This window comes from Bordetella genomosp. 2 (assembly GCF_002261345.1).
Lineage (GTDB): Bacteria > Pseudomonadota > Gammaproteobacteria > Burkholderiales > Burkholderiaceae_B > Bordetella_A.
Genome location: NZ_NEVT01000006.1, coordinates 448,083 through 558,009 on the forward strand (window position 1 = coordinate 448,083; position 109,927 = coordinate 558,009).

Annotated in this window: 110 protein-coding genes, 1 tRNA gene and 3 pseudogenes (2 of these 114 only partly in view); 50 read left to right on the forward strand and 64 right to left on the reverse strand. The window is 69.3% G+C overall.

Translation table 11 applies throughout. From position 1 onward, the window contains the following. The 4 genes in view from CAL24_RS12265 to surE are tightly spaced (at most 17 nt apart) and all read right to left on the reverse strand, a layout consistent with a single transcriptional unit that may run on beyond the window. On the reverse strand, positions 1-637 hold the 5' portion of the coding sequence (locus tag CAL24_RS12265) for a 3'-5' exonuclease (protein ID WP_028355943.1). 155 nt of this gene lie to the left of the window's left edge; the window shows 637 of its 792 coding nt (coding positions 1-637); it begins with the start codon at positions 635-637; its stop codon lies off the left edge, out of view. After that, entirely contained in the window at positions 634-1,476 is an 843-nt protein-coding gene (locus CAL24_RS12270; protein WP_094806851.1) for a peptidoglycan DD-metalloendopeptidase family protein, read from the reverse strand. The genes CAL24_RS12265 and CAL24_RS12270 overlap by 4 nt, the downstream gene beginning before the upstream one ends. 17 nt (positions 1,477-1,493) lie before the next feature. Beyond that, positions 1,494-2,309, reverse strand: coding sequence for a protein-L-isoaspartate(D-aspartate) O-methyltransferase (locus CAL24_RS12275; protein ID WP_028355941.1), 816 nt, complete (start codon positions 2,307-2,309; stop codon positions 1,494-1,496). Continuing rightward, the gene (surE, locus tag CAL24_RS12280; RefSeq protein ID WP_028355940.1) at positions 2,294-3,052 is read right to left on the reverse strand and encodes a 5'/3'-nucleotidase SurE; all 759 of its coding nucleotides are present in this window, start codon (positions 3,050-3,052) and stop codon (positions 2,294-2,296) included. The genes CAL24_RS12275 and surE overlap by 16 nt, the downstream gene beginning before the upstream one ends. Before the next feature lie 159 nt (positions 3,053-3,211). Here surE and plsY point away from each other — a divergent pair, with 159 nt between their 5' ends. Continuing rightward, complete coding sequence (plsY, locus tag CAL24_RS12285) at positions 3,212-3,850, forward strand: glycerol-3-phosphate 1-O-acyltransferase PlsY (RefSeq protein WP_094806852.1); 639 nt, start codon at positions 3,212-3,214, stop codon at positions 3,848-3,850. A gap of 7 nt (positions 3,851-3,857) precedes the next feature. Here the strand turns inward: plsY and tsaD are convergent, their stop codons facing one another. Beyond that, complete coding sequence (tsaD, locus tag CAL24_RS12290) at positions 3,858-4,901, reverse strand: tRNA (adenosine(37)-N6)-threonylcarbamoyltransferase complex transferase subunit TsaD (RefSeq protein WP_094806853.1); 1,044 nt, start codon at positions 4,899-4,901, stop codon at positions 3,858-3,860. 61 nt (positions 4,902-4,962) lie between these two features. On the opposite strand from tsaD, the gene CAL24_RS12295 reads away from it, so the two are divergent. The 3 genes from CAL24_RS12295 to trxA all read left to right on the forward strand — a co-directional run bounded on the left by CAL24_RS12295 (position 4,963) and on the right by trxA (position 7,956). Beyond that, complete coding sequence (locus tag CAL24_RS12295) at positions 4,963-6,255, forward strand: NCS2 family permease (protein ID WP_094806854.1); 1,293 nt, start codon at positions 4,963-4,965, stop codon at positions 6,253-6,255. Positions 6,256-6,424: 169 nt separating this feature from the next. After that, entirely contained in the window at positions 6,425-7,444 is a 1,020-nt protein-coding gene (locus tag CAL24_RS12300; protein WP_028355936.1) for an LLM class flavin-dependent oxidoreductase, read from the forward strand. A gap of 131 nt (positions 7,445-7,575) precedes the next feature. After that, the gene (gene trxA, locus CAL24_RS12305) at positions 7,576-7,956 is read left to right on the forward strand and encodes a thioredoxin (RefSeq protein WP_028355935.1); all 381 of its coding nucleotides are present in this window, start codon (positions 7,576-7,578) and stop codon (positions 7,954-7,956) included. A gap of 51 nt (positions 7,957-8,007) precedes the next feature. Here the strand turns inward: trxA and CAL24_RS12310 are convergent, their stop codons facing one another. From CAL24_RS12310 to CAL24_RS12335, 6 genes are all read right to left on the reverse strand, one after another. Further along, on the reverse strand, positions 8,008-8,601 hold the full coding sequence (locus CAL24_RS12310; RefSeq protein WP_094806855.1) for an IMPACT family protein: 594 nt from the start codon (positions 8,599-8,601) through the stop codon (positions 8,008-8,010). A 27-nt stretch (positions 8,602-8,628) separates the two neighbouring features. Continuing rightward, complete coding sequence (locus CAL24_RS12315; RefSeq protein ID WP_028355933.1) at positions 8,629-9,501, reverse strand: transporter substrate-binding domain-containing protein; 873 nt, start codon at positions 9,499-9,501, stop codon at positions 8,629-8,631. Positions 9,502-9,518: 17 nt separating this feature from the next. Continuing rightward, entirely contained in the window at positions 9,519-10,292 is a 774-nt protein-coding gene (locus tag CAL24_RS12320; protein WP_028355932.1) for an ABC transporter permease, read from the reverse strand. Beyond that, positions 10,289-11,287, reverse strand: a complete 999-nt coding sequence (locus tag CAL24_RS12325) for an ABC transporter substrate-binding protein (RefSeq protein WP_028355931.1) — start codon at positions 11,285-11,287, stop codon at positions 10,289-10,291. Before CAL24_RS12325 ends, CAL24_RS12320 begins: the two co-directional genes overlap by 4 nt. 85 nt (positions 11,288-11,372) lie before the next feature. Beyond that, a complete protein-coding gene (locus CAL24_RS12330; RefSeq protein WP_094806856.1) occupies positions 11,373-12,131 on the reverse strand; it encodes an ABC transporter ATP-binding protein in 759 nt (252 codons plus the stop codon). Between the two features lie 140 nt (positions 12,132-12,271). Continuing rightward, positions 12,272-13,876, reverse strand: a complete 1,605-nt coding sequence (locus CAL24_RS12335; RefSeq protein ID WP_094806857.1) for an ABC-F family ATPase — start codon at positions 13,874-13,876, stop codon at positions 12,272-12,274. A gap of 316 nt (positions 13,877-14,192) precedes the next feature. On the opposite strand from CAL24_RS12335, the gene CAL24_RS12340 reads away from it, so the two are divergent. From CAL24_RS12340 to CAL24_RS12355, 4 genes are all read left to right on the forward strand, one after another. Next, complete coding sequence (locus CAL24_RS12340) at positions 14,193-15,317, forward strand: TRAP transporter substrate-binding protein (RefSeq protein ID WP_094806858.1); 1,125 nt, start codon at positions 14,193-14,195, stop codon at positions 15,315-15,317. Between the two features lie 124 nt (positions 15,318-15,441). Beyond that, on the forward strand, positions 15,442-16,065 hold the full coding sequence (locus CAL24_RS12345) for a TRAP transporter small permease subunit (protein WP_028355927.1): 624 nt from the start codon (positions 15,442-15,444) through the stop codon (positions 16,063-16,065). After that, positions 16,062-17,987: a TRAP transporter large permease gene (locus tag CAL24_RS12350; RefSeq protein WP_094806859.1), complete on the forward strand. Its 1,926-nt coding sequence runs from the start codon at positions 16,062-16,064 to the stop codon at positions 17,985-17,987. Before CAL24_RS12345 ends, CAL24_RS12350 begins: the two co-directional genes overlap by 4 nt. 17 nt (positions 17,988-18,004) lie before the next feature. Beyond that, complete coding sequence (locus CAL24_RS12355; protein WP_028355925.1) at positions 18,005-18,799, forward strand: enoyl-CoA hydratase/isomerase family protein; 795 nt, start codon at positions 18,005-18,007, stop codon at positions 18,797-18,799. An 86-nt stretch (positions 18,800-18,885) separates the two neighbouring features. Here the strand turns inward: CAL24_RS12355 and CAL24_RS12360 are convergent, their stop codons facing one another. The 10 genes from CAL24_RS12360 to CAL24_RS12405 all read right to left on the reverse strand — a co-directional run bounded on the left by CAL24_RS12360 (position 18,886) and on the right by CAL24_RS12405 (position 27,910). Beyond that, positions 18,886-19,851: an LD-carboxypeptidase gene (locus tag CAL24_RS12360; protein WP_094806860.1), complete on the reverse strand. Its 966-nt coding sequence runs from the start codon at positions 19,849-19,851 to the stop codon at positions 18,886-18,888. After that, positions 19,848-20,297: a tRNA adenosine(34) deaminase TadA gene (gene tadA / locus CAL24_RS12365; RefSeq protein ID WP_051439598.1), complete on the reverse strand. Its 450-nt coding sequence runs from the start codon at positions 20,295-20,297 to the stop codon at positions 19,848-19,850. The genes CAL24_RS12360 and tadA overlap by 4 nt, the downstream gene beginning before the upstream one ends. A 52-nt stretch (positions 20,298-20,349) precedes the next feature. Then, positions 20,350-21,198: an HAD family hydrolase gene (locus CAL24_RS12370; RefSeq protein WP_028355922.1), complete on the reverse strand. Its 849-nt coding sequence runs from the start codon at positions 21,196-21,198 to the stop codon at positions 20,350-20,352. Between the two features lie 87 nt (positions 21,199-21,285). Next, positions 21,286-21,789 carry a hypothetical protein gene (locus tag CAL24_RS12375; RefSeq protein ID WP_028355921.1) on the reverse strand — a complete coding sequence of 168 codons (504 nt, stop codon included), beginning with the start codon at positions 21,787-21,789 and terminating at the stop codon, positions 21,286-21,288. A 165-nt stretch (positions 21,790-21,954) separates the two neighbouring features. Further along, complete coding sequence (gene mnhG / locus CAL24_RS12380) at positions 21,955-22,281, reverse strand: monovalent cation/H(+) antiporter subunit G (protein ID WP_028355920.1); 327 nt, start codon at positions 22,279-22,281, stop codon at positions 21,955-21,957. Next, complete coding sequence (locus CAL24_RS12385; RefSeq protein WP_094806861.1) at positions 22,278-22,559, reverse strand: K+/H+ antiporter subunit F; 282 nt, start codon at positions 22,557-22,559, stop codon at positions 22,278-22,280. The genes mnhG and CAL24_RS12385 overlap by 4 nt, the downstream gene beginning before the upstream one ends. Continuing rightward, on the reverse strand, positions 22,556-23,035 hold the full coding sequence (locus tag CAL24_RS12390; protein WP_170947079.1) for a Na+/H+ antiporter subunit E: 480 nt from the start codon (positions 23,033-23,035) through the stop codon (positions 22,556-22,558). The genes CAL24_RS12385 and CAL24_RS12390 overlap by 4 nt, the downstream gene beginning before the upstream one ends. Next, positions 23,032-24,657, reverse strand: coding sequence for a monovalent cation/H+ antiporter subunit D (locus CAL24_RS12395; RefSeq protein WP_028355917.1), 1,626 nt, complete (start codon positions 24,655-24,657; stop codon positions 23,032-23,034). Before CAL24_RS12395 ends, CAL24_RS12390 begins: the two co-directional genes overlap by 4 nt. Next, a complete protein-coding gene (locus CAL24_RS12400) occupies positions 24,654-24,998 on the reverse strand; it encodes a Na+/H+ antiporter subunit C (protein WP_028355916.1) in 345 nt (114 codons plus the stop codon). Before CAL24_RS12400 ends, CAL24_RS12395 begins: the two co-directional genes overlap by 4 nt. Then, the gene (locus CAL24_RS12405; RefSeq protein ID WP_094806862.1) at positions 24,998-27,910 is read right to left on the reverse strand and encodes a monovalent cation/H+ antiporter subunit A; all 2,913 of its coding nucleotides are present in this window, start codon (positions 27,908-27,910) and stop codon (positions 24,998-25,000) included. The genes CAL24_RS12400 and CAL24_RS12405 overlap by 1 nt, the downstream gene beginning before the upstream one ends. Positions 27,911-28,179: 269 nt before the next feature. On the opposite strand from CAL24_RS12405, the gene CAL24_RS12410 reads away from it, so the two are divergent. After that, positions 28,180-29,133, forward strand: coding sequence for a tripartite tricarboxylate transporter substrate binding protein BugE (locus CAL24_RS12410; protein ID WP_038854023.1), 954 nt, complete (start codon positions 28,180-28,182; stop codon positions 29,131-29,133). On the opposite strand, the gene CAL24_RS12415 is transcribed toward CAL24_RS12410, so the two are convergent. The 3 genes from CAL24_RS12415 to CAL24_RS12425 form a co-directional block, all read right to left on the reverse strand. Further along, complete coding sequence (locus tag CAL24_RS12415; RefSeq protein ID WP_094806863.1) at positions 29,126-31,777, reverse strand: AAA family ATPase; 2,652 nt, start codon at positions 31,775-31,777, stop codon at positions 29,126-29,128. The genes CAL24_RS12410 and CAL24_RS12415 overlap by 8 nt on opposite strands. Then, on the reverse strand, positions 31,774-32,895 hold the full coding sequence (locus CAL24_RS12420; protein WP_094806864.1) for a metallophosphoesterase family protein: 1,122 nt from the start codon (positions 32,893-32,895) through the stop codon (positions 31,774-31,776). The genes CAL24_RS12415 and CAL24_RS12420 overlap by 4 nt, the downstream gene beginning before the upstream one ends. Before the next feature lie 77 nt (positions 32,896-32,972). Further along, entirely contained in the window at positions 32,973-34,274 is a 1,302-nt protein-coding gene (locus tag CAL24_RS12425; protein WP_094806865.1) for a D-amino acid dehydrogenase, read from the reverse strand. Positions 34,275-34,412: 138 nt separating this feature from the next. Here CAL24_RS12425 and CAL24_RS12430 point away from each other — a divergent pair, with 138 nt between their 5' ends. The 4 genes from CAL24_RS12430 to CAL24_RS12445 all read left to right on the forward strand — a co-directional run bounded on the left by CAL24_RS12430 (position 34,413) and on the right by CAL24_RS12445 (position 37,558). Beyond that, positions 34,413-34,883: a winged helix-turn-helix transcriptional regulator gene (locus CAL24_RS12430; protein WP_028355911.1), complete on the forward strand. Its 471-nt coding sequence runs from the start codon at positions 34,413-34,415 to the stop codon at positions 34,881-34,883. A 118-nt stretch (positions 34,884-35,001) separates the two neighbouring features. Next, a complete protein-coding gene (locus CAL24_RS12435; protein ID WP_051439553.1) occupies positions 35,002-35,727 on the forward strand; it encodes a DUF502 domain-containing protein in 726 nt (241 codons plus the stop codon). A gap of 27 nt (positions 35,728-35,754) precedes the next feature. Then, positions 35,755-36,348 (forward strand): restriction endonuclease, encoded by a 594-nt coding sequence (locus tag CAL24_RS12440; protein WP_094806867.1) that lies wholly within the window; start codon positions 35,755-35,757, stop codon positions 36,346-36,348. Positions 36,349-36,415: 67 nt separating this feature from the next. Next, entirely contained in the window at positions 36,416-37,558 is a 1,143-nt protein-coding gene (locus CAL24_RS12445; protein ID WP_094806868.1) for a hypothetical protein, read from the forward strand. An 88-nt stretch (positions 37,559-37,646) separates the two neighbouring features. On the opposite strand, the gene CAL24_RS12450 is transcribed toward CAL24_RS12445, so the two are convergent. The 6 genes from CAL24_RS12450 to CAL24_RS12475 form a co-directional block, all read right to left on the reverse strand. Beyond that, a complete protein-coding gene (locus CAL24_RS12450; protein ID WP_028355909.1) occupies positions 37,647-39,377 on the reverse strand; it encodes an ABC transporter substrate-binding protein in 1,731 nt (576 codons plus the stop codon). Positions 39,378-39,470: 93 nt separating this feature from the next. Continuing rightward, complete coding sequence (locus tag CAL24_RS12455) at positions 39,471-39,779, reverse strand: DUF2160 domain-containing protein (RefSeq protein WP_028355908.1); 309 nt, start codon at positions 39,777-39,779, stop codon at positions 39,471-39,473. A 10-nt stretch (positions 39,780-39,789) separates the two neighbouring features. Beyond that, positions 39,790-40,602 carry a carbohydrate ABC transporter permease gene (locus CAL24_RS12460; RefSeq protein WP_028355907.1) on the reverse strand — a complete coding sequence of 271 codons (813 nt, stop codon included), beginning with the start codon at positions 40,600-40,602 and terminating at the stop codon, positions 39,790-39,792. Then, positions 40,595-41,476 (reverse strand): carbohydrate ABC transporter permease, encoded by an 882-nt coding sequence (locus CAL24_RS12465; RefSeq protein WP_094806869.1) that lies wholly within the window; start codon positions 41,474-41,476, stop codon positions 40,595-40,597. The genes CAL24_RS12460 and CAL24_RS12465 overlap by 8 nt, the downstream gene beginning before the upstream one ends. Beyond that, the gene (locus CAL24_RS12470; protein WP_028355905.1) at positions 41,473-42,558 is read right to left on the reverse strand and encodes an ABC transporter ATP-binding protein; all 1,086 of its coding nucleotides are present in this window, start codon (positions 42,556-42,558) and stop codon (positions 41,473-41,475) included. Before CAL24_RS12470 ends, CAL24_RS12465 begins: the two co-directional genes overlap by 4 nt. Continuing rightward, positions 42,558-43,634, reverse strand: coding sequence for an ABC transporter ATP-binding protein (locus tag CAL24_RS12475; RefSeq protein WP_028355904.1), 1,077 nt, complete (start codon positions 43,632-43,634; stop codon positions 42,558-42,560). Before CAL24_RS12475 ends, CAL24_RS12470 begins: the two co-directional genes overlap by 1 nt. A gap of 134 nt (positions 43,635-43,768) precedes the next feature. On the opposite strand from CAL24_RS12475, the gene CAL24_RS12480 reads away from it, so the two are divergent. From CAL24_RS12480 to CAL24_RS12530, 11 genes and pseudogenes are all read left to right on the forward strand, one after another. Next, positions 43,769-44,563, forward strand: coding sequence for a DeoR/GlpR family DNA-binding transcription regulator (locus tag CAL24_RS12480; protein WP_028355903.1), 795 nt, complete (start codon positions 43,769-43,771; stop codon positions 44,561-44,563). A gap of 40 nt (positions 44,564-44,603) precedes the next feature. Next, entirely contained in the window at positions 44,604-46,208 is a 1,605-nt protein-coding gene (locus tag CAL24_RS12485) for a glycerol-3-phosphate dehydrogenase/oxidase (protein WP_094806871.1), read from the forward strand. A 79-nt stretch (positions 46,209-46,287) separates the two neighbouring features. After that, positions 46,288-47,025, forward strand: a complete 738-nt coding sequence (locus tag CAL24_RS12490; protein WP_094806872.1) for a TetR/AcrR family transcriptional regulator — start codon at positions 46,288-46,290, stop codon at positions 47,023-47,025. Positions 47,026-47,029: 4 nt separating this feature from the next. Further along, a complete protein-coding gene (locus tag CAL24_RS12495) occupies positions 47,030-48,016 on the forward strand; it encodes an HlyD family secretion protein (RefSeq protein WP_028355900.1) in 987 nt (328 codons plus the stop codon). Next, positions 48,013-48,960, forward strand: a complete 948-nt coding sequence (locus CAL24_RS12500) for an ABC transporter ATP-binding protein (protein WP_094806873.1) — start codon at positions 48,013-48,015, stop codon at positions 48,958-48,960. Before CAL24_RS12495 ends, CAL24_RS12500 begins: the two co-directional genes overlap by 4 nt. Then, positions 48,957-50,102: an ABC transporter permease gene (locus CAL24_RS12505; RefSeq protein WP_028355898.1), complete on the forward strand. Its 1,146-nt coding sequence runs from the start codon at positions 48,957-48,959 to the stop codon at positions 50,100-50,102. Before CAL24_RS12500 ends, CAL24_RS12505 begins: the two co-directional genes overlap by 4 nt. A gap of 1 nt (position 50,103) precedes the next feature. Further along, the gene (locus CAL24_RS12510) at positions 50,104-51,669 is read left to right on the forward strand and encodes an efflux transporter outer membrane subunit (RefSeq protein WP_094806874.1); all 1,566 of its coding nucleotides are present in this window, start codon (positions 50,104-50,106) and stop codon (positions 51,667-51,669) included. After that, positions 51,632-52,114 (forward strand): YbaK/prolyl-tRNA synthetase associated domain-containing protein, encoded by a 483-nt coding sequence (locus CAL24_RS12515; RefSeq protein ID WP_028355897.1) that lies wholly within the window; start codon positions 51,632-51,634, stop codon positions 52,112-52,114. The genes CAL24_RS12510 and CAL24_RS12515 overlap by 38 nt, the downstream gene beginning before the upstream one ends. Positions 52,115-52,123: 9 nt before the next feature. Next, complete coding sequence (locus CAL24_RS12520; protein ID WP_094806875.1) at positions 52,124-52,894, forward strand: NRDE family protein; 771 nt, start codon at positions 52,124-52,126, stop codon at positions 52,892-52,894. A gap of 113 nt (positions 52,895-53,007) precedes the next feature. Next, positions 53,008-53,445 (forward strand): carboxypeptidase-like regulatory domain-containing protein, encoded by a 438-nt coding sequence (locus CAL24_RS12525; RefSeq protein WP_028355895.1) that lies wholly within the window; start codon positions 53,008-53,010, stop codon positions 53,443-53,445. A 39-nt stretch (positions 53,446-53,484) separates the two neighbouring features. Next, positions 53,485-54,126, forward strand: a pseudogene (locus CAL24_RS12530) (CPBP family intramembrane glutamic endopeptidase); the annotation flags it as partial. On the opposite strand, the gene CAL24_RS12535 reads toward CAL24_RS12530, so the two are convergent. Then, on the reverse strand, positions 54,095-54,826 hold the full coding sequence (locus tag CAL24_RS12535; protein ID WP_038853951.1) for a DUF2238 domain-containing protein: 732 nt from the start codon (positions 54,824-54,826) through the stop codon (positions 54,095-54,097). The pseudogene CAL24_RS12530 and the gene CAL24_RS12535 sit on opposite strands and share 32 nt — an antisense overlap. Positions 54,827-54,829: 3 nt before the next feature. Beyond that, positions 54,830-55,246: an alternative ribosome rescue aminoacyl-tRNA hydrolase ArfB gene (gene arfB, locus CAL24_RS12540; RefSeq protein ID WP_028355892.1), complete on the reverse strand. Its 417-nt coding sequence runs from the start codon at positions 55,244-55,246 to the stop codon at positions 54,830-54,832. Between the two features lie 99 nt (positions 55,247-55,345). On the opposite strand from arfB, the gene queE reads away from it, so the two are divergent. Together queE and queD are read left to right on the forward strand one after the other, a co-directional pair. Further along, positions 55,346-55,978, forward strand: coding sequence for a 7-carboxy-7-deazaguanine synthase (gene queE / locus CAL24_RS12545; RefSeq protein ID WP_028355891.1), 633 nt, complete (start codon positions 55,346-55,348; stop codon positions 55,976-55,978). A 28-nt stretch (positions 55,979-56,006) separates the two neighbouring features. Next, positions 56,007-56,450 carry a 6-carboxytetrahydropterin synthase QueD gene (gene queD / locus CAL24_RS12550; protein ID WP_028355890.1) on the forward strand — a complete coding sequence of 148 codons (444 nt, stop codon included), beginning with the start codon at positions 56,007-56,009 and terminating at the stop codon, positions 56,448-56,450. 6 nt (positions 56,451-56,456) lie between these two features. On the opposite strand, the gene CAL24_RS12555 is transcribed toward queD, so the two are convergent. Continuing rightward, positions 56,457-57,542, reverse strand: coding sequence for a TRAP transporter substrate-binding protein (locus tag CAL24_RS12555; RefSeq protein WP_028355889.1), 1,086 nt, complete (start codon positions 57,540-57,542; stop codon positions 56,457-56,459). A gap of 12 nt (positions 57,543-57,554) precedes the next feature. Continuing rightward, complete coding sequence (locus CAL24_RS12560) at positions 57,555-58,343, reverse strand: aldolase (RefSeq protein WP_038854016.1); 789 nt, start codon at positions 58,341-58,343, stop codon at positions 57,555-57,557. A gap of 174 nt (positions 58,344-58,517) precedes the next feature. Between CAL24_RS12560 and CAL24_RS12565 the strand changes: the two genes are divergently transcribed. From CAL24_RS12565 to CAL24_RS12590, 6 genes are all read left to right on the forward strand, one after another. Continuing rightward, complete coding sequence (locus tag CAL24_RS12565; protein WP_094806876.1) at positions 58,518-59,114, forward strand: helix-turn-helix domain-containing protein; 597 nt, start codon at positions 58,518-58,520, stop codon at positions 59,112-59,114. Positions 59,115-59,257: 143 nt separating this feature from the next. After that, on the forward strand, positions 59,258-59,734 hold the full coding sequence (locus CAL24_RS12570) for a MarR family winged helix-turn-helix transcriptional regulator (protein ID WP_028355886.1): 477 nt from the start codon (positions 59,258-59,260) through the stop codon (positions 59,732-59,734). After that, positions 59,731-61,782 carry an FUSC family protein gene (locus CAL24_RS12575; RefSeq protein ID WP_094806877.1) on the forward strand — a complete coding sequence of 684 codons (2,052 nt, stop codon included), beginning with the start codon at positions 59,731-59,733 and terminating at the stop codon, positions 61,780-61,782. The genes CAL24_RS12570 and CAL24_RS12575 overlap by 4 nt, the downstream gene beginning before the upstream one ends. Next, on the forward strand, positions 61,779-61,997 hold the full coding sequence (locus CAL24_RS12580) for a DUF1656 domain-containing protein (RefSeq protein ID WP_094806878.1): 219 nt from the start codon (positions 61,779-61,781) through the stop codon (positions 61,995-61,997). Before CAL24_RS12575 ends, CAL24_RS12580 begins: the two co-directional genes overlap by 4 nt. Further along, positions 61,994-62,872, forward strand: a complete 879-nt coding sequence (locus CAL24_RS12585; protein WP_028355883.1) for an efflux RND transporter periplasmic adaptor subunit — start codon at positions 61,994-61,996, stop codon at positions 62,870-62,872. The genes CAL24_RS12580 and CAL24_RS12585 overlap by 4 nt, the downstream gene beginning before the upstream one ends. Next, positions 62,869-64,332: an efflux transporter outer membrane subunit gene (locus CAL24_RS12590; protein WP_094806879.1), complete on the forward strand. Its 1,464-nt coding sequence runs from the start codon at positions 62,869-62,871 to the stop codon at positions 64,330-64,332. Before CAL24_RS12585 ends, CAL24_RS12590 begins: the two co-directional genes overlap by 4 nt. Positions 64,333-64,536: 204 nt before the next feature. Here the strand turns inward: CAL24_RS12590 and ypfH are convergent, their stop codons facing one another. After that, the gene (gene ypfH, locus CAL24_RS12595) at positions 64,537-65,241 is read right to left on the reverse strand and encodes an esterase (protein WP_028355881.1); all 705 of its coding nucleotides are present in this window, start codon (positions 65,239-65,241) and stop codon (positions 64,537-64,539) included. A 130-nt stretch (positions 65,242-65,371) separates the two neighbouring features. Here ypfH and imuA point away from each other — a divergent pair, with 130 nt between their 5' ends. Genes imuA through CAL24_RS12610 form a run of 3 tightly spaced genes read left to right on the forward strand, consistent with a single transcriptional unit; the run spans position 65,372 to position 70,676 of the window. Next, positions 65,372-66,076 (forward strand): translesion DNA synthesis-associated protein ImuA, encoded by a 705-nt coding sequence (gene imuA, locus CAL24_RS12600; RefSeq protein WP_028355880.1) that lies wholly within the window; start codon positions 65,372-65,374, stop codon positions 66,074-66,076. Then, on the forward strand, positions 66,006-67,472 hold the full coding sequence (locus CAL24_RS12605) for a Y-family DNA polymerase (RefSeq protein ID WP_094806880.1): 1,467 nt from the start codon (positions 66,006-66,008) through the stop codon (positions 67,470-67,472). Before imuA ends, CAL24_RS12605 begins: the two co-directional genes overlap by 71 nt. Before the next feature lie 27 nt (positions 67,473-67,499). After that, entirely contained in the window at positions 67,500-70,676 is a 3,177-nt protein-coding gene (locus CAL24_RS12610; RefSeq protein ID WP_094806881.1) for an error-prone DNA polymerase, read from the forward strand. 27 nt (positions 70,677-70,703) lie between these two features. Here the strand turns inward: CAL24_RS12610 and CAL24_RS12615 are convergent, their stop codons facing one another. From CAL24_RS12615 to hmpA, 3 genes are all read right to left on the reverse strand, one after another. Then, on the reverse strand, positions 70,704-71,951 hold the full coding sequence (locus CAL24_RS12615; RefSeq protein WP_028355877.1) for a D-amino acid dehydrogenase: 1,248 nt from the start codon (positions 71,949-71,951) through the stop codon (positions 70,704-70,706). 129 nt (positions 71,952-72,080) lie between these two features. Beyond that, on the reverse strand, positions 72,081-72,518 hold the full coding sequence (locus tag CAL24_RS12620) for an Rrf2 family transcriptional regulator (RefSeq protein WP_028355876.1): 438 nt from the start codon (positions 72,516-72,518) through the stop codon (positions 72,081-72,083). Between the two features lie 26 nt (positions 72,519-72,544). Beyond that, positions 72,545-73,762: an NO-inducible flavohemoprotein gene (gene hmpA / locus CAL24_RS12625; RefSeq protein WP_094806882.1), complete on the reverse strand. Its 1,218-nt coding sequence runs from the start codon at positions 73,760-73,762 to the stop codon at positions 72,545-72,547. Between the two features lie 170 nt (positions 73,763-73,932). On the opposite strand from hmpA, the gene CAL24_RS12630 reads away from it, so the two are divergent. Next, a complete protein-coding gene (locus tag CAL24_RS12630; RefSeq protein ID WP_094806883.1) occupies positions 73,933-74,394 on the forward strand; it encodes a GatB/YqeY domain-containing protein in 462 nt (153 codons plus the stop codon). Here the strand turns inward: CAL24_RS12630 and dinB are convergent. Then, positions 74,375-75,484, reverse strand: a complete 1,110-nt coding sequence (gene dinB / locus CAL24_RS12635; protein WP_028355873.1) for a DNA polymerase IV — start codon at positions 75,482-75,484, stop codon at positions 74,375-74,377. The genes CAL24_RS12630 and dinB overlap by 20 nt on opposite strands. A 76-nt stretch (positions 75,485-75,560) precedes the next feature. On the opposite strand from dinB, the gene CAL24_RS12640 reads away from it, so the two are divergent. Both CAL24_RS12640 and CAL24_RS12645 read left to right on the forward strand, forming a co-directional pair. Next, entirely contained in the window at positions 75,561-75,974 is a 414-nt protein-coding gene (locus CAL24_RS12640) for a PaaI family thioesterase (RefSeq protein WP_028355872.1), read from the forward strand. A 108-nt stretch (positions 75,975-76,082) separates the two neighbouring features. Continuing rightward, entirely contained in the window at positions 76,083-76,634 is a 552-nt protein-coding gene (locus tag CAL24_RS12645) for an acetate uptake transporter (protein ID WP_094806884.1), read from the forward strand. A 40-nt stretch (positions 76,635-76,674) separates the two neighbouring features. Here the strand turns inward: CAL24_RS12645 and CAL24_RS12650 are convergent, their stop codons facing one another. Further along, a complete protein-coding gene (locus CAL24_RS12650) occupies positions 76,675-77,100 on the reverse strand; it encodes a BPTD_2524 family lipoprotein (protein ID WP_094806885.1) in 426 nt (141 codons plus the stop codon). A 146-nt stretch (positions 77,101-77,246) separates the two neighbouring features. Here CAL24_RS12650 and CAL24_RS12655 point away from each other — a divergent pair, with 146 nt between their 5' ends. The 4 genes from CAL24_RS12655 (at position 77,247) to CAL24_RS12670 (ending at position 83,358) form a co-directional block, all read left to right on the forward strand. Further along, positions 77,247-79,118 (forward strand): S9 family peptidase, encoded by a 1,872-nt coding sequence (locus CAL24_RS12655; protein ID WP_028355869.1) that lies wholly within the window; start codon positions 77,247-77,249, stop codon positions 79,116-79,118. A gap of 111 nt (positions 79,119-79,229) precedes the next feature. Continuing rightward, positions 79,230-81,842, forward strand: coding sequence for a penicillin-binding protein 1A (locus CAL24_RS12660; RefSeq protein WP_094806886.1), 2,613 nt, complete (start codon positions 79,230-79,232; stop codon positions 81,840-81,842). A 158-nt stretch (positions 81,843-82,000) separates the two neighbouring features. Beyond that, the gene (locus CAL24_RS12665) at positions 82,001-83,176 is read left to right on the forward strand and encodes a PepSY-associated TM helix domain-containing protein (RefSeq protein ID WP_028355867.1); all 1,176 of its coding nucleotides are present in this window, start codon (positions 82,001-82,003) and stop codon (positions 83,174-83,176) included. Further along, on the forward strand, positions 83,173-83,358 hold the full coding sequence (locus CAL24_RS12670; RefSeq protein ID WP_028355866.1) for a hypothetical protein: 186 nt from the start codon (positions 83,173-83,175) through the stop codon (positions 83,356-83,358). The genes CAL24_RS12665 and CAL24_RS12670 overlap by 4 nt, the downstream gene beginning before the upstream one ends. 21 nt (positions 83,359-83,379) lie before the next feature. On the opposite strand, the gene CAL24_RS12675 is transcribed toward CAL24_RS12670, so the two are convergent. Both CAL24_RS12675 and CAL24_RS24335 read right to left on the reverse strand, forming a co-directional pair. Continuing rightward, positions 83,380-84,207, reverse strand: coding sequence for an aldo/keto reductase (locus tag CAL24_RS12675; protein WP_028355865.1), 828 nt, complete (start codon positions 84,205-84,207; stop codon positions 83,380-83,382). 366 nt (positions 84,208-84,573) lie between these two features. Beyond that, positions 84,574-85,062: pseudogene (locus CAL24_RS24335) on the reverse strand (IclR family transcriptional regulator); the annotation flags it as partial. Positions 85,063-85,266: 204 nt separating this feature from the next. Between CAL24_RS24335 and CAL24_RS12685 the strand changes: the two are divergent. The 3 genes from CAL24_RS12685 to CAL24_RS12695 all read left to right on the forward strand — a co-directional run bounded on the left by CAL24_RS12685 (position 85,267) and on the right by CAL24_RS12695 (position 88,618). Beyond that, complete coding sequence (locus tag CAL24_RS12685) at positions 85,267-86,232, forward strand: Bug family tripartite tricarboxylate transporter substrate binding protein (RefSeq protein ID WP_094806887.1); 966 nt, start codon at positions 85,267-85,269, stop codon at positions 86,230-86,232. A gap of 105 nt (positions 86,233-86,337) precedes the next feature. Then, complete coding sequence (locus tag CAL24_RS12690) at positions 86,338-88,143, forward strand: ABCB family ABC transporter ATP-binding protein/permease (protein ID WP_094807265.1); 1,806 nt, start codon at positions 86,338-86,340, stop codon at positions 88,141-88,143. Between the two features lie 61 nt (positions 88,144-88,204). After that, the gene (locus CAL24_RS12695) at positions 88,205-88,618 is read left to right on the forward strand and encodes a Rieske (2Fe-2S) protein (RefSeq protein ID WP_094806888.1); all 414 of its coding nucleotides are present in this window, start codon (positions 88,205-88,207) and stop codon (positions 88,616-88,618) included. On the opposite strand, the gene CAL24_RS12700 is transcribed toward CAL24_RS12695, so the two are convergent. The 5 genes and pseudogenes from CAL24_RS12700 to CAL24_RS12720 form a co-directional block, all read right to left on the reverse strand. Continuing rightward, positions 88,602-88,817: a hypothetical protein gene (locus CAL24_RS12700; RefSeq protein WP_028355860.1), complete on the reverse strand. Its 216-nt coding sequence runs from the start codon at positions 88,815-88,817 to the stop codon at positions 88,602-88,604. The two genes, CAL24_RS12695 and CAL24_RS12700, sit on opposite strands and share 17 nt — an antisense overlap. Before the next feature lie 72 nt (positions 88,818-88,889). Next, on the reverse strand, positions 88,890-89,996 hold the full coding sequence (locus CAL24_RS12705; RefSeq protein ID WP_170947080.1) for an AGE family epimerase/isomerase: 1,107 nt from the start codon (positions 89,994-89,996) through the stop codon (positions 88,890-88,892). Between the two features lie 125 nt (positions 89,997-90,121). Next, a pseudogene (locus tag CAL24_RS12710) lies at positions 90,122-90,335 on the reverse strand (hypothetical protein). 148 nt (positions 90,336-90,483) lie between these two features. Continuing rightward, complete coding sequence (locus tag CAL24_RS12715; protein WP_419670685.1) at positions 90,484-90,693, reverse strand: hypothetical protein; 210 nt, start codon at positions 90,691-90,693, stop codon at positions 90,484-90,486. A 250-nt stretch (positions 90,694-90,943) separates the two neighbouring features. After that, a complete protein-coding gene (locus CAL24_RS12720; protein ID WP_028355857.1) occupies positions 90,944-91,192 on the reverse strand; it encodes a hypothetical protein in 249 nt (82 codons plus the stop codon). A gap of 135 nt (positions 91,193-91,327) precedes the next feature. Here CAL24_RS12720 and CAL24_RS12725 point away from each other — a divergent pair, with 135 nt between their 5' ends. Continuing rightward, positions 91,328-91,714: a VOC family protein gene (locus CAL24_RS12725; protein ID WP_028355856.1), complete on the forward strand. Its 387-nt coding sequence runs from the start codon at positions 91,328-91,330 to the stop codon at positions 91,712-91,714. Here the strand turns inward: CAL24_RS12725 and CAL24_RS12730 are convergent, their stop codons facing one another. Continuing rightward, the gene (locus tag CAL24_RS12730; protein WP_028355855.1) at positions 91,715-92,134 is read right to left on the reverse strand and encodes a hypothetical protein; all 420 of its coding nucleotides are present in this window, start codon (positions 92,132-92,134) and stop codon (positions 91,715-91,717) included. A gap of 159 nt (positions 92,135-92,293) precedes the next feature. On the opposite strand from CAL24_RS12730, the gene CAL24_RS12735 reads away from it, so the two are divergent. Then, entirely contained in the window at positions 92,294-92,491 is a 198-nt protein-coding gene (locus CAL24_RS12735; protein WP_028355854.1) for a DUF3606 domain-containing protein, read from the forward strand. A 40-nt stretch (positions 92,492-92,531) separates the two neighbouring features. On the opposite strand, the gene CAL24_RS12740 is transcribed toward CAL24_RS12735, so the two are convergent. From CAL24_RS12740 to CAL24_RS12790, 11 genes are all read right to left on the reverse strand, one after another. Continuing rightward, positions 92,532-93,629 (reverse strand): NAD(P)-dependent alcohol dehydrogenase, encoded by a 1,098-nt coding sequence (locus CAL24_RS12740; RefSeq protein WP_094806890.1) that lies wholly within the window; start codon positions 93,627-93,629, stop codon positions 92,532-92,534. 147 nt (positions 93,630-93,776) lie between these two features. Beyond that, on the reverse strand, positions 93,777-94,862 hold the full coding sequence (locus CAL24_RS12745) for a glycosyltransferase (protein ID WP_170947081.1): 1,086 nt from the start codon (positions 94,860-94,862) through the stop codon (positions 93,777-93,779). Positions 94,863-95,052: 190 nt separating this feature from the next. After that, a tRNA-Pro gene (locus CAL24_RS12750) sits at positions 95,053-95,129 on the reverse strand. A 67-nt stretch (positions 95,130-95,196) separates the two neighbouring features. Continuing rightward, positions 95,197-95,607: a MerR family transcriptional regulator gene (locus CAL24_RS12755; RefSeq protein WP_028355851.1), complete on the reverse strand. Its 411-nt coding sequence runs from the start codon at positions 95,605-95,607 to the stop codon at positions 95,197-95,199. Positions 95,608-95,664: 57 nt separating this feature from the next. Continuing rightward, positions 95,665-95,994, reverse strand: a complete 330-nt coding sequence (locus CAL24_RS12760; protein WP_028355850.1) for an integration host factor subunit alpha — start codon at positions 95,992-95,994, stop codon at positions 95,665-95,667. Between the two features lie 14 nt (positions 95,995-96,008). Next, complete coding sequence (gene pheT, locus CAL24_RS12765) at positions 96,009-98,429, reverse strand: phenylalanine--tRNA ligase subunit beta (RefSeq protein ID WP_094806891.1); 2,421 nt, start codon at positions 98,427-98,429, stop codon at positions 96,009-96,011. 13 nt (positions 98,430-98,442) lie between these two features. Further along, positions 98,443-99,465 carry a phenylalanine--tRNA ligase subunit alpha gene (pheS, locus tag CAL24_RS12770; protein ID WP_028355848.1) on the reverse strand — a complete coding sequence of 341 codons (1,023 nt, stop codon included), beginning with the start codon at positions 99,463-99,465 and terminating at the stop codon, positions 98,443-98,445. Between the two features lie 143 nt (positions 99,466-99,608). Beyond that, a complete protein-coding gene (rplT, locus tag CAL24_RS12775) occupies positions 99,609-99,968 on the reverse strand; it encodes a 50S ribosomal protein L20 (protein WP_012249551.1) in 360 nt (119 codons plus the stop codon). A 15-nt stretch (positions 99,969-99,983) separates the two neighbouring features. Beyond that, positions 99,984-100,181 carry a 50S ribosomal protein L35 gene (gene rpmI, locus CAL24_RS12780; protein ID WP_012249552.1) on the reverse strand — a complete coding sequence of 66 codons (198 nt, stop codon included), beginning with the start codon at positions 100,179-100,181 and terminating at the stop codon, positions 99,984-99,986. 198 nt (positions 100,182-100,379) lie between these two features. Next, on the reverse strand, positions 100,380-101,897 hold the full coding sequence (locus CAL24_RS12785) for a YifB family Mg chelatase-like AAA ATPase (RefSeq protein ID WP_094806892.1): 1,518 nt from the start codon (positions 101,895-101,897) through the stop codon (positions 100,380-100,382). A 98-nt stretch (positions 101,898-101,995) separates the two neighbouring features. After that, positions 101,996-102,262 (reverse strand): accessory factor UbiK family protein, encoded by a 267-nt coding sequence (locus CAL24_RS12790; protein WP_028355846.1) that lies wholly within the window; start codon positions 102,260-102,262, stop codon positions 101,996-101,998. Between the two features lie 650 nt (positions 102,263-102,912). Between CAL24_RS12790 and glnK the strand changes: the two genes are divergently transcribed. Both glnK and amt read left to right on the forward strand, forming a co-directional pair. After that, the gene (gene glnK / locus CAL24_RS12795; RefSeq protein WP_012249555.1) at positions 102,913-103,251 is read left to right on the forward strand and encodes a P-II family nitrogen regulator; all 339 of its coding nucleotides are present in this window, start codon (positions 102,913-102,915) and stop codon (positions 103,249-103,251) included. 37 nt (positions 103,252-103,288) lie between these two features. Continuing rightward, positions 103,289-104,527 (forward strand): ammonium transporter, encoded by a 1,239-nt coding sequence (gene amt / locus CAL24_RS12800; protein WP_028355845.1) that lies wholly within the window; start codon positions 103,289-103,291, stop codon positions 104,525-104,527. Between the two features lie 334 nt (positions 104,528-104,861). On the opposite strand, the gene CAL24_RS12805 is transcribed toward amt, so the two are convergent. Continuing rightward, positions 104,862-105,473: a TetR/AcrR family transcriptional regulator gene (locus CAL24_RS12805; RefSeq protein WP_028355844.1), complete on the reverse strand. Its 612-nt coding sequence runs from the start codon at positions 105,471-105,473 to the stop codon at positions 104,862-104,864. A 101-nt stretch (positions 105,474-105,574) separates the two neighbouring features. Here CAL24_RS12805 and CAL24_RS12810 point away from each other — a divergent pair, with 101 nt between their 5' ends. Beyond that, the gene (locus CAL24_RS12810; protein WP_028355843.1) at positions 105,575-106,870 is read left to right on the forward strand and encodes an MFS transporter; all 1,296 of its coding nucleotides are present in this window, start codon (positions 105,575-105,577) and stop codon (positions 106,868-106,870) included. Positions 106,871-106,894: 24 nt separating this feature from the next. Here CAL24_RS12810 and CAL24_RS12815 read toward each other — a convergent pair whose 3' ends face one another. The 4 genes in view from CAL24_RS12815 to CAL24_RS12830 are tightly spaced (each overlapping or abutting the next) and all read right to left on the reverse strand, a layout consistent with a single transcriptional unit that may run on beyond the window. Further along, positions 106,895-107,632 (reverse strand): ABC transporter ATP-binding protein, encoded by a 738-nt coding sequence (locus CAL24_RS12815; RefSeq protein ID WP_028355842.1) that lies wholly within the window; start codon positions 107,630-107,632, stop codon positions 106,895-106,897. Then, on the reverse strand, positions 107,629-108,435 hold the full coding sequence (locus CAL24_RS12820) for an ABC transporter ATP-binding protein (RefSeq protein ID WP_028355841.1): 807 nt from the start codon (positions 108,433-108,435) through the stop codon (positions 107,629-107,631). Before CAL24_RS12820 ends, CAL24_RS12815 begins: the two co-directional genes overlap by 4 nt. Further along, on the reverse strand, positions 108,432-109,517 hold the full coding sequence (locus tag CAL24_RS12825) for an ABC transporter permease subunit (protein ID WP_094806893.1): 1,086 nt from the start codon (positions 109,515-109,517) through the stop codon (positions 108,432-108,434). Before CAL24_RS12825 ends, CAL24_RS12820 begins: the two co-directional genes overlap by 4 nt. Beyond that, positions 109,514-109,927: the 3' end of a branched-chain amino acid ABC transporter permease gene (locus CAL24_RS12830; RefSeq protein ID WP_028355839.1), read on the reverse strand. It continues 516 nt past the right edge of the window; only the last 414 of its 930 coding nucleotides appear in the window; the start codon falls outside the window, past its right edge; it ends in the stop codon at positions 109,514-109,516. The genes CAL24_RS12825 and CAL24_RS12830 overlap by 4 nt, the downstream gene beginning before the upstream one ends.

Consider the following 109,927-nt stretch of genomic DNA (forward strand, 5'->3'; position numbering starts at 1 on the left):
GCCAGGTGTTGACCACGTCGGTCTCGCAATAAGCGCGGACTTCGTCGGCCTTGCCTTCCTGCCAGGCCTGCCAGACCTGGCCGCCGTCCATGCCCAGCTTGCCGGGAAACCCGCACAGCTTGGCCAGTTCATCCAGCGGCGCGTTGGCCCGGCCGTTGTACTTGGCCAGCAAGTCCATCAGGTCGATGTGGCGGTTGTGATAGCGGCCGATATAGTTGTTGAACTTGAACTCGCGGTCTTCTTCGCCAGTGTCCCAATAGCGCGGCGCCGGCACGCCGTGGATCAGGCTGCGGTAGTGCAGCACCGGCAGGTCGAAACCGGAGCCGTTCCAGCTGACCAGGCGCGGCGTGTAGCGCTCGATGGTCTTGAAGAACATGTTGAGCAGGACCGGCTCGGGGTCGTCCGGCTGGCCCAGCGTCTTGACCCGAAAGCCCTGGTCGTCGCGGAACACGCAGCCGATGACCGCGACCTGATGCAGGTGCAGAGGCAGGAAATCGTGCCCCACCGCGTCGCGGCGCGCCTGGAAGGCGCGTTCAGCGACCTCGGCAGCGGGCACGTCGGCGCCCCAGCCGTTGAGCCGGCGCAGGCCGGCCACGTCCGGCAGGGTTTCGAGATCGAAGACCAGTGTCGGGGTCATCGCGGCGGCAGGTACTGCAGGGGGTCGACCGGCGTGCCCTGGCGGCGGATCTCGAAGTGCAGCCGCGGCGAGGTGGTGTCGGTCTGGCCGATTTCGGCGATCTTCGCGCCGCGCTTGACGGTCTGGCCGGTCTTGACCAGCAGGGTGCGGTTGTGCGCGTACGCGGTGATGAAGCCGTTCTGGTGGTTGATGATGATGAGGTTGCCCAGGCCGCGCACGCCGTTGCCGCTGTACATGACCTTGCCGTCGGCCGCCGCGCTGACCGGATCGCCCAGGGCGCCGCCGATGTCGATGCCCTTGGTGGAGGTGCTGAAGGTCTGGGTGACCGGGCCGCTGGACGGCCATCCCCAGGTGATCAGGCTGGCATCGGAGGCGCGCGGCGGGGTGGCCACGGGAGCCGGGGCCTGGGCCGGCGGCGTGGTGGCCGGCGGGGTTTCCGGTTCGCCCAGCGGCACGGGCTTGGCCTCGACCGGGGCCGGCGTGGGCGCCGGCGCGGACGGCTTGGCCGCCGCGCTGCCCGACAGCCGGAGCACCTGGCCCACGCTGATCTGGTTGGGGTCGCTGATGTTGTTCCAGCGCTTCACGCTTTCGATGTCGACGTTGTTGGCGCGCGCGATCTGGTAGAGCGTATCGCCGGGCTTGACGACATAGGTGCCGCCGGGCTGCGCGGCGGCAGGCTGATTGGACAGGTCCACCACCGGGGCGCGCGTTTTCGTGGTCGAGCAGCCGGCCAGCAGCGCCAGGCCGATCAGGCCCGCCACCCATGCGGCGCGGGGACGGCGCGCGACGCGCGTCGCGCGGAAAGAAAGGTCGGTCAGTGGCAACTGCCCGTTGAGCATGTGCTTCTCCTGTTTGCTCAAGATTGTATTCCGGCCCTCAGCGGCACGAAACGTACCGCCTCCAGTTCGGTGCGCTTCCAGCTCGACGTGCCGGTGCGCTCTACCAGCACCAGCCGTTGGTTGGTGGCGCCTTCCGGCGCGATCAGACGGCCCCCGGGCGCGAGCTGTTCCAGCAGCGCCTGCGGGATGGCCAGTCCGGCCGCAGCCACAACAATAGCATCGAACGGCGCGACGCCGGGCAGGCCCTGCATGCCGTCGCCGTGGATGAGACGGACGCGCGTGGCCAGGCGCAACGACCGCAAATGATTGCGGGCCAGCTCGAACAGGCCGCGGATGCGCTCGATGGCATGTACCTCGCGCACGAACTGCGCCAGCACCGCGGCCTGGTAGCCGCAACCGGCGCCGACCTCGAGCACGCGGGTCGGGCTGCGGTCTTCGCAGGCGGCGGAGATCATGCGCGCCACCACCCACGGCTGCGAGATGGTCTGGGAATGGCCGATCGGCAGCGCGGCGTCTTCGTAGGCCCGGCTGGCCAGCGCCTCGTCCACAAAGACATGGCGCGGCACTGCGCTCATGGCATTGAGTACGCGCTCGTCGGTAATGCCCTGGGTGCGCAAGCGCTGCACCATGGCATGGCGCAGGCGGTCGGAGTTGAGCCCCAGGTTGCCGCCCTGCCCGGCCGCGCCGCCGGCGGGCGCGGGGCGCGCCAGGGTGGCGGGCGAGATGCGCGTGTTGCTGTTGGCGGCGGTCACCCCGGGCGCCAGGCCCGTGGACCCATATCCGGCGGAGCGCGGGCGGCCCGGCGGGCCGGGGGGCGTCACAGGCTTGCGCATAGCGGCTCCGCCCAATGCCGGACTTCGTCGAGCTGGCTGTGTTGGGTCAGGTCCAGCCGCAGCGGCGTCACCGATACGGCGCCTTGCGCCACCGCGTGGAAGTCGGTGCCCGGCGCGGCATCGGCGGCCAGCCCGACCGGCCCGATCCAGTAGACCGTGTCGCCGTAGGGGGTGGTGGTGCGCACCACCGGCTCGGAAGGATGGCGCTTGCCCAGGCGCGTGACCCGGAAACCGTCGAGCGCGTCGTACGGGCGGCTGGGAATATTGACGTTGAGCAGCACCGGCGCGGCGAGGGGCTCGGCCAGCTGCCGCTCGACCACCTGGCGCGCCGCCCGGGCGGCCGATTCGAGGTGCGCCCAGCCTTTCTCGGCCAGCGAGAAGGCGATGGACGGGATGCCGAACAGATAGCCTTCCGCGGCCGCCGCGACCGTGCCGGAATAAAGCGTGTCGTCGCCCATGTTGGCGCCGTTGTTGATGCCCGACACCACCAGGTCCGGCCGCGCCTCCATGAGCCCGGTCAGGGCCACGTGTACGCAGTCCGACGGCGTGCCGTTGACGCAGACGAAGCCGTTGGCCGCCGTGCGCACGGTGAGCGGCCGGTTCAGCGTGAGGGAGTTGGAGGCGCCGCTGTGGTTGGTCTCGGGCGCCACGACGGTGAGCTCGCCCAGGCCTTCGAGCGCCTTGACCAGCGCCTCCAGGCCGGGAGCGGTATAGCCATCGTCATTGGAAACCAGAATACGCATTGTGCATCCAGAAGAAAGCGCGCGCGGCGAAACGCGACCGATTGTACCGCCGGAAAATGACCCGGCCCGTCCCGCCGCGCGCCGGCCGGTGCGTGCGCGCCCCGCCCCTGCGCGCGGTAGAATCCGCTGCCACGATCTCATACGCAACGGATACTCGCCATGGTGCAGACCGCTCCCTCGCTCTTGTTCACCGCCGCGCTGGTCGCGCTGGCCTACCTGATCGGATCCATCCCCTTCGCCGTGGTGGTCAGCAAGCTGATGGGGCTGCAGGACCCACGCAGCTATGGCTCGAAGAACCCGGGCGCCACCAACGTGCTGCGCACCGGCAACAAGGCCGCCGCCGCCTTGACGCTGCTGGGCGACGCCGCCAAGGGCTGGTTCGCGCTGTGGCTGGCCCAGGCGCTGGCGCCGGGCCTGTCCTGGACCGGCTTCGCGCTGGTGGCGCTGGCGGTGTTCCTGGGGCATCTGTACCCGGTTTTCCTGGGCTTCAAGGGCGGCAAGGGCGTGGCCACCGCGCTCGGCATCCTGCTGGCGGTCAATCCGTGGCTGGCGCTGGCCACCGTGGCCACCTGGGTCATCATCGCCGTGTTTTCGCGCTATTCGTCGCTGGCCGCCCTGGTGGCCGCGTTCTTCGCGCCGGTGTACTACCTGTTCGGCTCCGGCGTGGCCTGGTATGCGCAAGCGCCGGTGGGGGTGGCGCTGGCGGCGATCACCGTGCTGCTGTTCTACTGCCACCGCGCCAATATCGCGCGGCTGCTCGCCGGCACCGAAAGCCGCATCGGCAGCAAGAAGAAATAGCCGCATCCTACGCCGGCGCGGCGCACAATTCGGCCAGGTCCCAGCGCGGCCGCACCGTGAACGCGTGCTGTCCGGCCTGCAGGGTGGCCAGGCCGGCCTTGACCCGCTCGGCCGCCGCGTAGGCGATCATGGCACCGTTGTCGGTACACAACGCCAGGGGCGGAAAAAACGCCCGCGCGCCCAGCGGCCGCATGGCTTCATCCAGCCGCGCGCGAAGCAACTGGTTGGCCCCCACCCCGCCCGCCACCACCAGCCGCTTCAGGCCGGCCTGCTTGAGCGCGCGCACCGCCTTGGCCGCCAGCACCTCGACGATCGCCGCCTGGGTGGCGGCGGCCAGGTCGGCGCGGGCCTGGGCATCGAGCCCGCCGGCCCGTTCGGCCTCTTTCACGCGCGTCAGGACGGCGGTCTTCAGGCCGCTGAAGCTGAAATCGAGGTCGCCGCTGTGCAGCATCGGGCGCGGCAGCGCATAGCGCCGCGCGTCGCCGCGCTCGGCCAGGCGCGCCAGGGCCGGCCCGCCCGGGTAACCCAGGCCCAGCAACTTGGCGGATTTGTCGAATGCCTCGCCGGCGGCGTCGTCCAGCGTTTCCCCCAGCAAGGCATAGCGTCCCACGCCGTCGACCCGCATGAGCTGCGTGTGCCCGCCGGACACCAGCAGCGCCACGAAGGGGAAGTCGGGACGCGGATCGGCCAGCCGGGGCGACAGCAGGTGGCCTTCGAGGTGGTGGATGGGAATGGCGGGCAGCCCGCGCGACCAGGCGAACGCCTGGGCCACGCTGGCGCCCACCAGCAAGGCGCCGGCCAGCCCGGGCCCGGCGGTGTAGGCCACCGCCTCGACGTCGCCCAGGCCCAGGCCGGCTTCGGCCAAGACCTGGCAGGCCAGCGGCACGGCGCGGCGGATATGGTCGCGCGAGGCGAGCTCGGGCACCACGCCGCCGTATTCCCGGTGCATGGCGATCTGGGTATGCAGGGCGTGCGCCAGCAGGCCGCGTTCGGTGCAGACCGCCGCCACGCCGGTCTCGTCGCAGGAGCTTTCGAAGCCGAGGATGATCATGGCAACGAAGTGTACATCTGGTGCGAAAATGGCGGCTTCTTATAAACCCGGGGAACCCGAAATGCTGGAGAAGCTATTCCAATTGCGCGAACACGGTACCAACGCCCGTACCGAGATGGTCGCCGGCCTGACGACATTCCTGACGATGTCGTACATCATCTTCGTCAACCCGGACATCCTGTCCTCGACCGGCATGGACCGCAATGCGGTGTTCGTGGCCACCTGCCTGGCGGCGGCGCTGGGGTCGCTGATCATGGCGCTGGTGGCCAACTGGCCCATCGGCATGGCGCCCGGCATGGGGCTGAACGCCTTCTTCGCGTTCACCGTGGTCAAGACCATGGGCTACACCTGGGAACAGGCGCTGGGCGCCGTATTCATCTCGGGCGTGATTTTCCTGCTGCTGACGGTCACCGGCATCCGCGCCTGGCTGATCAAGGGCATTCCGCACTCGCTGCGCAGCGCCATCGCGGCGGGCATCGGCCTGTTCCTGGCCATTATCGCCCTGTCCAACGCCGGTATCGTGGTGCCCCACCCGGCCACCAAGGTCACGCTGGGCGACTTGCGCGGCCACGCCCCGCTGTTCGCGGTCCTGGGCTTCTTCATCATCGCCGTGCTGGACGCGCTGCGGGTGCGCGGCGCGATCCTGATCGGCATCCTGGCGGTCACGGTGCTGTCGATGGCGCTCGGCTACAACCAGTTCCAGGGCGTGTTCTCGGCCCCGCCGAGCCTGGCGCCGACCTTCCTGAAACTCGACATCCTGGGCGCCCTGCACACCGGCTTCGTGCACGTCATCCTGGTGTTCGTGCTGGTCGAGGTCTTCGACGCCACCGGCACGCTGATGGGCGTGGCCAAGCGCGCCGGGTTGGTGGCCGAAGGCCGTCCCAACCGCCTCGGCCGGGCCCTGTTCGCCGACAGCACCGCCATCGTGGCTGGTTCCGTGCTGGGCACCAGCAGCACCACCGCCTACGTCGAAAGCGCCTCCGGCGTGCAGGCCGGCGGCCGCACCGGCATGACCGCCCTGGTGGTCGGGCTGCTGTTCCTGGCGGCCCTGTTCATTTCGCCGCTGGCCGGCTCGGTGCCCGCCTACGCCACCGCGCCCGCCCTGCTCTACGTGGCCGGCCTGATGATGCGCGAACTGGTCGATATCGACTGGAACGAAGTCTCGGAAGCCACTCCGGCGGCGCTCACGGCGCTGATCATGCCGTTCACGTACTCCATCGCCAATGGCCTGGCCTTCGGTTTCATCAGCTACGTGGTCCTCAAGACCTGCACCGGCCGCGTGCGCGAAGTGCACCCCGCCACCTGGCTGGTGGCCGCGCTGTTCGTGATCCGCTACGCGTTCTTCCCTGAATAAGCGGCGGCACGCCGCTTGCGTGCGCCATCATTGACTCAGGCTATCGACCCGATCGACCGCAAGGTTGCTCGGGTCGCGGGTTGATTTCACCGATACACTCTCCATGTAGAGAGAACCGCCGCCGGCAGCGGCCGGCGGCGCCCGCATCACGACCTGGAGATCCCGACCCATGACCGAGCTGGCCCGCGTGCCGTTTTCCGTACTCGACCTTGCGCCCATCGTGCAAGGCGGCGATGCCGCGGCCGCGTTCCGCAATACGGTCGACCTGGCCCAGCATGTCGAACGCTGGGGCTACCGGCGCTTCTGGCTGGCCGAACACCACAACATCACCGGCGTGGCCAGCAGCGCCACCGCCGTCATCATCGGCCAGGTGGCCGCCCACACCAGCACGCTGCGGGTGGGCTCGGGCGGCATCATGCTGCCCAACCACGCGCCGCTGATCATCGCCGAACAGTTCGGCACCCTGGAGAGCCTGTTCCCCGGCCGCATCGACCTGGGCCTGGGCCGCGCCCCCGGCAGCGACGGCGCCACCCAGCAGGCGCTGCGGCGCGGGCCGCGCAGCGGGCTGGAATTCCCGGCGCTGCTCGACGAATTGCGCTTCCTGCTGGCGCCGGCCCAGCCTGGCCAGGCGGTGCGCGCCATTCCCGGGGCGGGCCTGGACATTCCCATCTGGCTGCTCGGGTCGAGCGATTTCAGCGCCCGGCTGGCGGCCGAGCTGGGCTTGCCGTTCTCCTTTGCCGGGCACTTCTCGCCCGAGGGCATGGCCGCCATGCGGCTGTATCGCCACCTGTTCAAGCCGTCGGCGACGCTGGCCCGGCCCTATGCGATGATCGGCGTGCCGGTCATCGCGGCCGACACCGACGAGCAGGCGCGCTACCTGGCAACCACACAGCAACTGAAGTTCCTGTCGCTCATCCGCGGCAACCGGCTGCCGCTGCAACCGCCGGTCGACAGCATGGACGGCCAGTGGAACGAATGGGAACGCGAGGCCGTCGGCCAGAAGCTGGCCGCGGCGATCGTCGGCGGCCCCGATACGGTCAAGCAGGGGCTGCAGGATCTCATCGCGCGCACCGAGGCCGACGAAGTCATGATCGTTTCCGACTTCTACCGGCACGCCGACCGCCTGCGGTCGTACGAAATACTTGCCTCGCTGAAAAGCGGCGGCACGGCCGAGCAGGCCGCCGCATAGGGCCCCCGCCGCGCGGCGCGCGGCCAGCCCCACGCCCCGTCCCGCGCGGACGGGAACACGCGGTCCCCCCGGACCGCCCAACTGGCCATCCGGCCATCGACGCCGCCCAACCGGCGGCAAGGACGCGAAGCATGAGCAGCATCGTTGAACTGACCAAAGACTCCTTCCAGGAAGCCATCACGCCCGACAGCACCCTGATCGTCGACTTCTGGGCGCCGTGGTGCGGCCCCTGCCGCGGCTTCGCGCCGGTCTTCGAGCAGGCCGCCGAACAGCACCCTGACGTGACATTCGCCAAGGTGAACACCGACGTCGAACAGGAATTGGCAGGTGCCCTGGGCATCCGCTCGATTCCCACCCTGATGGTGTTCCGCGAGCAGGTGCTGCTGTTCTCGCAGCCGGGCGCCCTGTCGGCCGGACAGCTGCAGGAACTGCTGGAGAAAATCAAGGCGGTGGACATGGAAAAAGTCCACCAGGAAATCGCTGCCGCCAAGGATGGCGGCGCCGGCGAATAAAGGCGCCGCCGCCGGTGGCCCTGGCGCGGCGCCCTGCAGGCGCCGCCCGCGCTACCCTGCGTCGCGCACTTGCCAGTGCGCCCGTCCGCGCGTCACATCGGCCGCGGTCCGCTCCAGTTCAGCCAGTGCGGCCCGCGGCACTGACAGCGTCAGCGCGACCCCGTCGGCATCGAAAGCTTCGGCCTGCACCGCGGCGCCCGCTTGCGCGAGGCGCGCCTTGAACAGCGGCAATTCGCCATAGGCGCAGCGGCACGCCACCAGGGCCGTCTCGATGATGGGCTCGCGCGAACCCAGGCGCAGGCATTGGGCCGCGCAGCCGCCATAGGCGCGGACCAGCCCGCCGGCCCCCAGCTTGATCCCGCCGAACCAGCGCGTCACCAACACCGCGACGCGGTCCAGCCCCTGGCCTTCGATGGCCTGCAGGATAGGCCGGCCCGCGGTGCCGCCGGGCTCGCCGTCGTCATGGAAGCGGTAGGCCTGGCCGATGCGGTAAGCCCAGCAATTGTGGGTAGCGGCCGGATCGCTGTGCTGCGCAAAGAAGGCCATGGCCTCGGCCACGCCGGCCACCGGCGCGGCATGCGCCGCGAAACGGCTTTTCTTGATCTCTTCCTGGTAGGCGCAAGGCGCGCGCAGTGTATCGCTCATACGTGGCGATTGTAGGCGCGCCGGCGCTCAGCCGCCGTGGCAGTCGGGTACTTCCTGGTCCAGGTAGACGTCGAACGCCACGTCGCGGGCCCATTTGTCGGTCATGGCGCGCCACACGCCCTGGCTGCGCCAGTCGGCCATGGCGGCCGCCAGCCAGTCGGCCGCGGCGCCGTCGCCGGCGCGCGCCAGCCAGACGCGCTCGGCCTGCGGCCCGTCCGGCGGCAAGGTGGCCGAGAACTTTTTCCATTCCGGAAACTTCATCAGCGCGGTCCAGGTCGCGTCGTCGATCAGGCCGATGTCGCAGGCGCCTTCGCGCACCGCCACCAGCGCGTCGGACGGCACGCGGAAAGTACGCACCACCGCGCCCCAGCGCGCGGCCAGCGCCTGTGCCTGGAACGCCGCCGAGGCCATGCACACACTGCGGCCGCGGGCGTCCTGCCAGCGTCGCATGGGCGTGTCGCTGCGGATGACGGCCTTGGGCCGCGCAGCGTAGCCCGCCGGCACCAGCGCCACGCCGGGCGCATCCAGGCCAGGCGCGGACTGGCCCGCCACGCGGTCGGCCAGCAGCAGGTCGACGCTGCCATCGGCCAGCACGGCGGCGCGCCGCGCCGGCTCGACCTGGACCACCTTGACCGGCAAGCCGAGCCGCGTCCCCAGCCGCTCCGCCATGACGGTATCCAACCGTTCCGGCGTACGGATCTTGGCGCCCGCCGCTGCGGGCGGCGCCAGGTACGGGACGCCGACCACCAGCAAGCCGCGCGCGCGGGCCTGCGGGAAAGGGTCCGCCCCTTGCGGCGCGGCCGCCCCGGCGGCCGTGGCCAGGGCCAGCGCGAGCCCCGCCACGGCCGCCAGGCGGGCCGGCCGGCCGAAACGAAACAGGAAATGCAGCAGCGCGATCATGGCAGGCGGACGCCGCTCTACACGTACTGGTAACGCAGCAGGCGGTGCTTGAGGTTCTCGAGGATGAACTGGTCGATCAGCGCCGCCAGGATGGCGATGACCAGGATGTTGGCCATCACGCCGGTCATGTCGGCGATCTCGCCGGAATAAGCCAGGGAACGGCCCAGACCCTTGCCGAAGCCGATCAGCATCTCGGCCGAGATCAGTGCGCGCCAGGCGTTGCCGAAGGCCAGTTGCGCCCCGGTGATCAGTTCCGGCATCACGGCCGGCAGGTAAACGCGCTTGATCAGCCCCCAGCGCGATGCGCCCATGACGCGCGCGGCCGATACATGCACGCGCTGCACCGATTCGGTGGCGTTCATGACGCTCAGCGCGGCCGGGAAGAATGCCGCCAGCGCCACCACCACGATGATCGGCGTATTGCCGAAACCCATCACGATGAGGAACAGCGGCACCCAGGCGATCGACGGGATCGACTGCAGGATGACGATGGCGCTGCGCAGCACCTCGCGGAAGAAATACAGCACCGCGGCGATCAGGCCGAAGCCGATGCCGGCCAGCAGCGCCAGGCCGTAGCCGGCGCCCAGGCGTCCCAGCGTGCCCAGCAGGCTCTGGTGGAATTCGGATTGGCCGAGGTCCTGCGCCAGGCGCGCCACGACGGTGGGCACGCCGGGCATCAGGAAATCGGGCAGCGCCCAGGCGGCGGCCTGCCACAGCACGAAGATGAAGGCCACGCCCAGCACCCCGGCGAGGTGCTTGCGCAGGCCGGTTACGCGGGTCGAGGTGCTCAAAGCTTGCGCGCCTCTTGCCAGGACAGGTCGACGATGCCCGATACGTCGTACGGCTTGCCGTCACGGGTCTTCAGGGACCCCTGCTCTTGCAGAATGCCGGCGATTTCCTGCATGCGGGCCGTGTCCTTGTCGGTCAGCTTGGCGGTGAAGACCTGCGTCTTGATGGCTTCGGCGATGACCGTCTCGCGCGGCAGCTCGCCACGCTCGAGCGTCTTGAGCGTCGGCTCGGCGATAAAGTACGAGGCGATCAGCTTGGCGGCCTGTTCAGGCTGCTGCTGCAGCAGGTCGATGGCGGCCTTCTGCGCATCCAGGGCCTTCCAGACGTCGTCCTTGCGCTTGTCCAGCACGTCGCCCGAGGTGATCACCACCATGCAGGGGAACGGCCAGGCCTGGCCCACTTCGTAGATCTGCTTGACCGGCGCCACCAATTGGGCGATGCGGTCATAGGGTTCGAACAGGAAGGCCGCGTCGACGCGCTGGCCCACCAGCGATTGCACCGCCACCGCGGGGCTGACGCCCATGATGTTGACGTCGGCCGGCTGCAGGTTGCCCTCTTTCAGGACCACGCCCTTGAGCACCACGTCGGCCGTGCTGCCTTCCTTCTGGGAGGCGAGCGTCTTGCCCTTCAGGTCGGCAATCTTCTCGATGCCGGCGTCGTTGCGCACCACCAGCGAGTGGTAGCCCTGCTGCGCGCCGCCCACCACCTTCAGGTCGGCTCCCTTGGAAGCCCAGGCCACGGCGTTGGTGAAACCCAGCACGCCGATGTCGGCCTGCCCGCCCACGATCGCCTTGATCAGGTCGGTGCCGGACTTGAACTCGATCAGTTCGGTATCCAGGCCGGCTTTCTTGTAGAACTCGCCTTCCTGCGCCACGATGGCCTGCGCATCGTCCATGACGCGCAGGTAGCCGACGCGGAACTTCTCCGCGGCCATGGCGGGCGCCGCCGCCAGCACCGCCGCGGCCAGCGGCAGGGTCAGCCAGTGCTTCAGTTTCATGAATGTTCTCCAGTGCACGGATATAGGTATGGGCGTCGCGGCGCGGCCGGCAACAACACGCCGGCCGCGCCGCATATCGAAATGGTCAGGCTGCCAGCGCCACGTCGCCGTCGGCCACCTGGATGCCCAGCAGGCTCAGGATCTGGCGCTTCTCGCCGGCCAGGTCGGCCAGGTCGTGCGTCTTGCGGCGATGCTTGAGGTTGAATTCGCGCAGCACCCGCGCCGGGCGGGGGCTGAACACGACGACGCGGTCGGCCAGGAACAGCGCCTCGTCGACGTCGTGGGTGACCAGCAGCACCGAGGGCTTTTCCTGCTCGATGAGCTGGCGCAGCACGTCCTGCAGGCTGAGGCGGGTCAGCGCGTCGAGCGCGCCGAACGGCTCGTCCATCAGCATGGTCTGGGGCTGGGCGATGAACGCGCGGGCCAGCGCGGCGCGCTGGCGCATGCCGCCGGAGACCTGCTGCGGGTAGTAGTTCTCGAAGCCGGCCAGGCCCACGCGGCCGAGCCAGGCCACGGCCTTCTCGCGCGCCTCGGCCTTGGCCACTTTCTGGAACTCGAGCGCCAGCGCGACGTTGTCGCGCAGCGTCAGCCACGGGTACAGGGCGTGCTCCTGGAACACCAGCGTGCGGCTGGGGTGCGGCCCTTCCACCGGCTTGCCATCGGCCAGCACGCGGCCTTGCGAGGGCATTTCCAGGCCGGCCGCCATGTGCAGCAGGGTCGACTTGCCGCAGCCGGAGGGCCCCACCAGCGCCACCAGCTCCCCGGTGCGGAATTCGCTGGAGAACCCGTCCACGACCTGCAACGCGCCGAAATTCTTGTGGACGTGGTCGAAAGTGAGGTTCATAGGGCTGGCTCGCGCGGAAAAGCGTACGGAAAGGAAGCCCTAATCTAACAATCCGTTATATAAATCCAAACAATATTTTTATAATGCATTAAGCACTTTTAGTTATATGGAATGCTGGGCGGCCCTCCGGCCGCCCGCGTTCAGCCTTCGATGCCGCGCGAGGCCAGGTAATCCTCGTAGCCGCCGCGATAGTCGACGATCTCGCCGCCGGGCAGGATCTCGATGACGCGGGTCGCCAGCCCCGAAACGAACTCGCGATCGTGCGAGACGAAAATCAGGGTGCCCTGGTATTTTTCGAGGGCGAACTGCAGCGACTCGATCGATTCCATGTCGAGGTGGTTGGTGGGCTCGTCCAGCAGCATGACGTTGTGCCGCCCCAGCATCAGGCGGCCGAAGGTCATGCGGTTCTTCTCGCCGCCGGACAACACCTTGGGCGCCTTGGGCAGGTCGTCGGCCGAGAACAGCAGCCGGCCCAGCACCGAACGGATCGACTGGTCGTCGTCGCCCGGCTGGCGGTATTCGCTCATCCAGTCGAACAGGTTGATGTCGCCCTGCTGGAATTGATCGGACACGTCCTGTGCCATGTAGCCCAGGTCGGCGTTGTCGGACCACTTGACCGTGCCGGAGTCGGCCGCCAGGTCGCCGGCCAGCAGGCGCAGCAAGGTGGTCTTGCCGACGCCGTTGGCGCCGATGATGGCGATTTTCTCGCCCGCGTCGATCATGGCCGAGAAGTCGCGGATGACCGGCGCGTCGTAGGACTTGGACAGCCCTTCGATGGTGGCCGCCAGGCGGTGCATGACCTTGTTCTGCTCGAAGCGGATGTACGGGTTCTGGCGCGAGGACGGCTTGACCTCGACCTGTTCGGCCTTGATGCGGTCGATCTGCTTCAGGCGCGAAGTGGCCTGGCGCGACTTGGACTTGTTGGCGGCGAAGCGGCGCACGAAATCCTGCAGTTCGGCGACGCGCTCCTTGGCCTTGGCATTGTTGGCCACCAGCCGCTCGCGGGCCTGGGTGGACGCCAGCATGTAGTCGTCGTAGTTGCCCGGGTAGATGCGGATCTCGCCGTAGTCCACGTCGGCCATGTGGGTGCACACCTGGTTCAGGAAGTGGCGATCGTGGCTGATGATGATCATGGTGCTCTGGTAGCCGTTGAGCACGTTTTCCAGCCAGCGGATGGTGTTGATATCCAGGTTGTTGGTGGGTTCGTCCAGCAGCAGCACGTCCGGGTTGGAGAACAGCGCCTGCGCCAGCAGCACGCGCAGCTTCCACCCCGGCGCGATTTCGCGCATGGGGAGCTGGTGCTGGTCGACGCCGAACTCCAGGCCGAGCAGCAGTTCGCCGGCGCGCGCCTCGGCGGTATAGCCGTCATATTCGGCGAACTTGGCCTCGAGCTCGGCCGCGCGCATGTAGTCGTCTTCGGTGGCGTCCGGGTTGGCATAGATGGCGTCGCGTTCGGTCATGGCGGCCCACATCTCGGTATGGCCCATCATGACCACGTCGAGCACGCGGTAGTCCTCGAAGGCGAACTGGTCCTGGCGCAGCTTGCCCAGGCGCACGCCCGGCTCGAGCGAGACGTTGCCGGCGGAAGGCTCGAGGTCGCCGCCGATGATCTTCATGAAGGTCGACTTGCCCGAGCCATTGGCCCCGATCAGACCATACCGGTTGCCTTCCCCGAACTTGACGCTGACGTTCTCGAAAAGGGGCTTGGGGCCGAACTGGATAGTGAGATTGGCGGTAGAGATCACGGCGATGGAATAAAGGCGAGGCGCGTCCGTCGGACGCAGGGGGTAAACCCGCTAGTGTACCAATATGGCATGGCGCGCCGTGGGCCGCCGCGGCCAACGGGCCGCCATGCCACTGCGCACCCCTAGGGGTTATTCCCAGTCGTCAGACAATTGTCAGGACTTGTTGAGCAAGGTTTAATCCCGAAGCGGCCCTGCTGTTTGCCGCCGCCGACTGGCCATGCCGGTCGTGTCTTTCGCATTGCGCTTTGTTCTTGCTGCACCCATCAAGCTGTCATAACAAGCTGGTTCATGCAGTCCACTCCGGAGACAACAAGCCATGCAACACGCCCCCTCCTCCCGCCGCCGCTTCATCGCTGGTGCCACCACCGTCGCAGGCACCGCAGCGTTGGGATTCCCCGCCGTCATCCGAGCCCAGGGCTCACCGATTTCCTTGCGCTTCCAGAGCACCTGGCCTTCCAACGACATCTTCCACGAATTCGCCCAGGACTACGCCCGCAAAGTCAACGACATGGCCGAGGGCCAGCTCAAGATCGAGGTGCTGCCCGCCGGCGCGGTGGTCAAGGCGTTCGACCTGCTGGACGCCGTATCGGCGGGCACGCTGGATGGCGGCCATGGCGTGGTGGCGTACTGGTACGGCAAGAATACCGCCGTGGCGCTGTGGGGCTCCGGCCCGTCGTTCGGCATGGATGCCAACATGCTGCTGGCTTGGCATGAATATGGCGGCGGCAAGGAACTGCTGACCGAGATCCAGAAGGCCATGGGGGTCAACGTGGTGTCGATGATGTACGGCCCCATGCCGACCCAGCCGTTCGGCTGGTTCAAGAAACCGGTCACCAAGGCCGAGGACGTCAAGGGCCTGAAGTTCCGCACCGTGGGCCTGGCCATCGACATGTACAGCGCCATGGGCGCGGCGGTCAACGCCCTGCCGGGCGGCGAGATCGTGCCGGCGCTGGACCGCGGCCTGCTGGACGGCGCCGAGTTCAACAATGCATCATCCGACCTGGCGCTGGGCTTCCAGGACGTGTCCAAGATCTGCATGCTGCAGAGCTTCCACCAGAGCGCCGAACAGTTCGAGATCCTGTTCAACAAGAACAAGTACGAGTCGCTGCCCAAGCACCTGAAGCACATCCTGGCCTACGCGGCACAGGCCGCCAGCGCCGACATGTCGTGGAAAGCCGCCGACCGCTATTCGGCCGACTACATCAAGCTGCAGAAGGACCACAACGTCAAGTTCTACAAGACGCCGGACGCCATCCTGCAGCAGCAGCTGAAGATCTGGGACCAGATGATCGAGAAGCGCTCGGCCGAGAACCCGCTCTTCAAGAAGGTGCTGGAATCGCAGCGCGCCTTCGCCCAGCGCGCGGGACGCTGGCACAACGATACGTCGGTCAATTTCAGGATGGCGTTCAACCACTACTTCGCGCGCAAACCGGCCGCCTGACCCGCCGCCGGCCGATGTACCGCCGCGGCGCCACGCCCGCCCTGCCGGCGCCGGACTCCCCGTCCGGCGCGGCGCGCGGGCGCGCGCCAGCCGCGGCTCCGTTTCCCGACCTGGATCGCGCCCGATGCTCAAGCTGATACGCATGGTGGACCGCCTGTCCACCTTCGTCGGCCAGGCTTTTGCCTGGCTCATCGTGATATTGACCGTGCACATATGCTGGGAAGTAATGGCCCGGTATCTGTTCAACACGCCCAGCGCCTGGGCTTTCGACCTGCAGCTGATGTACTACGGCATTCTGTTCATGATGGCGGGCGCATATACGCTGGCCAAGAACGGCCACGTGCGCGGCGACATCCTGTACGGTTTCCTGCCGGCGCGGGTGCAGGCCGGGCTGGACATCATCCTGTACATCGTGTTTTTCATCCCCGGCGTGGTGGCCCTGGTCTGGGCCGGCTGGTATTACGCGGGCGAATCCATCGCCATCCGCGAGCACTCCTCGCTGATGGCCGACGGCCCGCCCATCTACCCGTTCAAGTCGTTCATTCCGATCGCCGGTGCTTTCCTGCTGCTGCAGGGCCTGGCTGAAATCGCGCGCTGCGCGCTGTGCCTGCGCAACGGCGCCTGGCCGTCGCGCGCCGAGGACGTCGAGGAAGTGGACGTCGACAAGCTCAAGGAGATGGTGCACGTCAAGGACGAGGACATCGCCCGCCTGGACCGCTACGTCACGCACGAGGAGAAGGCCAAATGAAGATCCACAAGGCACTGTGGTTCGGCCTGACCTGCATCGGCATCGTGCTGGCGATGATCGGCTTCCTGACGCCGTGGCACGACCTCACCACCGGGCACCTCGGGCTCCTGATGCTGGCCTTGATCGTAGTGGCGATCATGCTGGGCTTTCCGACCGCGTTCACCCTGATGGGCATGGGCGTGCTGTTCACGTTCCTGGCGTACTACCTGCAGAACCCGGATGTGCAGCATTCGGTGCGCCAGACGCTGGACCTGATGGTGCAGCGCACTTACGCCACCATGACCAACGACTCGCTCATCTCGGTGCCGCTGTTCGTGTTCATGGGCTACCTAGTCGAGCGCGCCAACCTGATCGAGAAGCTGTTCCGCTCCATGCACCTGGCCCTGGCCCGACTGCCCGGCGCCCTGGCGGTAGCCACCCTGACGACCTGCGCCATCTTCGCGACCGCCACCGGGATCGTCGGCGCGGTGGTCACGCTGATGGGCCTGCTGGCCATGCCCGCCATGCTCAAGGCCGGCTACAGCGTGCGCCTGACGGCCGGCTCGATTACCGCGGGCGGCTGCCTGGGCATCCTGCTGCCGCCATCGGTGATGTTGATCGTCTACGGGGCCACCACCGGCGTGTCGGTGGTGCAGCTCTACGCCGGCGCGTTCTTCCCCGGCCTGATGCTGGCCGGCCTGTACGTGCTGTACGTGATGATAGTGGCCAAGCTGCGGCCCGACATGGCGCCGCCCCTGACGCCGGAAGAACGGCGCATCGCCCTGCCCGCCGACGCCCAGTCGCTGGCCAGCCAAGGCTACACCCATGCCATGACCGGCATGCTGGCCGCGATGTTCAAGGGCCGCCGCAACAGCGCCGTATCGATGGGCTTCCTGTCGCGCAACATGGCGCTGGCGCTGGCGCCGCTGATGGCCTTCGTGCTGCTGACCGGCTCGGTCTATTACCTGGTGACCGAACCGCCGGTGGTGTACGAAATCCCCGATGAGCTACGCCTGGGCGGCGGGGGCGATTACGACAGCGGACTGGCCGAGCCGCCGGCGGAAGACGGGCTGGCCGAACCCCCGGCCGATGGCGGCCTGGCGGAACCGCCCGGGGCCGCCCCGGCCGCCCCGGGCGCCGTGGCCGAGGCGCCCGCCGAGGCGGCGCCCGACGCAGGTCCGGCGCGCCTGCCTGCGCCAGCCGGGTACTGGATATTCTTCGGCGTGTGCGTCCTGCTGCTGGCGATCTTCTATGCGCTCCTGACATGGGCGCGCCTGGAGATCTTCAAGATGCTGATGGGCTCGTTCTTCCCGCTGGCGCTGATGATCGCCGCAGTCCTGGGCTCCATCACCTTCGGCCTGGCCACGCCGAGCGAGGCGGCCGCCATGGGCGCCATGGGCGGCGCGCTGCTGGCGCTGGCCTACCGGCGCCTGAACATGCCCGTCCTGAAGGAATCGGTGTTCCTGACCGCCAAGACCAGCGCCATGGTGTGCTGGCTGTTCGTCGGGTCGTCGATCTTCTCCGCCGCGTTCGCCCTGCTGGGCGGCCAGCGCATCATCGAGGAATGGGTGCTGTCGCTGGGGCTGACGCAGATCCAGTTCCTGCTGCTGGCGCAGGTCATTATTTTCCTGCTGGGCTGGCCGCTGGAGTGGACCGAGATCATCGTGATCTTCATGCCGATCTTCGTGCCGCTGCTGATCACATTCGACATCGATCCGCTGTTCTTCGGCCTGCTGGTGGCGCTCAACCTGCAGACCGCCTTCCTGTCGCCGCCGGTGGCCATGTCGGCCTTCTACCTGAAGGGGATCTCGCCGCCGCACGTGACGCTGAACCAGATATTCCTGGGCATGATGCCCTTCATGGGCATCCAGGTGCTGGCGATTTTCCTGCTGTATGTTTTTCCGGAAATCGGCCTGTGGCTGCCCACCGTGCTGTACCGTTGATCCGAAGGAAACTGTAGATGCTGCAAACCCTGGAAGTGGCGTACGGGCCGCAGACCGCCGTGGTCTGGCTGGCGCGGCCGGATGTGCGCAACGCGCTGGATGCGCGCCTGATCGCCGAGCTGACCGAAGTGTTCATGACCCTGGGCGAGGACAGCGCGGTGCGCGCCATCGTGCTGGCCGGGCGCGGCAAGGCGTTCTGCGCTGGCGCCGACCTGAACGCCATGCGCCGCAGCGCGCAGGCCAGCGAGGCCGACAACCGCGCCGACGCGCAGGGCATGGCCACGCTGCTGCACACTATCTACACCTGCCCCAAGCCGACCATCGCGCGCGTGCACGGCGCCTGCATGGCCGGCGGCATGGGGCTGGCCACCGCCTGCGACATCGCCGTGGCGGCCCGCGAAGCCCGCTTCGCGCTGACCGAGACCCGCCTGGGGCTGATTCCCGCGATGATCTCGCCCTACGTACTGCGTGCCATCGGCGCGCGCGCCGCCAGCCGCTGGTTCCTGAGCGCCGAAGTGTTCGACGCCGCCGAGGCCTGGCGCATCGGGCTGGTGCATGAACTGTGCGAAGCCGACGAACTGGATGCGCGCATCAACGGCTTGCTGGGCAGCTTCATGCTCGCTTCGCCGGATGCCCTGGCGCAGGCCAAGCGCCTGATCCGCGACCTGGCGGGCCGGCCTATCGATGCCGCGCTGCTGGACGACACGGCCGCGCGCCTGGCCGCGCAGCGCGCCACCGACGACGGACGCGAAGGCATCGCGGCCTTCCTGGAAAAGCGGGCGCCGCGCTGGGTGCCGACGGAGCAGCAGTAAGGTGCCTGTGCGACCGGCTGGATCCATGAGGTGTCAGGCACCCAAAGGGTGTCCGACACCTGTGCGCTGGCTACGCCCGTGTCCGGCTAGTGGTGGTGCTCGTCGATCACCAGGTGGGCCATGCCGGGCTCGGTGGCCAAGCCGACCTTCTGCCCGACCGGCAGCGTAGCCTTGGTGGCGATGTGCCCGTACGGCAGGCCCGTCACCACCGGCACTTTGACGGTGCGGCGCAGCCATTGCAGCACGGCCGGCATGTCGTAGCCCGCATCGTGCGGCGCCAGCCGGTAATTGGTGAAATGGCCCAGCACGATGGCCTTCTGGCGTTCCAGCACGCCGGCCTGCCACAACTGCGCCAGCATGCGTTCGACGCGATACGGGTGCTCGGCCACGTCCTCCAGGAACAGGATGCCGCCGCGCACGCGCGGCATGTAGGGAGTGCCCAGCAGCGAAACCAGGGTGGCCAGGTTGCCGCCCCATAGCGTGCCGCGGCAGTCGACCGGATCGGCATCCGCCGTTTCGAAGCTGAGGATCTCCAGCTCGCCGCGCATCAGTTCGCCGAACAGCGCGGCGGTCAGGTCGTCGACCTCGTCGCCGCCGAAATCCGCCACCGCCGTGGCGCCGGAATAGCTGGGCGCGCCGGTCTGGGCCAGCAGCGCCAGGTTGAAGGCGGTGAAATCGCTCATGCCGACGAAACGCTTGCCGCTGTCGGCCATGGCGCGCCAGTCGATGGCGGGCAGCAACCGGCTCAGCCCGTAGCCGCCGCGCGTGACCATGACAATGGGATGCTTCTGGCGAGCGGCGCGCGCCAACCCCGCCAGGCGCTGCTTTTCAGTGCCGGCGAAGCGCTGGTGCACGGCCAGCGCCGCGCGGTCGACCGCGGTCTTGAATCCTTCCCGCGCCAGGCGCCGGCAGGCGAGTTCGACGGCGGCGGGATCGCGCACCGCCGAGGACGGCGACACCAGGTAGATGCCGCCGGCGGCCGGTACGTGAGCGCAAGCGTCGGAACAAAGGTGGCCGTGCTGCCCGTGGGCCGGGCCGTGCGGGGAGGTCATGCGAGGGATTCCTTGGTACGGCGTTCGCGGAAGAACCGGCGCAGCAGGTCGCCGCAGGGTTCCGCCAGCACGCCGCCGGTGATGGTGGTGTGATGATTGAGCCGGGCCACCGCGCCCACGTCCAGCACGCTGCCGCAGGCGCCGGTCTTGGGGTCGGCCGCGCCGTAGACCACGCGCGCCAGGCGCGCATGCAGCATGGCGCCGATGCACATGACGCAGGGCTCGAGCGTGACGTACAGGCTAATGCCCGGCAGGCGGTAGTTGTTCAGGTGTCGCGCCGCGGCGCGCAGCGCCACGATCTCGGCATGGGCGGTGGGATCGTGGTCGGTGATGGTGCGGTTGTAGCCGGTGCCCAGCACCTGGCCCTGGGCGTCGACCACCACCGCGCCGACCGGGACTTCGCCCACCCGCCAGGCGGCCTCGGCTTGCTGCAGGGCCAACGCCATCAGTTCGGCGTCGCCGGCGCGCGGTTCGGCCGGCTCGGGCGCCAGCGTCACGTCAGCCACGGTACACCCGCGACTTCAGGGCGATGCGCCCGGCCAGGCTGGTGACGGCTTCCTCGAGCCACTGATAGAGCTCGGCGTCCTCGTCGTAGCGGGCCTGGTTCAGGTTGGAGACGCGCCCTTCCTCGATGAAGCCCCAGGCGCGGCTGCGCTTGTCGCGGTGCTTTGGATCCCATACGCCGAAGGCGAAGCCGCCGGCGCGCCGGATCAGGGAAAAACACGGGATGTCGGTATAGCCGTCGCCCACGAAGACCATCTGGTCGAACGGCACGCGCAGGCGGTCCTCCGGGACCTTGCGATTGACCTCGAACGGCTTGTTGCGGAACTCGCGCCCGATGATGCCTTTCTGGATATGGAACAGATAGCGCGTCTTGTCGGTGAAGCTCACCAGCCGGCGCGGGAAGACGATGCCGCCGTCCTCGCCGTAGACGAATTCGGAGGCCCAGATCTCGGTGAATTCGTGCGCGATCGGCGTGGCGCGCACGACGTCGCCGATGCCGCTGGAGATGAGGTAGAACTCGAGCTGCACCTGCGGGTGCTCGGCCCGCACCGCGGCGCGCAGGCGCTGGAACAGGGTGGGCACGCCATCGTGCAGCGGCAGGCCGGCGCCCCATTGCGCCAGCCGCTCGCGCGTAATGGCGCCATGCGTGCCGGCGCGCGAGAGCTCGATCATCTGGTACAGGTAGGCCGGGACGGGGTCCCAGTCCTGGTCGGACAGCAGCGGGCCGACCTTGTCCTTCCAGAAGGCGGCCGTATCCACGCCCAGGCTGTCGAGGAAGCCGGACGTGCTGTCGGGCGCCAGCGTGTCGTCGAAGTCGAATATCAGGGCGATGACGTCGGACATGAGTACGGCGGAAAGTCGGCAATAGGCGCCATTTTGCCTGAAGCGGCCGCCGGCGGGAAACGCCGCGGCCGCCGCTCCGCCGCGCGCTTACCGCACCGGCACCGGGGTGGCGCTGCCGGGGGCAGGAGCAATGCCCGGCGCCGTGCCCGGCACGGTCGCCGGCGCGGGGCTGGCCGGCATCGTGCCGGAAGGCTGGGCCGGCACGGGAATGACCGTTTCGCGCAGCACCCCGCCGCCTTCCACGCTGCCCTTGACGCTGGTGGGTGCGGACATCTGGCGCAGGCAATCCTCGCGTTGGGCCTGCGGCAGCTTGTTGCAGCGCGCCACCGCATTGGTGTCGTAGTTGGCCGACTGGCCGTTGTCCAGCCGGTTGCGCCGCGCCTCGTCGCGCGCCGCGCCGGCCTCGCGCAGGCAAGTGGCGCGGTCCTGGTGCGTCTGGCCGCTGTTGCAGCGCTGCACGTCGAGTTCGTACTGGGACTGGATGGAGCCCGACGCGGCCGCGCCGGCGGCCTGGGCGACCGTCGCACCGGCCAACCCCGCCACGCCCAGGGCCAGGGCGCAGGTCAGTTTCTGCATACGTCGCATAGTCATCTTGCACTCCTTGAAAGCGTGCCGCGCAGCCAGCGCGGCGGTCTTTTTACGGTACGGGAAAGCCGCGTCCATATGGGAATGCAGATGTTACAAATCCATCCGGCGGTAACTGGTCCGCCGTGATGTAGCGCCCGGATACGTTTGGCGGGCGCCCGCCCTGCCCGCCTACTTCAGTTCGCCGCGCTGGCGCTGGCCGCGGTACACCGCCGCCCGCATCAGCAGCATGGCCGTGACCGGCGAGGTCAGCAGCAACAGCAGGGTAATGAGGATCTCGTGGAACACCGGACGCTGGTCCAGCGCGGAAAACACCAGGATCGATGCCAGCAATACGCAGCCGGCGCCGAGCGTGTTGCCCAGGGTGGGCGCGTGGATGCGGCAGAAGAAATCGCGGAAGCGCAACAGGCCCGCCGAACCGACCAGGGCCAGCAGCCCGCCCGCCACCAGCAGGACGGCGGCGGGTATGCCCGCCCACAGGGGGATATCTCCAGTCATGGCTCGATGACCTCGCCGCGCAGCAGGAACTTGGCCATGGCCGTGGAGCCGACGAAGCCGAACAGCGCGATCAGCAGCGCCACGTCGAAATACACCGGGGTGCCGGACCGGATGCCGAAGGCCAGCATGGCCAGCATGCCGTTGATATACAGGGCGTCGAGCCCCAGCACGCGGTCTTGCGCGGTGGGGCCGCGCACCATCCGCACGGTGGCGCACGCCATGCCCAGCATGAAGCACAGCAAGGCGAAGGAAGCGGCCCAGTACAGGACGACGTTCATTCGAAGATCTCCATCAGGGTGCGCTCATAGCGCTGCTTGATCAGGTCGATCCAGGCCTGTTCGTTCTCGAGATCGAGGACGTGCAGGATCAGTTCGGCGTCGGACACGTCCACCCATACGGTGCCGGGCGTGTAGGTCAGGATGCAGCCCAGCAGCGCACGGCCGTGCGGGTCGCGCAGCTCGAGGGGGATGTGCACATAGCCGGGCGAGAACGGGCGGCGCGGCTGCAGGATCAGTCTGCCCACCGCGATATTGGAACGCACGATGTCGACCAGCACCCGCCAGATCAGGCCGGGCACCAGCCACAACTTGTGCGGGCGGCTGCGCAGCGGCCGCAGGCGGCTGGAGGCAAAGCCCAGCCACAAGGCCAGCGCCGCGCCGATCAGCAACTGGCCGGGCGAGGCCGACTGGTTGAGCAGCAGCCACAGACACAACAGCGCCGCCGGCAGCAGGAATTTGTAGCAGCGCCGCATCATTGGCCCCCCAGGGTGCGTACCGTGTCGGCCGACAACACCGCGTCGATGTACTGGGCCGGCTGGTCGAGCGAGCGCGCGGCCTCGTCCAGGTATGCCGAGACCGGCCCCGCGCCGGCGGCCAGGGCGATGCACAGCAGGATCAGCACCGCCACCGGCCCCGCTTCGCTGAGGCGCAGGCGCGGCGTGGTGCGCTCGTCGGTGCTCCAGAAGATGCGGATGCCGGTGCGGCCGAACGCCACGATGCCGGCCAGCCCGGAAACCAGCACCGCCGCCACCAGGATCCAGGCATCGGCCGGCTGCGTCGAGCTGTTGGCGGCGGTGACCGCGGCCGACAGCAGCGAGAACTTGGCCACGAAGCCCGACAGCGGCGGCAGCCCCGTCACCAGCAAGGCGCAGGAGACGAAGGCCAGGCCGAGGAACGCCATGGCCGCCGGGATCGCCACGCCCACCACGTCGTCGGAGCGGTTGGGCGTTTCCGGGTCGTCCAGGTCGAACATGTCCATGGTGACGGCCAGTACGTTGGCGCCGAAGGTGCGCGTGCGCTCGACCAGTTCGACCAGCATGAAAAAGGCGCCGGTGGCCAGCACCGAACTGAGCAGGTAGAACAGCGCCGGCCCGGTCAGCGTGACCCCGGGCATGCCCAACGCGGTGAGCAGCGTGCCGGCCGAGACGATGACGCAATAGCCGACCAGTTGCTCCAGTTGCTGGGTGGCCAGCAGGCCGATGGCCCCGAAAACCAGGGTGGCCAACCCGGCCGCGAACATCCAGTCCAGGCTGAAGGCGGCCGGCGCGCCGGTGGGCAGCAGCAGCGAGCCGATGCGCAGCAGCGCATAGATGCCGACCTTCGTCATGATGGAAAACACCGCGGCCACCGGCGCGCTGGCCGAGCCGTAGCCGCGCACCAGCCAGAAGTTGAGCGGCCAGGCGCCGGCCTTGACCAGGAACGCCACGCCGAGCACGGCCGCGCCCGCTTCGAACAGCAGCCGCTCGCTGCCGGCCAGGGTGCCGGCGCGCACCGCCAGGTCGGCCAGGTTGAGCGTGCCGGTCACGCCATAGATGAGCGCGATGCTGATCAGCAGCAGGAACGAGGCCACCAGGTTGACGGCGATGTACTGCAGGCCGGCGCTGACCCGCGCCACGCCCGAACCGTGCAGCAACAGCCCATAGGAAGCCGCCAGTAGCACTTCGAAGAATACGAACAGGTTGAACAGGTCGCCGGTGAGGAAGGCGCCGTTCAGGCCCATCAGCAGGAACTGGAACAGCGAGTGGAAGTGCACCCCCAGGCGGTCCCAGCGCGCCAGCGAGTAGATGAGCGAGGCCAGTCCCAGCACCGCGGTGAGGCCCAGCATGATTGCCGCCAGCCGGTCGACCACCAGGACGATGCCGAACGGCGCCGGCCAGTCGCCCGGCAGGTAGACGCCCACGCCGTTCGGCCAATGCCCCCCTGCTCCGGCCGCCAGCGCCAGCAGCGCGATCGCCGCGGCCAGCTGCGCCAGGCACGAGGCCACCGCGATGCCGGCGCGCACGCCGCGCTGCGAGTCCGACAACAACAGCATCGCGGCCCCGGCGACCAGGGGCACCGCGATGGGATAGATGGGAGCGTGCTGCAGCCAGTCGATCAAGATTCGGACTCCCTGCCGTCGACATGGTCGGTCCCGGTGAGCCCGCGCGAGGCGAGCAGCACGACCAGGAACAGCGCGGTGGTGGCGAAGCCGATCACGATGGCGGTCAACACCAGGGCCTGCGGCAGCGGATCGGCCATCGCGGCCGGATCGGGCGCCACCGCGGCGTCGATGATGGGCGGCCGCCCTTCCGTCAGGCGCCCCATGCCGAAGATGAACAGGTTGACTGCATAGGACACCAGCGTCAGCCCCATGATGACCTGGAAGGTGCGCGGCCGCAGGATCAGCCACACGCCGGATCCGGCCAGGATGCCGACCGCCGCGGCGTAGATCAATTCCATCAGGCAGTACTCCCGGATTGTGCGGCGGCCTGCGCATCGGCGGCCGCCTTGCGTTGCGCGCGCAGCGATTGGTGCGCCAGGGCGACCAGCACCAATACGGTGGAGCCGACCACCAGCATGTAGACGCCCACGTCGAACAGCAGCACGCTGGACAAATGTATGTGGCCGATCACGGGCAGGGAAAAATCCCAGGCCAGCGCCGACAGGAACGGGCGCGCCGCCAGCCACGCGGAGATGGCGGTCAGGCCCGCGCACAGCAGCCCCAGCCCGACCCAGTGCTGCGGGTTGAGCCGGCTGCGCGACTCGACCCAATACACGCCGCCCACCATGTATTGCAGGATCACGGCGGTGGCCATCACCAGGCCGCCCACGAAGCCGCCGCCAGGCAGGTTGTGGCCGCGCAGCAGCAAATACGCGGAAGCCATCGCGGCCACCGGCAGCAGCAGGCGCACCAGCACGGCGGGCAGCATCATGCCGCCCGGCGGCAGCACCGCATGGATGTCCGGGGCGACCGTCACGGTCTCGGCCTGGTCGCGCTGCTGCAGCGGCATGCCGGCGCTTTCGGGGGCCGGCCGGAAACGGCGCAGCAGGGCGTACACCGTCAGGGCGACGATGCCCAGCACGGTGATTTCGCCGAGCGTGTCGAAGCCGCGGAAGTCGACCAGGATGACGTTGACAATGTTGGTGCCGCCGCCCTCGGGCAAGGCCATGTGGACGAAGAACTCCGAAATGGGCTGCTCCTGCGGGCGCGTCAGCATCGCATAGGCCAGCGCCGCCAGCGACGTGCCGACGACCGCCGCGATGACCACGTCGCGCGTACGGCGCACGCGGGCCCGCGCGTCGGCCTGTTCTCCGTCGGTCTTGCCCTCGATGCGGCGCGGCAGCCAGCGCAGCCCGAGCAACAGCAGGACCACGGTCACGACCTCGACGGCAAGCTGCGTCAGCGCCAGGTCGGGCGCGGAAAACCAGACGAAGGTCAGGCAGACGGCCAGGCCCGCGCCGCCGGCCAGGATCAGCGAGGCCAGGCGATGGTACTTGGCCTGGAAAGCCGTGCCCACCGCGCAGATTCCGCCCACGACCCAGAGTGCCGCGAAGGCCGGGTCCAGCGGCGTCAGCGGAGCGACCGTGTCGGTCCAGGTGCCGCGGCGCAACGGCAGCCAGGCGACCAGCAGCGCTCCCACCACGATCAGGACCATTTGCATCTGCAGGCGCGGCGAGGAAATGCGGCCCAGCAGCCAATTGGCCGCCACGCTGGAATAGTCGAGCAGGAACTCGAACGAGCGCCGGCCGTCGAGCCGGTAGATGAACGGCACGCGTCCCGGATAGGCGCGCTGGCGCGCCCGCAGCGCCAGGTAGAGCAGCACCCCGCTGATCATGGCCACGAAGCTCATCACCAGCGGCAGGTTCAGGCCGTGCCACACGGCCAGGCTGTAGGATGGCATCCCGTCGCCCAGGATGCTGTAGGCGGCGGTGTCCAGGAACGGCCCCACAGTGATGCCCGGGATCACACCGACCACCAGGCAGCACAGCACCAGCAGCCCGCTGGGCACCAGCATCCAGCGCGGCGGCTCGTGCGGCGCGCGCGGGAGATCCTGCGCCGGCGGCCCGAAGAACACTTGCAGGATGAAGCGCAGCGAATAGGCGACGCTGAACGCGCTGGCCAGCACGGCCATGGCCGGCAAGCCGTACTGGATGAGCGGGTCGCCGCTGACGAAGGTCGTCTCGGCGAAGAACATCTCTTTGGAGATGAAGCCATTGAGCAGCGGCACGCCCGCCATCGCGGCCGCGGCCACGGTGGCCAGCGTGGCGGTGATCGGCATGGCCTTGCGCAGGCCGCTCAGCCGCCCGAGATCACGCGTGCCGGTTTCGTGGTCGACGATGCCGGCGGCCATGAAAAGCGACGCCTTGAAGGTGGCGTGGTTGACCATGTGGAAGATGGCCGCCACCAGCCCGAGCGGGCTGTTCATGCCGAGCAGCAGCGCGATCAGGCCCAGGTGGCTGATCGTCGAGTAGGCCAGCACGCCTTTCATGTCCTGCTGGAAGATGGCCGCGTAGGCGCCCAGCACCAGCGAGCACAGCCCGGCCCCGCCGATGATCCAGAACCATTCCTCGGTGCCCGCCAGCACCGGCCAGAACCGCGCCAGCAGGAACACGCCGGCCTTCACCATGGTGGCCGAATGCAGGTAGGCCGATACCGGCGTGGGCGCCGCCATGGCGTTGGGCAGCCAGAACTGGAACGGGAACTGCGCGCTCTTGGTGAGCGCGCCCAGCGCCACCAGCACCAGCACGGCCGGATACCAGGGATCGGCGCGCACCAGGTCGCCCGCCGCCAGCACGCGGTCGAGGTCGTAGCTGCCGACGATGTGGCCGAGGATCAGCACCCCGGCCAGCAGGCACAGGCCGCCGGCCCCGGTGACGGTCAGCGCCATGCGCGCGCCGCGCTTGGCGTCGAGCCGGTGATGCCAGTAGGCGATCAGCATGAACGACGCCAGGCTGGTCATTTCCCAGAACAGCACGAGCTGGATGAGATTGCCCGACAGCACCACGCCCAGCATGGCGGCCATGAACGCCTGGAAGAACGAGAAGAAGCGCGGCACCGGGTCTTCGGGCGACATGTAGTAGCGCGCATACAGCACCACCAGCGTGCCCATGGCCGAGACGATCAGCGCGAACAGCCACGCGTAGCCGTCCATGCGCAGGGTGAACTCCAGGCCCAGCGCCGGCGCCCAGGCCAGGTCGGCCCGCACTACGCCGCCATCGACGACTTGCGGGAACAGGCTGGCCACCAGCACGGTGCAGGCCAGCGCGGTGAGCCCCGCCAGCCAGGCCTCGGCGTTGCGGGCGTTGGACGGCAACAGCGCAGCGCACAGGCTGCCAGCAAATGGCAGAGCGAGTATGAGAATCAGCGACATGGCGTTCCGGGAGGACCGGCGACTCGTCTCGTGGCGTGAGCCAAGCATAAAGCCGGTATGACGTTACTCGGAACCCTGGACAAGCGCGCCGTTGCAGCGACACCGCGGGCGCGGCGCCAAGGCGTCGACAGAGCCGGCCAGGAATCCACCCCGAAAAATATCAGATTCTTGTAAGGTTCGCACGATGCAATAGCCCGGCCTGTGCCGCCATTTCCCGGCGGCGCGCTTCCAGGAGACTCCCTTTGAAGAAAAATACGCTGTTCAAGTCCATGCTGCTGGCGCTGCTGGCGGCCCCCCTGGCGAGCCCCGCCGCCCATGCCCAGGGCTACCCCGAACGTCCGGTGCGGCTGATCGTGCCGTTCGCGGCGGGCGGCACCACCGACATGGTGGCCCGCATCGTGGCCGACGGCCTGGGCCGCGCGCTCGGCCAGCCGGTGGTGGTCGAAAACCGGGGCGGCGGCGGTGGCGCCATCGGCGCCGATGCGCTGGCCAAGTCGGCGCCCGACGGCTACACCCTCGGCGTGGCAACGGTCAGCACCATGGCGACCAACCCCGCCACCAACGCGCAGACCCCGTACGATCCGCTCAAGGACTTCACCCCCATCACCAACCTGGTCAACGTGCCCAACGTACTGACGGTCAACCCCAAGACGCCGGCCAATACGCTGCAGGAGTTCATCGCGCTGCTCAAGTCCGAGCCGGGCGCCTATAGCTATGCCTCGGCGGGCACCGGCAGCATTTCGCACCTGGACGGCGAACTGTTCAAGTCGCTGACCGGCACCGACATGATCCACGTGCCGTACCGCGGCTCGGGCCCCGCCCTCAACGACACGCTGGCCGGCCAGGTCAGCGCGCAGTTCGACAACCTGCCCTCGTCGTATGCCCACATCCAGGCCGGCAAGCTGCGCGCGCTGGCGGTGGCCGCGCCGGCGCGCGTGGCCGGCATGCCCGATGTGCCGACCTTCGCCGAGGCCGGCCTGCCGGCCATGAACAACATGGCCTGGTACGGACTGGTGGCGCCCGCCGGCGTGCCCGCGGACATCGTCGCGCGCGTGCATGATGCGGCGGTGAAGGCGCTGCAGGACCCGGACATCCGCCAGCGCCTGATGGACCGCGGCTCGCTGGTCGACGGCGGCACGCCGCAAGCGTACGCCGCGCTCATCAAGCGCGAACTCGAGCTGCGCAAGCAGATCGCCGACCAGCAGAACATCCGGCTCAACTGAGGCCGGCATCAATGGCCCGCGGCGTGCCGGGCACTTCCTGCACCGGCACGCCCATGTCCTGCCAGGCCTCGCCATGGCACGTGAACAGCAGCACCTGGTGCCGCGAGGCGGCGTCGTACAGGGCCCGCTTCATCAGTTCGCGCCGCGCCTGGTCGGCATGCACCAGCGCATCGTCGAGCATCAGCAGCGTCGGCCGGCCGGCCTGCTGCAGCAGGTCGGCATACGCCAGCCGGGCCAACACCCCCAGTTGTTCGCGCGTGCCGAAACTGAGCGCTTCCAGGGGATCGTCGCCGGCGCCGCGCGCCAGCGCGGCCGGCAGCAAGGCATCGTCCAGGCGCCACTGGGCGCCGGCAAACAGCAGCGCCGCGTAGTGCTGCAGGCGGCGCGCCAGAGGGTCCAGCAGCCGCTGGGTTGCGGCATTGCGCCGTTCGCCGAGCAACTGCCATAGCAAGTCCAGCGCCTGCGCGCGCGCGGCGAATTCATCGCGACGGCGCGCCAGCCGCTGCGCGTCGGCCTCGGCCACCAGCAGCCGCTCGCCCAGGCCCTGGGCCTGGGCCTGCTCCAGCTTGCCCTGCAGTTGCAGCAGCTCGGCATGGCGCCGGTGCTGGGCATCGCGCGCTAGCACCGCCGATTGCTCGAAGCGCTGCGCGTCCTGCTCGATGAGCTCGGGCTGGTGGGCCCGCAGGGCCAGCTGCGCCGCCTCGCAGCGCTGCGCCAGCGCGGCGCGGCGCGCGCCGGCCTCGGCCAGCCTGGCGTCGCGCTGCTCGCGCTGGGCGCTGCGCCCGGCGGCCAGGAACTCGTTCTGCCGGGCCGCCCAATGGGCCTGCAGCGACTGCGCCCGCCCCTGCTGGGTATCGAGCGTGGTGCGCGCCGCCGCCAGCGCCTGCGCGGCATGCTCGGCCTCGACGCTGGCGGCGCGCAACGCTTGCTGCGCCTGCGCCAGATCCATGGCCGCCGCGGCCTCCGGCAAGGCGGCGCGTTGCGCATGGAGCTGCTCGCGGCGGGCGCGGGCCTGTGCCTGGACGGCATGCAGGGCCTGCACGCCGTCCGGGGCGTGGATGCCCAGGCTCTGGCGCGCCATGTCGAGGTCGCGCCTGATCTGCTCGTGGCTGGCGGCGCGCGCCTCGGCCTCGGCCAGGCCGGCCACGCCCAGGCTGGCCAGCAGCGCGTCGCGCTCGGCGCGCGCGGCCTGCAGGCCGGCCAGTACCGCCGGCAGGTCGCGCCCGCCGGGTTCGATGCGCAGCATGCCGACCCCATCGATGTGCAGTTCGGCCGCGTCGCTCACCAGCACCTCGCCCTCGCCCGCCAGCGGCGCGCCGTCCAGCCGGATGACGCGCCCATCCTGCAGGTGGTGATACAAGCGCGTGGCGCCGGCGCGCTGCTGCGCCTGCAGCTCGCCGATACGCTGCTCCAGGCCGCGCAGCTTGCGCAGGCTGGCGGCATCGATCGACAGCCCCGCCGCCGCGGCCTGCAATTCCTGGATGTGCGCGGCCAGCCGCCCGGCCTCCGCTATCGCGGCATCCCAGCGTTGCAATTCCTGGTCGAGACGGACGATCTGTTCATCGCAATCGCGCCGCTGCGCCGCCAGTTGCGCGGCGGCGACCTGCGCCTGCGCCTGGGCCAGGCGTTCGGCGCCCTGCTGGTGCTGCAGGCGCGCCCGCTCGAGCGCCTCGCGCGCCGGCGCCAGCGCCGCGGCCGCCTGTTCGGCCTGGGCCTGCAGTTCGCGCAGCGCCTCGGCATCGCGCCGGTCGCGCTCGACCTGCTCGCGCAGCAGGCCCAGCGTATCGTCGGCCTGCGCCAGTTCGCGCGCCAGGCCCGCCACGATTTCGCGCTCGCGTTCGATCTCGGCCAGCCGGGCGCGCGCCTGGGCCGCGCGCTGCTCCAGTTCGCGCCACGGCTGTTCGCGTTCGGCTTTTTCGTAGTCGCGGCGCAGGCTCGCCAGCCGATCCACGTCGGCGTCGAGCGCGCGCTTGGCGGCCGCCAGTTCCGCCGCGGCCTGCAAGGCCCGCGCGCAGGCCTCCTCGGCCTCTTTGTAGGCGCCCTTGGGCCTGCCGCTGCGAGCATCGCGCAGCATGGCCCGTTCGGCCTCGACCCTTTCATACAGGTCATCGCCCTCGGCGGAGGTCAGCTCGCCGGTCAGGCGGGTGAGCGCGTCGCGCACGTGGACCTGCGCATGGGCGGCCGGCTCCAGCAGATTGTGGCCGTCGCCCTGCTGGATCCATAGCAGTCCCGGGATGCCGCCGTGTTCCGGCCGGCTCTGCCCCTTGGCCGGGAACTCGAAGCCCAGCAGCGCCGCCAGGGCGTTCTCCGCCGCCTCGCCTTCGTGGCGCTCGGCGCCGCCGTCGATCGACAACTCGCAGCGGGCCCGGCTCAGGAACGACTTGCGCAGCAGGTAGCGGCGCCCGCCGTGATCGAATTCGACCTCGACGGTGGGACGCGCGCCGTGCATGCCCCATGGCGCCAGGTCGGCCACCTTGGTCGTCTTGTAGCGTTCGAGGAACGCCGCGCGGATGGCCGCCGCCAGGGTGCTCTTGCCCGCCTCGTTCGGGCCGGCGATGACGTTCAGGCCGTCGGCCAGCCCGTCCAGTTCGACGGTATCGCGGAACTTGCGGAATTCCGCCAGGGACAGGCGGCGCAGCTTCATGGCTGCCCCGCCGCGCGTTCGCGCTGGAACTGGACCAGCAGGCGCAAGGCATGGCGCGCCACGGCGGCCTGCCCGGGGTCGTGCTGCAGGGCCTGCAATTGCGCCGCCACTTCGCCCACATAGCCGCTGCCTCCCAGGGCCGACAGATCGTGCTCGTCCGGCGCCAGTGACAAACGGTCGGTATCGAGCAGCAGCGCCCGCGCCCGCGCCGCCGCGCGCGCGGCGGCATCCTGCAGGGCTTGCCAGGCGTCGAGCGAAATCTGGCCGGACAATTCGATGCGCAGCACCTCGTCGGCGCCGACGCCGTCCAGGCGGTGTGCCAGCGCCTCGGCATCGGAAGCCAGTTCGAGCGACTCGGCCCATTGCGTCCAGCGGTAGCGGCCCACCGGCACGGCCTCGACCACCGGCTCGGCGCCGGCGCCCGGCAGGCGCACGTCCAGCACGCTGCCGGAAGCGTTGGCGCGGAAGCGGTCCGGCTCCGGCGTGCCGGCATACCAGGTGCGCGCGTCGATCTGCAGGCAGCCGTGCCAGTCGCCCAGCGCGAGATAGTCCAGCCGGGCGCGCGCGGCCCGGTCGGCGGCGATGGGGTTGGCCGAGTCGACCGCGTCGGGCAGGCGGCCGGCGATGCTGCCATGGGCCAGCCCGACCCGCGCCCGGCCGGGGCTGGTCCCGAGGGTATCGAACACCGCGGTGGTGTCGTCATATGTGTGGCGCTGCGTCAGCGGAGCGGCCAGCACCGCCAGGTTCGCGCCCGGCACATCGACCACGCCGGGCCGCAGCGGCACATGCACATTCGGGCCGATGCAGCCCAGCTGGTGTGCGCGCGACCAGACGCTGTCGGCCAGCGCGGCGTCATGGTTGCCGGCGATCATCACCCAGGGACCGGCGTAGGCCGCCAGCGCGCCGAACAGGCGCCGGATGCTGCGGTCGGATACGGCCTGGGTATCGAAGACGTCGCCCGCCACCAGCACGGCGTCCACGCCGCGCTGCGCCGCCAGCGCGGCGATGCGCGCCACGGCGTCGAAGCGGGCCTCGGCCAGCAAGGCCGCGTCATCGGTATCGAACTGGCCGTACTGCCGGCCGATCTGCCAGTCGGCGGTATGGAGGAGATGAATCACGGAAGACCTGGGGTGTGCCTGCGCCACGACGGGCGGTCATGGCGCGATTGTGGCACAACCCCGCGGCCGGCTGGCGCTCAGGCGACCGAGCGTTCCCCCATGGCCATGCCGGCGCGGCGCGGACGCGCGCCGTAGCGCGCCAAGGCCAGGTCGTCGGCCCGGATCGCGGGCCGCTGCCCGGTGACCAGGTCGGCCACCAGCTTGCCGGAACCGCAGGCCATGGTCCAGCCCAGGGTGCCGTGGCCGGTGTTGAGGAACAGGTTGCCATAGCGGGTGGCGCCGACGATGGGCGTGCTGTCGGGCGTCATGGGCCGCAGGCCGGTCCAGAATTCGGCGTTGGCCACGTCGCCGCAGCCGGGGTAGAGGTCGTTGACGACGTGCTCGAGCGTGCGGCGGCGCGCCGGGTTCAGGCGCAGGTCGAAGCCGGCCAGCTCGGCCATGCCGCCCACCCGGATGCGGTTGTCGAAACGCGTCACCGCCACCTTGTAGGTTTCGTCCAGCACCGTGGAGACCGGCGCCGCGTCGGCATCGGTCAGCGGAATCGTGAGCGAATAGCCCTTCACCGGATAGACCGGCAGATCCAGTCCGAGGGGAGCCAGGAAGCCGCGCGTATAGCTGCCGAAGGCGGCGACATAGCGGTCCGCGGACAGCGACTCGCTCCCCACCTGCACGCCGACGACTTCGCCGCCGCGCGTCTGCAGGCCGTCCACCGGCTGGCCATAGCGGAACTCCACCCCCAGCCCGGCCGCCAATTGCGCCAGGCGGCGCGTGAACAGGCGGCAATCGCCGGTTTCGTCGTTGGGCAGGCGCAGGCCGCCGGCCAGCTTGTGGGCGGTGCGCCCCAGCGCCGGCTCGGCCATCTGCAGGCGGGCACGATCGAGCAGTTCGTAGGGCACGCCGTTGGCTTCCAGCACCTCGATGTCGCGCTGCGCGGCCTCGTACTGGGCCTGGGTGCGGAACAGCTGCAGGGTGCCGCGGGCGCGTTCTTCATACTGGATGCCGGTGTCGGCGCGCAAGGCGCGCAGGCAGTCGCGGCTGTATTCGGCCAGGCGCAGCATGCGCTCCTTGTTGACGGCGTAGCGGTCCGCCGGGCAATTGGCCAGCATGGCGGCCATCCAGCGCCATTGGAACAGGCTGCCGTCCGGCCGGATGGCCAGCGGCGCATCCTTCTGGAACAGCCACTTCAAGGCCTTGAGCGGGATGCCGGGCGCCGCCCAGGGGGTCGAATAGCCGGGCGAGACCTGGCCGGCGTTGGCGTAGCTGGTCTCGCAGGCCGCCTCGGGCTGGCGGTCCAGCACGGTGACCTTGGCGCCCTGGCGAGCCAGGTAGTAGGCGGTGGTCGTGCCGATCACGCCGCCGCCCAGGACGATGACATGCATGAGAATTCCCCGTCTTGGACTAGTCATATGGGTAATTGAATAGTCTAGAAGCGGTGCGGCAGTGAAAAGCACTAAAATCGCCCTTTCCAATCCACTTTTCGACTGGCGGCGCCCCTCGTAGCGGCCTCCAGGAGTGAAATGCGCGAACTCGACCGCATCGACCTGAAAATCCTCGACATCCTGCAGCGCGACGGGCGGATCTCCATCACCGATCTGGCCGAGCGCATCAACCTGTCGGCCACGCCCTGTTCCGAGCGCGTCAAGCGCCTGGAACGCGAAGGCGTCATCGCCGGGTATCATGCGCGGGTCAATCCGGCGGCCCTGGGCCGAAACTTGCTGGTGTTCCTCGAAATCAAGCTGTCGGCCAAGTCGGGCGACGTTTTCGACAAGGTCAAGCAGGAACTGCTGTACGTGCCGGAGGTCATGGAATGCCACCTGGTGTCGGGCGATTTCGACTACCTGGTCAAGGCCCGGCTGACGGAAATGAACGAGTACCGCCGGCTGCTGGGCGAGATCCTCAAGCGCCTGCCGGCCTCGGCGGAATCGCGCAGCTACGTGGTGATGGAAGAAATCAAGGAAACCCTGTACCTGCCCACCGCCGGGCACTAGGGTCCCATACCCCCTCGCGCGACGCCGCATTGCAACGCCCGGCTGCTATGCTCCGGGTGCCGGCCCGATGGCGGCCGGACGCGCGGCGCCGCGCTCGCCTTACCGGAGAATCTTTCCGATGACTCGCTTGTACCGTTATTTTTTTCGCGGGCTGATCACCGTCCTGCCGATCGCGCTGACGATCTATGTGCTGTTCCTTTTCCTGTCCTGGACCGAGCGGGTCGCGCTGGCGCTGCTCAGCCCGTTCATCGGCAGCTTCTACATCCCCGGCATGGGGCTGCTGCTGGGTATCCTGGGCATCCTGCTGATCGGCTACCTGGTCTCCAAGGAGCGGGTGCAGCGCATCTTCCATCTGGTCGAGATGCCGTTCACCAACCTGCCGGTAGTCAAGAGCATCTATTCATCCCTCAAGAGCTTCGCCGATTATTTCTCGCCCAGCGCCAAGACCGACACCCAGCACGTGGTGGTGCTGCGCATGCCGGGCCAGCCGCTGGAACTGGTCGGCCTGATCACGCGGCGCGGCACCGAGGGGCTGCCGGAAGGCTTCCTGCCCGGCGAACGGGTCGCCGTCTACCTGCCGATGGGCTACATGATCGGTGGCTACACGGTCTTCGTGCCGGCCGATTGGGTGCACCCCATCGACATGTCGGTCGAGGAGGCCATGCGCGCCTCGCTGATCGCCTGGATGGCGCGCGCGCAGGATGCCCCGGCGGCGGTGCGCGCCGCCCCGCCGCGCCCGCCGGCGCCGCCGGCCCCGCCCGCGACACCGGGCGGCGCGCCATCGGGGCCGTCCGCGCCGCCGGCCGGCGATCCGCCGCCTCCCGCCGGCACGCCGGCCGCCTGACGTCCATCAACGGTATCGGGACTGCCCATGAAATTCATGGCCAAGAATTCGCTGTTCGGCATTCTGCTGCGCTCGCGCTGGTGGATCAGCCTGCTGGTGGCCGCGGCGCTGGTGGTGGTCGGCTTCGCCGCCCTGCCGCCGGCCTACGCGCCGTTCCCGGTATTCGCCGCGATTCCGTTCGTGGCCATCGCCGGCATCGCCGCCTGGAAGCAACGCGGCAAGCCCTCCCGGGCGCGCGTCGAACAGACCGCGGCTGCGCTCGCCGGCATGCCCTGGCCCGCCTTCGCCGCCACCCTGGAGGCGGCGCTGCGCCGCGACGGCTGCGAAGTCAGGCGGCTGGATGGCGCGGCGGCCGACTTCGAGGCGACGCGCGCCGGCAGCGGCCGCGCCCTGGTAGCGGCGCGCCGCTGGAAAGCCGCCCATGTGGGCGTCGAACCCTTGCAGCGCCTGGAAGCGGCGCGCGCCAAGGCGGGAGCCGGCGAGAGCATCTACGTCGCCCTGGGTGAAATCTCCGCCGCGGCGCACGCCTATGCCGGCCGCCACAACATCCGTTTCATGGATGCCGAGGCGCTGGCCCGGCTGCTGCCGCCGGGGGCTATGCAAACCGCGCCGCGGCAGTAGAATCTGGCGCCTGACGGCGCGCGTTGTCCCCGGCCCCCGGGCGCGCACCGGTTTGCGGAGCCGACGCATGCCCTCACCCGAACCGCCACGCCAGCCCGCCTCGCGGCAGGGCATCCGCATCGCCGCGCCCGACCCGGCCGGCTTGCGCACGCAATGCCGGGCCGCGCATGACTACCTGGCCTCGCTGGGCCTGGAAGCTCATCTGGTGGCCCGCCCGGATGGCCCGCAAGCCATGCACTTCGAGGCCTCCCGCGCCCTGCTCGCCCTGGCGTCGGACCGCGACACCACCGGGCTGCACGCCGCGCTGGGCCTGGACACCGAGGCCGGCGGCGATGACCTGGCGCGCGAAATCATCCTGGCCATGCTGCTGGGACCAGTGGCCTTCCCCTTCCCCGACGCCGCCGAACTGCGCAGCGCCGTGCGCATCCGCCAACATATCGTGCGGGCGGCGCGCCGCACCGCGCTGGCGTTCGACACCGAACACGCCGAGCGCCCGGCCGGCTATTGGCGCTACGACGAGGCGCGCGGCTTCACCATCGAGCCGGGCGTGTCGCTGATCGAGGCCCTGCAGCTGGCCACCCAGCCGCAGGCCTCCGGCAAGCTCTACTCCTTCTCGTGCTATCGCGCCACCGAATACGTGACGCTGCTGGGCATCGCCCAGGAGCTGCGCGACGCCCATCCGGCGCTGTACGCGCGCCTGCAGCGGCAATGGGAAACGCGCGCCATCATGTCGGGCCAGTTCCACGAGGTGTTCCTGCGCGAGTACGGGTCGCTCGAACAGCCCCTGCCGCCGCGCTACTACGTGCCGGGCGACCGCCTCTGGTTCCGCAACCCCGATGCGCACTCGTCCAATGTCGAGGGCTACGAGGGCTCATGGCTGTTCTACCTGGGCGGCGGCCTGTTCAATAATTTCTGGAAGCGCGACCAGCCGTATACGCTCACCGCGAAATGCGTCGAGATCTACCATTGGCGGGACGGCGCGCGGCACGATGCGCGCGGGCGCCTGATACTGGACGAGGCCATCGTCGAGGAACGCGTGGCCCGCACCCTGCAAGACCCGGCGGCGGTGCAGGCCGTGCTGGCCCGCATGCTGCGCCGGCGCGACCCGCAAGGAGTCTACGCCGACGGCGGCTGCATCGACGCCACGCGGGAATGCGCGCGCTGGGTCCTGCCCGGCACGGCGCAGATCGAGCTGCCGGACGCCGCTTGAGCCGCGGCATGAGCCGGGCATGCCTCGAAGCGAGGTTGCCCGGCATCCTGCCCGATCGGGCAGGCGCCGGCACGCTCCGGCCGCGCGACTAGCGCACCTTGCCTTCCTTCCACGCCTGCAACAGCTTGTCGTAGGGAATCGTCTGGCCCTGCGGCTTCTCGTTGGCCAGCTTCTTCCACGGCGCGTGCTCGTCCGACAGCCACTTGGACGGGTCGCTCTTCTTGTTCAGCTTGGGCGCGCACTGCGCCATGCCGGCCCGTTCCAGGCGCGCCATGACCCGGTCCATCTCCTCGGCCAGATTGTCCATGGCCTGCTGCGGCGTCTGCTCGCCTGTGACCGCGGTCGCCACGTTCTTCCACCACAGCTGGGCCAGCTTGGGATAGTCGGGCACATTGTTGCCGGTCGGGGTCCAGGCGACCCGCGCTGGGCTGCGGTAGAACTCGATCAGGCCGCCATAGCGGTCGGCGTTCTTGGTGAAGTAGTCGCTGTGGATGTCGCTGTCGCGGATGAACGTCAAGCCGGTGATGGACTTCTTCAGCGACACGGTCTTGGACGTGACGAACTGCGCGTACAGCCAGGCGCCGGCCAGGCGGTTCGGGTCGGTGGACTTGAAGAACGTCCATGAGCCCACGTCCTGGTAGCCGTTCTGCATGCCATCCTTCCAGTACGGTCCATAGGGCGACGGCGCCATGCGCCATTTGGGCGTGCCGTCCTCGTTGACCACCGGCAGGCCCTTCTTGGTCATGTCGGCGGTGAAGGCGGTGTACCAGAAGATCTGTTGGGCGATGTGCCCCTGCGCCGGCACCGGCCCGGACTCGGAGAACGTCATGCCCATGGCCTGCGGCGGCGCGTACTTCTTCATCCAGTCGATGTACTTGGTCAGCGCATACACGGCCGCCGGGCTGTTGGTGGCGCCGCCGCGCTCGACCGAGGCGCCCACCGGCGTGCACTTGTCGTCGGCCACGCGAATGCCCCATTCGTCCACCGGCATGCCGTTGGGCAGCCCCTTGTCGGCCGCGCCGGCCATCGACAGCCAGGCATCGGTGAAGCGCCAGCCCAGCGACGGGTCCTTCTTGCCGTAGTCCATGTGGCCGTAAACTTTCTTGCCGTCGAGCTCCTTCACGTCATTGGTGAAGAAATCGGCAATGTCCTCGTAGGCCGACCAGTTGGTGGGCACGCCCAGTTCATAGCCATACTTGGCCTTGAACTTGTCGCGCAGGTCCTGGCGGGCGAACCAGTCGGCGCGGAACCAGTAGACGTTGGCGAACTGCTGGTCGGGCAGCTGGTACAGCTTGCCGTCCGGCGCGGTGGTGAACTTGGTGCCGATGAAATCCTTCAGGTCCAGGTCGGGGTTGGTCCACTCCTTGCCGGCGCCGGCGATGTAATCCGACAACGGCAGGATGGCGCCGTAGCGGTAGTGGGTGCCGATCAGGTCCGAATCGGAGATCCAGCCGTCGTAAATGGACTTGCCCGACTGCATCGACGTCTGCAGCTTCTCGACCACGTCGCCTTCCTGGATCAGGTCGTGATTGACCTTGATGCCGGTGATTTCCGTGAAGGCGCGCGCCAGCGTCTTGGACTCGTACTCATGGGTGGTGATGGTCTCGGACACCACGTTGATCTCGGTGACGCCCTGGGCCTTGAGCTTGGCCGCCGCGTCGATGAACCACTGCATTTCCGCCATCTGCTTGTCCTTGGACAGCGACGACGGCTGGAATTCCGAATCCACCCATTTCTCGGCCTCGGGCAGACCGGCCCACGCGGCCGAGCACCCGATCAGGGCGATGGCCGCCGCCATGGCTTGCCTACGCAATTTCATGACCTATCTCCTCGATGTACCTTCCCTTCATGCTGCGGACCTGGGCCTGGGAAGATGCCGGCCGGCGGTCGTTCGGCTACAACTCTTTTTGTTTCATCCCTTGCGCATGATCCAGGCCAGCACCAGCATCGACACCGCGAAGCTGATCCAGACCGTGGGCGGGTCCTCCAGCCCGAACCAATCCATCATCTGCTCGCCCAGGCCGACATAGGCCAGGTTGACCCACGCGGCGGCCATCAGGCCGATGAACAGCCGGTCGCCGCGCGTAGTGGCAATGGGCAGGAAGCCCTTGCGCAGGCGCGTGGGCGACTTCAATTCCCAGACCGTCATGCCGGCCAGCATCAGCACGATGCAGGTAAAGAAAACCGCCACCGGCGTCGTCCATACCATCCAGTCGAACATGGCCGGCCTCCTATACGCGTCCCATCGCGAAGCCTTTCGCGATGTAGTGCCGCACGAACCAGATGACGATGCCGCCGGGCACGATGGTCAGCACCCCGGCCGCCGCCAGCACCCCCCAGTCCATGCCGGAGGCCGACACGGTGCGCGTCATGGTGGCCACGATGGGCTTGGCGTTGACCGAGGTGAGCGTGCGCGCCAGCAACAGCTCGACCCAGCTGAACATGAAGCAGAAGAACGCCGCCACGCCGACGCCCGACTTGATCAGCGGCAGGAAGATGGTCAGGAAGAAGCGCGGGAAGGAATAGCCGTCCACGTAGGCGGTCTCGTCGATCTCGCGCGGCACGCCCGACATGAACCCTTCCAGGATCCAGACCGCCAGCGGCACGTTGAACACCAGGTGCGCCAGCGCCACCGCCAGGTGCGTGTCCATCAGCCCCAGCGAACTGTAGAGCTGGAAGAACGGCAGCAGGAACACCGCCGGCGGCGTCATGCGGTTGGTCAGCAGCCAGAAGAACACGTGCTTGTCGCCGATGAACCGGTAGCGCGAGAACGCGTAGGCGGCCGGCAGGGCCACGGCCAGCGAAATCAGCGTATTGATGACGACATAGATAAGCGAATTGATGTAGCCGGAATACCAGGCCGGGTCGGTGAAAATGGTGCGGTAATGGTCGAGGGTGAATTCGCGCGGCCAGAGGCTCAGCGTGCCGACGATCTCGGTATTGGTCTTGAACGACATGTTCAGCATCCAGTACAGCGGCAGGATGGCGAACACTAGGTACAGCAGCAGGAAGGCGGCGCGCCAGGCCGAACCTCGCTTATCCATGGGAGACCTCCTCGGTGGCCGCGCCGGCGCGCTGCATCCAGTTGTACAGGATGAAGCACAGCAGCAGGATGATCAGGAAGTACACGATCGAGAACGCGGCGGCGGGCCCCAGGTCGAACTGGCCCACCGCCTTCTGCGTCAGGTATTGCGACAGGAAGGTGGTGGCGTTGCCCGGACCGCCGCCGGTCAGCACGAACGGCTCGGTGTAGATCATGAAGCTGTCCATGAAACGCAGCAATACGGCGATCATCAGCACGCCGCGCAGCTTGGGCAGCTGGATGTAGCGGAACACCGCGTAGCGCGAGGCGCCGTCGATGCGGGCGGCCTGGTAATAGGCTTCGGGGATGGCCCGCAGCCCCGCATAGCACAACAGCGCCACCAGCGGCGTCCAGTGCCAGACGTCCATGACCAGTACCGTCAGCCAGGCGTCCAGCGCGTCGCCGGTGTAGTGGTAGTCCACGCCCAGCCAGGTCAGCGCCGCGCCCATCAGGCCGATATCGGTGCGCCCGAACACCTGCCAGATGGTGCCCACGACGTTCCACGGGATCAGCAGCGACAGCGCCACCACCACCAGCGTGGCCGAGGCGCGCCAGCCCGTGGCGGGCATGCACAGGGCCAGCAGGATGCCGAGCGGGATCTCGATGGCCAGCACCGCCAGCGAGAAGCCGATCTGCCGCAACAGCGCGCCGTGCAGCTCCTCGTCCTGCAGCACCATCGCGTACCACTCGGTGCCGACGAACACGCGGCGCTCGGGCGAGATGATGTCCTGCACGGAGTAGTTGACGATGGTCATCAGCGGCAGGATCGCCGAAAAGGCCACGCAGATGACCACGGGCAGCACCAGCAGCCAGGCGCGTTGGTTGAGGGGCTTCATGAGATGCGTTCCTCGTCGCGGTAGAAGCAGGTGTGCGCGTTCAGCAGCGGCAGCCATACGACGTCGCCGACCGCGGCCGTGCTGCCGGCCGCCGCGCGGGCGCGCAGCGGCGCGCCTTCGAAGTCGCCGGTCAGCAACAGATAGGTGCCTAGGTCCTGGATGCGCGCTACGCGCACCGGCACGGCGCCCGGCGCGCCGGCGGCGCACGGCTGCAAGTACTCGGGCCGCACGCCCAGGCGCACCGGGCCGGCGGCGGCCAGCGTGTCGGCCATGGCGGCCGGCAGGCCGGACAGCCGCAGCGTACCCACCGCCAGCGCGCCGTCGCGCCATTGCGCCGGCAGGAAATTCATGCCCGGCGAGCCGATAAAATGGCCCACGAAGGTATGCGCGGGCCGCTCGAACAGGTCTTCCGGCGTGCCGACCTGCACCGCCTTGCCGCGCGACATGACCATGACCTGCTCGGCGAAGGTCAGCGCCTCGGTCTGGTCGTGCGTGACGTAGATGAGAGTCAGCTTGAGCTCGTGGTGGATCTCTTTCAGTTTGCGCCGCAACTGCCACTTCAGGTGCGGATCGATCACCGTCAGCGGCTCGTCGAACAGCACGGCGGACACATCGTCGCGCACCAGGCCGCGGCCCAGCGAGATTTTCTGCTTGGCATCGGCCGACAGTCCGCTGGCGCGCCGGTCCAGCAGGGCCGACATGTCCAGCATTTCCGCGATGCGCCCCACCCGCTCGCGCGCCTGGGCCGCCGGGACGCCGCGGTTGCGCAGCGGAAATGCCAGGTTCTGGGCCACCGTCATGGTGTCGTACACCACCGGGAACTGGAACACCTGGGCAATGTTGCGCTGCTGCGGCGTCAGGCCGGTGACGTCGCGGCCGTCGAACAGGATGCGTCCTTGTGAAGGGCGCAACAGGCCGGATATGCAGTTCAGCAGGGTCGTCTTGCCGCAGCCCGACGGCCCCAGTAGCGCATAGGCGCCGCCATCGCGAAAGGTGAAACGCAACGGCAGCAGCGCGTAATCGTCCTCCGATGCGGGCCGGCTGAGGTAGGAATGGGCCAGGTCGAGCTCGATCGCCGCCATCAGGCCACCTCCGCCGTGCGCCCGGCGGCCAGCAGGGCCCCCGCGGCGTCGAAGGCGTACAGGCTGGCCGGGTCGAAATACAGCGTCAGGCGGTCTTCCAGCGCGTAGCGGTGCACGCCCGGCAACTGGGCCACCACCGGCCCCGCCGCGGTCTCCGCGTGCACGAAGGTGTCGGACCCCGAGATCTCGGCCAGTTTGACGGCGCCGGGCAGCGCCACCCGTCCGGCGCCCGGCGCGATGCCGAAAGCCCCGGCCCGCAGGCCCGCCGTGATGCGCGCCTCGCCGTCGCCATCCGGCAGGGCGCGGGCCGCCGCCACCCCGCCCTCCAGCACGATGCCGCCGGCCTGGCGCCTGGCCGCGAACAGGTTCATGGGCGGATCGCTGAAGGCCCGCGCCACCCGCAGCGAGGCGGGCCGATGGAACACTTCGGCCGCCGGACCGTATTGCAGCAGCTCGCCCGCGTCCATGACGGCGGTATAGCCGCCCAGCAGCAGCGCCTCGGCGGGTTCGGTGGTGGCGTAGACCACCGTGGAGCGGCCGTCGGCGAACAGGCCGGCCAGCTCGTCGCGCAGTTCCTCGCGCAGCTTGTAGTCCAGGTTCACCAGCGGCTCGTCGAGCAGCACCAGCGGCGCGTTCTTGGCCAGCGCGCGCGCCAGCGCCACGCGCTGCTGCTGGCCGCCGGACAGCTCGGCCGGATAGCGGTCCAGCAGGTGGCCGATGTGCAGGCGCCCCGCCATCGCCCGCACGCGCGCGTCGATGTCGCTGGCGCCGCCCAGCTTCAGCGGCGAAGCGATGTTGTCGTACACCGACATCGAGGGATAGTTGATGAACTGCTGGTAGACCATCGCCACATTGCGGCGCCGCACCGGCACGCCGGTCACGTCCGTCCCGTCGACCCGCACGCTGCCCTCGGTGGGACGGTCCAGGCCGGCCATGATGCGCAGCAGCGAGGTCTTGCCCGCCAGGGTGGCGCCCAGCAGCACCGTCATGGCGCCGGCCACGGGAGCCAGACTGAGCGGGTACAGATAAGACTGCGACCCGACCTGCAGGGCGATTCTGTCCAGCGTCAACTGCATCGTTCTCCTCCGGGTGGGCGGATGCACTCGCTTTCGTTGTTTTTTTGCTTTTTTGCGTTTTACCCAACAAGCGAAAGAAAAACAATCTTGCAGCGCGTCATTATTTTTCGCTTTTGTTGTTTTATGATGCGAATATGACATTGAACCCTCGACAAAGCGCGCTCGTGGAAATGGTCCGTTCCCAGGGCTCGGCCACCATCGAGGCCCTGGCCCGGCATTTCGACGTCACCCTGCAGACGGTGCGGCGCGACGTCAACCTGCTGGCCGAGGCCGGGCTGTTGTCGCGCTTTCACGGCGGGGTGCGCATCGAAGCCTCCACCATCGAGAACATCGCCTACCGCAAGCGCCAGGGGCTGCACGCCGAGGCCAAGCAGCGCATCGCCCAGGCCGTGGCGCGCGCCGTGCCGGACGGCTGCTCGCTGATCCTCAACATCGGCACCACCACCGAGGCCATCGCGCGGGCGCTGCTGCGCCACCGCGGCCTGCGGGTCATCACCAACAACCTGCATGTGGCCGACATCCTGTCGGACAACCCCGATTGCGAAGTCATCGTGGCCGGCGGCGTGGTGCGGCCGCGCGACCGCGGCATCGTCGGCGAGGCCACCGTGGACTTCATCCGCCAATTCAAGGTCGACATCGGCCTGATCGGCATCTCGGGCATCGAGGCCGACGGCACGCTGCGCGACTACGACTTCCGCGAGGTGCGCGTGGCGCGCAGCATCATCGAACAGTCGCGCGAAGTGTGGCTGGCCGCCGACAGCAGCAAATTCCAGCGCCAGGCCATGGTCGAGCTGGCGCACATCTCGCAGATCGACCGTTTCTTCACCGACGCGTATCCGCAAGAACCCCTGGCGCAAGTCCTGCAAGAGTCCGGCGTGCGCTGCGAGATCGCGGCGGCCGAGGCCGGCGCCGAATCCGCCGAGGGCTGAGCCTGTCCCGTTTCCTTTGCCGGTCCGACATCACGCCGCCATGACCCCTGTCCCCACCTCCGTTCTCCCGCCCAGCCGCGCCGCGCTGCTCGAGGCCCTGCAAGACCCCGCCCCGTGGGACGTGGTCGTCATCGGCGGCGGCGCCACCGGCCTGGGCACGGCCGTCGACGCCGCGGCGCGCGGCTACCGGACGCTGCTGATCGAGGCCGACGACTTCGCCAAGGGAACCTCCAGCAAGGCCACCAAGCTGGTGCACGGCGGCGTGCGCTACCTGGCCCAGGGCAATATCAGCCTGGTGCGCGAAGCCTTGCATGAGCGCGGCCTGCTCAACCGCAACGCGCCGCACCTGGTGTGGCCGCTGGGCTTCGTGGTGCCGGCGTACGGCCTGCTCGACCAGCCGTTCTACGGCGTCGGGCTGAAGATGTACGACATGCTGGCCGGCCGGCTCAACCTGGCTCCCAGCCGCTGGCTGTCGCGCGCCGAAACCCTGGCGCAGGCCGCCACCGTGGCGCCCTCGGTGGGCGGACGGACCCTGCGCGGCGGCGTGCTGTATTACGACGGGCAATTCGACGACGCGCGCCTGGCGGTAGCCTTGATGCGCACGCTGTTCGACCTGGGCGGCACGGCCGTCAACTACGTGCGCGCCACCGGCCTGACCCGCGACGAGCGCGGCGCCGTTGGCGGCGTGCTGGTGCAGGACGCGCTGGGCGGCGGCCAGTACGCCGTGCGGGCGCGTTGCGTGGTCAATGCCACCGGCGTCTGGGTCGACAGCGTGCGCCGCATGGATGACGCGCAGGCGCAGACCATGGTCGCGCCCAGCCAGGGCGTGCACCTGACGCTGCCGCGCGACTTCCTGCCGGGCGACAAGGCCATACTCATCCCCAAGACCGACGACGGCCGCGTGCTGTTCGTGGTGCCCTGGAACGGCCGCACCATCGTCGGCACCACCGATACGCCGCGCGACGACCTGCCGCTGGACCCGCCGGCCCTGCCGGCCGAGGTCGATTTCATCCTGTCCACCGCCACCCGCTACCTGAGCCGCAAGCCCACGCGCGCCGACGTCACCAGCGTATGGGCCGGCCTGCGGCCGCTGGTCAAGGCGACCGGCGAGGCTGCCACCAAGACCCTGTCGCGCGAGCACACCATCGTGGTGTCGCGCGGCGGGCTGGTCACCGTGACCGGCGGCAAATGGACCACCTATCGCCGCATGGCGCAAGACGTGATCGATACCGCCATCCAGCGCCAATTGCTGCCGCAGGCGCACTGCCGCACCGCCGACCTGCCCCTGCACGGCGCGCCGGCGCCGGGCGCGCCGGCGGCCGCCCCGCAAGGCACGCCCGACAGCTACTACGGCACCGACCTGCCGGCATTGCGCGCCCTGCCCGGCCACGAACGCGTGCTGGTGCCGGCCAGCGGGCTCACGGAAGCCCACGTGCGCTTCGCCGCGCGCCATGAACTGGCCCGCAGCGCCGAGGACGTACTGGCGCGGCGCAATCGCGCACTGTTCCTCGACAGCGAGGCGGCCATCCGCGCCGCGCCCGAGGTGGCCCGCATCCTGGCCGAAGAACTGGACCTGGACGCCGACTGGCAACGCGCCACCCTGGCGAGCTTCGAACACAACGCGGCGCATTACCGGCTGGCCTGAGCCGCGAAACTGCGACGCTGCGGCGGCGAAATTGCAACAGGCGCTTTTAATTAATTAAATCATTAATTAGAATGCGCACATGAACGCCGCCATCTCCACTTCCCGCAAGCTCGGCCGTCCGGCCCGCCCCGCCAGCGCCGACGGCCGCGACGCCATGCTGGACGTCGCCACGGCATTGTTCGCCTCGCAAGGCGTGGCCGCCACCACCATCGCCCACATTGCCGCGGGCGCCGGCGTCACCTCCGCAATGGTGCACTACTACTTCAAGAACCGCGAACAGCTCATCGACGTGGTGGTTGCCGAGCGCCTGGCGCCGGTCATCGCCTATGTGTGGGCCCCCGCCGTCGCCCAGGCGGCCGCCGGCGACGCCGCTCCGGCCGACCCCCACGCCATGGTGGCGCGGGTCGTGCAGCGCATCGTCCAGTGCGCCTCCGAGCGCCCGTGGCTGGCGCCCCTCTGGATGCGTGAAGTGGTCAACGCGGGGGGGCAGTTGCGCGAGCGGGTGTTCCGCCAGTTGCCGTTCGACCACCTGCATGCCTTTGCGGCCCAGATTGCGCAGGCCCAGCACGCCGGCGCGGTGAATCCGCATGTCGAGCCGCGCCTGGTATTCCTGTCGGTGCTGGGCATGACCTTGGTGCCGCTGGCCACTGCCGACCTGTGGCAGCGCATCTGGGCCGATGACGGCGCCGCCGCCGGACTCCAGCCCGACACCATCGCGACGCACGCCATCGCCATTCTGTCGGGCGGCCTGTTGCCGCCCTCCTCTTCCACCCGGCGGCGCCCTGCGCGCCGCTCCCCGTCCCGGCCAGGATCCTGACGCCATGCCCGTCCGCCTTCCGCTTCCCGGTTTCCCCGCGCGGCGCCGCGCCTTGGCCGCCTGGTGCCTGCCCTTGCTGCTGCTGGCCGCCTGCGGCAAGAACGAGCAGCCGTTCTACCAGGGCTATGTCGAGGGCGAATTCGTTTATATGGCGGCCTCGCAGGCGGGCCGCCTGCAGACGCTGCACGTTGCCCGCGGGCAGCAGGTGCAGGCGGGCGCGCCGCTATTCGAACTCGAAGCCGATCCCGAGGCCGAAGCCCAGCGCGAGGCCCGGGCCCGCCTGGCCGCGGCGCAGGCCCAGTTGCGCGACCTGGACACCGGCCAGCGGCCGCCCGAAATCGAAGTCGTGCGCGCCCAACTGGTGCAAGCCGAGGCCGAAGCCCAGCGCGCCGCCGCACAGCTGGCGCGCGACCGCGTGCAGTTCCAGGCCGGCGGCATCGCCCGGGCGCAGTTGGACGACAGCCGCGCCCAGGCCCGTGCGAGCGCCGCGCGCGTGCGCGAACTGCGCGCCCGGCTCGACGTCGCCGAGCTGCCCGGCCGCGACCAGCAGCGCCAGGCCCAGCAAGCGCAGGTCGAAGCGGCGCGCGCCGCGCTGGCGCAGGCCGATTGGGCGCTGGCGCAAAAGCAGGTGGCCGCGGCCGCCGCGGGCCGCGTCTTCGATACCATGTACCGGGCGGGCGAATGGGTGCCCGCCGGCAGCCCGGTAGTCCGCCTGCTGCCGCCCGGCAACATCAAGCTGCGCTTTTTCGTGCCCGAGACGGCGCTGGGCGCGCTGCATCCCGGCGACCGGGTCAGCGTGCGCTGCGATGCCTGCGGCGAGGCGGTGCCCGCCGCCATCACCTATGTGTCCGAACAGGCCGAATACACGCCTCCGGTCATCTACAGCCGCGACAGCCGCGGCAAGCTGGTCTACATGATCGAGGCGCACCCGGCGCCGCAGGACGCGGCGCGGCTGCACCCGGGCCAGCCCGTCGAGGTTGTGCTGCCATGAGCCGGCCCGACAGCGCCGAGCTGGTCATCGACGTGCATGGCCTGAACAAGCACTTCGGCGACAAGCACGTGGTCAACGACGTGTCGCTGCAAGTGCGGCGCGGCGAAATCTACGGTTTCCTGGGCCCCAACGGCAGCGGCAAGACGACCTGCATCCGGCTCATGTGCGGCCTGCTCACGCCCGACTCCGGCAGCGGCACCTGCCTGGGCTACGACATCCGCACTCAGAGCGCCGACATCAAGCGCCACGTAGGCTACATGACGCAGAAGTTCTCGTACTGGGAAGACCTCACCATCCGCGAGAATCTCGATTTCGTGGCGCGCATGTACGAAATGCCCGACCGCCGCCAGGTGGTGGAACAGGCGCTCGAGGGATTGGGGCTGCAGAGCCGCGCCGACCAGCTCACCGGCGCCCTCTCGGGCGGCTGGAAGCAGCGGCTGGCGCTGGCCGCCTGCCTGCTGCACGAGCCGCAACTGCTGCTGCTGGACGAGCCCACCGCCGGCGTCGACCCGACCGCGCGGCGCGATTTCTGGGAAGAACTGCACGCCCTGGCCGCGCGCGGCATCTCGGTGCTGGTCAGCACCCACTACATGGACGAGGCCGAACGCTGCCACAAGCTGGCCTACCTGGCCTACGGCCGCCTGCTGACACAGGGCACCGCCGAAAGCGTCACCGCCGAGCAGGGGCTGGCCACCTGGGCGATCCATGGCAATGACCTGGTCTCGCTGGGGCAGCGCCTGCGCGGCAGCCCCGGGGTCGACCAGACCGTCGCCTTCGGCTCGGCGCTGCATGTCAGCGGCACGGACCACGCGCAGCTCGAACGCACGCTGCGCGAAGCGGTGCAAGGCTCCGGCCTGCGGCTCGAACCGATCGACACCAGCCTGGAAGACGTATTCATCTACCTGATGAACCGCTCCACCGACAACTACGGGAGCCGGCCATGACGGCGCGCGAGCGGCGCTTTTCCTGGATGCGCTGGTGGAGCATGGTGCTCAAGGAGTTCCTGCAGCTGCGGCGCGACCGCATCACCTTCGGCATGATCGTCGGCATCCCCATCATGGAGCTGGCGCTGTTCGGCTATGCCATCAATACCGATCCGAAACAGATGCCCACCGCCGTGATCGTGTCCGACCACAGCGAGTTCACGCGCACCTTTGTCTCGGCCATGAAGGCGTCGGATTACTTCAATATCGTCGAGGAACTGCCCGACGAGGAAGCCGGCCGCGCCGCGCTGGCCCAGGGCCGCGTGCTGTTCGTGCTGACCATCCCGCCCGACTTCACGCGCAGCCTGCTGCGCGGCGAACGCCCGGCGCTGCTGATCGAGGCCGACGCCACCGACCCCATGGCCACCGGCATGGCGGTCAGCGCCGCCGCCCAACTCGGCCAGACCGTGGCGCGCAAGGACCTGACCGGACCGCTGGCGCACTTGGCGGGCGGGCAGCCGCCCTTCGAGGTGCGTGTGCACCGCCTGTACAACGAAGAGCAGATCGCCCAGTACAACACCGTGCCCGGTCTGATGGGCGTGATCCTCAGCATGACCCTGGTCATGATGACCGGCCTGGCCATGACGCGCGAACGCGAGCGCGGCACCATGGAAAACCTGCTGTCCACCCCGGTACGGCCGCTGGAGGTCATGACGGGCAAGATCGTGCCCTACATCGCCATCGGCCTGCTGCAGGCCACCATCATCCTGCTGGCGGCGCGCTATGTATTCAACGTGCCGTTCATGGGCAGCCTGCTGGCGGTGTACCTGGCGGCGCTGCTGTTCGTGGCGGCCAACCTGACGGTCGGCATCACGCTGTCGTCGCTGGCGCAGAACCAGCTGCAGGCCATGCAGCTGACCATGTTCTATTTCCTGCCCAACATCCTGCTGTCGGGGTTCATGTTTCCGTTCCAGGGCATGCCCCTGTGGGCCCAGCACCTGGGCAACCTGCTGCCGCTCACGTACTTCAATCGCCTGATCCGCGGAATCCTGCTCAAGGGCAATGGCTGGACCGACCTGTGGCCGCATGTCTGGCCGCTGCTGGTGTTCACCGTACTGATCATGGCGCTGGCCGTGAAGTTCTATCGCCGCACGCTGGACTGACATGCCGAACCGACGCTCATCATCGCGCGGGTACCGTGCGCGCGCCGCCTCCCCGGCGCTGGCCTTGCTGCTGATGCTGGGCGGCTGCGCCGTGGGACCCGATTTCGCACGCCCGCCCGCCCCGGACGCCGGCCACTACGGCGCAGCGCCCGCGCCGGCAGAGACCGCCGGCGATGCCGGCGCGCCGCCGCAACGGCTGCATGCCGGCATGGACATTCCCGCCCAGTGGTGGCGGCTCTTTCGTTCGCCCGAGCTCGACCGGCTGGTGCGCGAGGCGCTGGCCCACAGCCCCACCATCGACCAGGCCCGCGCCCGCCTGCGCGAGGCGCAGCAAATACTGGCGGCCGAAACCGGCGGCCGCACCCTGCCCTCGGTGGATGCCAACCTGTCGGCGGGCCGCCAGAAGGTCGATCCCTCTGCCTACGGCGTGCCGGTAGCCGAGCAGCCGGCGCCCTTCACGCTCTACAACGCCTCGATCGACGTGTCCTACACCCTGGATGTGTTCGGCGCCGAGCGGCGCGCGCTGGAGGGCCTGCGCGCGCAAGTCGACCTGCAGGCCCGGGAATTGCAGGCCGCGCGCATGACGCTGGCGGGCAATGTGGTCACGGCCGCCATCCGCCAGGCCGCCCTGCAAGCCCGGCTGGAAGCCGCCGAGGCCCTGCTGGAAGCCCAGGCGCGCCAGCTCGACATCATGCGCCAGCGCCAGCGCGCCGGCGGCATCGCCACCCTCGACCTGCACAACCAGGAATCGTTGCTGGCCCAGACCCGCGCCACGCTGCCCGACCTGCGGCGGCAACGCGACCGGGCGCGCCATCAACTGGCGGTCTACCTGGGCCGCCTGCCTGCCCAGGCAGACCTGGCGCTGCCCGCCTGGGCAGCATTGCAACTGCCGCTGGACGTGCCCCTGAGCGTGCCATCGCAACTGACGCGCCAGCGTCCCGACATCCTGGCCGCCGAGGCGCTATGGCACCGCGCCGCCGCCGATGTCGGCGTGGCCACCGCCAATCGCTACCCGCGTTTCACGCTGACCGGCAGTTTCGGTTCGCAGCGCACCCGGGCCGGCGACGTGGCCGACGGAGTCAACGTCTGGAGCCTGGCGCTGGGACTGACGCAGCCGCTGTTCCGCGGCGGCGAGCTGCGGGCCCGCCAGCGCGCCGCCGAGGCCGCATACGATGCCGCGGCCGCGGCCTATCGCCAGACCGTCCTGCAGGGCTTCCAGCAGGTGGCGGACGCGCTGCGCGCCGTCCAGGCCGACGCCGCCGCCTTGCAGGGGCGCGCCGAGGCGGAACGGCAGGCGCAGGCAGCCTATGCCATCGCGGCCCGCCAATACCAGGCGGGCGGCATCAGCCAGTTCGCCCTGCTCGACGCGCAGCGCGAGCAATTGCGCACCCGTGCCGAACGGATCCAGGCCCAGGCCGACCGCTATGCCGACACCGCCGCGCTGCTGCAGGCGCTGGGCGGCGGCTGGTGGAACGAGGCGCCGGAGGGCGTATCATCCTCCCGTTCGCCTTCACCGTCTTCCGCATGCCATGGATGTCTTCCTGCGACTGCAAGCCCTGCTGACTGAACACCAGATTCCCTACCGCCTGCTGCAGCACCGGCCGGCCGGCAAATCCGAAGAAGTGGCCGCCATCCGCGGCACGGCGGTCAGCCAGGGCGCCAAGGCCCTGGTGTGCCGCGTCAAGCTCACCTCCAACCTGCGCAAGCACGTGCTGGCGGTATTCCCGGCCGACAAGCAGGCCGACCTGGCGGCCATCGCCGCGGCCGCCGGCGGCAAGAAGGCCTCGCTGGCATCCCATGAACTGGCGCGCGAGCTCACCGGCTGCGAGATCGGCGCGATCCCGCCGTTTTCATTCAACCAGGACCTGTCCTTGCTGGCAGACCCGAGCCTGCGCGAGCGGCACGACGAGATCGTCTTCAACGCGGGCCGGCTCGACGCCTCCATCGTGATGCGCACCGACGATTATTTCCGCCTGGCGCAGCCGGCCCAGGCGCCGTTCGTGCATCCCTGAGGACATACCATGTGCCTTGTCGTGCTCGCCCTGCGCAGCGTCCCCGGCGTGCCGGTGCTGATCGCCGCCAATCGCGATGAATTCCACGCCCGCCCCACCCAGCCGGCGGCGCGCTGGCCCGGCCGGCCCGCCATCTATGCCGGGCGCGACTTGCGCGCCGGCGGCACCTGGATGGGCGTCGACGAACGCGGCCGCTACGCGGTGGTGACCAATTTCCGCGACCCGCTGCACATCCTGCCCGACGCCCGCTCGCGCGGCGCGCTGGTCGAAGACTACCTGCGCGGCGACGCGCCGCCCGCGGAATACATCGCCGCCGTGCACGCCGACGGCGCCCGCTACAACGGCTTCAACCTGATCGCCGGCGATGCGGACGGCGCCTGGTATTGCAGCAACCGCGACGGCACGCCGCGCGCGCTCACGGCCGGCATCTATGCCGTGTCCAACCACCTGCTGGATACCCCCTGGCCCAAGCTCGCGCGCACCAAGGCGGCATTCGCGGCCGTGCTGGGCCGCGCAACGCAGCCCGACCTGCCCGCGCTCTACGCGGCCCTGGCCGACCGCACCCCGGCCGAGGACGCCAGCCTGCCCGACACCGGCATCGGCCTGGCGCGCGAGCGCCTGCTGAGCAGCCCGTTCATCGTCAGCCCCGACTACGGCACGCGCGGCTCGACGGTGCTGGCCCTGCACGCGGACGGCCGCGGCGAACTGCACGAACGCCGCTTCGGCCCCGACGGCATGCCCGCCGGCGACAGCGACCTGGCCTTCACCTGGCGCGCCTGATCCCTGCGGTGGCGAACTTCGCCGGCGCGGACTAATCTAAAGGCAATGTCCCGCACCACGGGACCCGCCAGGCCCGGCCGCGGCCAAGCGCCGGGCTTTCCTGGAGAACGCCCATGAACAAACGCCACGAACGTTCGCGCATGGCCGCCGCGCTGGCCGCCGGCAGCCTGGCCCTGGCAGCCGGCGTCGCCGCCGCGCAGACCTCTTCCGCGCTGCCCGCGGTGCAGCAGCAAGGCAGCGTGCAATACATCACCGGCGGCGTCGGCATCGACGAGTCCGAAGCCATCAAGGCCGCCAGCAACCGCTACCCCCTGGCCCTGACCTTCGCCTCGCGCGAGGGCGGCGCCTATCTGGCCAGCGTGCAGGTCACCATCACCGACGCGCAGGGCAACACCGTGCTCGACACCGCCACCGACGGCCCCTACCTGCTGGTGAAACTGCCGGCCGGCCGCTACAAGGTATCGGCCCGTTTCAACGACAAGGAACAGACCCGCCAAGTCTCGGTGTCCGGTCACGGCACGGTGCGCCAGAGCTTCACCTGGAGCGCCTGACGGGCCGGCCGCCGCGGGCGGATCAGGCGGCGGCGAACAGCGGCCGGGCATGCGCTGTTCCTCGCCCTGGCGGCCGGCCTGAGCCTGCACCTGCTGCCCGGGTTCCACAACGTGCCGGCCATTGTCGGCGCGCGCTACACGGCCGATGCGCTGCCGTTCACCATGTACCTGAACCTGGACAAGCCGCTGGCGGCATTCTGGGTCGTGCTGGCGCTTGCACCGCCCATGTGGGGCGCGACGGCCGGCGCCACGCTGCGCGCGGCGTTGGCCGCGTGCGCCGCGGCCGCCGCGGCGTGCCTGGGCATCGCGCTGGCATCGGGGCTGGTGGGCTGGGCGCCCAAGTGGCCGCCGCAAGGCTGGCTGTGGCTGGCCAACAATGCGTTGCTGGTGAGCCTGGCCGAGGAAGCCCTGTTCCGCGGCTACGTGCAACAGCAATTGGCCATGCGCTGGCGTCATCGGCGCGGCGGCGCCCTGCTGGCGCTGGTCGCGGGCGCCCTGCTGTTCGGCCTGGCACACGCGGGCGGCGGCCCTGCATGGATGGCGCTGGCCACCGTGGCGGGACTGGCCTATGGCGCGGCGTACCGCCATGGCGGCCTGGCCGCCGCCGTGCTGGCGCACCTGGGCCTCAATACCCTGCACTTCGCGCTGTTCACTTACCCGATGCGGGCGCTGGCGGGCTGAGCCGCCCGGCGGCGTCGTCGTCGCGCGGCGGCTTGAGGCTGTCGGCCCATTCTCGCGCCAGGTCGCGGCGCGCGCCGCGGTTGGCCAGCGCCGTGGCGACCATGGCGATGCAGGCCCCGCAGGCGGCCAGCGCCATGTCCTTGTGAGCGTCCCAGACATCGCCCTGGGTGCCCAGGTAGGCCGCGCCCAGCTCGCCCCCGAAGGCGGCGGCCGCGCCCCACTCGATCAGCTCATAGAGGGCCGAGGTCGACAGCGCCACGTCGAGCGGCAGCAGATAGCCCCAGAACCCGCGCACCTCGACCACGCGCAGGAAGATCTCGCGGATCGGGTAGGCCAGCAGCAGGCCGTACGAAAAATGCACCAGCCGGTCGAAATGATTGCGGCGCCAGCCCAGCGCCTCGTTCAGGCCGTGCCCCGTCAGGGCGCGCCACCAGTCGTCGTACGGCACCAGCGAATAGGTGTAATGCGCCCCCACGGCGTGCAGGCACAGGAACAGGAATATCAGCGTGTACGACACGCGCGAGAACGCGAACCAGCGCCGGGTGACCAGCAGCGCCGCGCCGAACAGCAGCACCAGCGCGTTCTCGAGCAGCCAGTCGGCGCGGTCGTGCGGCTCGATGGCCAGCGCGACCCACAAGGCGGCATAAAGGGTGGCGAGCAGCCCCAGGTAGGCATGACGGCCGCGGGTGGAACGGGCCATGATTCAGTCGTCGGCCACCCGGCCGCGCAGGCGCTTGACCTCGCCATGCAGCACCTTGCGCTGGACGCGGCGCCGCTGCGACGCGCGGGTGGGCCGCGTGGGCCGGCGCGGTTTGATTGGCCGGGCCGCGCCGCGCACCATCTCGGCCAGCCGCTCGAGCGCCTCGGCGCGATTTTTTTCCTGGCTGCGAAACGACTGCGCCTTGATGACGATGACGCCGTCCTTGGAAATGCGGCGGTCCGGCAGCGCGCACAGCGCCTCTTTCAGGTGCGCCGGCAGGCTGGAAGCGCGCACATCGAAGCGCAGGTGGACGGCGCTGGATACCTTGTTGACGTTCTGCCCGCCCGCGCCCTGGGCGCGGATCATGCCGAAGTCGATATCGCGTTCGTCCAGGTAGATGTCGTCCTGAACATGGTACATAGGCCGCCAGTCTACGCGACTCGGCCGGCCGCCGCGACCGGCGCCGGACCGGTAAAATAGCGGTTTGCCCCGGGGCGGCCGCGCGCCGCCGCCATACGCATGACCTACTCCGCCAAAGAAATCTTCAAGACCCTGCAGGGCGAAGGCGCCCAGGCCGGCCGCGCGGCCGTGTTCTGCCGCTTCGCCGGCTGCAACCTGTGGTCGGGCCGCGAGGCCGACCGCGCCGCGGCCGCCTGTACTTTCTGCGATACCGACTTCGTCGGCACCGACGGGCCGGGCGGCGGCAAGTTCGCCAGCGCGGCCTTGCTGGCCGATGCCATCGCCGCCGCCTGGGGCCCCGGCGAGGCCGACCGCTACGTGGTCTTCACCGGCGGCGAGCCGCTGCTGCAGCTCGACGCCGCCCTGCTCGACGCCGTGCACGCGCGCGGCTTCACGGTGGCCATCGAGACCAACGGCACCCTGCCCCCGCCGCCCGGCATCGACTGGATCTGCGTCAGCCCCAAGGGCAGCGCGCCGGTAGTGGTCGAGCGCGGCAACGAACTCAAGCTGGTCTACCCGCAGCTGGACGCGCGGCCCGAGGCGTTCGCCCACCTCGATTTCCAGCACTTCTTCCTGCAGCCCATGGACGGCCCCGCGCGCCTGGCCAACACCGAACGGGCCGTGCAATACTGCCTGCAGCATCCGCAGTGGCGCCTGAGCCTGCAGACCCACAAATACATAGGCATTCCATGAAACACCCCTACGCCGCGCGGAGCGCCCGATGATCTCGGTCACCCGCAGGCTGGAATTCGATGCCGGCCATCGCATTCCCGATCATCGCAGCCAATGCCGCAACCTGCATGGCCACCGCTACGTGCTCGAAGTCACGCTGGCCGGCGACGTCGTCGAAGCGCCGGGCGCGTCCGACAACGGCATGCTGATGGACTTCTCGGAGATCAAGTCGATCGCCAAGCGCCATATCGTCGACCCCTGGGACCACGCCTTCCTGGTCTACCAGGGCGACGCGGCCGTGCGCGCCTTCCTCGACACGCTGCCCGGCCACAAGACCGTGGTGCTGGACTGCATCCCCACTGCGGAAAACCTGGCCGCCGTCATTTTCCGCACGCTGGCGCCGCACTATCACGGCCACTACGGCGCCCAGTTGCGCCTGGCGCGCGTGCGCCTGTACGAAACCCCCAACTGCTGGGCCGACTGCGACGGCTGAGCCGCGCTACAGCCCGCGCTCGCGCGTGGCCATCAGGTAGTTCTCGGCCGCGCCGTCGTTGACGCTCGCCCACAGCAACTGGCCGTCGCGGAACGCCCGCCACGAGGCCAGCACCTTGGCGAATTCCGGGCTTTTCGCGGCGTAGTCGTCGAGCACCTCGCGGGTGGCCCGTTGCATGGCGTCCATCACGGCGGGCGGCCAGCCCTTGAGCTTGACGCCCTGGCCCACCAGGCGCTTGAGCGCCGGAATGTTGTTGGCGTCGTACTTGGCCAGCAGGTCCGCGGCGGCGCTCGCGCAGGCGGCGCGCAGCACCTCCTGGTAGCGCGGCGGCAGCTTGGCCCAGCTGTCGCGGTTGATGGCCAGGCACAGGCTGGCGCCCAGTTCGAGCACGCCCGGCCCGTAGTAGTAGCTCGCCACCTTGGCGAAGCCCAGCTTCTCGTCGTCGTAGGGCCCCACGAACTCCACCGCGTCCAGCGCGCCCTTCTCCAGCGCCGGATAAATATCGCTGCCCGCCACCTGCTGCGGGATCGCGCCGAGCTTCTCGTAGACCATGCTGAGCAGGCCGGGCGTGCGGATGCGCAGGCCTTTCAGGTCATCCGGCGTCTTGATTTCCTTGCGGAACCAGCCGCCCATTTGCGCGCCGGTGTTGCCGCACGGGATCGCCAGCGCATTGAAGCCCGCGTAGAGTTCGTCGACCAGCGCCTGGCCGCCGCCGTGCAGCAGCCAGGCGGTATGCTGGCGCGGCGTCAGGCCGAACGGCACGCCCGTGTCGAACACCAGCGCGGGCTGCTTGCCCAGGTAATAGAACCCCGCCGTATGCCCGCATTCGGTAGTGCCGTTCTGCACGGCATCCAGCACTTGCAGCGGCGGCACCAGTTCGCCGGCCGAGAACGGCCGTATCGAGAACTTGCCGTCGGTCATCGCCGCCACCCGGGCGGCCAGGAATTCGGCGGCGCCCCACACCGTGTCGAGCGAGCGCGGAAAGCTGCTGGGCATGCGCCAGTTCACGGCGGGCGCTTCTTGCGCCACGGCCGGCGCGGCCAGCGCGGCGCCACCCGCGCCGGCCAGGGTGAGGAATCGACGGCGTTGCATGGCGGGCTCCTTTCAGGCGATGCAGTCGGGCGCTTCGCGCAGCACCCGCCGCGCGAAATAGGCAAAGGTCAGCTCCAGTATCTTCGGCTTGACCAGGAAGTCGTGCGACTCGCGCGCCAGTTCGGCCGGCACCGGCTTGACCGGCCCGATGGCGCGGGCGCGCAGCTGTAGCGCGGCCACCTGTTCCAGCCAGATCGCCATCACCGTCGCCTCCTCGATCGACTTGCCGGCGGTCAGCATGCCGTGATTGGCCAGCAGAATGGCGCGCTTGTCGCCCAGCGCGCCGGAGATGATCTCGCCCTCGTCGTCGCCGATCGGCAGCCCGGGCCATTCCGGCAGATAGGCGCAATCGTCGAAGAACGGCGTGGCGTCCATGTGCGCCACGACCAGCGGCTCGCCCACCATGGACAACGCCGAAACGGCCGGCGGATGCGTGTGCACGATGCACTGGACTTCGGGCCGGTGCCGGTATACCCAGGCATGGAAGCGGTTGGCCGGATTGGGCAGCGATTTGCCGTCCAGCGGATTGATGTCCTCGTCGATGAGGATCAGCTCGCTGGCGCGCGCCTCGTCGGCGCCCAGGCCGAAAGGCAGCGTCCAGATGGTGCCCGGCTGCTCGCCGCGCGCGGTGATCTGCCCGGCCAGGCCGCCATGCCAGTGGCCCTGGGCAGCCAGCATGCGGCACGCCAGGGCCATTTTCTGGGCCGGGCTCCAGGCCGCCGCGGCGGGCGCACGCTCGTCGATCTCGCGATCGACACGGCGGCGCAGGACGTCCTTGTCCTGGGAGGAATAGCTTTGCATCGTGGTCATCCGTGGTAATGGCTGGGAAGTTATTCTTGTTGCCTTATAGGCAACTTGTTGCCCAAAATACAAATAATTGCCCCAACCTTCAACGCGGGGAAACCCTCGGGCGGCGCTGCCCGCCCGCCGCAAAAGTGGCATCATGCAGCCTTCGCCCGCTCGATCGCCGCCTCCATGCCGTCCAACCGCCCGCCGCCCGCCGCCACCGCGCCCGATGCCCAGCAGGTCGGGCTGCGAATACGGGCCACGCGGCGGCGCCGCAAGCTGACCCTGGCGCAAGTGTCGGCGCAGACGGGCCTGGACAAGGGGTTCCTTTCGCGCCTGGAACGGGGCGAGAAGTTCGCCTCGGTCGGCACGCTGCATACCGTGGCGACGGCCCTGGACACGACCTTGTCGGCCCTGCTGGGCGAAACCGACCCCAAGGACGAGATCCACATCGTGCGGGCCGGCGAGCGCCATCGCCTGGCCTCGTCCGATCGCGACCCGGGCGAGCACGCCTACGAAGCCATCACCATGGGCGGCACTGGCAGCGGCCTGTCGGTCATGGTGGTGCAAGTGGGCAGCCACGGCGAACGCACCGTCGCCAACCATGCCGGCGACGAGCTCATTTTCGTGCTGGAAGGCCGGGTGCGCGTCTATTTCGGCGAGCACACCGTGCTGCTCGAACGCGACGACAGTGTGCGCTTTCCCGGCTACCTGCCCCACAGCCTGCGCGCCGAGGGCCGCAAGACGGCGCGCGCCCTGATCGTCATCGCCAGCGACCGGAACTGACCCCGTCCCGCGGGCCGCCACCCGCCCGTCGCCCTCGTCCGCCCCATCCGTAGCGGCACCAGCCGCCCCTCTCTCGGCGTGCCCATTGATTGCGTCGCTCGAGATATTGATAGGATGCTAATAAATAGGATACAATCAAACTCATGAACACGCCGTCCGATTCCCGCCTCATGGCCGCCACGGCCAGCCTGATGGTGTTGTCGCGCGCCTATCGCGGCGCGGCCGACAACGCCCTGTCCGAATACGGCTTGTCGCAAGCCACGGCCTGGCCCGTCATCATCGCCGGCCGCCTGGGCGACGGCGTGCGCCAGGGCGCGCTGGCCGAGGCCCTGGGGGTCGAAGGCCCGTCGCTGGTGCGCGTGCTCGACCACCTGGTCGCGGCCGGCCTGATGGAACGCCGCCCCGATCCGCACGACCGCCGCGCCCGCACCCTGCACCTGACACCCGACGGCCAGGCCCTGCGCGAACGCGTCGAAGGCGTGCTGGCCACCCTGCGCCGCCGGCTGTTCAAGGATGTCAGCGACGCCGACCTGGAAGCCTGTCTGCGCGTATTCGACACCCTCAAGACCACGCTGGGCAGGCAGTCGGCCTCGGCCACCGAGGAGGACCGCCGGCCATGAAGCTCCCCGACGCCAACGAACTGCTCTTTTCCGCGAAGTGCTACCTGGGCGCCATTACGGCGCTTTATCTTTCCTACAGCATCGGCCTGCCGCGGCCCTTCTGGGCCATGACCACGGCCTACGTCGTGTCGCAGCCGTGGGCCGGCGCGGTGCGCTCCAAGGCGGTGTTCCGCCTGGGCGGCACGTTCTTCGGCAGCGCGGCCATGGTCTACCTGGTGCCGCGCCTGTCCAACGCGCCGGTGCTGATGATCCTGGCCATGGTGCTGTGGGTCGGCCTGTGCCTGTATATCGCCGTGCTGGACCGCACGCCGCGCTCCTACCTGTTCATGCTGGCCGGCTATACCGCCGCCATGATCGGTTTCCCCAGCGTCACCGATCCCTCCACCGTGTTCGACACCGGGCTGGCGCGGGTCGAGGAAATCAGCCTGGGCATCGTCTGCGCCACGCTCGCGCACAGCCTGGTGCTGCCGCGCGGCATCGCCGGGCCGCTGATGGCCCGGCTCGACGCCACCGTGCGCGATGCGCGCAACTGGATCCACGACACCCTGGCGCGCCGCGGCGCCGCACAGAACGGCAAGGAGCGGCGCGTGCTGGCGGAAGACATCACGCTGCTGCGCATGCTGTCTACCCACGTGCCGTTCGACACCGGCAACATCCGCTGGACGGCCGGCGCGGTGCGCGCCATGCAGGACCAGATCGCCGCGCTCACGCCCCTCGTGTCGGCCGTCGACGACCGCCTGCGGGCCCTGCAGGAAAACGGCCAGGCGCTGCCCGAGCCGGTGGACGCGGTGCTGCGCGACATCGCCGCCTGGGTCGACGCCGGGCCGCAAAGCGAACGCGCCCAAGCCGGCGTGCTGCGCGCCGCGCTGGCGCGCCTGGCGCCGCAAATCGGCCCCGCGGCGAGCTGGCGCGACGCGCTGCTGGCCAGCCTGGTGGCGCGGCTGCGCGAACTGGTCGACGCCTACGACCGCTGCCTGGCGTTGCGCCACGACATCCACGCCGGGCTGGCCGGCGCGCCGCGCCGCGGCAGCCGCCAGGCCCGCCTGGGCGCCGGCGCCACGCTGCACCGCGACCACGGCCTGGCGCTGCTGTCGGCCCTGGCGGCCGGCCTGGCCATTTCGGTTTGCTGCGTCTTCTGGATCGGCACCGCCTGGACCAACGGCGCCACCGCGGCCATGATGGCGGCCATTTTCAGCTGCTTTTTCGCCGCGCAGGACAACCCCGTTCCCGGCATCATGCAGTTCCTGGCCTACACCATTTATTCGATCCCGCTCTCGGCGCTGTACCTGCTGGGCATCATGCCGGCCATTCATTCGTTCGAGATGCTAGCGCTGTCCATCCTGCCCGTGGCGCTGGTGCTGGGCGCGCTGATCCCGCGGCCGGCCCACACCGGCAAAGCCATGGCGCTGCTGTTCGGTTTTCTGGGCACGCTGGCGCTGCACGACACCGGCACCGCCGACCTGGTCTCGTTCGTCGACACCATGGCGGCGCAGATCATCGGCGTGGCCATGGCCGCGCTCATCGCCGCCATTTTCCGCACCATCAGCGCCGACCAGAGCGCGCGCCGCATCCAGGCGGCCAATTGGAAAGAGCTGGCCGCGCTGGCCGGCGCCGGGGGCGCGCCCTCGCGTTCGGCCTATAACTCGCGCATGCTCGACCGCATCGGCCTGTTGCAGCCGCGCCTGGCGCTGGCCAAGCGCGCCGATGACCAATTGGCCGCCGATGCCCTGAAAGACCTGCGCGTCGGCAACGACATTGCCGAACTGCAGCGCGCGCGGCGCCTGCTGCCGGCCGCCGATGCGGCCATCCGGCCGGTGCTGCGCGGGCTGGCGGGATTCTTCCAGCAGCGCTCGGCCGGCCGCCCGCGCGGCGAATCGTCCGGCTTGCTGGCCGACATCGACCGCGCCCTGGCGCGCGTGACCGCCACCCCCGGCGCCCTGGCGGCGCGCGACCGCGCGGTGGTCGCGCTGGTCGGCATCCGTCGCGCGCTGTTTCCCGAAGCCCTCGACTACCAGCCCGGCGTGCTGCCGCCGGCCCACGCATCATGATCGGCGAATTCGACTTCTACGGCATTTATTTTCCCTGGCTGCTGATGCTGGGGCTGATCACGCTGGGCGTGGCCTGGGCTGTGCGCCGCGTGCTGGCGCGCGCGGGCTTCTACCGGCTGGTGTGGCATCCGGCGTTGTTCGATGCCGCACTGTTCGTCGTACTGCTGTACGGCGTGTACCTGATTTCTCCTTACGTATTCAAGACAGCATCATGAAAATCCTCAACGCGCTGCGCCGCCCCGTGGTGGGCAAATTCTTCGTGACGGCATTGACCGTCGCCGCGGCCGTCTATGCGGGCTGGCAATTGTGGAACCACTACGAAGTCGAGCCCTGGACGCGCGACGGCCGGGTCAAGGCCTATGTCGTGCAGGTGGCGCCCGACGTGTCGGGCCTGGTGACCGCCGTGCCGGTGCACGACAACCAGGACGTCAAGGCGGGCGATGTCCTGTTCGAAATCGACCGCGCCCGCTTCCAGCTTGCCTACGACCAGGCGCAGGCCGCGGTGCGCGCGCAACAAGTGGCGCGCGACCAGGCGGCGCGCGATGCGCGGCGCAACCGCTCGCTCGGCAAGCTGGTGGCGGCCGAAGTCCTGGAGCAGAGCCAGGCCCGCCTGCAGCAGACCGAGGCGGCCCTGGCCGAAGCCCAGGTGCAGCGCGCCACCGCCAAGCTCAACCTGGAACGCAGCCGGGTGGTCGCGCCGACCGACGGACGCGTCACCAACCTGGACCTGCGGGTGGGTGCGTACGCCACCGCCGCGCATCCGGTCATGGCGCTGGTGGACGCCGGCTCGTTCTATGTGGAAGGCTATTTCGAGGAAACCAAGCTGGTGCACATTCACGAGGGCGACGCGGCCACGGTGACGCTGATGGGTGAATCGCGGCAGATCCGCGGCCACGTGGACAGCATCGCGCTGGGCATCGCCGACCGCGACCGCAGCACCGGCGCCAATCTGCTGCCCAACGTCAACCCCGCCTTCAACTGGGTGCGGCTGGCGCAGCGCATCCCCGTGCGCGTACAGATCGACCAGGTGCCCCAGGGCGTGCGGCTGGTGGCGGGCCAGACCGCGACCGTGGAGGTCGACGCATCATGACCGCCCGTCCACTCTCCGCCCTGGCGCTGGCCCTGGCGCTGGCCGGCTGCGCCGCGGTCGGCCCCGACTACCACCTGCCCGCCAGCGCCGCGGCCCGGCGTCCGGCGGCATCGGCCGGCTTCCAGCAGGCCCGCGAGACGGCGTTCCGGCAGGACAGCGTGCCCGGCACCTGGTGGCGCCTTTACCAGGATCCCGCCCTGGATGCCCTGATCCAGCAGGCGCTGCGGGCCAACACCGACCTGCGCATCGCCGCGGCCAACCTGCAGCGGGCCCAGGCCGTCACCCAGGAAGCGCGCGGCCAGCAGCAGCCCACGCTGGGTGTCGACGCCTCGCCCACTTTCGGCCATGCCTCCGGCGTCCAGGCCGGCGCCCCCGATACCCGTCCGATGGACCGTTGGTCTTATTCGAGCGGCATCAGCGTCGCCTACCAGGTCGACCTGTTCGGCCAGATCCGGCGCGCCGTCGAGGCCGCGGCCGGCGACGAACAGGCGGCGCAGGCCGCGTACGATGCCGCGCGCGTCGCCGTGGCCGCCGAGACGGCGCGCGCCTATGCCGATATCTGCGCGGCCGGCATGCAGCTGGCCTCGGCGCGCCGGTCCGTGCAAGTGCAGCGCGACTCGCTGGATGCCGTGCAGCGCCTGCAACAGGCCGGCCGCGGCACGGCGCTGGACGTGTCGCGCGCGCGCAGCCAGCTCGAACAGCTGCAGGCCGAGCTGCCGCCCTTCCAGGCCAGCCAGCGCACCGCGCTGTACCGCCTGGCCGCCCTGACCGGCCGCGCGCCCGCCGAGATGCCGGCCGCGCTGCTGCAATGCGAACGCCCGCCGCGCCTGGACCAGCCAATCCCGGTCGGCGACGGCGCGGCGCTGCTGCGGCGCCGCCCCGATATCCGCCAGGCCGAACGCAGCCTGGCCGCCGCGACGGCGCGCATCGGCGTGGCCACGGCCGCGCTGTACCCCACCATCACCCTCGGCTTGTCGGGCGGCTCGGCCGGCCCCGCCGCCATGCTGGGCGAGCGCGGCACATTCAGTTGGAGCGTCGGCCCGCTGATCTCCTGGACACTGCCCAATACCGGCGTGGCGCAGGCCCGCATCGCCCAGGCCCGCGCCAGCGCCGGCGCCGCGCTGGCGCGTTTCGACGCGGCGGTGCTGGGCGCCTTGCGCGAAACCGAAAGCGCGCTGGTGACCTATGCGCGCCAGCTCGACCGCGATGCCGCGCTGCGGGCCGCGCGCGACCAGAGCGCGCTGGCCGCCCGCCAGGCCGGGCAGCTGTTCCGGGCCGGCAAGACCGACTACCTGACCGTGCTGGACGCCCAGCGCACGCTGGCCGCCAACGAAAGCGCGCTGGCCGCCTCGCAGGCCGCCCTCAGCGACGATCAGATCGCCCTGTTCCTGGCCTTGGGCGGGGGCTGGCAGGATGCGCCGGCCCAGCCCGGGACAGCGGCAGCCGGCAGCCGCAGATAGGCGGCTGGCGCGCTTGCCTTGGTGTCAGACACCCCCACTCAGCCGGCGCGGATAGGCGCAAGCGCGGCGCGGGGTGTCTGACACCTGGACAACCGGCGTCGGGTTTCGGTGTCAGACACCCTTGCGACGCTTGCGCTTATCCACGCCGCTTGCGCGGGGTGTCTGACACCTGGGCGACATCCGGGCACCCCGGTCCGCCCGCGTTCAATGCAGCGTCGATCCTTCGGGCGGTTTCTGGTTCAGCCCCAGCGCGGCTTCCCAGCTGCGCAGCGGCACGCAGGTCTGCAGGCGCTCGATGGCCCGCTGCACCAGGGCGGGATGCAGTTCGTGCCCGACTTTGCTTGCCACGTCGATGGTGGAATCGCCATGCAGCGCATCGAGCCGCGCCTGGGCGGCCTGGGCATGCGCCACCGCCATGACCGGATCGTCGGCGCCATGCAGCAGGTGGATGGTGGTGTATTGCGGCGCGCTCTTGGGCAACTGGGCATAGCGGCCGGAAAACGCCAGCACCCGGCCCGCCAGCCCGTCGTGGGCCTGCACGGCTTCCAGCGCCATGATGGCGCCCTGCGAAAAGCCCGCCAGGGCGGTATCGGACTGCAGCAGGCCGAGGCGGGCCTGGGCCGCGCGGATATAGTCGACCAGCGCCGGCAGGGCGCGGGCCACGCGCTCGCCGCGGTTGTCGTCGTTTACGCCGCGCACCGAGAACCATTGCCGCCCGGCGGCGCCGCCGTCGTAGGGCTCGAAGCCCGCCGGCGCGAGAATGGCGGCCGCCGGAAAGGCGGCGCCCAGCGCCCGGGCGAGCGGCAGCAGGTGCTGCGGGGTGCCGCCCACGCCATGCAGCAGGATGAACAACTGCTGGATGGCAGTGTCGGGGGCGGGCAGGAATTCGAGCTCGGCAGGATCGGCCATGAAGGTTCCGGGACGCGCGCCTGGCGCGCGCCGCAAAGTTTCATTGTAGAGGCCGCCCCGGGGCAGCCCCAAGCCTGGCTGGCGCAGCGCTGGAAATACTGTATATTTATACAGTAAACCAGGTTATCCCATGTTGTCTCCCGAACGCATCCACCCCGCCCTGTGGCGCGCCACGCAACTGGCGCGCGGCGCCCATTGCGGCGTGCCCACTGGCCACGCCGCGCTGTCGGCGCAGTTGCCCGGCGGCGGCTGGCCGCCAGGCGCCCTGGTCGAATTGCTGGCGCCGCACCCCGGCATTGGCGAAATCCGCCTGCTGCAGCCCGCCCTGGCACGGCTGGGCGGCCGCCCCATCGCCCTGGTGCAGCCCCCGCATGCGCCGCACCTGGCCTGCTGGCAGGCCTGGCGGCTGGACACGCGCCAATTGCTGTGGGTCGCGCCCGAGCGTCCCGCCGACGCCCTGTGGGCGACCGAGCAGATCCTCAAGCACGGCAGTTGCGGCGCCCTGCTGTGCTGGCTGCCGCGCGCGCGCGCCGAGTCCCTGCGCCGCCTGCACCTGGCCGTCCAGGGCAGCGATACGCTGTGCTTCGCCTTCCGTCCCGCCACGGCGGCGCAACAGGCTTCGCCCGCCCCGCTGCGCCTGGCGCTGGCGCCCGCGCCGGGCGGCCTGTCGGTGCACATCCTCAAGCGGCGCGGCCCCGCCCATCCCGAACCGCTGGCCATCGTCTTCGAACCCGGCGCCGCGCCGGCTGCCGCACCTTCCCACCATGCGCCTCTGGATCGCCGTCTTCCTGCGCTGCCTGCCGCTGGACGCCGCACGCCCGCAATGGCCTCCTGACGCGGCATTCGCCGTGGTGGACCAGGAACGCCTCGCGGCCCTGACGCCGGCGGCGGCCGCCGCCGGCCTGCAGCCCGGCATGCGGCGCGCCGGCGCGGCCGCCATTGCGCCGCAAGTGTCCCTGCTGGCGCGCGATCCGGCCGCTGAAACGCGGTTGCTGCACGAGGCCGCCCTGGCCCTGCTGCAATACACCCCGGAAGTCGCCCTGGCCGGCGCCGACGCGGTGCTGCTGCAGGTCGGCGCCAGCCTGGCGTATTTCGGCGGTCCGCGGGCGCTGCACCGGCGCATTGCCACCACGCTGGGCGCCATGGGCCTGCACGCCCGGCTGGGCATGGCGCCCACCGCCCAGGGCGCCTGGCTGCTGGCCCGCCAACCACGGCGCGGGGCGCCGCGCCGCGCGCTGCGGCTCGCTACCCTGGCGCGCCGGCTCGATGCCTTGCCGTGCGAACTGCTGCCCTGCGCCCTGCCGCGCCGGGACTGGCTCCACGACATCGGCTGCCGCACCCTGGGGGCGCTGCGCCGCCTGCCGCGCGCCGGCCTGCAGCGCCGCTGCGGCACCGAACTGCCGCAAGTCCTCGACGCCGCCTATGGCGCGGCGCCCGAATGCCATGCCTGGATCCAACCGCCCGCGCGGTTCCGGCAACGCCTGGAATTGCCCGACTACATCGAGCACGCCGAGGCGGTGCTGAGTTCGGCGCGACGCCTGCTCGAACAATTGTGCGGCTGGCTGGCCGCCCTGCGGCGGGCGGTGCGGCACGTCGCCCTGGTCCTCGAGCACGAACGCGGCCGGCGCATGCGCGCGCCCACGGTGCTGCACCTGCAACTGGCCCAGCCCGCCTGGCAGCCGGCGCACCTGCTCAACCTGCTGCGCGAGAAGCTGGGCCGCCTGCAGCTCGAGGCGCCGGTCATCGCGCTGGTGCTGCGGGTAAGCGAAACCGTCGAGCAGCCGGCCGCCAGCACCTGCCTGTTTCCCGAACCGGGCGGCACGCCCGCCGAGCACGCCCGCCTGCTGGACCTGCTCAGCGCCCGCCTGGGCCGGGCCCGCGTGCGGCATGCCCGGCCGCTGGCCGACCACCGGCCCGAAGCCGCCAACCACTGGCAGGCCGCGCAAGACGGCCCCGGCGCCGCGGCCACGCTGCCCGGGCCGCTGGACCGCCCTTTCTGGCTGCTGGATCCGCCCGTGCCCCTGCAAGTGGCGCAGCACCGGCCGGTCTATGCCGGCCAGCCCCTGCGCCTGGTGCGCGGCCCGGAACGCATTGAAAGCGGCTGGTGGGACGCGGCCCTGACGGTGCGCGACTACTTCGTGGCCGAGGACGCCGCCGCGGCCCGCTACTGGATCTACCGCGAGCGCGATACCGAACACGCCCGCTGGTTCCTGCACGGGCGCTATGCCTAGGGCCTGTTCACGCAAAAGGAGCCCCGCATGGACCTGCCCACATCCGCCCTGCTGCCTGGCTACGCCGAGCTGCAGTGCCTGACCAACTTCTCGTTCCTGCAAGGCGCCTCGCATCCCGGGGAACTGGTCGAGCAGGCCGCGCGGCTGGGCTATGCCGCCCTGGCCATCACCGACGAATGCTCGCTGGCCGGCGTGGTGCGCGCCCTGGTGGAAGCCGAGAAGCACCGCCTGCCGCTGATCATCGGCAGCACCCTGGCCCTGCGGGCCGATCCGGCCGCGCCGGCCTTGCAGCTCGTCCTGCTGGCGCAGACCCGCACCGGCTATGGCAACCTGTCCGAGCTCATCACCCTGGGCCGCTCGCGCGCGCCCAAGGGCGAATACCGGCTCGCGCCCGACGATATCGCCGCTCCCGGCGCGGCCCACGCGCATTTGCGCAGCATGCCCGAATGCCTAGCCATACTGTCCCCGCCGCATGGCGTGGATGCGGACTTGCTGGCCGACCAGGCGCGCTGGCTGGCGCGCACCTTCCCGGGCCGCGCCTGGGTCGGCCTGACCCTGCTGCACCACGCCCGCGACGACCTGCACAAGGCGGCGGTGCAGCAGGCGGCGCAGGCCGCCGGCCTGCCGGTGGTGGCGCTGGGCCGGGTGCAGATGCACCTGCGTTCGCGCAAGCCGCTGCACGACACCCTGGCCGCCATCCGCAGCAAGCGGAGCGTCGCGCAATGCGGCTACGACCTGCTGCCCAATGCCGAGCAGCACCTGCGCACCCGCATGCGCCTGGCCGCGCTGTACCCGCCCGAGACCCTGGCCCAGACCCTCGCCATCGCCAAGCGCTGCACGTTCTCGCTGCGCGAACTGAAATACGAATATCCCGACGAGATCGTGCCCGCCGGCGAAACGCCGACCAGCCACCTGCGCCGCGCCGTGCTGGCCGGCGCGCGCGACCGCTTCCCCGACGGTGTTCCCGCATGGGTGGCCCAGCTGATCGAAAAAGAACTGGCCCTGATCGCCGAACTGGAATACGAGCCCTACTTCCTCACCGTCCACGACATCGTGCGGGAAGCGCGCCGCCGCGACATCTTGTGCCAGGGGCGCGGCTCGGCGGCCAATTCGGTGGTGTGCTATTGCCTGGGCATCACCGCTGTCCACCCGCACCAAAGCCAGACGCTGTTCGAGCGTTTCATCAGCAAGGAACGCAACGAGCCGCCCGACATCGACGTCGATTTCGAACACCAGCGCCGCGAAGAAGTCATCCAGTACATCTATGAAAAATACGGCCGCGACCGCGCCGCGCTGACCGCCGTGGTCATCTCGTACCGTCCGCGCAGCGTGCTGCGCGACACCGGCCGCGCGCTCGGGGTGGACCCCGGCATCATCGACGCGGTGGCCCGCGCGCACCAATGGTGGGACGGCAAGCAGGCGCTGCTGCGCACCCTGGGCTCCTGCGGCCTCGACCCGCAGTCGCCGGTGGCGCGCCACTGGGCCATCCTGGCCGAGACGCTGATGGGCTTCCCGCGGCACTTGTCGCAGCATCCGGGCGGCTTCGTGATCTCGCGCGGCAACCTGGCGCGGCTGGTGCCCATCGAGAACGCCGCCATGCCCGAGCGCAGCGTCGTGCAATGGGACAAGGACGACCTAGATGCCCTGGGCCTGCTCAAGGTCGACATCCTGGCGCTGGGCATGCTGTCGGTGCTGCACCGGGCGCTGGATTTCGCCGGCCGGCGGCGCGGCCGGCCGCTGGCGCTGCACGAGATTCCCGCCGGCGACGAAGCCGCCTACGACATGATCTGCGAGGCCGACACCATCGGCGTGTTCCAGATCGAATCGCGCGCGCAGATGAGCATGCTGCCGCGCCTGCGGCCGCGCAAATATTACGACCTGGTCGTGCAGGTGGCCATCGTGCGGCCCGGCCCCATCCAGGGCGGCATGGTGCATCCATACCTGCGGCGGCGCCAGGGCAACGAGCCCGAGACCTATCCCAGCGAAGCGGTGCGCGGCGTGCTCTCGCGCACCATGGGCGTGCCCATCTTCCAGGAACAGGTCATGCAGATCGCCATGGTGGCCGCCGACTTCTCGGCCGGCGAAGCCGATGCCCTGCGGCGCTCGATGGCCTCCTGGAAACGCAAGGGCGGCATCGACAAATTCAACGACAAGCTGGTCAAGGGGCTGCTGAAGAACGGCTATAGCGCCGCGTTCGCCGAGGCCATCATCCGCCAGATCCAGGGCTTCGGCGAATACGGCTTTCCCGAAAGCCATGCCGCCAGCTTCGCGCTGCTGGCCTACGCCAGCGCCTGGCTCAAATGCCACGAGCCCGAGGCTTTCCTGGCGGCGCTGCTCAATTCCCAGCCCATGGGTTTCTACGCGCCGGCCCAGCTGGTGCAGGACGCGCGCCGCCACGGCGTGACGGTGCTGCCGGCCGATGCCGCCGTCAGCGGCTGGGAAGCGTCGCTGGAAACCCCGCCCGCTCCTGCGGGCGCGTCAACCGGGGCGCCGCGTCCGGCCGTGCGGCTGGGCCTGAACCAGGTGCAAGGGCTGTCGGAAGACGCCGCGCGGCGCATCGAGCGGGCGCGCGAGGAGCGGCCGTTCGCCGATACCCGCGACCTGGGCCGTCGCGCCGCGCTCAGCCGGCACGAGCTCGACGCCCTGGCCGCCGCCGACGCGCTGCGCAGCCTGGCCGGGCATCGACGGCTGGCCAGCTGGCAGGCCAGCGCCAGCGTCGCCAGCCGCGACCTGCTGCGCGATGCCGACATCATCGAAACCGATACGCCCGCCCTGCCCGCGCCCACCGAAGGGCAATCGATTTCCGCCGACTACCGCAGCCTGCGGCTGACCTTGCGGCGCCATCCCCTGGCGCTGCTGCGTCCGCGCCTGCAGGCGCTGCGCTTCCAGACCGCGGAAACGCTCAAGTCCTATCCGCACCGGCGCCTGGCGCGGGCCTGCGGCCTGGTCACGGTGCGCCAGCGCCCGCAGACCGCCAAGGGGGTCATCTTCGTCACCCTGGAAGACGAGACCGGGCCGGTCAACGTGGTGGTGCGCACCGAACTCATCGAGCGCCAGCGCCGCGAACTGCTGGGCGCCACGCTGCTGGGCGTCTATGGCACCTGGCAAAGCGTCGAGGGCGTGAGCCACCTGGTGGCGCAGCGCCTGGTGGACTTATCCGAGCTGCTGGGCGGCCTGGCGGCGCGCAGCCGCAATTTCCATTGAAACGCGCGCCGGGCCGGCCTCGCGCCGTCAAGGCTTGAACGGCGCCGCGTCGATCGGCAGCTCCAGCCCCGACATCTGCGCGGTCAGCAAGGCGGCGCTGCCGCAGGCCAGCGTGAACCCCAGCGCGCCCTGGCCGATGTTCAGCCACAGGTTGTCGGCCGCCCGGCTGGCGCCGATCAGGGGCTTGCCCGTCGGCGTGGCCGGCCGCTGCCCGGCCCAGGGCACCGCCTGGCTCAGGTCCAGCCGCGGGAACGCCTCGCCGACCTGGCGCTTGAGCAGCGCGATGCGCGCCGGCTCGATGTCCGCATCCGGGCTGCCGATATCCACCATGGCCGCGATGCGCAGCACCCGTCCCAGGCGGGCATAGACGATGCGCCGCTCGTAATCGGTCACGCTGATGGCCGGCGCGGTCTGGTCGTCCGCCGCCAGGGGCACGCTCAGGCTGTAGCCCTTCAGGGGATACAGCGGCACGTCCTGGCCCAGCGGCTTGAGCAGCGCGCGGCTGCCCGTGCCGGCGGCGATCACCACCGCGTCGGCGCCGATGTCGCCGGCCGCGGTCTCGACCGCGACGATCCTGCGGCCCTCGCGGCGCAAGGCCCGCACCGGGCTGGCCATGCGGCATTCGACATTGCCCAGCGCCTTCAGGCGCCGGAACAGCGCTTCGGTGAACTGCCGGCAATCGCCCGCCTCTTCGCTCGGGGTATACACGGCGCCGGCCAGGCTGCTGCCCAGGCCCGCCAGCGCCGGCTCCAGCGCCAAGGTCTCGGCGGCATCGAGCACGCGCTGCTCGGCGCCCAGCGCGGCCTGGTAATCCACCAGTTTGCGGGCTTTCGCCAGCAACTCCGGGCTGCGATAGGCGATCAGCTTGCCGTTGCGCACATGGCTGAAATCGAGCGGCTCCTGCTCGAGCAGTTCGTGCATCACGTCGCGGCTCAGGTAGGACAGCGCCTGCAGCTGCGCCGTGGAAGCCCGCGCCACCGAGGCCCGGCACGCCAGCGCGAAGCGCAGGCACCACAGCCATTGGTGCGGATCCAGCCGCGGGCGGAAGCGCAGCGGCGAATCGGCGTGCAGCAGCCAGCCCGGCACACTCGGCAACACGCCGGGGCCGGCCAGCGGCGCCACATAGCTGTAGCTGAGCTGCCCGCCATTGGCATAACTGGACACCGTGGCCGGGCGCGCCCGGCTGTCCACCAGCACCACCTCGTGACCCTGGCGGGCCAGGAAATAAGCCGACGTCACACCCACGACGCCGGCTCCGATGACACAGACCCTCATGGAAAACCCTGATAAGACAGACTCGGGCCCATTCTGTAACGGTGCCGCCCCGCTGGCAAATTCCAAACTCGCGGGTGGGCATAACCTAAGGTTCGGGAGCGGGTGGGCGCCGGGCGCATGCCGGCGAATTCAGGCTGCCCGATGCAGCCGCACGATGGCGCCCCTGGTGGGCTCGCGAACCAGGTCGGCCAGGCTATGGCGGTTCAGGCTGTCGTAGAACCCCTGCAGACTGTCCGCCAGCACGCCGGACAGGCGGCAGGAACCGTTCAGCGCGCACGGCGGTTCGGCGCAGTTAATCAGCGGGCCCTGGTGTTCCAGCGCGCGCACCAGGTCGCCCACCGGATAGTCGGCCGCCGGGCGCGCCAGCCGCAGGCCGCCGCCCTTGCCGCGGGTGGTGGACACCCACCCCTGCGTCGCCAGGAAATGCACCACCTTGACCATGTGATGGCGCGACACGCCGAAGCGCGCGGCGATCTCGGGGATCGTCACGGGCATGTCGCGGCCATCGCTTTGCGTCAGGTACATCATGACGCGCAGGCCGAAATCGGTGTAGCGGGTCAGCTGCATGCGGCCAGACTATACCGTCTTACCGTCTATGCGCCCGGCCCGCCCGTGCCGAACACTTCGGCATGGATGCGCTCGGGCGCCACGCCCAGCCGCGCCAGCGCCTGGCGCTGGGCGCTCATGAAGGGCAGCGGGCCGCACAGGTAGTAATCGGCGTCGGGCAGCACCGCCAGGTCGCGGATCGCCTGCAGGTCCATGCGGCCCACGTAGTCGTAGTCGCGTCCCGGCCGGTCGCCGGCGCCCACCGTTTCGTAGTACACGATCTTGCGCACGTTGGGCCGCGCCGCCGCGGTTTCGTTGATGTGCTCTTTCATCGCGTGCACCGAGCCGTCGCGGCAGGCATGCACGAAACGGATCTGCCGGCCGTCGTCGCGCGAGACCAGGTGATTCAGCATCGACACCATGGGCGTCAGGCCCACGCCGCCGCTCAGCAGCACCACCGGCGCGGGGCGGCCGGTTTGCAGCACGAAGTCGCCCTGCGGCGGCGCCACGTCCAGCACGTCGCCTTCATTGATACGGCCATGCAGCACATTCGACACGCTGCCGGCCGGCGCGCCGCCGGCCCCGCCCTCGCGCTTGACCGAAATGCGCAGGCGCCCCTGGCCGGGCGCATCCGACAGACTGTACTGGCGCGGCTGCATCATCCCCAGCTCGGGCACGTAGACACGCAGCGAAATGTATTGCCCCGGCAGGTACTCGGGCACCTGCCCGCCATCGGCCGGCACCAGGTAGAACGAGGTGATCTCGGCGCTCTCGGGCGCCTTGCGCTCGACCCGGAAGGCGCGCCAGCCGGTCCAGCCGCCGGGCTTGGCGGCCGACTGCGCATACAGGCGGCTTTCCTCGGCGATCAGCAAGTCGGCCAGTTGCCCATAGGCGGCCGCCCAGGCGGCGATCAGTTCATCGGTGGCGGCCTCGCCCAGCACCTCGCTGATCGACGCCAGCAAATGCTTGCCGACGATGGCGTAGTGTTCCGCCCGTATGCCCAGGCTGACATGCTTGTGCACGATGCGCTCGACGACCGGCACCAGCACCGAGGGATCGTCGATGTGCTCGGCGTACGCGGCCACCGCCGCCGCCAGCGCCTGCTGCTGCTGCCCGCCCTGCTGGTGCCCCTGGTTGAAGACCTGCTTCAGTTCCGGGTTGTGGTGGAACATGCGGGCGTAAAAATGGCGGGTCAATGCCTCGCCATGGGTTTTCAGGACGGGCGCGGTGCCCTTGACCAGCGCGCGGACTTCCTGGCTCAACATGAATACGGCTCCTTCGACGGCGTTTGCGATTTAAACATGTATTTATAATACATCTTCAATCGCCACCTCGCTGCCACCATTCAGTCAGGTCGCTCATCAGGCGTTTGCGCGCCATGCTGCCGGGCGGTTAAAACAACAGTTTCGCCGTACTCACCACAAAGGTTTTCACCATGAGCAGCATCCCGCTCAAGACCCGCCTGTCCGAGGCCGTCAAGGACGCCATGCGCGCCCGCGACTCGCAGCGCCTGTCCACCCTGCGCTTCCTGGTCGCCGCGGTCAAGCAGAAGGAAGTCGACGAGCGCCGTGAACTGAGCGACGCCGACGTCACCGCCATCATCGAGAAACAGGTCAAGCAGCGGCGCGAATCCATCGCCGCCTTCGAGCAGGCCGGCCGGCTCGAAACCGCCGCCCAGGAAACCGCCGAGCTGGACGTGCTGCGCGAGTTCCTGCCGCAAGCCGCCTCGCCGGAAGAAATCAGCGCCGCCATCGACGCCGCGCTGGCCGAAGTGGCCGCCCAGGGAATCAGCGGCGCCCCCGCCATGGGCAAGGTCATGGCCATCCTGAAACCGGCGCTGGCCGGCAAGGCCGACATGGCGGCCGTCTCGCAGCAGGTCAAGCAGCGTCTGGCGTAACGGCCGGCGGCGGGCCGAACAGGTCCAGGTCGGCCTGCCGCGCTTGCGCGGAGCTGTCGCTGAAATTGCTCATCCCCACCCCCGCCAGCCGGTAGCGCGTGCCGGCCGGCAGGTCGACGCGCCCGCGCAACTGGCGGGCCACCTCGGCCAGCATGGCCGCCGACTCCGGCGCGCGCGCCAGCGTCAGCGTGCGGGTCAGGATGCGGAAGCGGTCGGTCTTCAGCTTGAGCACCACGGTGCGGCCGATGGCGCCCTTCTTGAGGCCCTGCTCCCACACTTTCACGGCCAGCCGCTGCAGCGGCTCGTCCAGCGCCTCCAGCGGCAGGTCGGTAAGGAACGTGGTCTCGGCCGAAATCTGCTGCAGCGGCGCATCGGTCTGCACCGCGCGCTCGTCGATGCCCTGCGACAGTTCGTGCAGGCGCACGCCATAGCGGCCGAAATGGTGCTCCAGCTCGGCCGCCCCATACTGTCGCAAATCGCCCACCGTGCGCACGCCCAGCGCCTCCAGCCGCGCCTGCATGACCTTGCCCACGCCCGGCACCTTGCGCACCGGCAGCGGCTGCAGGAACGCCAGCACCTGCGCCGGCTTGATGACGAACAGGCCGTCGGGCTTGTTCCAGTCCGACGCGATCTTGGCCAGGAACTTGTTGGGCGCCACGCCGGCCGAGGCGGTCAGGCGGGTCTCCGCCAGGATCTCGCGGCGGATGGCGCGGGCTACCTCGGTGGCCGACGCCAGGCCCTGCTTGTTGACCGTGACGTCCAGATAGGCCTCGTCCAGCGACAGCGGCTCGATCTGGTCGGTATGGCGCGCGAATATGCCGCGCACCTGGCGCGACACCTCGCGGTAGCGGGTGAAATCGGGCGGCACGTACACCGCGTCCGGGCACAGGCGCTGTGCGCGCGCCACCGACATGGCCGAATGCACGCCGAAGCGCCGCGCCTCGTACGAGGCCGCGCACACCACCGAGCGCGGGCCTTCCCAGGCCACGACCACCGGCAGCCCGCGCAAGGCGGGATTGTCGCGCTGCTCGACCGACGCGTAGAAAGCGTCCATGTCGATGTGCACGATCTTGCGCGTGGACGAAAGCATGTCTTACGAAACGACAAAGCGGAAAAGGGAATATTATGGCGCGCTTGTCACGCTTTCATCGCCACCGCACGCCTTCATGACCACGCCCGCCTCCCCCGATTACTTCGGCCTGAACATTCCCCTGATGAGCCTCATGGGCCTGATCCCCGACCGCATCGGCCCGGACACCGCCCGCACCCTGCTACCCTGGCGCGCCGACCTGACCAACAGCCGCGGCGATATCCACGGCGGCACCCTGATGAGCGTGCTGGATTTCACGCTCAGCGCGGCAGCCCGCGGCACCGATGCCAGCCTGGGGATGGCCACTATCGACATGACCACCAGTTTCCTGTCGCCGGGCACGTCCGACCTGGTCATCGAGGCCCGCTGCCTGCGGCGCGGCGCCTCCATCGCCTTCTGCGAAGGCGAGATCCGCGGCGCCGACGGCCAGCTCGTGGCCAAGGCGTCGGCCACCTTCAAAGTCATCAAGCGCCGCCCGGGCGGCGACTGACGCGGCCCGAACCGTAAGACCCTTCCGATTTAATCGGACATCCGTCATCGCCGCCGATTATCGCGCTAGTCTCCGCCCCTCAACGACATAACGAAGGAGACATGCGCGATGCACGCAAAAGCAGCCGTCAATCCGGCCCCGCTGGGCCTGGCCGGGTTCGCCCTCACCACCATTCTGCTCAACATCCACAACGCCGGGTTCTACCCCCTGAACGTCATGATCATGGCCATGGGCGTGTTCTTCGGGGGCCTGGCCCAGCTCATCGCGGGCATCATGGAATCCCGCCAGGGCAACACCTTCGGCACGGTGGCATTCGTCTCTTACGGGGCGTTCTGGCTGTCGCTGGTATTCATCTGGGCCATGCCCGCGGCCGGCCTGCCCGCCGCCGACGCGGTGTCCATGGGCTTCTACCTGGCGATCTGGGGCGTCTTCAGCTTCGCCATGTTCATCGCCACGCTGCGCGGCAAGACCATCGGCCGGCTGGTGTTCGGCTCGCTGGTGCTGCTGTTCTTCCTGCTGGCGCTGGCCACCTTCACCGGCAGCCATGCCCTGCACGTGATCGCCGGCTACGAGGGCATCCTGTGCGGCGGCCTGGCCCTGTACGAGGCATCGGCCCTGATCATCAACGACAAGTTCGAACGGCAGGTGCTGCCCCTGTAGCGGCCGGCGGCCAGCGCGGCCGCGGCAGCGTCCGGGCTTCCTAGGACGGCCGCGGGTCGCCCGGCATGTACGACACGCATGACGGCACGCCATAGACGATCGCCTCGCGCATGGCGCGCACCGCGTCGCGGTTCCAGATGCCGCGCCCCCACATCGTGATGTCCACTTTCGACTGCCGCTCGTTCAGCGCCGCGATGCGCACGCGCGCCACGTCGGCGCCGGTAAAGGGCGCCACCACCCGCAGCGAGGCGCCGCCGCCGCCCTGGTCGAGCCCGCCCACCACCTGGTAGGCTCCCGAGCCGCGCAGGCAGCGCTCGGCCTGCGCATTGGCGGCCTGATAGGCATCGCGATAATTCGACTGGGCGGTGAAGGAATCCGAGGGCGAGCTCCCGTCCGCGGAAATCCCGCTGGAGCATCCCGCCAGGGCCACGGCGCAAGCCGCCGCCGCAACTGCAATTCTGATCATGTTGACTCCCGTTACGTGGCTGCGATTATCCCGCAATCGGGGATCGTCCCGCCAGCGCGCCGGCCCGCGCCCCGGTTCGACGCCGCCAGCGGCCTGTGGCATGATCGGCGCATACCGCCGGGCCTGCCCGGCGCAGGAGATCCGCCTTGCCCAACGCCACGTCCCCCGCCCGCCGGCCGCCGCCCCTCTATCCGCTGAAAGACTTCTTCCGCAACCCCGACCGCGGCTTCTTCCGCCTGTCCGACGACGGCAAGACCCTCGGTTTCATGCAGCCCGTCGCGCTGGACGACCACCCGCCGCGCATGAACATCCATGTGCAGGCGCTGCAGGACGGCCGTCCGGTCGGCGCGCCGCGCCGCCTCACCGGCGAAACCGCGCGCGACATCAGCAATTTCTTCTGGAAAGGCGCCGACATCGTGCTCTACCAGAAGGACTTCGGCGGCGACGAGAACTTCCACGTGCTGGCCGTCAACGCGCACACCGGCGCGGCGCACGACCTGACGCCCTATCCGGGCGTCCGCGCCGGCATCGAGGACGACCTGCCCGACGACCCGGACCACGTCCTCATCAGCCACAACCAGCGCGATCCGCAGGTATTCGACGTCTATCGCGTCAATGTGCGCACCGGCGCGGCGGTGCTGGTGGCGCAGAACCCCGGCAATGTGGTGGGTTGGCAGACCGACCACGCCGGCAAGGTGCGCGCCGCGCTCACCAGCGACGGGCTGGAGACCACCCTGCTCTATCGCGACGACGAAGGCGCGCCGTTCCGGCCGCTCATCACCACCGACTACCGCACCACGGTCAGCCCGGCGTTCTTCACCTTCGACGACCGCAAGTTCTATGCGCTGAGCAACCGCGGCCGCGACACGCTCGCGCTGGTCATCATCGACCCCGCCGCGCCCGACGCGGAAGAACTGGTCTACGCCACCGACCAGGTCGACCTCGACGCCGCCGGCTATTCGCGCAAGCGGCGAGTGCTGACCCTGGCCGCCTACCAGACCGACAAGCCGCGCCGCCATTACTTCGACGCCCACACCGAGGCCCTGTACCGCCAGCTCGAAACGCTGCTGCCGGGGTACGACGTGGCGCTCCAGGGCTGGAACCGCGACGAGGACACCTTCATCGTGGCCGCCTACAACGACCGCACCCCGGGCGCGCGCTACCTGTTCCAGTCCGTCACCGGCGCGCTGCACAAGCTGGCCGATATCAATCCGTCCATTCCCGAAGCCGACATGGCGCCGGTGCGGCCCATCCAGTACACCAGCCGCGACGGCCTGATCATCCACGGCTACCTGACCCTGCCCGCCGGCCGCGAACCGCGCGGCCTGCCCTGCATCGTCAACCCGCACGGCGGTCCGTGGGCGCGCGACGGCTGGGGCTACAACCCGGAAATCCAGTTCCTGGCCAATCGCGGCTTCTGCGTGCTGCAGATGAACTTCCGCGGCTCCACCGGCTATGGCCGGCGGTTCTGGGAAGCCGGCTTCGGCCAATGGGGCCTGGCCATGCAGGACGACATCACCGACGGCGTGCGCTGGCTCATCGACCAGGGCATCGCCGATCCGGCCCGCATCGGCATCTATGGCGGCAGCTACGGCGGCTACGCCACCCTGGCCGGCATCGCCTTCACGCCGGACCTCTACGCCGCCGCCGTCGATTACGTCGGCGTCTCCAACCTGTTCACCTTCATGAACACCATTCCGCCCTACTGGAAGCCGCTGCTGGCCAAGATGCACGACATGGTCGGCCACCCCGAGCGCGACCGCGAGCGCCTGGCCGCCACCTCGCCGGCGCTGCACGTCAACCGCATCCGCACCCCGCTGCTGATCGCCCAGGGGGCGCAGGATCCGCGCGTCAACAAGGCCGAAAGCGACCAGGTGGTACAGGCGCTGCGCGAGCGCGGCGTCGAGGTCGAATACCTGGTCAAGGACAACGAAGGCCACGGCTTTCACAATGACGAAAACAAGTTCGAGTTCTACGCGGCCATGGAGGCCTTTTTCGTCGAGCACCTGAAACCATAAAAAACGGGACAAATCGGCCCGGACGGTCACCCGCACCCTTGGCATGTTTGGTTACGGAAACCTAAACCCCCGCGGGCGGGTCTATCCGGTTCTGACCTAGAATCGGCAGCAATGAATACCCCTGAGCACCAGAAATCCGCCCCCGCGCGGGGCGCCAAACGACGCCTGCCCAAATCCCTCCTGGCCAAGGCCGCCGTGGCCCTGGGCGGGCTGGCCGCCTGCGGCGCCGTTTTCCTGACCCTGGCCATCGCCCTGGCCTGGCCCAGCCTGCCGGCCCTGCACGCGATGACCGACTACCGGCCCAGCGTGCCGCTGCGCATCTATACCGCCGACCGCGTCCTGATCGGCGAATTCGGCGAGGAACACCGCAACGTGCTGCGGTTCCAGGACATCCCCCTGGTCATGAAGCAGGCCATCCTGGCCGCCGAGGACGACAGCTTCTACGAGCACGGCGGGATCGACTGGATGGGCATGCTGCGCGCCGGCCTGGCCAACATCGTCAGCATGTCCAAGTCGCAGGGGGCCAGCACCATCACCATGCAGGTGGCGCGCAACTTCTACCTGAGCTCCGAGAAAACCTACTCGCGCAAGTTCTACGAGCTGCTGCTGACCTTCAAGATCGAATCCGAGCTCACCAAGGACCAGATCCTCGAGCTCTACATGAACCAGATCTACCTGGGACACCGCGCCTACGGCTTCGCAGCCGCCTCGCGCACCTATTTCGGCAAGCCGCTGTCCGAGGTCACCGCCGCCGAGGCGGCGCTGCTGGCCGGCATCCCGAAGGCGCCGTCGCGGTCCAACCCCATCACCAACCTGGACCGCGCCAAGGCGCGCCAGCACTACGTGCTCGGCCGCATGCAGGCGCTGGGCTACCTGACGCCCGAGCAGACCCAGGCCGCGCTCGAGCAGCCGCTGCTGATCCGCGGCAGCGAGGGCGCGCAGCCCAGCGGGTTCACGGTCCATGGCGAGTACCCGGCCGAGCTGGTGCGCCAGATCATGTACGGCATTTTCCAGGACGAAACCTACACGCGCGGCATCGACGTCTACACCACCATCGACTCCAAGGCCCAGCAGGCGGCCTACGAGGCCGTGCGCGCCGGCGTGCTCGACTACACCCGGCGCGCGCGCTACCCCGGGCCGGAGGACCAGCTCGACCTGCCCGATGGCATCGAACAGGACACACAGGCCTTCGAGGAGATCCTCGACGGCGTCCAGGAAGAATCCCCCGACAGCGATGGCCTGCTCTCCGGGGTGGTGCTGTCGGCCAGCCCCACCGAGGTCAAGGTGGCGCGCAGCGCCAGCGAAATCATCACCGTGTCCGACAAGAAAGCCCTGGCCGTGGTGGCGCGCGCGCTCGACCCCAAGGCCGACGATGCGCTGCGCATCCGGCGCGGCTCGGTCGTGTACCTGCACAAGAACGGCGACACCTGGGAAATCGTCAACATGCCGGCCCTGCAGGCCGCGCTGGTCTCGATGTCGCCGCAGGACGGCGCGATCCGCGCCCTGATCGGCGGCTTCGACTTCTACCGGGGCTCGTTCAACCGCGCCACGCAAGCCTGGCGCCAGCCGGGCTCGACCATCAAGCCCTTCGTCTACGCCGCCGCGCTCGAGCGCGGCATGACCCCGGCCACGCAGGTGTCCGACCAGCCCTTCGTGCTCACCGTCGAGCAGACCGGTTCGCGCCCCTGGGCACCGAAGAACGACGGCAACCGCTACGAGCCGATGCAGACCCTGCGCCAGGGCCTGTACCGGTCCAAGAACATGGTGTCGATCCGCATCCTGCAGGCCATCACGCCGCAGTACGCGCAAGACTACCTGACCCGCTTCGGCTTCCAGAAAGAGCGCTGGCCCGCCGTGCTGCCGCTGGCCCTGGGAGCCGGAGGCGCCACGCCGCTGCAAGTGGCCGACGCCTACGCCGTGTTCGCCAACGGCGGCTACCGGGTGCCGCCCTACCTGATCTCCCGCGTCACCGACCGCGCCGGCGAAGTGCTGATGGAGGCCCAGCCGACCGTCGCCGGCGACGACGCCGCGCGCGCCATCGACCCGCGCACCGCCTGGGTCATGGACGACATGCTGCGCGACGTGGCCTCCATCGGCACCGGCGCGCGCGCCAAGCGCACGCTGCAGCGCGACGACGTGGCCGGCAAGACCGGCACCACCAACGACGCCGTCGACGTCTGGTTCGCCGGCTACACCCCCGCGCTGGTCACCACCGTCTGGATGGGCTTCGACCAGCCCAGGTCGCTCGGCACCAACGCCTTCGGCAGCGGGCTGGCGCTCTCGACCTGGCTCGACTACATGAAGCCCGTCCTGGCCGACGTGCCGGTGCAGCCGCAGCGGCCCATGCCCGGCGGCCTGATCACGCACAACGGCGAGTACTATTTCTCCGAATTCCCCCCCGGCCAGGCGGTGGCCTCGCTGGATCTCTCCAGCGGCGACACGTTGACGGACTTCCTGAACAACATGCGCCAGAGCGACGACGCGCCCACCCGCGTACGGCCGCTCGATGCGCCGCCCGAGGGCGGCCTGCCCACGCCGTCGATCGCCGTGCCGCGCGTCGGCCAGGCTGCCCCGCCCGCCGTGCCGGCGTCGGCCAGGCCGGCCGCCGGCTCTCCCGCCGAGCCGGACGCATCCGCGCTGGCCATTCCCGTGCCCAAGGCGCCCGGTCCGGCCAACGCCCGGCCCATCACCGCCCCGCAGGCCATGGAATCCCGCCCGCTCTGACGGCGGCCGGGGCCGCCCGGGCCCGCCAATGGGGCGTCGTCCAGGACGCCCCGGCCCGCCCCTTGCCGGCAAAAATCTGGCGGACGCGGCAGAGATCACGATGAGAATCGATATTGTTCATGATATCGTTCAGGTTTTAGTCAATTCTCCTGCCTTCCATGACCGCCGCGACCACCGTCAAGACCTGGTACCTGGTCCACAAATGGACCAGCCTGGTCTGCACCCTGTTCTTGCTGGTCATCTGCCTGACCGGGCTGCCGCTGATCTTCCATCACGAAATCGAGCACCTGCTCGACGAAGGCAAGCCGGTGGCCGAGCTTCCCGAGGGCACGCCCAACATCAGCCTGGACCAGGCGGTGGCCCAGGGCAAGGCGCTGTACCCCGCCGAGCACATCGACTACCTCTTCATGGACGACCACGAACCCCAGATCTGGGTCGGCATGGTGCCGGAGCTCGGCAAGGGGGTCGAAAAAGGCCATGCCGTGCGGGTGGACGCGCGCACCGCCGAAGTCCTGCACGACGGTCCGCTCTATGCCGACGACCGCTTCTCGTTCATGGGCATCATGCTGGCGCTGCACGTGGACCTGTTCGCCGGCCTGCCGGGCGAGCTGTTCCTGGGCTTCATGGGGCTGCTGTTCGTGGTGGCCACCGTATCGGGCGTCGTGCTGTACGGCCCGTTCATGAAAAAGCTCGAGTTCGGCACCATCCGCGCCGGACGCTCGACGCGCCTGAAATGGCTCGACCTGCACAATCTGCTGGGCATCGTCACGCTGGTGTGGGTGTTCGTGGTGGGCCTGACCGGCGTCATCAACGAGCTGTCCACGCCCTTGTTCCGCCTGTGGCAGTCCACCGAGCTGCCGCGCATGCTGGCGCCCTACCAGGGCCGCAGCGTGCCCACGCAGCTCGCCTCGGTGCAAAGCGCCGCCGACACGGCCATGAAGGCGGTGCCCGGCCGCGAAGTGTCGTTCATCTCGTTCCCCGGCAACGCCTTCGGCAGCCCGCATCATTACATCGTATGGCTCAAGGGCAATACGCCCCTGACCTCGAAGCTGAACACCCCCGTGCTGGTCGACGGGGTCACCGGCGAACTCAGCGCGGTGGCGCGCATGCCCTGGTACCTCACCGCGCTGGAGCTGTCGCGGCCGCTGCACTTCGGCGACTATGGCGGCATGCCGCTCAAGATACTCTGGGCCCTGCTCGACGTGATCGCCATCGTGGTGCTGGGCAGCGGCTTGTACCTGTGGCTGGCCCGCCGCAAGGCGACCGACGCGCGCGTCGCCGAACTGGTGCGCCGCCACCAACAGGCGGCGACGCCCCAACGGAGCCCCGCATGACCCCCCGCAGCCGCTTCTGGTTCATCTGGGGCGCCCCGATCGTGCTGGGCGTGCTGAGCGTTTTCGGATTGCTCGCCGCCCTGCTGGGCACGGGCCTGTGGCACTGGGCCTCGTGGCTGTCGCTGGCGGCCCTGCTGGTGGTCATCGCGCGGTACTGGTGGTTCCCTCCGTCCAGGAATTGAGGCCGCGCGCCAGCCGCCGCGCTAGCCCTTGAAGCGTTCCGGGTCCGGGCCCAGCCGTCCGGTCTCGGGCAGGCCGTCGATGGCCGCCATGTCCTGCGCCGACAGCTCGAAATCGAACACATCGATATTGGCGCGGATGCGCTCGGGCGTCACGGACTTCGGAATCGCGATCAGCCCGTTCTGCATATGCCAGCGCAGCGCGACCTGCGCGGCCGACTTGCCGTGTTTCCTGGCCAGCGCCGCCAGCGTCTGGTCCTGCATCACCGTGCCCTGGCCCAGCGGGCTCCAGGATTGCGTGGCGATGCCCTGGTCGGCATGAAACGCCCGCAGGGCCTTCTGGGTGAACCCGGGATGCAGCTCGACCTGGTTGACCGCCGGCACCACGCCGGTCTCGTCGATCAGCCGCTGCAATTGCGCGGGCGGAAAATTGGACACGCCGATGGAGCGCGCGCGGCCGTCTTCCTTCATGGCCACCAGCGCGCGCCAGGCATCCAGGTACTTGTCGCTGCCCGCCACCGGCCAGTGGATCAGGTACAGGTCCACATAGGCCAGGCCGAGCTTGCGCAGGCTCTCGTCCATGGCCCGCTGCGCCGCGTCGTAGCCGTGCTTGTCGTTCCATAGCTTGGTGGTGACGAACAACTCCTTGCGGCCCAGCCCGGCCGCGCGCAGGCCCTCGCCCACGCCCGTCTCGTTACCGTAGATGGCAGCGGTGTCCACCAGCCGGTACCCCGCCGCCAGCGCCTCTTTCACGCAGCGCGCCGCCTCGTTGTCCGGGACTTGCCAGACGCCCAGGCCCAGCTGCGGAATCGTATTGCCGTCGTTGAGCTTCACTACGGGAACCTTCGCCATGAGACCTCCGATGTCAATGGGTTGGGTGCGGACTCCCCCGCACGAACGGGTTTTCCCTGGCATGATAGCGCCGCGGCCGCGCAGCTCCCAATGCGTGGGCCTCAGGCGGGCAGCGCCTGGCGCAGGATGGCGCCGCAGGCCACCACCAATTGCCCGGCGCACTCCGCCATGGCCTCCTGCATGCGGTGCCTGGGGCCGGCCACGGCAATCGCGAAAGTTTCCTGGTGCAACACCAGCGATGTCGCCACCGCCCACACGTCGTCGACATTCTCGCCGCGCGTCTGGAAATACCCCTGCCGGCGCCCCCCGCTGGATGTCCGCCCACAGGGCCTGCGGATCGGTCAGCGTGGCCGCCGTGACGCCGGCCAGGGCATGGGTGGCGAGCCAGGCCTTCAAGTCGGCTTCTTTCATGCAGCCCAGCAGGGCCTTGCCGATCGAGCTGGAATGCAACGGCTTGATTTCGCCCGGCCGGGCCGAATAGCGGATCGAATGCAGTCCCTCGAGCACTTGCAGGTAGACCACCGCGTCGCCCTGCCGCTTGCCAAGGATCACGGTTTCGCGCAAGGCATCGCGCAGCCGTTCCAGCACTGGCGTCATGCGTTCGACGAACGGGTCCTGCGCCAGGATATCGCGCGCTACGTCGAACAGGCGCTTGGTCGGATACAGGGAGCGCGGCCGGGTCAGCGAATACAGGTACCCGCGCGCGCCCAGCGTGGCCACGATGGCATGGCAGCTGCTCTTGGGGATGCCCGTGGTTTCGGCCAGTTCGGTCAGCGACAGCGGCCGCTGGCTCGCCTGGAAAGCCTCGAATATGTCGAGTATGCGCTCGATGGCGGTGACGCCGGAATCTGCCATGCGGGTCCTCCCGGATAAGCGGCGCAGGGTCCCTTCCCCGCGCGCAAACCGCACCCCGATGGCCTTCGTCGGCCGTTCGGGCGCCGTTTGTTCAGAATATCGAACTTTCGTCCTTGATGCAGAACAAAAGTCTGCCTAGCATGACGGCGGCCGGCACACACGGCTCGCGGCCGGCATGCGCCGGCCGCCAACAAGGAGAGAGACATGCGCTACGTTCGCCGGGCCGCCGCCCTATTCCTGTCGCTTGCCCTGGCCGGGCCGGCCGCCGCTGCCCAGGACTATCCCGACCATCCCGTGCGCATTGTCGTGCCGCAGACGCCGGGCGGGGCCTCCGATACGCTGGCGCGCATCATCGGCCAGCGGCTGGGCGATAGCTGGCAGCAATCGGTGGTGGTCGAGAACCGCGCCGGCGCCGGCGGCAACCTCGGCATGGAAGCCGTGCTGGGCGCCGACGCCGACGGCTACACCTTGCTGATGAGCTACGTCGGCACGCAGGCCATCAACGGCGCCCTGTACAAGCAGTTGTCGTTCGACCCGGGCACCGACTTCGCCCCGGTGGCCACGCTGGCCACCCTGCCCTTCGTGCTGGTCACCCGCCCGGACGCGCCCTTCAGGTCCGTGCAGGACGTGATCCAGGCGGCCCGCCAGGGCCGCATCACCTACGGCTCGGCCGGCAACGGCTCGGTCAATCATCTGCTGGGGGAAATGTTCAGCAGTGCCGCCAAGGTCCCGCTGCAGCACGTCCCGTACCGGGGCGCGGCCGCCGCGCTGCAGGACCTGCGCGGCGGCCGCATCGACGTGGTGTTCACCAGCCTGCCGTCGGTGGCCGGCTCGATCAAGAGCGGCGCGCTGCGGCCCATCGCCGTCACCAGCGCGCGCCGCGCCAGCGCCTTCGACCATATCCCGACCATTGCCGAGGCCGGCCTGCAGGGTTTCGACGTGACCCCCTGGTTCGGCCTGATGGCGCCCAAGGACACCCCGGCCGAGCGCATCGCCAGGATCAACCGCGACGTCAATGCCGCGCTGCGCGACCCGCAGGTGATCGAGCGCTTCACCGCGCAAGGCGCCGAGCCTTATGCCACCAGTCCCGAAGAATTCGCGGCCCTGCTGCGCGCCGACGTCGCCAAGTGGGGCGAGGTCGTGCGCGCCTCCGGAGCCAGCGTGGATTGACAAGTCCCCGCGCGGCGGCGGGACTTTCCGGCCGCCGCGCACGGCGTGGCCGATAATGCCGGCAGCGCGGCCGATGGGCCGCGCGCCGTCACTCTCCCGCACGCCATGTCCCCGCCAGCCTCCCCCCGCCCCGAGCGCGGCAGCCTCGCCACGCTGCGCACCCTGCTTCCCTACCTATGGCCACGCGGTCGCCACGGCCTCAAGGCGCGGGTCGTCATTGCCCTGGCCAGCCTGCTGGCGGCCAAGGCGGCGGTGGTGTATGTGCCGATCCTGTACAAATCGGCCATCGACGAACTGGGCAAGAATACCGGCGGCGCGGTGGTCGTGCCGGTCGGCCTGATCCTGGCCTATGGCGCCGCGCGGGTCTTTTCGCTGCTGTTCTCCGAACTGCGCGACGCGGTGTTCGCCCGCGTCGGACAACACGCGATCCGCGCGGTCGGACTGCAGATTTTCCGCCACCTGCATGCCCTGGCACTGCGCTTTCACCTGTCGCGCCAGACCGGCGGGCTGACGCGCGCCATCGAGCGCGGCACCAAGGGCATCCAGACGCTGCTGTCGTTCCTGCTGTTCAACGTGCTGCCCACCTTCTTCGAGATCGGCCTGGTGTGCGTGGTGCTGTGGCGCATGTTCGACATCTGGCTGGCCGCCGCCACGGCCCTCACCGTGGCGCTGTATCTGGCGTACACCCTGGTCGTCACCGAATGGCGCACCAAGTTCCGCCGCCTCATGAACGAGACCGACTCCGAGGCCAACACCAAGGCGGTCGAGAGCCTGCTGAACTACGAGACGGTGAAGTACTTCGGCAACGAAGAGCACGAGGCGCGCCGCTACGACGCATCGCTGACCCGCTATGAGCGCGCCGCGGTGCGCAGCCAGGTCAGCCTGTCCATCCTCAACATCGGCCAGGCGGTCATCATCTCGGCCGGCCTCACCGTGGTGATGTGGATGGCCGCCCGCGGCATCGCGGCCGGCCGCTACACCCTGGGCGACTTTGTGCTGGTCAATACCTACCTGCTGCAACTCTACGATCCGCTCAGCTTTTTCGGCTTCATCTACCGCGAGATCAAGCAGTCACTGATCGACATGGAACGCATGTTCGAACTGCTGGGCCAGCAGCGCGAAGTGGCCGACAGCCCGGGCGCCGCCCCGCTGCGGCTGGCCGGCGCCGAGGTGGAATTCCGCGACGTCGTGTTCGGCTACGATCCGCGCCGCCCCATCCTGAAAGGCGTGAGCTTCCGCATCCCGGCCGGCCGCACGGTGGCGGTGGTCGGCACCTCGGGCGCCGGCAAGTCGACCCTGGCGCGGTTGCTGTTCCGTTTCTACGACGTGGACGGCGGCGCCATCCTGGTAGACGGCCAGGACGTGCGCAGCGTCACCCAGGCCAGCCTGCGCGCGAGCATCGGCGTCGTGCCACAGGACACCGTGCTGTTCAACGACACCATCCACTACAACATCGCGTACGGGCGGCCCGGCGCCAGCGATGGCGAAGTCCAGGCAGCGGCGCGCCTGGCCCATATCCACGAGCTGGTCATGAGCATGCCCGACGGCTACCGCACCATGGTGGGCGAACGCGGCCTGAAACTGTCGGGCGGCGAAAAGCAGCGCGTGGCCATCGCCCGCACCATCCTGAAGAACCCGTCGATCTTCCTGTTCGACGAGGCCACCAGCGCGCTCGACACGCACACCGAGCGGGAGATCCAGGCCAACCTGCGCGAAGTCAGCCAGGGCCGCACCACGCTCATCATCGCGCACCGGCTGTCCACCATCGCCGATGCCGACGAAATCATCGTGCTGGGCGACGGCCGCGTGGTGGAAAGGGGCCGGCATGCGGCGCTGCTGGCGCGCGGCGGCCCCTACGCGGCCATGTGGGAACGCCAGCAAGCCGGCGCGGCCGACGCGGCGCTCGCCTGAGCCTGTTTGACACGCCGGCCGTCCTCGCCGAATATCGGCCTCTTTGCGCCCCGTGCCCGCCATGTCCGCCGCCGTCCCGCCCACCGCCGTCCGCGTCTGCGCCAGTGCCGAACTGGCCGACGGCGGCCTGGGCATCAAGCTGCCCGCCGCCGACGGCGACGGCCGCACCACCGTATTCTTCATCCGCTACCAGGGCCGCGTGCATGGCTACCTGAACCGCTGCGCCCACGTCGGCGTCGAGCTCGACTGGGAAGGCAGCTTCTTCACGCGGGCCGGCGACCTGCTCATGTGCGCCCGCCACGGCGCCACCTACCAGCCCGACACGGGGCTCTGCGTAGGCGGCCCATGCAAGAACGGCCGCCTGGTGCCGCTCGACGTGCAAGAGCGCGACGCCGCGGTCTACTGGCTGCCGGCCGGCCGCATCCGGCCGCTCCCCGACGGCGAGGCCGGCGACGCCGCTACGGGGCCAGCCTGAATCCCTGGTCGGTGCCCCATTTGTCGGTTTCACGCAGCCATTTGGCGCCGCACTCCAGGCAGCGGAAACGGTCCTCCCGGCAGCCTTCGCGCCCCTTTTGCTCCGAATGGATGAAACCCTGGTGCCCGAGCCGCGCGTGCGGCGCCACACCCGGCAGGCCGGGCGCAATGGCCTGGCAGGCTACACACATGATGCTCATGCAATACCTCGACACATAACCTGCCAAATTGTAATCGAGCGGCAGGATCGTGTCCGTCCGGCACGCCGGGCGTCAGTCCGGCAGCGCCGCGTAGCACGTAGCCAGGTGATAAGGCGTGGTCGAGGGCATGTCGGCGCGCGCCAGCGAGCCGTCCGGGTTCAGGCATTCGCGCCAGCCGCCCGGATGCAGGAAGCGGTCGCGCAGGCCGGCCAATTGGGCGGCGAGCGCCTGCCAGTCGCCCGACACTGCCAGATAGCGCGCATATTCGGTCTGGGCCCAGATCCGCTCGGTGGCGTCGCCCACCCGCCCGTCTTCATGCAGCGCCGCGCGCACGCCGGCGGTGGCGCCGTCGACCCCATGCTGGCGGGCCCAGCCGCAACCGCGCGGCAGCGCCAGGGCCAGGTCGAGCTCGGCGAACACGGCCGGGGCGCTGTCGAGCAGCACGAACCATTCGAATTGATGGCCCGGCTCGATGCGGTTGTCCGGCGTGCCGACCGGCGCCTCGGCGATGCATTGGCTGGGCGCGTGCAGGAAGGCGTCGGCGACCCCCTGGGCAACGCTCCGCAGCGTCTGCGCGAACCAGGCCGGTTCGGCCACCCGGGCGGCCGCCAGATAAGCCTCGGTCAAGTGCATGATCGGGTTCTGCGCCGGGCCCTGGCGCACTTGGCGCCAGTCCGCCGACAATGCGGCATGGTATAGGCCATCGGGCCTGCGGAACCGCGCCTCGATCAGTTCGGCCGCCTGCAGCAGCATCTGGCGCGCCTGCGTATTGCGCGAACGTTCGAAATACGCGGCGCAGGCAAACACCACGAAAGCGTGCGTGTACAGATCCTGGGTATCATCGAGCGGCCGGCCTTCCGGGTCGATGCTGTAGCGCCAGCCGCCGTGCCGCTCATCGCGGAAATGACGGCACAACGCCTCGAACAGCTGGTCCGCGTGCTGCGCATGCGCCGGCTCCGGCGCGGCCGCATACAAGTACAACTGTCGCGCGCAAGCCATCGCGCGGTAGCGCACCGGCGCCAGCGGCAAGCCGGTATCGCCGGCCACCGCCTCGAATGGCAGGCCCATGCGCTCGTTGAAGCCGCGCCCCATCCAGAGCGGCAGGATCACCTCGTTGAAATGCTGGCGCAGGGCCAGGATGGTGCTGGAGAGTTCAGGAGAAATGACAGCGGTGGTCATCGCTACGCGGCGCGCCGGTTGCGCGCGCCCCAAATGACGAAACAGCGACGATAACCCGGATTTGCGGCGCAACCGGCCCCACCACTGATCGAGCATCATGGTGGGGCGCCCGGCGTGCAGGCCCGTCAGCGAAAGATGTTTTCTTCGACCCAGTTCTGGGCGAAGATCTCGGCCCGGTCGCGCGCCTCGTGCAACGAGGCGCAATCGCCCAGATAGGAAAAGGCGGCATCCACTTCGGTGCCCCCCTTCGGCCGTTACCGTCAGCAGTACACCGTATCCGCCGGTATCCATGGCCGCTGTGGAAACGTCGATCAGTACTTCCTGGTCATGATGCTGCATGGCTTCCTCCCAGTCGGTTACCCCAACGCGTAAATCCACGCGTGGCGCTGGCGGGGTCCATTTATCAGGTCCGCATGACAATTGGACGCGCGGGCGGCACGCAAGTTCATCTTACTGGGGCCGGGCCGGAAAAACGCCCGTAGATTCCCTAACCGAGGTGAATGGCGCCGGGAGATTCCATGCGCAGGGCCAGCCGGCCCTTGTCGGTCAGCTCGAGGTGGCCGGTGTCGTTTTCGCGCACGCAGCGCAGGACCAGCAGGGCCTCGGCAAGGTGCTCCGGCACCCGTTCGCGCGCCACTGCCCCGCCGTCGGCGACGAACTGCAGCCATTGCGCCAGTTCGCCTTGTTGAATCTTCATACGCGCCATGGCGTCCATCGTTGAGTAGTGCTGTAGCTACGATAGCACATGGCCGGCCAGGCCCCCGAGCGGCGAGCCCCGCCGCCGTAACAGCCTTGAAACGATTTTCCGCTTGCCGGGGGTGTCGGGCAGCGCTAAATTGAAAGTGCCGGGCGTTCTGACACCCATGCGTGCGAAACCCGGCAAGAGCGCCCCAGACTCGTCCCGAGCTGGGGCGCTCTTCATTGGACGCCCGCCACCGCGCGGGAACTCACTGGCCGTAGACAGGCTCGCCCGATTCGCCCACTCGCTTGATTCTCTTCAGCAGGCGCTGCGCCCGCCGCTCGGCCTCGGCCAGCTGGCTGCAAGGCTCGCAGTCCGGCGCCCGCCACACCTGCTCGGTGTCGGGGTCGCCGTCCACATACGAGCTGACGGCCAGTTGATATTGTCCCGACCGCAACTCGATCACATCGCAGTGAATACGATACCCATCGATACGCACGCCCTTCGCGATATTCACGCCGGCCCTCCGGGTTGCAAGAGTCAGTCACGCTTGCAGGGTATTCGCGGAATGCGACAGGATAATTTCATTATCATGGCCAGACTATGACTGCGCCGGCCGGGCCGCCCGCCCTTACTGCAACGAGGACACGCCATGATCGACCACCTGGACCACCTGGTGCTGACCTGCACCGACCCCGAGGCCACTATCGATTTCTACACGCGCATCCTGGGCATGCGCCTGGAGACTTTCGGCCAGGGCCGGCGAGCGCTCTGCTTCGGCAACCAGAAAATCAACCTGCACGTGCGCGGCAGCGAATTCGAGCCCAAGGCCCACTTGCCGGTGCCGGGCGCGCTCGACTTGTGCTTCATCGCCGACCGGCCACTGGACAAGGTCATCCTGCGGCTCGAAGCGGCGGGGGCGCGCATCATCGAAGGACCGGTGGCGCGCACCGGCGCCACCGGAAAGATCCGCTCGGTCTATCTGCGCGATCCCGACTTGAACCTGATCGAGATATCCGAGCTCGCTACGGAGACTTGATCAGGAAGCTCCGCCAGTCTTGGGCATGGTGGCCGGCGCGCCTGTGTTCGACTGCATCAGCTGGCTGGCGCACAGGTCGGCCGCCCCGTCCACCGGGGTCTTGGCATCGCCGAACGTCACCCAGCCGCCCTCCTCGATCATGGTGTCACGCTTCCAGGAGTCCGCCGATTGCAGCGCGGCCAGCTTGGCCTGCGCGTCCGGCGCGGCCAGGAAGCGGTGCACGCATATGCCCGCCGCCAGCTGCGCCACTGCCGCCTCGGTGGAAGCCTGCGCCTGTTCGGTCGCGGTCTTGCTGGTGACCCAGCCGCCGGCGGTGAAGCCGACGATCATCGTCAGCACGGCGGTGCCCACGCATGACCAAAACCAGATGGTCTTGGTCGGTTTGTAATCGCTCCAGGCCGTCATGGCTCTATTCATCATTTGCCTCCTTGGTGGTTGCGCATGGGAAAAAACTCCACAGCGCGCGGCCCACTGTAGTGCAGTTCAAGCCGCAAAGTAGGACGGAATTACCCTTACCTGATGTAACACCCGCGGCATGGCGCTTGCTGCAATTGCCACGTCATCCTCCGGGAGAACGCAATGAGCGACAACTTGCAAGACCGCGGACCGCGCGATCGGGCGCGCGTGAATATCGATGAAGAGTGGGAGCGCCGCTATTGGAGCGAACAGTTCGGCGTCACGCTGGAGCAATTGCAAGAGGCCGTCCATCAGGTCGGCCCTTCAGTGGAGGCGGTGCGGTCCTATCTGGCCACGCCGGCAACCGGCCGCACCACCTGAACCGCCTTGCGCGGGCGCGCGCAAGGCGGTGCGCGCCTAGCTAGGGCTTGACGGCCACTTTCAGCACGTTGTCGCGCTGGTTGGCGAACAGCTCGTAGGCCGCGACGATGTCGTCGAGCGGGTACTCGTGCGTCACCAGCAGTTCGAGATTGACGCGGCCCGACTCGACCACGTTGAGCAGGCGCCGCATGCGCTCCTTGCCGCCCGGGCACAGCGCCGTGACGATCCGGTGGTCGCCCAGGCCGGCGGCGAACGCGTCGAGCGGGATGCGCAGGTCCTGCGAATACACGCCCAGGCTCGACAGCGTGCCGCCCGGCTTCAGGACACGCAGGGCAGATTCGAATGTCGCCTGCGTGCCGAGCGCCTCGATGGCGGCGTCGGCGCCACGGCCGCGGGTCAGCGACATGACCTCCTCGACCACGTCGCATTCCTTGAAGTTCAGGGCCACGTCGGCGCCCATCTTGCGGGCGATGTCGAGCCGGTGTTCGTTGCCGTCCACCACGATGATGGTGGTGGCGCCGGACAGGCGCGCGCCGGCCGTGGCGCACAAGCCGATGGGCCCCTGCGCGAACACCACCACGGTGTCGCCGATGCGGATGCCGGCATTCTCGGCGCCCTTGAAGCCGGTCGACATGATGTCGGGGCACATCAGCACCTGCTCGTCGCTCAGGCCGTCGGGAATCGGTGCGAGATTGGCCTGGGCGTCCGGCACCAGCACGTACTCGGCCTGGGTGCCGTCGATGATGTTGCCGAAGCGCCAGCCGGCGGTGGCCTTGTAGCCGTGGCACCCGCACAGGCCGCGCGGCACCAGGTAGCTGCCATCCTGCGAAGGCGCGCCATCCTGGGCGGCGTAGGAATTGAAGTTGGGGCAGATCGCGCCGGCGATGACCCGCTGCCCTTCTTCGTATCCCACCACCGCGCTGCCCAGTTTCTCGATGATGCCGACCGGCTCGTGGCCGACGGTCAGCCCGGCGGCGACCGGGTATTCGCCCTTGAGGATATGGATGTCGGTACCGCAGATCGTGGTGGTGGTGATGCGCACCAGCGCATCGTTGGGGCCCACGTCGGGAATCGGTTTGTCGGCAAGCTCGATGCGGCCCGGTTCGACGAATACGGCGGCTTTCATCATGGCGGTCATGGTCGATCTCCTTCGGTTCGGATTTCCATGAGACTCCGCCGCGACCGCCGCCACAAGTCGGTAGCGTCGCAAGAATGCAGACCGTTTGATCCAGGCCAATGAATCGCCAAGCATCGGCCTGCACGAAGACGCCGCGTCTGTCGCCTGTCAGTCCGAATAGGAGCGCCGGGCGTGCACCTGGATGCGGGCCGGACCGGCGACCCGATACGTAATGTGTCCCCAGCGCACCACTCGCGCCCAGCCGGCCGCCGCGATCGCGCTCAGGTGGAACAGGTCCGGCACTGGCTGGCACACGCCCAGCGCCATTTGCACGAGGCGCACGGACCAGGGGTCGGCGAGGCCGAGCCGGCGCGCGAGCTCGCCCGTCCAGTACTGCTTGAGCCCGCCCAGCCCGGCCAGCAGGCATACCGCCAGGACCGCCATGCCATCGGCCAGGGCCAGCAACACGGCGGCCCCCCATCCGGCCATGCGCAGGCTCACGATGCCGAACGCCAGCCCCCACAGGGCGGGACGATAGATGCGGCACATCTGGTACTGGCGGCGCACGAACGACCACGCCGGCCCCAGCCGCTGCTCATTGGGCGACGGCACCAGCAGCGAAGCGCGCGTCCCCAGGCGCAGTTCCATTTCGACGGCCCGCCTGGCCAGCGCCAGGTCGTCGGACAGCGCATGCTGGAACAGCCCGTGCAGGTCCATGCGCCGCGCCGCCGCGGCGCTGATCGCGATGCTGCCGCCCCATGCCACGCGCGCGAAACCGGGACGCAGGCGCGGCAACAGGCTTACCGAGCGGTCCACCGCGGCGACCAGGTGAGCGCCCAGCCGCTGCCGCGCCACCCGCTGCCAGCGATGTCCGCTGACAATATCGAAACTGCCGGACGCGACCGGCGCCGCCAGCATGCCCAGCCACTGCGGTCCCGGCTGAATGTCGGCATCCATGAGCACGATGACGTCGGTCTCCGGACCGATGCGTTCAAGCGCCGCCTGCTGGTTGCGGCACTTCTGCGCCTGGGCCAGCGCGTGGCCCGCCACGACCAGCTCGACCGGAAACCGCGCGTGCCCGGCCGCCGCCACGGCGCGTGGGAATGCCGGATCGGATTCGGATTCGACACTGATGAACAGGCGGCCAGGCTGCACCGCCTGGGCGTTCAACGCCTCGATCAGCTCGTCGAGGCGCGCGGCGCTGCCCGTGACGGGCAGGACGATCGATATCGACGCATTCGCGGCCGTTTTCACTCTGCGCAGCCGCACGAGCCGCATCAGGATGATGGACAGCGATATCGCGTTAATACCGCACGCAACAATCCAGAGAAAATGCGCCACGAAGTGACTTATTGTAAGTATTATCGACGCGCGAGTTTACTCCAATCCCGGGCCAATGAGAAAGGCCGTTAGTGATTGCTATCACTAACGGCCTTGATACTGCTGGTCGGGACGGCGGGATTCGAACTCGCGACCCCTTGCACCCCATGCAAGTGCGCTACCAGGCTGCGCTACGCCCCGAAAGAAAAAGAGTATATCAGAACAGAAAAAAACCTGCACGGCGCGCGCAGGTTTTCGATGGCAAATTTCAGTGCGAGGCGTTGCCGGCGGCCGGTTGTTCGCCCAGGGCTTCGGCCAGCATGGCCGACACATTGCCGAGCTCGGTGCGCAGCGCCTGGATCTCGGCGGCGCTCAGGCGCACGGCGGCGTCCTGGTCGTGCGGCGTGTCGCGCGCATCGCCCAGCCGATTGCGGGCGCCGCTGATGGTGAAGCCTTGCTCGTACAGCAGCGAACGGATGCGGCGGATCAGCAGGACTTCATGATGCTGGTAGTAGCGGCGGTTGCCGCGCCGCTTCACCGGCTTGAGTTGCGTGAATTCTTGTTCCCAGTAGCGCAGCACGTGCGGCTTGACGCCGCAGAGGTCGCTGACTTCGCCAATAGTGAAATAGCGTTTGGCGGGAATGGGCGGAAGCGCAACAGTGGAGTCGGGACGGGTCATGGAAGGATTTTATGCCGTGGTGCGTCGTGAGCCGATAACAATTGCCGACAAAGCGTATCACTCCCCGCCGTCGGGCGCACCTGCCGGCTCGGCCTGCTCGACCACGCTCTTGAGCTTCTGGCTGGCATGGAAGGTGACGACACGGCGCGCGGCGATGGGGATGGTCTCGCCCGTCTTGGGGTTGCGTCCGGGACGCGGCGGCTTGTTGCGCACCTGGAAATTGCCGAAACCCGACAGCTTCACCGAGTCGCCGCGCGCCAAGGCGTCGCGGATTTCCTCGAAGAACGTGTCGACGATGTCCTTGGCTTCGCGCTTGTTCAGCCCTACGCGTTCGAACAGCAGTTCGGCGAGTTCGGCCTTGGTCAGGGTACGCGGCTCGGCAAGCATGGAAGTCCCCTTGTTCATGTGCGCTGGCGCGCGCCATGGGCGGTCGCCAGCGCCTGGTTGATGCGGGCCAGGCAATCGGCCACGCGGGCTTCGTCCAGCGTGACTTCAGTGTCCTGTAGCCAGAAGCGGAAGGCAAGGCTTTTCTCGGCGGCCGGCGCCTGGCTGTCCCGCGATTTCTCGCGCCACACGTCGAACAGGCGTACATCCTGTACCACCGCCAGTTGCGGATCGGCCGCCACCGTGGCGGCCACCGTGTCCAGCATGGCCTGGGCGCTGACGCGCAGGTCGACCCATAGCGCCAGGTCGCGCACCACCATGGGCTGGCGCGACAAGTCGCGCACTTGCGGCAGGCGCCCCTGCGACAGCGCATCGACATCCAGCTCGAACACTACCGGCGCGTGCGGCAGCTCGGCCTGCAGGGCCCAGCGCGGATGCAGCTCGCCGAGCCAGCCCACCGGCTTGCCGTCCAGGTCGATGCGAGCGCTGCGGCCCGGGTGCAGTGCGGGGTGGACGGCGGGCTCGAAGCGCAGCTGGCCGGCGCGCGCGCCGAACAGCGCCATCACGTCCATCTTGACGTCGTAGAAATCGACGTGCCGGGTGGGCGTGCCCCACTGCTCTTCCAGCGCCGGCCCCCAGGCCGCGCCGGCCAGCCGCAGCGGCTGGCGCACGCCGGCCACCTCGAGGGGGCCGTCGGTATGATCGCCGTCGCGCAGGAACACGCGCCCCAGTTCGAACACTCGCACGCGCGTCTGCTTGCGGTTGGCGTTGTAGCGGATGTTCGCCACCAGGCCGGCGATGAGGCTGGAACGCATCACCGACAAATGGCTGGCAATCGGGTTGAGCAAGCGCACCGGATTGTCGTTGGCGGCGTAGTCGCGCTCCCAGTCGGCTTCCACGAAGCTGTAGTTGACCACTTCCTGGTAGTCCTGCGCCGCGGCCAGCCGGCGCAGCAGATGCGGGCCGCGCCGCTGCTCGGGCTGCGAGAACATCTTGGCCGGCGCCATCGGCGGCACGTCGGGCAGGCGCTCGAAGCCGTAGATGCGGGCCACTTCCTCGATGAGGTCTTCCTCGAGCGTCAGGTCGAAACGGTACGACGGCGGCTCCACGATGAAGTCGTCGCCCTGCACCTGGTGGGGCAGCCCCAGGCGGGTGAAGATTTGCGCCACTTCGGTCTGCGGCACGGGCACGCCCAGCACGCGATGGCAACGCGACAGGCGCATGCGCACCGGCTCGCGGCTCGGCAGCCTGGCGACCTGGTCGTCCAGCGGGCCGGCCTGGCCGCCGCAGATGTCGAGGATCAGGCGCGTGATGAACTCGAGGTGTTCCGGAATGCTGGCGTAGTCGACGCCCCGCTCGAAGCGATGGCTGGCCTCGGAGCTGAACTTGTAGCGGCGCGCGCGCCCGGCGATGGCTTCCGGCCACCAGAAGGCGGCCTCGACGTAGATGTTGGAGGTGTTCAGGGTGACGGCCGTGGCTTCGCCGCCCATGATGCCCGCCAGGCTCTCGACCTGGTCGCCGGCGACCACCACGCCGACCTTGGGGTTGAGCTCGACCGTCTGGCCGTTGAGCAGTTCGAGGGTTTCGCCTTCGCGGGCCCAGCGCACTTCGATGTCGCCGCGGATCTTGTCCAGGTCGAACACGTGCGACGGGCGGCCCAGTTCGAGCATGACGTAGTTGGAGATATCGACCAGCGCCGACACCGAGCGCTGCCCTGCCCGTTCGAGCCGGGTTTTCATCCAGACGGGCGTGGCGGCGCGCGCGTTCACGCCGCGGATGACGCGGCCGGCGAAGCGGCCGCAGAGGTCGGGCGCCTGGATGGACACCGGCAGGCGGTCCGCCAGCGTGACCGGCACCGCGGCGGCGCTGGGCGCCGACAACGGCGCGCCGGTCAGGGCGGCGACTTCGCGCGCCACGCCGAGGATCGACAGGCAGTCGGCGCGATTGGGCGTCAGCTTCAGGGTGAACAGCGTGTCGTCGAGATCGAGCGCCTCGCGCAGCGACTGGCCGGGCGCGAGTTCGGCGGGCAGCTCGAGCAGGCCGGCGTGGTCCTGCGACAGGCCCAGCTCGCGCGCCGAGCACAGCATGCCGGCCGACTGCACGCCGCGCATCTTGGCCACGCCGATCTTGATGCCGCCGGGCAGCTCGGCGCCCACCCGGGCCAGCGGCACGGTCAGCCCGGCGGCCGCATTGGGGGCGCCGCAGACGATCTGCAGCAGCTCGCCGGAGCCGTCGTCGACCTGGCAGACGCGCAGCTTGTCGGCGTCGGGATGCGGGGCGATGGCGACGATGCGGGCCACCACCACGCCGGTGAAGGGCGGCGCGGCGGGCGCCGTTTCTTCGACTTCCAGGCCGGCCATGGTGAGCCGGTGCGCCAGTTCATCGGTTGCGATCGCGGGGTTGACCAGGGCGCGCAGCCAGGATTCGGGAAATTGCATGATCAGCCGTGGGTTATTCGTTGAACTGGCGCAGGAAGCGCAGATCGCCTTCGTAGAACTGGCGCAGGTCGTTGACGCCGTAGCGCAGCATGGTCAGGCGCTCGAGGCCGGAGCCGAACGCGAAGCCGATGTAGCGCTCGGGGTCGAGCCCGAAATTGCGCACGACTTGCGGATGCACCTGGCCGGAGCCGGAGATCTCGAGCCAGCGGCCGCGATTGGGGCCGGAGGTGAACATCATGTCGATCTCGGCCGACGGCTCGGTGAACGGGAAGAACGACGGGCGGAACCGCACGACCAGGTCGTCGCTTTCGAAGAAGCGGCGCAGGAAGTCGGTGTAGACCCCTTTGAGATCGGCAAAGGAGATGTCCTCGGCGATCCAGAGCCCTTCGACCTGGTGGAACATGGGCGAATGGGTGGCGTCGCTGTCGACGCGATAGGTGCGGCCCGGCGCGATGACCTTGATGGGCGGCTGGTGCATGCGCGCATAGCGCACCTGCATGGGGCTGGTATGGGTACGCAGCAGCAGCGGCAGGCCGTCGCCGTCCTGCAGGTCGACGTAGAAGGTGTCCTGCATGGAGCGCGCCGGGTGGTCCAGCGGGTTGTTCAGCGCGGTGAAGTTGGTCCAGTCGTCTTCGATCTCGGGGCCGTCGGCCACGTCGAAGCCGATGGAGCGGAAAATCTCCTCGACCCGTTCCCAGCTGCGGGCGATGGGATGGATGCCGCCCATGGCCCGGCCACGGCCGGGCAAGGTGACGTCGATGGTCTCGGCGGCCAGGCGCGCGTCGAGCTCGGCCTGCGCCAGCTGCGCGCGGCGCTCGTTGAGCAGGGCCTCGATGCGCTGCTTGGCCTGGTTGATGCGGCCGCCCAGCTCGCGCTTCTGCTCGGGGTCGAGCTTGCTCAGGCTCTTGAGCAGCATGGTGAGCGCGCCTTCCTTGCCCAGGAAACGCGCCTTGGCGTTCTCCAGGGCCGTGACGTCGCGCGCCGCGGCGAATCGTTCTTGGGCCTGGGAAACCAGGTCGTCAGCCAGTAGAGTCATGGAATCACAGCCTAAAAACAATGCCCTCGCGCTGCGCCTGCGGCCTGCGGCCCCGGCGGGCTGTTTTGCCTTGGGGCGGCGGCAAAACGCAAACGGGGCCGACAGCCCCGTTTGCAGCGATACGCGATACGATCAGCGCGCGGTCAGGCGGACAGGGCTGCCTTGGCCTGCTGCACAATGGCGGCAAAGCCGGCCTTGTCGCGCACGGCCAGGTCGGCCAGAACCTTGCGGTCGAGATCGATCGAGGCCTTCTTCAGGCCGGCGATGAACACGCTGTAGCTCATGCCCTGCTCGCGCACGGCGGCGTTGATGCGGGTGATCCACAGGGCGCGGAAGGTGCGCTTCTTGTTGCGGCGGTCGCGGTAGGCGTATTGCCCGGCGCGCATGACCGCCTGCTTGGCGATGCGGAATACGTTGCCGCGGCGGCCACGGTAACCCTTGGCGGCGGCGATGACTTTTTTATGACGGGCGCGGGCGGTAACGCCGCGTTTGACGCGAGGCATAGTGGATCTCCGTTATCAAGCGAAAGGCATCATGGCTTTCACGGAAGCCACGTTGGTTTCATGGACCGCCGCCGAACCGCGCAGCTGGCGCTTGTTCTTGGTGGTCTTCTTGGTCAGGATGTGGCGCTTGAAGGCCTGGCCACGCTTGATGGATCCGCTGCCGCGAACCTGAAAGCGCTTGGACGCGCTTTTCTTGGTTTTCATCTTGGGCATGATGATTCCTAAGTTTGTTGATTACATGGACACAGGTGCTTGGGTTCCGGCCGCTTGCATGGCTGCAAGCGGCGGGCCAAGGCTTGCCGGACCTGGGGCCACTTCTTTTTTCCCCGGTAAGCCAGCTGGCTGATCGGGAAAAGCCCTTGATTATATGGTGATTTCGGGTTTTTTGTCGAATCGCCCGGGCCGCCCGGGTCAGCGCAGGGTACAGCGGTATTGCAGCGCCTCGGCCACATGGTGCGCCTGTATGCTGTCCTGGCCGTCCAGGTCGGCCACGGTGCGCGCCACCCGCAGGGCCCGGTGCGTCGCGCGGGCCGAACCGTGCAGGCGCTGCATGGCCTGCTGCAGCAGCTTGCGCCCGTCCGGCTCCAGGGGGCAGCCGGCGTCGATGGCGCGCCCCTGCAGCATGGCGTTGGGCGCGCCCTGCCGCCGCTGCTGGCGCTCCCGGCACTGCGCGACCCGCTCGCGCACGGCCGCCGACGACTCTCCCGGCGCGGCGTCCAGCCAGTCGGCCGGCGCGGCGGGCAGCTCGATGAGCAGGTCGAGCCGGTCCAGCAGCGGCCCGGACAGCTTGCCCGTATAGCGCGCCACCTGGTCGGGCGTACAGTGGCACGGCCGGCTCGGATGGCCGCGCCAGCCGCACGGACAGGGGTTCATGGCCGCCACCAGCTGGAAACGCGCCGGATACTGCACCGCATGACGCGCCCGGACGATGTCCACCCTGCCCGTTTCCAGCGGTTCGCGCAGGGATTCCAGCGCGCGGCGGTCGAATTCCGGCAGCTCGTCCAGGAACAGTACGCCATGGTGCGCCAGGCTGATTTCACCGGGACGGGGCCGCGCGCCGCCGCCGATCAGGGCCGCCGCCGAAGCGCCGTGGTGCGGCGCGCGGAACGGCGGCTGGCCCTGCAGCGCCGCGACGCCGCCGGCCAGGCCGGCGATGGCCGCCACCTCCAGCGCCTGCTCGCGCGACAGGGGCGGCAGCAGGCCCGGCAGCCGCCGGGCGAGCATGCTCTTGCCGGCGCCGGGCGGGCCGACCATCAGCAGGCTGTGCCCGCCCGCGGCGGCGACCTCCAGGGCGCGGCGGGCCATGGCCTGGCCGCGCACGTCGGACAGGCACGGCGGCGCCGCCGCCGCCTGCCACGGCGCCGGCCCAGCCTCGGGCAGCGGCGTGCCGCCCGCCAGGTGCCCGGCGACCTCGGCCAGCGTGCCGGCCGCCAGCACGCGCAACCCCGGCACCCAGGCGGCCACCGCGGCGCTCGCCCCCGGCAGCACCAGCGTGGCGCCGGGCTGCTCGCGCGCGACCGCCAGCGCCAGTGCCAATGGCGCACCCACCGGCACCAGCGCGCCGGTCAGGGACAGCTCGCCGGCCAGCACCAGCGCCTGCAGGCCATCCGGCGCCGAGCCGCCGGCCGGGCCGGGCGTGGCGATCTGGCCGCTGGCCAATAGGACGCCCAGCGCGATGGGCAGGTCGAAACGGGCCGAGGCCTTGGGCAAGTCGGCCGGCGACAGATTGACGGTGATGCGCCCGGCGGGAAACTCGAAGCCGCTATTGAGAATGGCCGCGCGCACCCGCTCGCGGCTTTCGCGCACTTCGGTATCGGGCAGCCCGACGACATTGAAGGCCGGCAGCCCCGAGCCGAGGTGGGTTTCGACGCGCACGGCGGGCGCATCCATGCCGGACAGCGCCCGGCTGGCAAGTACGGCGAGAGTCATGGCGGCTCCTGAGGAAACACCGCCAGTATGCGCAAGCCCAGGCCGCCCGGCGCGGCCCCGCGCGACCGGAATGTCGCGGCCGGCCGCCCTACTTCTACTTACTTGCTGGCCAGCGACTGCCCTTCCAGCGCCGCCACGCGGGCCTCGAGCTGCTGGATGCGGGTATTGAGCTGCTCGACCCGTTCGCGGGCGCGCGCCAGCAGGTCGGCCTGCACGTCGAATTCCTCGCGCGTGACCAGGTCCATCTTGTTGAAGGCCTGGCCCATCATGGCCTTGACGTTGCGCTCGAGATCGGCGGCCGGGCTGCGGGCGATCAGGTCGGACAGGTTTTTCTGGATGTCTTCAATCCACTGGGTACGGTTCATGGCGTGCTCGCGTTCGCAACTTCGATGTGCACAGTGTAGCGGCAAAGGAAAGCGGCCAGGCCGGGCGCGCGCGCCCAAAAAAATGGGCGGGCCGCACGCGACACCGCCTCAAAGCACAGGAGAAAACCGAATCGCCCCAAGGCGACTCCCAGAAGCAATCGCACCACTCGGGCGCTCGCCGCACTGGCGTACGGCATGGACTGATTCTTCCCGAGGCCGCGCCCGGCAACAAGGCGTCGCATGTAATGCCGCGTTTCAGGTGATTCGATACATTTATGTCGAAACCGCAGCGAATTCTGACATGGATGCGATACAAACGTGTCCCCATAACCCTTTGGCATAGGGGCTCACAGCGCAACGCGGACAATTTTCATGCGGGTGGGCGGCACGGAAATCGCCGGCCAGCATCCCGCCACGGCGCTGCAATTCGATACAAGATGGGGCCGTGGGAGATGTTTTGTTGCAGGCGCACGTTCGGCGCGCGACGCACCATCATGGCGCATGCAGGCGCACGGTTTTGCACCATTGCCGGGCAAGCCCGCACGCTGCCGGGGCAGCGCGCCCGCTGGCCGTGCGCCGCCGGCCTTCCGCGATTTGGCATGGATATTGCTTGATTGGGCATGCCTGAGTGCAACCATGAGAGGAATGCCATGAAACTCATCATCGCCATCATCAAGCCGTTCAAGCTCGACGAGGTGCGGGTGGCCCTGTCCGGGATCGGGGTCCAGGGATTGACCGTCACCGAAGTCAAGGGGTTCGGCCGCCAGAAAGGCCACACCGAGCTCTACCGGGGCGCGGAATACGCCGTCGATTTCCTGCCCAAGCTGCGCGTCGAGGCCGCCGTGCCCGACCACCTGGTCGACCAGGTCATCGACGTCATCGAGCAGGCCGCCCGGACCGGCAAGATCGGCGACGGCAAGATCTTTACCGCGCCGCTGGAACAAGTCATCCGCATCCGGACCGGTGAATCCGGCGAAGCCGCGCTGTAACAACAACGATAAAGCAAGACGCATTGGAGCCTGAAAAATGGATAAAGCGGATATCTCCTGGTTGCTCGTTTCCACCCTGCTGGTATTGATGATGGCGGTGCCCGGCCTGGCGCTGTTCTACGGCGGCCTGGTGCGCAGCAAGAATGTACTGTCGGTGCTGATGCAGGTCCTGTGCACCTTCGCCCTGGGCCTGGTGCTGTGGTTCGCCTATGGCTATTCGCTCGCCTTCACGGAAGGCAACGCGTTCTTCGGCGGCCTGTCGCGCGCCTTCTTCTCGGGCATGTTCACGCCCGCCGATGGCGCATACGCCATGTCCGGCTCGCTGACCGAGTTGCTGTTCGCCTCGTTCCAGGCGACCTTCGCGGGCATCACCTGCGCGCTGATCGTGGGCAGCTTCGCCGAGCGGGCCCGCTTTTCGGCGGTCCTGGTGTTCACGGTGATCTGGTTCACTTTCGCGTACGTGCCGATCGCCCACATGGTGTGGTTCGCCTCGGAAACGGCCCCCGGCCTGCTCAACGCGCGCGGCGCGCTGGATTTCGCCGGCGGCACCGTGGTGCACATCAACGCCGGGGTCGCCGGCCTGGTGGGCGCCTACGTGGTCGGCAAGCGCGTGGGCTACGGCCGCGAGGCCATGCAGCCGCACAACCTGCCCATGACCTTCATCGGCGCCGCGCTGCTGTGGGTGGGCTGGTTCGGCTTCAATGCGGGCTCGGCGCTGGCGTCGAACGAAGCCGCCACGCTGGCATTCTTCAACACCATGATCGCCACCGCGGGCGCGGTGCTGGCATGGCTGTTCACGGAATGGGCCGTCAAGGGCCGGCCTTCGATGCTGGGCGCCGCCTCGGGCGCGGTGGCCGGCCTGGTCGGCATCACGCCCGCCGCAGGCCTGGTCGGGCCCGGCGGCGCGCTGGTCATCGGCGTGGTGGCGGGCGCCGTGTGCGTCTGGGGCGTCAACGGCCTGAAACGCCTGCTGCGGGCCGACGACGCCCTGGACGTGTTCGGCGTGCACGGCGTCGGCGGCATCATCGGCGCCCTGCTGACGGGCGTGTTCAATGCCCAGGCGCTGGGCGGGCCGGGCCTGGCCGACGCCGGCGCCATCCTCGGTCAGGTGTGGGTGCAACTCGAAGGCGTGCTGCTCACCATCGTGTGGTCCGGCGTGGTCGCGTGGATCGCCTACAAGATCGCCAACATGCTGTGCGGCGTGCGCGTGCCGGAAGACCAGGAACGCGAAGGCCTGGATGTGACGAGCCACGGCGAATCGGCCTATCACAGCTGATCTCGGCTTTGCCAGGTGTCTGACACCCCGTGCGATGTTCGCTGCCTGCGCAGCGCGTCTCAGGGGGTGTCAGACACCTTCGCCCTTACATGCCGCCCTACTTCATCGATGCCAGGTGTCTGACACCCGTGCGACGCTCGCTGCCTGCGCAGTGCGTCTCGCGAGGTGTCAGACACCTTCGCTCTTGCATTCCGCCCTACTTCATCGATGCCAGGTGTCTGACACCCGGTGCGACGCTCGCTGCCTGCGCAGTGCGTCTCGCGGGGTGTCAGACACCTTCGCTCGAAAAACCCCCACTCGCGCATGCCGCCGCGCTTCCAGCGCGGGGAGGCGCCTATCCGGCGCGCAGGCTGGCGTCGATCAGGCGGCGCGCCGCTTCGGGCAGGTGGCGGGCGGGGCCGCCCCGGCCGAACAGCTGGCTGGAAACAAACGCGCCCTCCAGTAACAGCAACAGGCCGTCGGCCAGCACCTCCGGCTCGGCGGCGCCCATGGCGTGCGCCAGTTCGACCATGCGCGCGCGCAACTGGATCTTGTGCGCCACCGCCACCTGGCGCGCCGGATGGTCCGGCTCGGGGTACTCGACCGCCGCGTTGGTCAGGCCGCAGCCGCGATAGCGGGCGCTGCTGGAAGCGCGCTGGGCCAGCCCCTCGAAATACATCATCAGGCTGGCGCGCGGGTCGTCCGGATGCACCTGCTCGCCGGCGTTGAACTTGGCCCAGAACTCGGCCTCGTAGTCGCGCAGGTACGAGGCCGCCAGTTCGTCCTTGGACGAGAAGCTGCGGTACAGGCTGGGCTTGGTCACGCCCGCCTCGGCCACCAGCGCGTCGACCCCGACGGCGCGGATGCCGTCTTCATAGAACATGCGGCGGGCGGTCTCGCGGATGCGGTCGGCGGCCGGCTTGTGCGGCGCGGCCGGTTCGGCGGATGCGGGGGATTTGCGAGCCATGGGCGGGCGCTCCGGACAACGAACGGGTCATCAAAAATCGCTTGACGATGTTACTGACCGGTACGTAGCATACGAGTTCCAGCAACGTACCGGTCAGCAACATGAGTATATCCCAGCTTCCCCGCCCATTCCGGCGCTATGGCCAGGCGTACGCCTTCGTCGTGGTGGCGGTGATTTTCCTGGCGCTGCTCGTCTCCGCCGGGCTGCGCTCCACGCCCAGCGTGCTGCTCGTGCCCCTGGAAGAGGCCTTTGGCTGGAGCCGCGCCACGGTGTCGCTATCCGCGGCCGTCGGCATTTTCCTGTACGGACTGGTGGGCCCGTTCGCGGCCGCCGCCATGGAGCACTTCGGGCTGCGGCGCGTGCTGATCGGCGCGCTGGCCCTGATGGCCGCCTCGACCTTCGCCAGCAGTTTCATGACCCAGCCCTGGCACCTGCTGCTGACCTGGGGCGTGTTCTCCGGCATAGGCTCGGGCGCGGTTGCGGTGGTGCTCGGCGCCACTGTGGTCAACCGCTGGTTCAGCACCCGCCGCGGCCTGATGATGGGCCTGCTGACCGCCAGCACCGCCACCGGCACCCTGTTGTTCTTGCCGGGCCTGGCGGCGCTGGCTTCGTCGGGCGACTGGCGGCGCGCGGTATGGGCCGTGGCCGCGGGCGCGGCGGCCCTGGTGCCGCTGGCCTGGTGGCTGGTGCCGGACCGGCCGGCCAGCGTGGGGCTGGCGCCCTACGGCACGCCGCCCGGCACACCCCCTCCCCCCGCCGTGCCGCGCACCGGCCTGCTGGCCGCCACGTTCGGCACGCTGGGGCGCGCCATCCGCACCCGCACGTTCTGGTTCCTGTTCGCCACCTTCTTCGTCTGCGGCTTCACCACCAACGGCCTGGTCGGCACGCACCTGATCGCGCTGTGCGGCGACCACGGCATCCCGGAAGTGCGTGCCGCGGGCCTGCTGGCCCTGATGGGCGTCTTCGACCTGATCGGCACGACCGCCTCGGGCTGGCTCACCGACCGCTACGATCCGCGCAAGCTGCTGTTCATGTACTACGGCCTGCGCGGACTGGCGCTGATGTACCTGCCCTATTCCGACTTTTCGTTCTACAGCCTGTCGATCTTCGCGATCTTCTTCGGACTGGACTGGATCGCCACCGTGCCGCCCACGCTGCGCCTGACGACCGAGGCCTTCGGCGAACGCGACGCGCCGATCGTATTCGGCTGGATCGTGGCCGGACACCAGGTCGGCGCGGCCAGCGCGGCCTGGCTGGCCGGCTTCATCCGCGAAACCCAGGGCAGCTACCTGGTGGCGTTCGTGCTGGCGGGCGCCACCGGGCTGGCGGCGGCGCTCATCGCGCTGATGATCCGGCGCAAGCCGGCGGCCGGCGCCCCGGCCGTCGCGCCGGCCTGACGCCGGGCGCGCGGCGCCGCCCGCTCAGGCGGCGTCCGCGACTTCGCCCAGGTAGGCGGCGCGCACTTTCGGGTCGGTCAGCAGTTCGCGCGCCGGCCCCGATAGCGTCAGCTCGCCGGACTCCATCACATAGCCGCGATGGCTGTGCTCGAGCGCCAGCTTGGCATTCTGCTCGATCAGCAGGATGGTCACGCCCTCGGCGGCAATCGCGCGCACCACCTCGAAGACCTTTTCCACCATCAGCGGCGCCAGCCCCATGGAGGGTTCGTCCAGCAACAGCAGCCGCGGCCGCGCGATCATCGCCCGCCCCATGGCCACCATTTGCTGCTCGCCGCCGGACAGCGTGCCGGCGGCTTGCCGGCGCCGCTCGGCCAGGCGCGGGAACAGTGTGAAGACGCGCTCGGTATCCTGGCGCACCTGCGCGGCGTCGCGCCGCACATAGGCGCCCATGGCGAGGTTTTCCTCGATGGTCAGCTGCCCGAAGATGCCGCGGCCCTCCGGCACCATCACCAGGCCGCGCCGCACCAGCTCGAACGACTTGCGCCCGTTGATCGACTGGCCGTCGTAGAGCACGTCGCCGCCGGCCAGCGGCACCAGGCCGCAAATGGCGCGCAGCGTGGTGCTCTTGCCCGCGCCGTTGGCGCCGATCAGGCAGACCAGTTCGCCGGCGTCGACCCGCAGGTCGATGCCGCGCACCGCGCGGATCCCGCCATAGGCCACTTCCAGCCCGCGCAGTTCCAGTAAGGGTCGGGATGCGCTCATGATGCCGTCTGCTCCGATGATTGGGTGGGCGCATCGTGGGCCGCGCCCGCGCCCAGGTAGGCCTCGATCACTTTGGGATCGCGCTGCACCTGGGCCGGCTTGCCCATGGCCAGCACCTTGCCGTATTCCAGCACCAGCACGCGGTCGCACAGCCCCATGACCAGCTTCATGTCGTGTTCGATCAGCAGCACGGTGATGCCGTCGCGGCGGATCTTTTCGATCAGCTGGCGCAACACCACGGTTTCCGAGGCATTCATGCCAGCTGCCGGCTCGTCCAGCGCCAGCAGCTTGGGTTCGGTGGCCAGGGCCCGGGCGATTTCCAGGCGCCGCTGGTCGCCGTACGACAGCGAACGGGCCACGTCGTTGGCGCGCGCGCCGATGCCCACGTAGTCGAGCAGTTCGTGGGCGCGCCGTTCGATGGCGGCTTCCTCCGCGCGGGCGGCGGGGGTGCGCAGCACCGCGCCCAGCACGCCGGCGCGGGTGCGCGCATGGCGGCCGATCATGACGTTCTCGATGGCGCTCAGGTTGGCGAACAGCCGGATATTCTGGAAGGTGCGCGCCAGTCCCGCCTGCGCCACTTCGTGCGGCTTGCGACCGGTCAACGGCGCGCCGTCGAACGTGCAGCGCCCCTCCTCGGGGATATAGAGGCCGGTCAGCACGTTGAACAGCGTGGTCTTGCCCGCGCCGTTCGGGCCGATCAGCCCGTAGATTTCGCCCGCGCGGATGTCGAAGCTGACCTCCGACAACGCCCGCAGGCCGCCGAACCGCTTGCCCAGGCCTTCTGCTTGCAGGATGACGCTCATGCCTGGCCTCCCGCGGGGCTCGCCAGCTCGCGCTTGCGCACGGCGGATGGCCACAAGCCGGCCGGGCGGTACAGCATCACGCAGACCATCGCCAGGCCGAACAGCAGCATGCGGATGCCTTCGGGATCGAGCACCACTTCGCCGAACACGAGCCGCTGCAGCGGCTCCACCACGGCGCGCAGGAACTCGGGCAGGACGGCCAGGATGATGGCGCCCAGGATCACGCCGGGAATATGCCCCATGCCGCCCAGCACCACCATGCACAGCACCGAGATCGACTCGGTCAGGCTGAAGCTCTCGGGGCTGACGAAGCCCTGCATGGCGGCGAACAGCGCGCCGGCCACGCCGCCGAACGAGGCGCCCATGGCGAACGCCAGCAGCTTGATGTTGCGCGTGTTGATGCCCATGGCCTTGGCGGCGATCTCATCCTCGCGGATCGCCTCCCAGGCGCGGCCGATGCGCGAGTTCTGCAGGCGCACGCAGACCAGCACGATCAACAGCGTGATGGCCAGCAGCAGGTAATAGTATTTTTCCGGGCCGGTCACGCGGATGCCCAGCAGGCTCTCGCTGCGGCCGAACATGAACTCGCCGACCTTGAAGCCGTCGATGCGGTTGATGCCCTGCGGCCCGTTGGTGATGTTGACCGGCGCGTTGAGATTATTGAGGAAAATGCGGATGATCTCGCCGAAGCCCAGCGTGACGATGGCCAGGTAGTCGCCGCGCAGCTTCAGCGTGGGCGCGCCCAGCAGCACGCCGAATACGCAGGCCAGCCCCAGACTGATGGGCAGGATCGCCCAGAACGGCAGGTGCAGGTCGAAATGCGGCGACGCCAGCAGCGCCCAGGCATAGGCCCCCACTGCATAGAAGGCGATGTAGCCGAGATCCAGCAAGCCGGCGAAACCCACCACGATATTCAGGCCCAGCGCCAGCATCACGTACAGCAGGGCGAAATTCAGGATGCGCACCCAGCTCTGCCCCGCCATGCCGAGCACGAACGGCAGCACGGCCAGAGCCACGCCGATCAGCACGATGCCCAGCAGGTTGCGGCGCGACAGGCCGGCTTTTTTCATGGCGCCGCTCATGCCCGGTCTCCCACGCGCTCGCCCAGCAGGCCCGAGGGTCGGAAGATCAGCACCAGCACCAGCACGATGAAGGCGAAGACATCCTGGTAGTGGCTGCCCAGGAACCCGCCGGTCAGGTCGCCGATGTAGCCGGCGCCCAGCGATTCGATGATGCCCAGCAGCAGGCCGCCGGCCATGGCGCCCACCAGGTTGCCGATGCCGCCCAGCACCGCGGCGGTGAAGGCCTTCAGCCCCAGCATGAAGCCCATGGTGTACTGCGCCACGCCGTAATACGTGGTGACCATCATGCCGGCCACCGCCGCCAGCGCCGAACCGATCAGGAAGGCGGCCGAGATGACGGTATTGATGTTCACTCCCATCAGGCCGGCCACTTCGCGGTTCTGCGCGGTGGCCCGCATGGCGGTGCCCAG

Excerpts from the sequence above, each read along its gene's own strand:
- CAL24_RS12500 (WP_094806873.1), top strand. The coding sequence starts at position 48,013 with ATGAGCCGGCCCGACAGCGCCGAGCTGGTCATCGACGTGCATGGCCTG.
- CAL24_RS12820 (WP_028355841.1), bottom strand. The coding sequence starts at position 108,435 with ATGAGCGTCATCCTGCAAGCAGAAGGCCTGGGCAAGCGGTTCGGCGGC.
- queD (WP_028355890.1), top strand. The coding sequence starts at position 56,007 with ATGATCTCGGTCACCCGCAGGCTGGAATTCGATGCCGGCCATCGCATT.
- CAL24_RS12665 (WP_028355867.1), top strand. The coding sequence starts at position 82,001 with ATGACCGCCGCGACCACCGTCAAGACCTGGTACCTGGTCCACAAATGG.
- CAL24_RS12760 (WP_028355850.1), bottom strand. The coding sequence starts at position 95,994 with ATGCTTGCCGAGCCGCGTACCCTGACCAAGGCCGAACTCGCCGAACTG.
- CAL24_RS12315 (WP_028355933.1), bottom strand. The coding sequence starts at position 9,501 with ATGATCGCGCTGCTGCATTTCCTGTTTCGTTTCGGCCGGCCGGCCCGC.
- CAL24_RS12565 (WP_094806876.1), top strand. The coding sequence starts at position 58,518 with ATGCCGTCCAACCGCCCGCCGCCCGCCGCCACCGCGCCCGATGCCCAG.
- CAL24_RS12515 (WP_028355897.1), top strand. The coding sequence starts at position 51,632 with ATGGATGTCTTCCTGCGACTGCAAGCCCTGCTGACTGAACACCAGATT.
- CAL24_RS12405 (WP_094806862.1), bottom strand. The coding sequence starts at position 27,910 with ATGTCGCTGATTCTCATACTCGCTCTGCCATTTGCTGGCAGCCTGTGC.
- CAL24_RS12325 (WP_028355931.1), bottom strand. The coding sequence starts at position 11,287 with ATGAAACTGAAGCACTGGCTGACCCTGCCGCTGGCCGCGGCGGTGCTG.
- queE (WP_028355891.1), top strand. The coding sequence starts at position 55,346 with ATGACCTACTCCGCCAAAGAAATCTTCAAGACCCTGCAGGGCGAAGGC.
- CAL24_RS12350 (WP_094806859.1), top strand. The coding sequence starts at position 16,062 with ATGAAGATCCACAAGGCACTGTGGTTCGGCCTGACCTGCATCGGCATC.
- CAL24_RS12310 (WP_094806855.1), bottom strand. The coding sequence starts at position 8,601 with ATGAGCGATACACTGCGCGCGCCTTGCGCCTACCAGGAAGAGATCAAG.
- CAL24_RS12620 (WP_028355876.1), bottom strand. The coding sequence starts at position 72,518 with ATGCAGCTGACCCGCTACACCGATTTCGGCCTGCGCGTCATGATGTAC.
- CAL24_RS12670 (WP_028355866.1), top strand. The coding sequence starts at position 83,173 with ATGACCCCCCGCAGCCGCTTCTGGTTCATCTGGGGCGCCCCGATCGTG.
- CAL24_RS12400 (WP_028355916.1), bottom strand. The coding sequence starts at position 24,998 with ATGGAATTGATCTACGCCGCGGCGGTCGGCATCCTGGCCGGATCCGGC.
- CAL24_RS12575 (WP_094806877.1), top strand. The coding sequence starts at position 59,731 with ATGAAGCTCCCCGACGCCAACGAACTGCTCTTTTCCGCGAAGTGCTAC.
- CAL24_RS12300 (WP_028355936.1), top strand. The coding sequence starts at position 6,425 with ATGACCGAGCTGGCCCGCGTGCCGTTTTCCGTACTCGACCTTGCGCCC.
- CAL24_RS12525 (WP_028355895.1), top strand. The coding sequence starts at position 53,008 with ATGAACAAACGCCACGAACGTTCGCGCATGGCCGCCGCGCTGGCCGCC.
- CAL24_RS12690 (WP_094807265.1), top strand. The coding sequence starts at position 86,338 with ATGTCCCCGCCAGCCTCCCCCCGCCCCGAGCGCGGCAGCCTCGCCACG.
- CAL24_RS12630 (WP_094806883.1), top strand. The coding sequence starts at position 73,933 with ATGAGCAGCATCCCGCTCAAGACCCGCCTGTCCGAGGCCGTCAAGGAC.
- CAL24_RS12455 (WP_028355908.1), bottom strand. The coding sequence starts at position 39,779 with ATGTTCGACTGGATGGTATGGACGACGCCGGTGGCGGTTTTCTTTACC.
- CAL24_RS12615 (WP_028355877.1), bottom strand. The coding sequence starts at position 71,951 with ATGAGGGTCTGTGTCATCGGAGCCGGCGTCGTGGGTGTGACGTCGGCT.
- CAL24_RS12275 (WP_028355941.1), bottom strand. The coding sequence starts at position 2,309 with ATGCGCAAGCCTGTGACGCCCCCCGGCCCGCCGGGCCGCCCGCGCTCC.
- tadA (WP_051439598.1), bottom strand. The coding sequence starts at position 20,297 with ATGGCGTTGGCCCTGCAGCAAGCCGAGGCCGCCTGGCGGGTGGGCGAA.
- ypfH (WP_028355881.1), bottom strand. The coding sequence starts at position 65,241 with ATGGCCGATCCTGCCGAGCTCGAATTCCTGCCCGCCCCCGACACTGCC.
- CAL24_RS12460 (WP_028355907.1), bottom strand. The coding sequence starts at position 40,602 with ATGGATAAGCGAGGTTCGGCCTGGCGCGCCGCCTTCCTGCTGCTGTAC.
- CAL24_RS12660 (WP_094806886.1), top strand. The coding sequence starts at position 79,230 with ATGAATACCCCTGAGCACCAGAAATCCGCCCCCGCGCGGGGCGCCAAA.
- pheT (WP_094806891.1), bottom strand. The coding sequence starts at position 98,429 with ATGCAATTTCCCGAATCCTGGCTGCGCGCCCTGGTCAACCCCGCGATC.
- CAL24_RS12735 (WP_028355854.1), top strand. The coding sequence starts at position 92,294 with ATGAGCGACAACTTGCAAGACCGCGGACCGCGCGATCGGGCGCGCGTG.
- CAL24_RS12435 (WP_051439553.1), top strand. The coding sequence starts at position 35,002 with ATGACTCGCTTGTACCGTTATTTTTTTCGCGGGCTGATCACCGTCCTG.
- CAL24_RS12560 (WP_038854016.1), bottom strand. The coding sequence starts at position 58,343 with ATGCAAAGCTATTCCTCCCAGGACAAGGACGTCCTGCGCCGCCGTGTC.
- CAL24_RS12755 (WP_028355851.1), bottom strand. The coding sequence starts at position 95,607 with ATGACCCGTCCCGACTCCACTGTTGCGCTTCCGCCCATTCCCGCCAAA.
- surE (WP_028355940.1), bottom strand. The coding sequence starts at position 3,052 with ATGCGTATTCTGGTTTCCAATGACGATGGCTATACCGCTCCCGGCCTG.
- CAL24_RS12700 (WP_028355860.1), bottom strand. The coding sequence starts at position 88,817 with ATGAGCATCATGTGTGTAGCCTGCCAGGCCATTGCGCCCGGCCTGCCG.
- CAL24_RS12385 (WP_094806861.1), bottom strand. The coding sequence starts at position 22,559 with ATGAACGTCGTCCTGTACTGGGCCGCTTCCTTCGCCTTGCTGTGCTTC.
- mnhG (WP_028355920.1), bottom strand. The coding sequence starts at position 22,281 with ATGACTGGAGATATCCCCCTGTGGGCGGGCATACCCGCCGCCGTCCTG.
- CAL24_RS12490 (WP_094806872.1), top strand. The coding sequence starts at position 46,288 with ATGAACGCCGCCATCTCCACTTCCCGCAAGCTCGGCCGTCCGGCCCGC.
- CAL24_RS12470 (WP_028355905.1), bottom strand. The coding sequence starts at position 42,558 with ATGGCGGCGATCGAGCTCGACCTGGCCCATTCCTACCTCAGCCGGCCC.
- CAL24_RS12535 (WP_038853951.1), bottom strand. The coding sequence starts at position 54,826 with ATGGCCCGTTCCACCCGCGGCCGTCATGCCTACCTGGGGCTGCTCGCC.
- CAL24_RS12675 (WP_028355865.1), bottom strand. The coding sequence starts at position 84,207 with ATGGCGAAGGTTCCCGTAGTGAAGCTCAACGACGGCAATACGATTCCG.
- CAL24_RS12685 (WP_094806887.1), top strand. The coding sequence starts at position 85,267 with ATGCGCTACGTTCGCCGGGCCGCCGCCCTATTCCTGTCGCTTGCCCTG.
- CAL24_RS12650 (WP_094806885.1), bottom strand. The coding sequence starts at position 77,100 with ATGATCAGAATTGCAGTTGCGGCGGCGGCTTGCGCCGTGGCCCTGGCG.
- CAL24_RS12555 (WP_028355889.1), bottom strand. The coding sequence starts at position 57,542 with ATGCAACGCCGTCGATTCCTCACCCTGGCCGGCGCGGGTGGCGCCGCG.
- CAL24_RS12445 (WP_094806868.1), top strand. The coding sequence starts at position 36,416 with ATGCCCTCACCCGAACCGCCACGCCAGCCCGCCTCGCGGCAGGGCATC.
- CAL24_RS12345 (WP_028355927.1), top strand. The coding sequence starts at position 15,442 with ATGCTCAAGCTGATACGCATGGTGGACCGCCTGTCCACCTTCGTCGGC.
- CAL24_RS12340 (WP_094806858.1), top strand. The coding sequence starts at position 14,193 with ATGCAACACGCCCCCTCCTCCCGCCGCCGCTTCATCGCTGGTGCCACC.
- dinB (WP_028355873.1), bottom strand. The coding sequence starts at position 75,484 with ATGCTTTCGTCCACGCGCAAGATCGTGCACATCGACATGGACGCTTTC.
- CAL24_RS12475 (WP_028355904.1), bottom strand. The coding sequence starts at position 43,634 with ATGCAGTTGACGCTGGACAGAATCGCCCTGCAGGTCGGGTCGCAGTCT.
- amt (WP_028355845.1), top strand. The coding sequence starts at position 103,289 with ATGGATAAAGCGGATATCTCCTGGTTGCTCGTTTCCACCCTGCTGGTA.
- CAL24_RS12485 (WP_094806871.1), top strand. The coding sequence starts at position 44,604 with ATGACCCCTGTCCCCACCTCCGTTCTCCCGCCCAGCCGCGCCGCGCTG.
- CAL24_RS12810 (WP_028355843.1), top strand. The coding sequence starts at position 105,575 with ATGAGTATATCCCAGCTTCCCCGCCCATTCCGGCGCTATGGCCAGGCG.
- CAL24_RS12375 (WP_028355921.1), bottom strand. The coding sequence starts at position 21,789 with ATGACTATGCGACGTATGCAGAAACTGACCTGCGCCCTGGCCCTGGGC.
- hmpA (WP_094806882.1), bottom strand. The coding sequence starts at position 73,762 with ATGTTGAGCCAGGAAGTCCGCGCGCTGGTCAAGGGCACCGCGCCCGTC.
- CAL24_RS12570 (WP_028355886.1), top strand. The coding sequence starts at position 59,258 with ATGAACACGCCGTCCGATTCCCGCCTCATGGCCGCCACGGCCAGCCTG.
- CAL24_RS12785 (WP_094806892.1), bottom strand. The coding sequence starts at position 101,897 with ATGACTCTCGCCGTACTTGCCAGCCGGGCGCTGTCCGGCATGGATGCG.
- CAL24_RS12360 (WP_094806860.1), bottom strand. The coding sequence starts at position 19,851 with ATGACCTCCCCGCACGGCCCGGCCCACGGGCAGCACGGCCACCTTTGT.
- CAL24_RS12370 (WP_028355922.1), bottom strand. The coding sequence starts at position 21,198 with ATGTCCGACGTCATCGCCCTGATATTCGACTTCGACGACACGCTGGCG.
- CAL24_RS12270 (WP_094806851.1), bottom strand. The coding sequence starts at position 1,476 with ATGCTCAACGGGCAGTTGCCACTGACCGACCTTTCTTTCCGCGCGACG.
- CAL24_RS12415 (WP_094806863.1), bottom strand. The coding sequence starts at position 31,777 with ATGAAGCTGCGCCGCCTGTCCCTGGCGGAATTCCGCAAGTTCCGCGAT.
- imuA (WP_028355880.1), top strand. The coding sequence starts at position 65,372 with ATGTTGTCTCCCGAACGCATCCACCCCGCCCTGTGGCGCGCCACGCAA.
- CAL24_RS12585 (WP_028355883.1), top strand. The coding sequence starts at position 61,994 with ATGAAAATCCTCAACGCGCTGCGCCGCCCCGTGGTGGGCAAATTCTTC.
- CAL24_RS12790 (WP_028355846.1), bottom strand. The coding sequence starts at position 102,262 with ATGAACCGTACCCAGTGGATTGAAGACATCCAGAAAAACCTGTCCGAC.
- CAL24_RS12715 (WP_419670685.1), bottom strand. The coding sequence starts at position 90,693 with ATGAAGATTCAACAAGGCGAACTGGCGCAATGGCTGCAGTTCGTCGCC.
- CAL24_RS12425 (WP_094806865.1), bottom strand. The coding sequence starts at position 34,274 with ATGCATGTCATCGTCCTGGGCGGCGGCGTGATCGGCACGACCACCGCC.
- CAL24_RS12725 (WP_028355856.1), top strand. The coding sequence starts at position 91,328 with ATGATCGACCACCTGGACCACCTGGTGCTGACCTGCACCGACCCCGAG.
- CAL24_RS12805 (WP_028355844.1), bottom strand. The coding sequence starts at position 105,473 with ATGGCTCGCAAATCCCCCGCATCCGCCGAACCGGCCGCGCCGCACAAG.
- CAL24_RS12730 (WP_028355855.1), bottom strand. The coding sequence starts at position 92,134 with ATGATGAATAGAGCCATGACGGCCTGGAGCGATTACAAACCGACCAAG.
- CAL24_RS12695 (WP_094806888.1), top strand. The coding sequence starts at position 88,205 with ATGTCCGCCGCCGTCCCGCCCACCGCCGTCCGCGTCTGCGCCAGTGCC.
- CAL24_RS12815 (WP_028355842.1), bottom strand. The coding sequence starts at position 107,632 with ATGAGCGCATCCCGACCCTTACTGGAACTGCGCGGGCTGGAAGTGGCC.
- arfB (WP_028355892.1), bottom strand. The coding sequence starts at position 55,246 with ATGTACCATGTTCAGGACGACATCTACCTGGACGAACGCGATATCGAC.
- CAL24_RS12510 (WP_094806874.1), top strand. The coding sequence starts at position 50,104 with ATGCCGAACCGACGCTCATCATCGCGCGGGTACCGTGCGCGCGCCGCC.
- CAL24_RS12605 (WP_094806880.1), top strand. The coding sequence starts at position 66,006 with ATGCGCCTCTGGATCGCCGTCTTCCTGCGCTGCCTGCCGCTGGACGCC.
- rplT (WP_012249551.1), bottom strand. The coding sequence starts at position 99,968 with ATGCCTCGCGTCAAACGCGGCGTTACCGCCCGCGCCCGTCATAAAAAA.
- CAL24_RS12295 (WP_094806854.1), top strand. The coding sequence starts at position 4,963 with ATGCTGGAGAAGCTATTCCAATTGCGCGAACACGGTACCAACGCCCGT.
- trxA (WP_028355935.1), top strand. The coding sequence starts at position 7,576 with ATGAGCAGCATCGTTGAACTGACCAAAGACTCCTTCCAGGAAGCCATC.
- pheS (WP_028355848.1), bottom strand. The coding sequence starts at position 99,465 with ATGACTCTACTGGCTGACGACCTGGTTTCCCAGGCCCAAGAACGATTC.
- CAL24_RS12355 (WP_028355925.1), top strand. The coding sequence starts at position 18,005 with ATGCTGCAAACCCTGGAAGTGGCGTACGGGCCGCAGACCGCCGTGGTC.
- CAL24_RS12480 (WP_028355903.1), top strand. The coding sequence starts at position 43,769 with ATGACATTGAACCCTCGACAAAGCGCGCTCGTGGAAATGGTCCGTTCC.
- CAL24_RS12330 (WP_094806856.1), bottom strand. The coding sequence starts at position 12,131 with ATGAACCTCACTTTCGACCACGTCCACAAGAATTTCGGCGCGTTGCAG.
- CAL24_RS12645 (WP_094806884.1), top strand. The coding sequence starts at position 76,083 with ATGCACGCAAAAGCAGCCGTCAATCCGGCCCCGCTGGGCCTGGCCGGG.
- CAL24_RS12640 (WP_028355872.1), top strand. The coding sequence starts at position 75,561 with ATGACCACGCCCGCCTCCCCCGATTACTTCGGCCTGAACATTCCCCTG.
- CAL24_RS12580 (WP_094806878.1), top strand. The coding sequence starts at position 61,779 with ATGATCGGCGAATTCGACTTCTACGGCATTTATTTTCCCTGGCTGCTG.
- CAL24_RS12390 (WP_170947079.1), bottom strand. The coding sequence starts at position 23,035 with ATGATGCGGCGCTGCTACAAATTCCTGCTGCCGGCGGCGCTGTTGTGT.
- CAL24_RS12495 (WP_028355900.1), top strand. The coding sequence starts at position 47,030 with ATGCCCGTCCGCCTTCCGCTTCCCGGTTTCCCCGCGCGGCGCCGCGCC.
- CAL24_RS12450 (WP_028355909.1), bottom strand. The coding sequence starts at position 39,377 with ATGAAATTGCGTAGGCAAGCCATGGCGGCGGCCATCGCCCTGATCGGG.
- CAL24_RS12610 (WP_094806881.1), top strand. The coding sequence starts at position 67,500 with ATGGACCTGCCCACATCCGCCCTGCTGCCTGGCTACGCCGAGCTGCAG.
- CAL24_RS12520 (WP_094806875.1), top strand. The coding sequence starts at position 52,124 with ATGTGCCTTGTCGTGCTCGCCCTGCGCAGCGTCCCCGGCGTGCCGGTG.
- CAL24_RS12440 (WP_094806867.1), top strand. The coding sequence starts at position 35,755 with ATGAAATTCATGGCCAAGAATTCGCTGTTCGGCATTCTGCTGCGCTCG.
- plsY (WP_094806852.1), top strand. The coding sequence starts at position 3,212 with ATGGTGCAGACCGCTCCCTCGCTCTTGTTCACCGCCGCGCTGGTCGCG.
- CAL24_RS12740 (WP_094806890.1), bottom strand. The coding sequence starts at position 93,629 with ATGACCGCCATGATGAAAGCCGCCGTATTCGTCGAACCGGGCCGCATC.
- CAL24_RS12825 (WP_094806893.1), bottom strand. The coding sequence starts at position 109,517 with ATGAGCGGCGCCATGAAAAAAGCCGGCCTGTCGCGCCGCAACCTGCTG.
- rpmI (WP_012249552.1), bottom strand. The coding sequence starts at position 100,181 with ATGCCCAAGATGAAAACCAAGAAAAGCGCGTCCAAGCGCTTTCAGGTT.
- glnK (WP_012249555.1), top strand. The coding sequence starts at position 102,913 with ATGAAACTCATCATCGCCATCATCAAGCCGTTCAAGCTCGACGAGGTG.
- CAL24_RS12430 (WP_028355911.1), top strand. The coding sequence starts at position 34,413 with ATGCGCGAACTCGACCGCATCGACCTGAAAATCCTCGACATCCTGCAG.
- CAL24_RS12465 (WP_094806869.1), bottom strand. The coding sequence starts at position 41,476 with ATGAAGCCCCTCAACCAACGCGCCTGGCTGCTGGTGCTGCCCGTGGTC.
- CAL24_RS12505 (WP_028355898.1), top strand. The coding sequence starts at position 48,957 with ATGACGGCGCGCGAGCGGCGCTTTTCCTGGATGCGCTGGTGGAGCATG.
- CAL24_RS12410 (WP_038854023.1), top strand. The coding sequence starts at position 28,180 with ATGCTGCTGGCGCTGCTGGCGGCCCCCCTGGCGAGCCCCGCCGCCCAT.
- CAL24_RS12590 (WP_094806879.1), top strand. The coding sequence starts at position 62,869 with ATGACCGCCCGTCCACTCTCCGCCCTGGCGCTGGCCCTGGCGCTGGCC.
- tsaD (WP_094806853.1), bottom strand. The coding sequence starts at position 4,901 with ATGATCATCCTCGGCTTCGAAAGCTCCTGCGACGAGACCGGCGTGGCG.
- CAL24_RS12705 (WP_170947080.1), bottom strand. The coding sequence starts at position 89,996 with ATGACCACCGCTGTCATTTCTCCTGAACTCTCCAGCACCATCCTGGCC.